101 protein-coding genes, 1 tRNA gene, 2 riboswitches and 5 other annotated features (1 of these 109 running past the window's edge) are annotated in these 115343 nt (G+C 38.6%); of the genes, 53 read left to right on the top strand and 49 right to left on the bottom strand.

Going from position 1 to position 115343, the window contains the following annotated elements; genetic code table 11:
• Window positions 1–955: the 3' portion of a hypothetical protein gene (locus J3U50_RS05870; RefSeq protein ID WP_301945786.1), read on the top strand. The gene continues 8 nt to the left of window position 1, outside the view; only the last 955 of its 963 coding nucleotides appear in the window; its start codon lies off the left edge, out of view; it ends in the stop codon at window positions 953–955.
• Window positions 956–999: 44 nt separating this feature from the next.
• Here the strand turns inward: J3U50_RS05870 and J3U50_RS05865 are convergent, their stop codons facing one another.
• Window positions 1000–2622, bottom strand: coding sequence for a peptide ABC transporter substrate-binding protein (locus J3U50_RS05865; RefSeq protein ID WP_301945785.1), 1623 nt, complete (start codon window positions 2620–2622; stop codon window positions 1000–1002).
• 12 nt (window positions 2623–2634) lie between these two features.
• Window positions 2635–3822 (bottom strand): amidohydrolase family protein, encoded by a 1188-nt coding sequence (locus tag J3U50_RS05860; protein WP_301945784.1) that lies wholly within the window; start codon window positions 3820–3822, stop codon window positions 2635–2637.
• Between the two features lie 218 nt (window positions 3823–4040).
• Window positions 4041–4292, bottom strand: a binding site (T-box leader).
• Between the two features lie 248 nt (window positions 4293–4540).
• Here J3U50_RS05860 and J3U50_RS05855 point away from each other — a divergent pair.
• Window positions 4541–4930: a hypothetical protein gene (locus J3U50_RS05855; protein WP_034530580.1), complete on the top strand. Its 390-nt coding sequence runs from the start codon at window positions 4541–4543 to the stop codon at window positions 4928–4930.
• A gap of 36 nt (window positions 4931–4966) precedes the next feature.
• Here the strand turns inward: J3U50_RS05855 and J3U50_RS05850 are convergent, their stop codons facing one another.
• Both J3U50_RS05850 and J3U50_RS05845 read right to left on the bottom strand, forming a co-directional pair.
• On the bottom strand, window positions 4967–6160 hold the full coding sequence (locus J3U50_RS05850; protein WP_301945783.1) for a homoserine dehydrogenase: 1194 nt from the start codon (window positions 6158–6160) through the stop codon (window positions 4967–4969).
• Window positions 6161–6198: 38 nt separating this feature from the next.
• Complete coding sequence (locus J3U50_RS05845) at window positions 6199–7383, bottom strand: PLP-dependent aspartate aminotransferase family protein (RefSeq protein ID WP_301945782.1); 1185 nt, start codon at window positions 7381–7383, stop codon at window positions 6199–6201.
• A 56-nt stretch (window positions 7384–7439) separates the two neighbouring features.
• Window positions 7440–7700, bottom strand: a binding site (T-box leader).
• A 492-nt stretch (window positions 7701–8192) separates the two neighbouring features.
• Between J3U50_RS05845 and J3U50_RS05840 the strand changes: the two genes are divergently transcribed.
• The 4 genes from J3U50_RS05840 to metF all read left to right on the top strand — a co-directional run bounded on the left by J3U50_RS05840 (window position 8193) and on the right by metF (window position 13742).
• Entirely contained in the window at window positions 8193–9464 is a 1272-nt protein-coding gene (locus J3U50_RS05840; RefSeq protein WP_160184708.1) for an O-acetylhomoserine aminocarboxypropyltransferase/cysteine synthase family protein, read from the top strand.
• A 14-nt stretch (window positions 9465–9478) separates the two neighbouring features.
• On the top strand, window positions 9479–10261 hold the full coding sequence (locus tag J3U50_RS05835) for a homoserine O-succinyltransferase (protein WP_160184709.1): 783 nt from the start codon (window positions 9479–9481) through the stop codon (window positions 10259–10261).
• Window positions 10260–10503, top strand: a binding site (T-box leader). (Overlaps the previous gene by 2 nt.)
• A 70-nt stretch (window positions 10504–10573) precedes the next feature.
• A complete protein-coding gene (gene metE / locus J3U50_RS05830) occupies window positions 10574–12832 on the top strand; it encodes a 5-methyltetrahydropteroyltriglutamate--homocysteine S-methyltransferase (protein ID WP_301945781.1) in 2259 nt (752 codons plus the stop codon).
• Between the two features lies 1 nt (window position 12833).
• Window positions 12834–13742 carry a methylenetetrahydrofolate reductase [NAD(P)H] gene (metF, locus tag J3U50_RS05825; RefSeq protein ID WP_301945780.1) on the top strand — a complete coding sequence of 303 codons (909 nt, stop codon included), beginning with the start codon at window positions 12834–12836 and terminating at the stop codon, window positions 13740–13742.
• A 64-nt stretch (window positions 13743–13806) separates the two neighbouring features.
• On the opposite strand, the gene J3U50_RS05820 is transcribed toward metF, so the two are convergent.
• The 9 genes from J3U50_RS05820 to J3U50_RS05780 form a co-directional block, all read right to left on the bottom strand.
• Window positions 13807–14163, bottom strand: coding sequence for a YisL family protein (locus J3U50_RS05820; protein ID WP_041152689.1), 357 nt, complete (start codon window positions 14161–14163; stop codon window positions 13807–13809).
• A gap of 18 nt (window positions 14164–14181) precedes the next feature.
• Window positions 14182–14364, bottom strand: coding sequence for a DUF6440 family protein (locus J3U50_RS05815; protein ID WP_034530593.1), 183 nt, complete (start codon window positions 14362–14364; stop codon window positions 14182–14184).
• Window positions 14365–14484: 120 nt separating this feature from the next.
• Window positions 14485–15219, bottom strand: a complete 735-nt coding sequence (locus J3U50_RS05810; protein WP_302467402.1) for an amino acid ABC transporter ATP-binding protein — start codon at window positions 15217–15219, stop codon at window positions 14485–14487.
• A complete protein-coding gene (locus tag J3U50_RS05805) occupies window positions 15203–16693 on the bottom strand; it encodes an ABC transporter substrate-binding protein/permease (protein WP_301945779.1) in 1491 nt (496 codons plus the stop codon). Before J3U50_RS05805 ends, J3U50_RS05810 begins: the two co-directional genes overlap by 17 nt.
• Window positions 16683–18083, bottom strand: coding sequence for an argininosuccinate lyase (argH, locus tag J3U50_RS05800; protein WP_301945852.1), 1401 nt, complete (start codon window positions 18081–18083; stop codon window positions 16683–16685). Before argH ends, J3U50_RS05805 begins: the two co-directional genes overlap by 11 nt.
• Window positions 18073–19374, bottom strand: coding sequence for an argininosuccinate synthase (locus J3U50_RS05795; RefSeq protein ID WP_301945778.1), 1302 nt, complete (start codon window positions 19372–19374; stop codon window positions 18073–18075). The genes argH and J3U50_RS05795 overlap by 11 nt, the downstream gene beginning before the upstream one ends.
• A gap of 48 nt (window positions 19375–19422) precedes the next feature.
• Window positions 19423–19644, bottom strand: a binding site (T-box leader).
• A gap of 33 nt (window positions 19645–19677) precedes the next feature.
• Window positions 19678–19906 (bottom strand) — a binding site (T-box leader).
• Between the two features lie 323 nt (window positions 19907–20229).
• Window positions 20230–21555 carry a C1 family peptidase gene (locus tag J3U50_RS05790; protein WP_301945777.1) on the bottom strand — a complete coding sequence of 442 codons (1326 nt, stop codon included), beginning with the start codon at window positions 21553–21555 and terminating at the stop codon, window positions 20230–20232.
• A 14-nt stretch (window positions 21556–21569) separates the two neighbouring features.
• The gene (locus J3U50_RS05785) at window positions 21570–22886 is read right to left on the bottom strand and encodes a C1 family peptidase (RefSeq protein ID WP_301945776.1); all 1317 of its coding nucleotides are present in this window, start codon (window positions 22884–22886) and stop codon (window positions 21570–21572) included.
• 23 nt (window positions 22887–22909) lie between these two features.
• Window positions 22910–24247 (bottom strand): aspartate aminotransferase family protein, encoded by a 1338-nt coding sequence (locus J3U50_RS05780; protein ID WP_301945775.1) that lies wholly within the window; start codon window positions 24245–24247, stop codon window positions 22910–22912.
• A gap of 228 nt (window positions 24248–24475) precedes the next feature.
• On the opposite strand from J3U50_RS05780, the gene J3U50_RS05775 reads away from it, so the two are divergent.
• Window positions 24476–25222: a hypothetical protein gene (locus J3U50_RS05775; protein ID WP_301945774.1), complete on the top strand. Its 747-nt coding sequence runs from the start codon at window positions 24476–24478 to the stop codon at window positions 25220–25222.
• Between the two features lie 25 nt (window positions 25223–25247).
• Here the strand turns inward: J3U50_RS05775 and lepB (J3U50_RS05770) are convergent, their stop codons facing one another.
• Window positions 25248–25883 (bottom strand): signal peptidase I, encoded by a 636-nt coding sequence (lepB, locus tag J3U50_RS05770; RefSeq protein ID WP_301945773.1) that lies wholly within the window; start codon window positions 25881–25883, stop codon window positions 25248–25250.
• Between the two features lie 15 nt (window positions 25884–25898).
• Window positions 25899–26537 (bottom strand): signal peptidase I, encoded by a 639-nt coding sequence (gene lepB, locus J3U50_RS05765; protein ID WP_301945772.1) that lies wholly within the window; start codon window positions 26535–26537, stop codon window positions 25899–25901.
• Between the two features lie 263 nt (window positions 26538–26800).
• On the opposite strand from lepB (J3U50_RS05765), the gene J3U50_RS05760 reads away from it, so the two are divergent.
• Entirely contained in the window at window positions 26801–27214 is a 414-nt protein-coding gene (locus J3U50_RS05760) for a hypothetical protein (RefSeq protein ID WP_301945771.1), read from the top strand.
• A 45-nt stretch (window positions 27215–27259) separates the two neighbouring features.
• Here J3U50_RS05760 and mnmG read toward each other — a convergent pair whose 3' ends face one another.
• From mnmG to rpmH, 6 genes are all read right to left on the bottom strand, one after another.
• Window positions 27260–29188, bottom strand: coding sequence for a tRNA uridine-5-carboxymethylaminomethyl(34) synthesis enzyme MnmG (mnmG, locus tag J3U50_RS05755; protein WP_301945770.1), 1929 nt, complete (start codon window positions 29186–29188; stop codon window positions 27260–27262).
• 41 nt (window positions 29189–29229) lie between these two features.
• Window positions 29230–30621 carry a tRNA uridine-5-carboxymethylaminomethyl(34) synthesis GTPase MnmE gene (mnmE, locus tag J3U50_RS05750; protein WP_041152678.1) on the bottom strand — a complete coding sequence of 464 codons (1392 nt, stop codon included), beginning with the start codon at window positions 30619–30621 and terminating at the stop codon, window positions 29230–29232.
• Window positions 30622–30799: 178 nt separating this feature from the next.
• Window positions 30800–31528, bottom strand: coding sequence for an RNA-binding cell elongation regulator Jag/EloR (gene jag, locus J3U50_RS05745; protein WP_301945769.1), 729 nt, complete (start codon window positions 31526–31528; stop codon window positions 30800–30802).
• A gap of 104 nt (window positions 31529–31632) precedes the next feature.
• Entirely contained in the window at window positions 31633–32466 is an 834-nt protein-coding gene (gene yidC, locus J3U50_RS05740) for a membrane protein insertase YidC (protein ID WP_034530614.1), read from the bottom strand.
• Entirely contained in the window at window positions 32466–32828 is a 363-nt protein-coding gene (rnpA, locus tag J3U50_RS05735; RefSeq protein WP_034530615.1) for a ribonuclease P protein component, read from the bottom strand. The genes yidC and rnpA overlap by 1 nt, the downstream gene beginning before the upstream one ends.
• 60 nt (window positions 32829–32888) lie before the next feature.
• A complete protein-coding gene (gene rpmH / locus J3U50_RS05730; protein ID WP_034530627.1) occupies window positions 32889–33023 on the bottom strand; it encodes a 50S ribosomal protein L34 in 135 nt (44 codons plus the stop codon).
• A 487-nt stretch (window positions 33024–33510) separates the two neighbouring features.
• On the opposite strand from rpmH, the gene dnaA reads away from it, so the two are divergent.
• From dnaA to J3U50_RS05620, 22 genes are all read left to right on the top strand, one after another.
• Window positions 33511–34854 (top strand): chromosomal replication initiator protein DnaA, encoded by a 1344-nt coding sequence (dnaA, locus tag J3U50_RS05725; RefSeq protein ID WP_301945768.1) that lies wholly within the window; start codon window positions 33511–33513, stop codon window positions 34852–34854.
• A 166-nt stretch (window positions 34855–35020) separates the two neighbouring features.
• Complete coding sequence (dnaN, locus tag J3U50_RS05720; protein WP_034530629.1) at window positions 35021–36157, top strand: DNA polymerase III subunit beta; 1137 nt, start codon at window positions 35021–35023, stop codon at window positions 36155–36157.
• A 131-nt stretch (window positions 36158–36288) separates the two neighbouring features.
• Window positions 36289–37383 (top strand): Xaa-Pro peptidase family protein, encoded by a 1095-nt coding sequence (locus tag J3U50_RS05715; RefSeq protein ID WP_301945767.1) that lies wholly within the window; start codon window positions 36289–36291, stop codon window positions 37381–37383.
• 202 nt (window positions 37384–37585) lie between these two features.
• Window positions 37586–37804 carry a S4 domain-containing protein YaaA gene (gene yaaA / locus J3U50_RS05710; RefSeq protein WP_171819640.1) on the top strand — a complete coding sequence of 73 codons (219 nt, stop codon included), beginning with the start codon at window positions 37586–37588 and terminating at the stop codon, window positions 37802–37804.
• Between the two features lie 9 nt (window positions 37805–37813).
• The gene (gene recF, locus J3U50_RS05705; RefSeq protein WP_034533759.1) at window positions 37814–38929 is read left to right on the top strand and encodes a DNA replication/repair protein RecF; all 1116 of its coding nucleotides are present in this window, start codon (window positions 37814–37816) and stop codon (window positions 38927–38929) included.
• Between the two features lie 23 nt (window positions 38930–38952).
• The gene (gene gyrB, locus J3U50_RS05700; protein ID WP_034533762.1) at window positions 38953–40899 is read left to right on the top strand and encodes a DNA topoisomerase (ATP-hydrolyzing) subunit B; all 1947 of its coding nucleotides are present in this window, start codon (window positions 38953–38955) and stop codon (window positions 40897–40899) included.
• A 58-nt stretch (window positions 40900–40957) separates the two neighbouring features.
• A complete protein-coding gene (gene gyrA, locus J3U50_RS05695) occupies window positions 40958–43495 on the top strand; it encodes a DNA gyrase subunit A (RefSeq protein ID WP_301945766.1) in 2538 nt (845 codons plus the stop codon).
• 125 nt (window positions 43496–43620) lie between these two features.
• Window positions 43621–44910, top strand: coding sequence for an MFS transporter (locus J3U50_RS05690; protein ID WP_301945765.1), 1290 nt, complete (start codon window positions 43621–43623; stop codon window positions 44908–44910).
• 577 nt (window positions 44911–45487) lie between these two features.
• Window positions 45488–46576: a hypothetical protein gene (locus tag J3U50_RS05685; RefSeq protein ID WP_054607689.1), complete on the top strand. Its 1089-nt coding sequence runs from the start codon at window positions 45488–45490 to the stop codon at window positions 46574–46576.
• Window positions 46577–46760: 184 nt separating this feature from the next.
• Complete coding sequence (gene rpsF / locus J3U50_RS05680) at window positions 46761–47051, top strand: 30S ribosomal protein S6 (protein WP_053791249.1); 291 nt, start codon at window positions 46761–46763, stop codon at window positions 47049–47051.
• Window positions 47052–47095: 44 nt separating this feature from the next.
• The gene (gene ssb, locus J3U50_RS05675; RefSeq protein ID WP_034533769.1) at window positions 47096–47593 is read left to right on the top strand and encodes a single-stranded DNA-binding protein; all 498 of its coding nucleotides are present in this window, start codon (window positions 47096–47098) and stop codon (window positions 47591–47593) included.
• Window positions 47594–47621: 28 nt separating this feature from the next.
• Window positions 47622–47858, top strand: a complete 237-nt coding sequence (gene rpsR, locus J3U50_RS05670; RefSeq protein WP_034530639.1) for a 30S ribosomal protein S18 — start codon at window positions 47622–47624, stop codon at window positions 47856–47858.
• Between the two features lie 164 nt (window positions 47859–48022).
• Window positions 48023–50059: a DHH family phosphoesterase gene (locus J3U50_RS05665; RefSeq protein ID WP_081006845.1), complete on the top strand. Its 2037-nt coding sequence runs from the start codon at window positions 48023–48025 to the stop codon at window positions 50057–50059.
• 67 nt (window positions 50060–50126) lie between these two features.
• The gene (gene rplI, locus J3U50_RS05660) at window positions 50127–50579 is read left to right on the top strand and encodes a 50S ribosomal protein L9 (protein ID WP_034530642.1); all 453 of its coding nucleotides are present in this window, start codon (window positions 50127–50129) and stop codon (window positions 50577–50579) included.
• A gap of 24 nt (window positions 50580–50603) precedes the next feature.
• Window positions 50604–51992 carry a replicative DNA helicase gene (gene dnaB / locus J3U50_RS05655; RefSeq protein ID WP_034530644.1) on the top strand — a complete coding sequence of 463 codons (1389 nt, stop codon included), beginning with the start codon at window positions 50604–50606 and terminating at the stop codon, window positions 51990–51992.
• A 60-nt stretch (window positions 51993–52052) separates the two neighbouring features.
• Entirely contained in the window at window positions 52053–53234 is a 1182-nt protein-coding gene (locus J3U50_RS05650; protein ID WP_301945764.1) for an MFS transporter, read from the top strand.
• 487 nt (window positions 53235–53721) lie between these two features.
• On the top strand, window positions 53722–54912 hold the full coding sequence (locus J3U50_RS05645; RefSeq protein WP_054607692.1) for an amidohydrolase family protein: 1191 nt from the start codon (window positions 53722–53724) through the stop codon (window positions 54910–54912).
• 17 nt (window positions 54913–54929) lie between these two features.
• Complete coding sequence (locus tag J3U50_RS05640) at window positions 54930–56573, top strand: peptide ABC transporter substrate-binding protein (protein WP_301945763.1); 1644 nt, start codon at window positions 54930–54932, stop codon at window positions 56571–56573.
• Between the two features lie 178 nt (window positions 56574–56751).
• Window positions 56752–57918 (top strand): aminotransferase class I/II-fold pyridoxal phosphate-dependent enzyme, encoded by a 1167-nt coding sequence (locus J3U50_RS05635; RefSeq protein ID WP_301945762.1) that lies wholly within the window; start codon window positions 56752–56754, stop codon window positions 57916–57918.
• The gene (locus J3U50_RS05630; RefSeq protein WP_301945761.1) at window positions 57919–58908 is read left to right on the top strand and encodes an NAD(P)-dependent oxidoreductase; all 990 of its coding nucleotides are present in this window, start codon (window positions 57919–57921) and stop codon (window positions 58906–58908) included.
• Between the two features lie 97 nt (window positions 58909–59005).
• Window positions 59006–59455, top strand: coding sequence for a MarR family winged helix-turn-helix transcriptional regulator (locus tag J3U50_RS05625; protein WP_301945760.1), 450 nt, complete (start codon window positions 59006–59008; stop codon window positions 59453–59455).
• A gap of 11 nt (window positions 59456–59466) precedes the next feature.
• Window positions 59467–59979: a GNAT family N-acetyltransferase gene (locus J3U50_RS05620; RefSeq protein ID WP_202812706.1), complete on the top strand. Its 513-nt coding sequence runs from the start codon at window positions 59467–59469 to the stop codon at window positions 59977–59979.
• Window positions 59980–60004: 25 nt separating this feature from the next.
• On the opposite strand, the gene J3U50_RS05615 is transcribed toward J3U50_RS05620, so the two are convergent.
• From J3U50_RS05615 to J3U50_RS05565, 11 genes are all read right to left on the bottom strand, one after another.
• A complete protein-coding gene (locus J3U50_RS05615) occupies window positions 60005–60325 on the bottom strand; it encodes a hypothetical protein (RefSeq protein WP_054607698.1) in 321 nt (106 codons plus the stop codon).
• Window positions 60326–60423: 98 nt separating this feature from the next.
• A complete protein-coding gene (locus J3U50_RS05610) occupies window positions 60424–61791 on the bottom strand; it encodes an aspartate ammonia-lyase (RefSeq protein ID WP_054607699.1) in 1368 nt (455 codons plus the stop codon).
• Between the two features lie 140 nt (window positions 61792–61931).
• Entirely contained in the window at window positions 61932–63341 is a 1410-nt protein-coding gene (gene sufB / locus J3U50_RS05605; protein ID WP_034533790.1) for a Fe-S cluster assembly protein SufB, read from the bottom strand.
• Window positions 63325–63747 (bottom strand): Fe-S cluster assembly sulfur transfer protein SufU, encoded by a 423-nt coding sequence (sufU, locus tag J3U50_RS05600; RefSeq protein ID WP_301945759.1) that lies wholly within the window; start codon window positions 63745–63747, stop codon window positions 63325–63327. The genes sufB and sufU overlap by 17 nt, the downstream gene beginning before the upstream one ends.
• The gene (locus J3U50_RS05595; RefSeq protein WP_301945758.1) at window positions 63734–64948 is read right to left on the bottom strand and encodes an aminotransferase class V-fold PLP-dependent enzyme; all 1215 of its coding nucleotides are present in this window, start codon (window positions 64946–64948) and stop codon (window positions 63734–63736) included. Before J3U50_RS05595 ends, sufU begins: the two co-directional genes overlap by 14 nt.
• On the bottom strand, window positions 64941–66098 hold the full coding sequence (locus J3U50_RS05590; RefSeq protein WP_301945757.1) for a SufD family Fe-S cluster assembly protein: 1158 nt from the start codon (window positions 66096–66098) through the stop codon (window positions 64941–64943). The genes J3U50_RS05595 and J3U50_RS05590 overlap by 8 nt, the downstream gene beginning before the upstream one ends.
• Entirely contained in the window at window positions 66098–66871 is a 774-nt protein-coding gene (sufC, locus tag J3U50_RS05585) for a Fe-S cluster assembly ATPase SufC (RefSeq protein ID WP_141000151.1), read from the bottom strand. The genes J3U50_RS05590 and sufC overlap by 1 nt, the downstream gene beginning before the upstream one ends.
• Before the next feature lie 4 nt (window positions 66872–66875).
• Window positions 66876–67448 carry an anaerobic ribonucleoside-triphosphate reductase activating protein gene (gene nrdG, locus J3U50_RS05580; protein WP_041152657.1) on the bottom strand — a complete coding sequence of 191 codons (573 nt, stop codon included), beginning with the start codon at window positions 67446–67448 and terminating at the stop codon, window positions 66876–66878.
• Entirely contained in the window at window positions 67417–69591 is a 2175-nt protein-coding gene (gene nrdD, locus J3U50_RS05575) for an anaerobic ribonucleoside-triphosphate reductase (protein ID WP_263505079.1), read from the bottom strand. The genes nrdG and nrdD overlap by 32 nt, the downstream gene beginning before the upstream one ends.
• 319 nt (window positions 69592–69910) lie before the next feature.
• Window positions 69911–71056: an ElyC/SanA/YdcF family protein gene (locus J3U50_RS05570; RefSeq protein WP_301945756.1), complete on the bottom strand. Its 1146-nt coding sequence runs from the start codon at window positions 71054–71056 to the stop codon at window positions 69911–69913.
• Window positions 71057–71154: 98 nt separating this feature from the next.
• Window positions 71155–71811: a YoaK family protein gene (locus tag J3U50_RS05565; RefSeq protein ID WP_225424309.1), complete on the bottom strand. Its 657-nt coding sequence runs from the start codon at window positions 71809–71811 to the stop codon at window positions 71155–71157.
• Window positions 71812–71960: 149 nt separating this feature from the next.
• Here J3U50_RS05565 and J3U50_RS05560 point away from each other — a divergent pair, with 149 nt between their 5' ends.
• From J3U50_RS05560 to J3U50_RS05550, 3 genes are all read left to right on the top strand, one after another.
• Complete coding sequence (locus tag J3U50_RS05560) at window positions 71961–73115, top strand: cation:proton antiporter (protein ID WP_301945755.1); 1155 nt, start codon at window positions 71961–71963, stop codon at window positions 73113–73115.
• A gap of 553 nt (window positions 73116–73668) precedes the next feature.
• On the top strand, window positions 73669–74379 hold the full coding sequence (locus tag J3U50_RS05555) for a B3/4 domain-containing protein (RefSeq protein ID WP_263500806.1): 711 nt from the start codon (window positions 73669–73671) through the stop codon (window positions 74377–74379).
• A gap of 165 nt (window positions 74380–74544) precedes the next feature.
• Window positions 74545–75309, top strand: coding sequence for a hypothetical protein (locus J3U50_RS05550; RefSeq protein ID WP_301945754.1), 765 nt, complete (start codon window positions 74545–74547; stop codon window positions 75307–75309).
• A gap of 47 nt (window positions 75310–75356) precedes the next feature.
• Here the strand turns inward: J3U50_RS05550 and J3U50_RS05545 are convergent, their stop codons facing one another.
• The 3 genes from J3U50_RS05545 to J3U50_RS05535 all read right to left on the bottom strand — a co-directional run bounded on the left by J3U50_RS05545 (window position 75357) and on the right by J3U50_RS05535 (window position 77017).
• Entirely contained in the window at window positions 75357–76130 is a 774-nt protein-coding gene (locus tag J3U50_RS05545; protein WP_054607712.1) for an acetoin reductase, read from the bottom strand.
• 160 nt (window positions 76131–76290) lie between these two features.
• Complete coding sequence (locus J3U50_RS05540) at window positions 76291–76716, bottom strand: GNAT family N-acetyltransferase (RefSeq protein ID WP_054607713.1); 426 nt, start codon at window positions 76714–76716, stop codon at window positions 76291–76293.
• 22 nt (window positions 76717–76738) lie between these two features.
• Entirely contained in the window at window positions 76739–77017 is a 279-nt protein-coding gene (locus J3U50_RS05535) for a hypothetical protein (RefSeq protein ID WP_054607714.1), read from the bottom strand.
• Window positions 77018–77327: 310 nt separating this feature from the next.
• Window positions 77328–77421: riboswitch (TPP riboswitch) on the top strand.
• A 94-nt stretch (window positions 77422–77515) separates the two neighbouring features.
• On the opposite strand from J3U50_RS05535, the gene thiW reads away from it, so the two are divergent.
• Window positions 77516–78025: an energy coupling factor transporter S component ThiW gene (thiW, locus tag J3U50_RS05530; protein ID WP_054607715.1), complete on the top strand. Its 510-nt coding sequence runs from the start codon at window positions 77516–77518 to the stop codon at window positions 78023–78025.
• Window positions 78026–78055: 30 nt separating this feature from the next.
• Here thiW and J3U50_RS05525 read toward each other — a convergent pair whose 3' ends face one another.
• A complete protein-coding gene (locus J3U50_RS05525) occupies window positions 78056–79195 on the bottom strand; it encodes a cation:proton antiporter (protein WP_301945753.1) in 1140 nt (379 codons plus the stop codon).
• Between the two features lie 279 nt (window positions 79196–79474).
• Here J3U50_RS05525 and J3U50_RS05520 point away from each other — a divergent pair, with 279 nt between their 5' ends.
• Entirely contained in the window at window positions 79475–80119 is a 645-nt protein-coding gene (locus J3U50_RS05520; RefSeq protein WP_301945752.1) for a CPBP family intramembrane glutamic endopeptidase, read from the top strand.
• 91 nt (window positions 80120–80210) lie between these two features.
• On the opposite strand, the gene J3U50_RS05515 is transcribed toward J3U50_RS05520, so the two are convergent.
• A tRNA-Lys gene (locus J3U50_RS05515) sits at window positions 80211–80283 on the bottom strand.
• 360 nt (window positions 80284–80643) lie between these two features.
• Here J3U50_RS05515 and yycF point away from each other — a divergent pair.
• The 8 genes from yycF (at window position 80644) to J3U50_RS05475 (ending at window position 89428) form a co-directional block, all read left to right on the top strand.
• Window positions 80644–81354 (top strand): response regulator YycF, encoded by a 711-nt coding sequence (gene yycF / locus J3U50_RS05510; RefSeq protein WP_171823637.1) that lies wholly within the window; start codon window positions 80644–80646, stop codon window positions 81352–81354.
• A gap of 26 nt (window positions 81355–81380) precedes the next feature.
• Window positions 81381–83237, top strand: coding sequence for a cell wall metabolism sensor histidine kinase WalK (gene walK / locus J3U50_RS05505; protein ID WP_301945751.1), 1857 nt, complete (start codon window positions 81381–81383; stop codon window positions 83235–83237).
• Entirely contained in the window at window positions 83227–84525 is a 1299-nt protein-coding gene (gene yycH, locus J3U50_RS05500) for a YycH family regulatory protein (RefSeq protein ID WP_054607719.1), read from the top strand. The genes walK and yycH overlap by 11 nt, the downstream gene beginning before the upstream one ends.
• 17 nt (window positions 84526–84542) lie before the next feature.
• Window positions 84543–85370 (top strand): two-component system regulatory protein YycI, encoded by an 828-nt coding sequence (locus tag J3U50_RS05495; RefSeq protein WP_054607720.1) that lies wholly within the window; start codon window positions 84543–84545, stop codon window positions 85368–85370.
• 21 nt (window positions 85371–85391) lie between these two features.
• Window positions 85392–86204 (top strand): MBL fold metallo-hydrolase, encoded by an 813-nt coding sequence (locus J3U50_RS05490; protein ID WP_041152640.1) that lies wholly within the window; start codon window positions 85392–85394, stop codon window positions 86202–86204.
• 58 nt (window positions 86205–86262) lie between these two features.
• A complete protein-coding gene (locus J3U50_RS05485) occupies window positions 86263–87477 on the top strand; it encodes a S1C family serine protease (RefSeq protein ID WP_054607721.1) in 1215 nt (404 codons plus the stop codon).
• Between the two features lie 186 nt (window positions 87478–87663).
• Window positions 87664–88476: a sulfite exporter TauE/SafE family protein gene (locus tag J3U50_RS05480; RefSeq protein ID WP_053791279.1), complete on the top strand. Its 813-nt coding sequence runs from the start codon at window positions 87664–87666 to the stop codon at window positions 88474–88476.
• A 160-nt stretch (window positions 88477–88636) separates the two neighbouring features.
• Entirely contained in the window at window positions 88637–89428 is a 792-nt protein-coding gene (locus J3U50_RS05475) for a sulfite exporter TauE/SafE family protein (protein WP_053791280.1), read from the top strand.
• A 1185-nt stretch (window positions 89429–90613) separates the two neighbouring features.
• Here J3U50_RS05475 and ade read toward each other — a convergent pair.
• A complete protein-coding gene (ade, locus tag J3U50_RS05470; protein ID WP_301945750.1) occupies window positions 90614–92287 on the bottom strand; it encodes an adenine deaminase in 1674 nt (557 codons plus the stop codon).
• 238 nt (window positions 92288–92525) lie between these two features.
• On the opposite strand from ade, the gene J3U50_RS05465 reads away from it, so the two are divergent.
• From J3U50_RS05465 to J3U50_RS05450, 4 genes are all read left to right on the top strand, one after another.
• Window positions 92526–94085: an Nramp family divalent metal transporter gene (locus J3U50_RS05465; protein WP_054607723.1), complete on the top strand. Its 1560-nt coding sequence runs from the start codon at window positions 92526–92528 to the stop codon at window positions 94083–94085.
• Window positions 94086–94126: 41 nt separating this feature from the next.
• Window positions 94127–94564, top strand: a complete 438-nt coding sequence (locus J3U50_RS05460) for a universal stress protein (protein WP_140999989.1) — start codon at window positions 94127–94129, stop codon at window positions 94562–94564.
• Between the two features lie 123 nt (window positions 94565–94687).
• Window positions 94688–95146 (top strand): MarR family transcriptional regulator, encoded by a 459-nt coding sequence (locus J3U50_RS05455; RefSeq protein ID WP_301945749.1) that lies wholly within the window; start codon window positions 94688–94690, stop codon window positions 95144–95146.
• Window positions 95146–96522 carry an MDR family MFS transporter gene (locus J3U50_RS05450; protein ID WP_301945748.1) on the top strand — a complete coding sequence of 459 codons (1377 nt, stop codon included), beginning with the start codon at window positions 95146–95148 and terminating at the stop codon, window positions 96520–96522. The genes J3U50_RS05455 and J3U50_RS05450 overlap by 1 nt, the downstream gene beginning before the upstream one ends.
• A 41-nt stretch (window positions 96523–96563) precedes the next feature.
• On the opposite strand, the gene J3U50_RS05445 is transcribed toward J3U50_RS05450, so the two are convergent.
• The 3 genes from J3U50_RS05445 to J3U50_RS05435 all read right to left on the bottom strand — a co-directional run bounded on the left by J3U50_RS05445 (window position 96564) and on the right by J3U50_RS05435 (window position 100282).
• Entirely contained in the window at window positions 96564–97361 is a 798-nt protein-coding gene (locus J3U50_RS05445; protein WP_301945747.1) for a DUF975 family protein, read from the bottom strand.
• Window positions 97362–97452: 91 nt separating this feature from the next.
• On the bottom strand, window positions 97453–98793 hold the full coding sequence (locus tag J3U50_RS05440; protein ID WP_054604444.1) for an NAD(P)/FAD-dependent oxidoreductase: 1341 nt from the start codon (window positions 98791–98793) through the stop codon (window positions 97453–97455).
• Between the two features lie 151 nt (window positions 98794–98944).
• The gene (locus J3U50_RS05435; RefSeq protein WP_301945746.1) at window positions 98945–100282 is read right to left on the bottom strand and encodes an NAD(P)/FAD-dependent oxidoreductase; all 1338 of its coding nucleotides are present in this window, start codon (window positions 100280–100282) and stop codon (window positions 98945–98947) included.
• A gap of 230 nt (window positions 100283–100512) precedes the next feature.
• Here J3U50_RS05435 and J3U50_RS05430 point away from each other — a divergent pair, with 230 nt between their 5' ends.
• From J3U50_RS05430 to pgmB, 5 genes are all read left to right on the top strand, one after another.
• Complete coding sequence (locus J3U50_RS05430) at window positions 100513–101286, top strand: (S)-acetoin forming diacetyl reductase (protein ID WP_054607727.1); 774 nt, start codon at window positions 100513–100515, stop codon at window positions 101284–101286.
• A 661-nt stretch (window positions 101287–101947) separates the two neighbouring features.
• Complete coding sequence (locus tag J3U50_RS05425; RefSeq protein WP_053791288.1) at window positions 101948–102922, top strand: AEC family transporter; 975 nt, start codon at window positions 101948–101950, stop codon at window positions 102920–102922.
• Between the two features lie 493 nt (window positions 102923–103415).
• Complete coding sequence (locus tag J3U50_RS05420) at window positions 103416–104747, top strand: SLC45 family MFS transporter (protein WP_301945745.1); 1332 nt, start codon at window positions 103416–103418, stop codon at window positions 104745–104747.
• 20 nt (window positions 104748–104767) lie between these two features.
• Complete coding sequence (locus J3U50_RS05415) at window positions 104768–106969, top strand: glycoside hydrolase family 65 protein (protein ID WP_301945744.1); 2202 nt, start codon at window positions 104768–104770, stop codon at window positions 106967–106969.
• Window positions 106970–106971: 2 nt separating this feature from the next.
• Window positions 106972–107637, top strand: coding sequence for a beta-phosphoglucomutase (gene pgmB / locus J3U50_RS05410; RefSeq protein WP_054607730.1), 666 nt, complete (start codon window positions 106972–106974; stop codon window positions 107635–107637).
• Between the two features lie 37 nt (window positions 107638–107674).
• On the opposite strand, the gene thiM is transcribed toward pgmB, so the two are convergent.
• From thiM to J3U50_RS05385, 5 genes are all read right to left on the bottom strand, one after another.
• On the bottom strand, window positions 107675–108451 hold the full coding sequence (gene thiM, locus J3U50_RS05405; protein ID WP_301945743.1) for a hydroxyethylthiazole kinase: 777 nt from the start codon (window positions 108449–108451) through the stop codon (window positions 107675–107677).
• Window positions 108451–109092, bottom strand: a complete 642-nt coding sequence (gene thiE, locus J3U50_RS05400) for a thiamine phosphate synthase (protein WP_054607734.1) — start codon at window positions 109090–109092, stop codon at window positions 108451–108453. Before thiE ends, thiM begins: the two co-directional genes overlap by 1 nt.
• Window positions 109079–109891 (bottom strand): bifunctional hydroxymethylpyrimidine kinase/phosphomethylpyrimidine kinase, encoded by an 813-nt coding sequence (thiD, locus tag J3U50_RS05395; protein ID WP_301945742.1) that lies wholly within the window; start codon window positions 109889–109891, stop codon window positions 109079–109081. Before thiD ends, thiE begins: the two co-directional genes overlap by 14 nt.
• Window positions 109884–110591: a thiaminase II gene (gene tenA, locus J3U50_RS05390; RefSeq protein WP_301945741.1), complete on the bottom strand. Its 708-nt coding sequence runs from the start codon at window positions 110589–110591 to the stop codon at window positions 109884–109886. Before tenA ends, thiD begins: the two co-directional genes overlap by 8 nt.
• 94 nt (window positions 110592–110685) lie before the next feature.
• Window positions 110686–110778: riboswitch (TPP riboswitch) on the bottom strand.
• 103 nt (window positions 110779–110881) lie between these two features.
• Window positions 110882–112006: an SEC10/PgrA surface exclusion domain-containing protein gene (locus J3U50_RS05385; protein ID WP_301945740.1), complete on the bottom strand. Its 1125-nt coding sequence runs from the start codon at window positions 112004–112006 to the stop codon at window positions 110882–110884.
• Between the two features lie 121 nt (window positions 112007–112127).
• Between J3U50_RS05385 and J3U50_RS05380 the strand changes: the two genes are divergently transcribed.
• Window positions 112128–112718, top strand: a complete 591-nt coding sequence (locus J3U50_RS05380; protein ID WP_301945739.1) for a L,D-transpeptidase — start codon at window positions 112128–112130, stop codon at window positions 112716–112718.
• Between the two features lie 40 nt (window positions 112719–112758).
• On the opposite strand, the gene J3U50_RS05375 is transcribed toward J3U50_RS05380, so the two are convergent.
• From J3U50_RS05375 to J3U50_RS05365, 3 genes are all read right to left on the bottom strand, one after another.
• Window positions 112759–112950, bottom strand: a complete 192-nt coding sequence (locus J3U50_RS05375; protein WP_053791295.1) for a hypothetical protein — start codon at window positions 112948–112950, stop codon at window positions 112759–112761.
• A 14-nt stretch (window positions 112951–112964) separates the two neighbouring features.
• Window positions 112965–113498, bottom strand: coding sequence for a GNAT family N-acetyltransferase (locus J3U50_RS05370; protein WP_054607739.1), 534 nt, complete (start codon window positions 113496–113498; stop codon window positions 112965–112967).
• 129 nt (window positions 113499–113627) lie between these two features.
• Entirely contained in the window at window positions 113628–114806 is a 1179-nt protein-coding gene (locus J3U50_RS05365) for an acetyl-CoA C-acetyltransferase (protein ID WP_301945738.1), read from the bottom strand.
• Between the last annotated feature and the right edge of the window lie 537 nt (window positions 114807–115343).

Here is a 115343-nt window from a genome sequence, read left to right as displayed (position 1 = left end):
GACAATCGAGCTTAGAAATACCCTAACTTTGGATTATGAAGTAGGGCCATTCATCTCACTAATTGTTTCATTTAACGAAATTAGTAACAAAAATGATTATTTAAATTTAATCGAAACTGTTAAAGAAGAATTCATTCAAAAACACGACGAAAATATCTGGCCAAGATACGAAAGAAAATTAAGAAGATTCAACTTTGATCGCGCAAAACATATCGGAAACGGTTCTGGTGTTGCACTATACGTTAGTTTTAAAGCCATCCATTCATTTGACTTAACCCAACCTGTTAAGACCCAAATCTCAATCGATGACACCATGAACGTGGCGCAACTAATCAAGGAAATCGAAAGCCAACTTCACTACCGCGTTTTAATCCTACGCGATAACGACTTTAAGCTACTAAGAGTTGATAACGGTCACTTTAGTATCTTAAACCTTGTGAACAAGCCAATTCCGGTCCTTGTAAACAACGATAAAAACAAATACTTCATGTTGGTTAAAGAATACCTAAGCGATTTATTTGATGACGATGACTACCTACAAACTGTGGTGGTTGCCAGCGAAGAAAACCGTAAGTTATTCAACGAATTAGCTGACCAAAAGACATTTGCGAAAGACATCGTAAGCAAGGTTGATGTGGACGATCTTGGTCCCGACAAGATTTCTGAAATGATTAATGAATTGAACCAACAATTCTTTGACAAGTTAGCAAACGACAACAAAATTAAATACGAAAAAGCTAGTGATCACCGTTTAGTCGCAACCGATTTACGCGATATTATTTCAAACGCACTATCCGGTAAGATTGATACTTTATACATTAGCGAAGAAAGCTACAACAAGACTTTAAATGATTTAGCAATCACTACCATTGGTTTCGCAGGAAACGTTCTACTAATTCCAAAGAGCCAAATGCCAATGAACTTGGACTACGCTGCAATCACATTGAAGTTTTAATGCAACAAAAAAAGACCTAGATTTCTAGGTCTTTTTTTATTTGGTTATTCTACATAACCATGTGAGAAGTCCCAACTACCAACTGGGTTAAATGTAACACCCTTAACGTTAGTCTTTAATGCAACTGGGTTAGATGTTTGGTAGAAAGGTACCGCACCTACTTCTTTATTTACTAGCTTACCTGCTTTAACTAAATCATCCCATCTCTTAGCTGGGTTATTAGCGTCTACAGTGTTTGACTTGTTGATGTAGTTATCAAATTCAGCATTTTGCCACTTACTAAAGTTGATTGAACTATTTGATGTTCTGATGCTCAAGGCTGAGATTGGATCAGCATAACCTGGGTCCCATCCAGTTACTACTAGATCAAAGTTGCTGCTAAATAATCTTGAGATTCTTTGTTGGCGAGGAAGGTTAACGTTGCTTACTTTCAATCCAGGTAATTTTTGGAATTCGGCTTGTAAGTATTCAGTTGTTGCCTTAGCAACATCGGTATCGTCGTAGGTTAAGGTTAGGTTCAAAGACTTCTTACCGACTTCTTTTAGTCCTTCCTTCCATAGCTTCTTAGCTTTGTCTAAGTTGTAATCAGCAGTTCCTTTTACATATGCTGCCGCCGCATAATCCTTGCCCTTGTAGTTAGCTAGACCATCAGCAACAAATCCCTTGGTTGGGTTTGAGCCATCCCCTAATACATCTGTTACATAGTCTTTTCTATCGATTGCTAAAGATAGTGCTTCTCTTAGTTTTAAGTTCTTAAATTCAGGATCTTTTTGTTCATTTAATTCTAAATAGTTTGAATACATAGTTTTGTACGTATGTAATTCTTTAGAACCTTTGAAGTTCTTTACTTGTTGTTTTCCAGAAAGTGAAAGTTCGTCCAATGAACCAGTTTGATATTCATTTAGACCAGTTTGTTGGTCCTTAACAACCTTCATGTTTACCTTGTTCAAACGAACAGTTGAGGCATCGTAATAATTTTCGTTCTTAGCCAATGTCCAAGAATCGTTGGTTCCTGTCCAGCCAGTAACGGTAAATGGTCCGTTGTATACTTGTGTGCTGCTTGAAGTACCGTATTTTTTTCCGTACTTAACAGCGACCTTTTTATCTTGTGGGAAGAAGGCGGAACTAGTCAAAAGTTTCTTAAAGTATGTTTGTGGTGATGATAATTTAACCACGAAAGTGTATTTATTTGGTGCACTAACCCCTAGTTTGTCGGGACTTAGTTTACCGGTACTAACTTCTTTGTAGTTAAGTAAGTGATCCATTAGATATGAATCTTGAGAAGCGGTCTTTGGATCGACAGTTCTTTGGAAACCATAAACGAAGTCGGCGGCAGTAACAGGGTCACCATTGCTCCATTTTGATTTTCTTAAATCAAATGTATATGTCTTTCCATCTTTTGATACCTTCATGCTCTTAGCCACACCATATTCATATTTGTTGGCTGATGGACTAAAGAAGAGACCTCTATCGACATTATTTAATGTTGTAGAACTAGTGATATCAACACATTTTGATGGATCCAAAGTGATTAGATTCGCGTTTTGCATCCAGTTTAATGATTGATTCTTCGCACCCTTTGATTGGGCTGATGAATTACCACATGCTGCAAGTGATAATGTGACTGTTGCTAAAAATGGTAGTAGTAATAATTTTGATTTTTTCATATTAGATTCCCCCTAGTACACCTTTTGGCCAAGTTTATATACAGATTTATCTGCTTGTTGAACGGCTTTAACGTCTGCCAATGGATCGTTTTCTAGAACTAAGAAATCGGCATACTTGCCGGCTTCCAATGTTCCATAATCATCCAAGTGCATTAGTTCCGCTGAATGTCTTGAAGTAGATAATGCTTCAAAATTAGTGAAGCCTTCTTTTTCGACCATCAATTGAAATTCAACCGGTGTCTTAGAAAAATCGTTGTAAGGTGTACCAGCGTCTGTCCCTAAGGTAACCTTTACACCACTTTCCTTAGCGTGGCGAACGTTTTTGTAGATGTCGTTTAAGGCATTCAAAAGTTTGTTTAGTTCCCACTTTGGAAGTGTGTCTTTACCGTATTCGGCGATGCACCATGCGGAAACTAGGGTAGGTGTTAGGTAGGTATTATGTTCTTTCATCAATGCGATTTCTTCATCGTTAACATAAAAACCATGTTCCACTGAATCAACTCCCGCTTTGATGGCGTTCATGATTCCGGGATTACCTTCGGCATGAGCTGCAACTACGGCGTGCTTGTTGTGGCTTTCGTATACGGCAACCTTTAGTTCTTCTAAGGTTAATTGGGCTTCGTCCATGTAGTCACCAGGTGACATTACACCACCGGTAGCCATGACCTTGGTACATTGGGCACCATTTTTAAAATTATTTCTAACCGCTTTTCTCATTTCGTCTGGAGAATCGACGGTCACTCCACTATGAGGTGCATCCCCGTGTCCACCAGTCATAGTCAAAGCTCGACCAGATGCCATCATTTCAGGCACCTTAGTCAATTTATTTGTTCTTTGTAGTTTAGCTAATGTTGCATCTAAACCATAAAGGCTACCGCATTCTCTTACATATGTAACCCCTGATTTAAGTAAAGCTCTTAGACTGTCAACCGCGCGCACTGTTGCGGTAGTTTGATCAGCGTCAGGATTTCCATCGGCTGTATCTGAGTCTAAAGTGATGTGGGTGTGACAATTTACCAATCCTGGCATTACGAATTGACCTTTTAGATCAACTTGTTTGTCACTGTCTCGTTTTGTCGCGTCTTCACCAAATGCTAAAAACTTTCCGGTGTCTTCATCAACTAACATTGATGTGTCTTTGTATGTCTTATCTTCAAATCCGTTAAATAAATTGAAGTTTGTATATAGAGTTTTACTCATGATTAAATCCTCCTAAAGTTAACACCTCAAGGAATAAATCATAGATAGCAACTGCAGTTTTCTTAAAACTATGTATGTTTACCGCCTGATATTGGCGTTATTGTAAAAATTTAAACTAGTTACGATTCGCATTTAAAATGCCACTAATGTCTGATTTCATTTCCATCACCTCCTTAAATTGAGCAAATAAAAAAGCGCCCCAATTTCGCATACACGAAATAAAGGGCGCTTGCGCGCGGTACCACCTTTTTGTTATACCGATTCAAAATTAATTTTATAAAGATAAACGATATATCTCAAACAAACCCGTTGATTTGCAGATTCTGTAATGGGAATTCCCAGCCGAGACTACTTTATTTGCCTGGCAGCTCATAGATGATTTTCATTTCAAACATTGTTAATCCCTTTCACCAAACGGAATCTCTCTAAAAACGTGGTCCGAAATTACTCTTTCTATTCTTCGCTTTTGTATTTATCTTTAATCGTATTCTAATCCTTTTATAATAATTGTCAAACTAAAAGTCTAATTTTTCGTAAATATTTCTATATTTTTGCAATTAGTATCCCTTATGTGAGATACTATCATAGGTGTTACATGAAATTTTTTCTGTAACCCCCATTTAATGACATTATAAATGAAAAAACTACACACGTTTTTAGATGTTTGTACTAGAATAATCTAAACGCATTATCTGAATTAGGAGAGGATTTTTTAACAATGTCAGACATACAACTAAGACCTATTATTAACGAATGGGCAAAAGACTTTAGCGATGAAATCGTTGATTTACATTACGTTAAAGAACAATTATCAGATGCACAATTTGATAACTTTATGAAACAAGTTAAGGCATTAGATTTATTAACTAATACCGAAGCTTACAAAATTATTTACGATGCAGCTAAGAACGATTTGGAACTAAACCACATCGATGATTTAGCAAACCGTACCAATCAACTACAACGTTTGATTGAAATCACTGGTGAATACAGCGATCAACCAAAATATGTTTTATTCGCAAACATGTTCGAAAACGCTGGTGTATCAACTGATGATACTTTCGCCCGTCTAACATATGCAGAACTTGCATTACAAGATTTTGAATAAGAAAACAAATAAGAGCGCCTAATATAGGCGCTCTTTTTATTTTTCAATCCATGGATTGTATGCTCCGCCACTGATACAGGCAAAGAAAATGCCCTTATCATCACTGGATAATTCATTAACAACATCATGAATCTTTTGAGTATCAATTGCGGCAATATGGTAGTAATTACCGTCTTTTTGAATGTCATATTCTGGTAGTTTTGATTCTAAATCTGCACTGGTTCTAACGACATAATTCTTTTGCTTGGTAGTGTTATCCAAAGAAAATTCTTCGTTAAAATCACGTTTTAAGTGCACATTGTTGGCCTTTAAGTCTAAGATATCTTGCACTAACGCGTGGGCAGTTGGAAATTCACCCGCACCTTGACCATTAAAGGTTAGCTTACCGATGGTAGTTCCACGTAACCCGACGAAATTGTAGTTATCATGGATTCCGGCTTCGATTTGTCCGGGGGTATATAAAGTTGGTTCAACCACAAAGTTAAAACTGTTGTTTTTCTTGAAACTACGACCTAGTAATTTCACGATTAAATTGTGTTTTTTAAAGTACTTAATATCCTCATCGGTAATATTTCTAATCCCGAATTTTAATAGGTGGTCACCTGGTTTCACAAAGGTGTTATAGGCAATGTCCACACTAATACATAATTTATTTTCGATGTCGTATCCATCGATATCTGCACTCGGATCGGCTTCTGCGTATCCTAAGTCTTGAGCATCTTTTAGGACTTTATCGAAACTTTGACCAGTCTTTGTCATAGTATCCAAAATGTAGTTACTAGTTCCGTTTAGGATTCCGTGAATCGAATCAATTTGGTCGATGCGAAGTGCTCTTTCCAAATTAATAATCCAAGGAATTCCACCACCAACGGCTGATTCAAAGTAGAACTTTACACCATTTTCTTCAGCGATTTCATCAAATTCCTTCAAGTTTCTCGCTACGACCGCTTTGTTAGCTGTCACAACGTTCTTGCCATGTTTTAACGCATCGATGATCATTGTCTTAGCTGGTTCTAGTCCACCTAGTACTTCCACGACTACATCGACTTCTTCATCATTTAAAATCGTTGAGTAATCATCCACAAATAATTCGTTTTGATCAACTTTTTCTGGACGAACAAATACATATTTGACTGATAAATCTTTTTCAAATGGATGCAAAGCGCTGTCTTGAATAATCTTTAAGACTCCACTTCCGACGGTACCGTGACCTAAGATTGCAATTTTCATAGTGCAAGCCTCCTTTTTTGCTTTGGCTTTATTATATCTTATTTCGCAGATTCTACCGCGGTTAATTTTTTCGCCTTAGCAAAAGCTTGCTCTAAATCAGCAATCAAGTCCTCTGGATCTTCTAGTCCGACTGATAAACGAACTAGTTGCGGAGTGATCCCAACCTTGTTTCTTTCTTCGACCGGTAATTCGGCATGGGTCATGTAGTATGGAAGTTCGATTAGACTTTCAACGGAACCTAGACTGACCGCTAACCAGATTAATTCCGGACTGTTGACGAATGCCTTTGGATCGACATTATCGTTTAGTTCAAACGTGATGACACCACCGTATCCCTTTAGTTCGTTTCTAGCGATTTCGTCGGTTTCGTCACCGGCACGACCGGGATAGTAAATGTGTTTGATTTCGTCAGTTTTAGAGTCCAAATATCGCAAAACTTTTTGTGCATTTTGAATATGTCTGTCCAAACGAACTGATAATGTCTTAATTCCACGAATTACCAACATACAGTCCTCTGGCGCTAGGATGCCGCCAACTGCGTTTTGACAAAAATATAATTTATCGGCCACTTCTTCGTTATTGGTAACAACGAGTCCGGCAATCACGTCGGAGTGACCACCCAGATATTTAGTAGCTGAATGGATGACAATGTCTGCACCCAAATTCAATGCTTGTTGTAAATATGGGGTTAAAAATGTGTTATCAACGATTGTGAAAATGCCATGTTTGTGGGCAATTTCCGCGATATGTTTAACACTGGTAACCTTCATGAATGGATTGTCGATGGTTTCGAAGTAAATCGCCTTGGTATTAGGCTTAATCGCACTTTCGACGTCGGATAAATCCTGTGTATCCACTTGGGTAAATTCAATATCCAAGTTTTTCAAATAGTCGTTAATCAAACGGAAAGTTCCACCGTAGATATTCTTGCTAACGACGATGTGATCACCCGGTTTAAACAAAGTGAAAACCGCGTGAATAGCGGCACTTCCGGATGCATAAGCAAAGCCATGTTTAGCATCTTCCAAGCATGCAATTTGATCTTCTAAGTACTCTCTTGTGGGGTTCAAAGAACGTGAATAGTCATATTTGTTTTCCCCATCGATATCTTTAAAGGCATATGTAGTGGATTGGTATAATGGAACATTCACTGCGCCCGTACAGTTATCGTGAAGATTGTTTAGCCCTTTTCCGTAGACTAATTTAGTGTTAAATCCTGTCATAATCAATCATCCTTTCTAAATTTAAGAAATAAAAAAGTCCCGCAGTCTCAAAAAGACTACGGGACGTCGGCACGTGTTACCACCCTGATTTCAAGTAGCCATCACTGGCTACTTCTCAACAAGTACGTTAATCATAGAGGTCAGATGATTAAGATACTCTGACGCGGTAACGGGCGCACCCGAATTAGACTTACCAAAGATCGCCTAATTACTGTAATCAAAGACCATTTTCAGATTCTCCACCACACCGAATTTCACCATCCATCGGCTCTCTTATTGAGGCTTATAAATCTTACTCATCTCTGCAAAGTTTTTTGGTTGTTTTGATTGTCTCGAAGTTTACTCGTTAAAATTTGTTTGTCAAACCAGATATTTTAATTTTTGGTACACAAAAACGGTCTAAAAGATAGTATATAAACTTTTTGAAAAATATTTTTATTAATCTTTTTCTAATAAAATTTTAATTTAACTGTTGACATTAGAAAAAACTAGGACTATCATTCAAAACAACTTAAATAATTCAGACGTTGAAGAGAAGAGTAACTCAAAACGATCGATTCAAAGTGAGCATCGGATAGTGAAAAGGTGCAATTGATTGTGAGTCACAGATGAGCTCTGAGTCATGATCGATAGTGCAAGCTAGAAATCCGGTAGGAACCGATACCTTCCCAGACATGTTAGTGTCGTTGAGGCTTTATTAGTGATAATAGAGCGAAGTTGGGTGGTACCGCGGAAGCTTTCGTCCCATGTATTTAGTTATACATGGAGCGAGAGCTTTTTTTGTTACCAAAATTTAGGAGGAATGTTTTATGAGTACAGATAAATTTGAAACTTTACAGATTCACGCAGGTCAACACATTGATGAGACAGGTGCCAGTGCCGTACCGATTTATCAAACCAGTTCATATATCTTTAAAGATGCAGCTCAAGCTGCTGGTCGTTTTGCCTTAACCGATCCAGGTAACATCTACACTCGTTTAACCAATCCAACCACCGATGTTTTCGAAAAACGTGTGGCTGCACTGGAAAATGGAACTAGTGCCGTTGCTTTAGCATCTGGTGCCGCAGCAATTCACGCCGCCATCACCAACATTGCTGGCCAAGGTGACGAAATCGTTTCAGCCGGAACATTATACGGTGGAACATACAACCTATTTAACGCCACATTACCTAAGTTAGGAATTACCACTCACTTCGTTGATTCTGATAATCCAGAAAACTTCGAAAAAGAAATTAACGACCATACCAAGGCGTTATACCTAGAAACAATTGGTAATCCGGATATCAACCTAAGTGATATCGAAGCAATCGCAGACATCGCTCATAAACATGACCTGTTATTGATTGTCGATAACACATTCGCATCCCCTTACCTATACCGTCCACTAGATCACGGTGCCGACGTTGTCGTTGAATCCGCAACTAAGTTCATCGGTGGTCACGGTACCACAATGGGTGGCATCATCGTTGAAAATGGTAAGTTCGACTATCGTACAAGCGGTCGCTATCCTGGTTTCACAACCCCAGATACCCACTACAACGGATTAGTATTTGCCGACTTGAAACCAGGTGCATTCACCACCAAGGTGAGAGCCGAAATCCTTCGTGATACCGGTGGTGCAATTAGTCCATTCAACTCATTCTTATTAATTCAAAGTCTAGAAACATTGTCACTTAGAGTATCAAGACACGTTGAAAACACCCGTAAGGTCATCGATTTCTTATCTAACAACGATAAGGTCGCTTGGATTAAGTACCCTGAACTACCATCCAGCAAGTACTACGAACAAGCCAAGAAGAGTTTTCCTAAGGGTGTCGGATCAATCTTCACAATCGGGCTAACCGGTGGTGAAGAAGCTGGTAAGAAGTTAATTGAAAACTTAAACCTATTCTCACTACTAGCCAACGTTGGTGACGCAAAATCACTAATCATTCACCCCGCTTCAACCACTCACGCTCAACTAAACGAAGAAGAATTAAAAGAAGCTGGAATTACACCTGACTTAATCAGAATTTCAATTGGAATTGAAAACGCTGACGACATTATTGACGATTTGAAACAAGCTTTCGCGAAAATTTAAAGGAGGTAAGGCCTATGGGTTGTATCAACATCCTATCTGGCTATTCACAAAATAGTCATCAAAAAATTGATGATGCCCTAAGTATTTTGGTGCTAAACCTAATGCCCAATCGGCTTGAGACTGAACACCAAATTATCGATTTGCTTCAACAAACCGACCTAAACATCAATTTAAACTTCTGTCGCATGGCCAGTCACCACATCAAACACTTCGATCCAGAAATCATCGAAAAATACGTAACAACCAAAGATGTTTTCAACCATCACTTTGATGCATTAATCGTTACCGGCGCCCCACTAGACAGAAAGCACTTTAATGAGGTCGATTACTGGAATGAATTCGTTGATTTTATCAACTGGCGTAAGACCCACGTCGACACCTGCCTATTCAGTTGCTGGGCCGCCTGGGCTGCCGGAACCATCGATGGCATTTTAACAGGGCAACAGTTGGACCAAAAGATTTACGGGGTCTATACAACCAATGGCATTACAATGCCTCAATCACGTTACTTCACGATTCCGAAAAATAACGTTAAGGCAACCGTGTTAGCCGGAAACGACACCATCGGCGCCACCTTAATTTTCGATTCAAACACTAATTCATACTACGTCACTGGTCATCTTGAATACGGGACGAAAACTTTAGCTGATGAGTATTTCCGCGATGTCAAAAAGGGTTTGGATACTAAAAAACCAAGTAACTACTTTGATAATCAGAATCATCCCATCAACTCCTGGCATACGGATGCCACCACCTTTTACATCAATTGGTTAAACCAATTTACATCATCTAAATAAGTAGATATTGAGCAGATAAGTAGGTTTTTCAAACGTTCACAGAGAGCTTTGATTACGATGAGACAAAGCACGCAAGGAAACTGAAAATGGTCTAGGAATTATCTATCACCGTGAGTCTTTGACAAACGATGTTCGGGTACGCCCGTTATCGCGTAGAAGTATTTCTTAGGAAGTACTTATTGAGTGTAATGCAGCGATGTATTACAAAATCAGGGTGGTAACACGAAGATTTCGTCCCGTAGTCTACATAGACTGCGGGATTTTTTTATTCACCCGCTAAATAAATTTTTATTTACCTGAGGAGGTAACATTATGAGTACAAGCATTATTGGATTCCCACGAATTGGAGAAAACCGCGAATTAAAACGCGCTACAGAAAAATATTGGAAAAAAGAAATCGATCAAGAAGAACTACTAAAGATTTCCGATGAACTAAAAGAAAAGAATTGGCAAATTCAAGAAGGTGCCAAGTTAGGCCTAATTAGTGCCGGTGACTTCTCATTCTTTGATAATGTCTTAGACGCCGCTACACTATTGAACATCACTCCTAAACGTTATGCCGATTTAGGTTTAAACCAATTAGACGAATACTTCGCCCAAGCCCGTGGTTACCAAGACGATAACCATTCCGTTAAGGCTCTACCAATGAAGAAATGGTACAACACCAACTACCACTACATTGTCCCAGAAATCGACGATGATACAGAAATTAAACTAGTGGAAACTAGATTCTTCGACGATGTAAAAAAGGCAGCTGCCAAACACAGTAACGTAAAGGCTTCATTAATCGGTCCATTCACCATCCTAAAGCTAAGCCGCTACGTTGGTAAAAAATCAGCCGAAGACTTTATCGAACCAATCGTTGAAGCATACAAGGAAATCTTCTCTCGCCTAAATGCCATCGACATAAAATGGCTACAAATCGATGAACCATCACTAGTTTTTGATCTAAGTGCTGACGACAAGAAGCTATTCGATGACCTATACACTCGCATCCTAGCTATTCCTCATGAGTTCAAGATTAATCTTCAAACATACTTCGGTGATGTTCGTGATATCTATGAAGATTTAGTTAAATTACCATTCGACGGTATTGGTTTAGACTTCCTAGAAGGTAAACAAACCGCTGATTTAATCGCTAAACACGGTTTTGACGACAACAAAGTATTATTCGCTGGAGTCGTTAATGGTAAAAACATCTGGCGTAACGAATACAAGAAGACCATTGAATTACTAAAGAGCCTACCGGTTAAAAACATCGTAATTTCAACTTCTTGTTCACTACTACATGTTCCATACACCGTTGATAACGAAACCGATCTAGACCCAGAACTAAAACAACACTTAGCCTTCGCATACCAAAAGCTAGACGAATTACACGACCTAGACGAAATCTTCTTCAATGGCAACACTGAACTATTGGATGCAAACAAAGCATTATTCAAGAACGTTAACCATCCAAAGGATCCAGCCGTGACAAAACGTATCGCTGACTTATCTGATGATGATTACACCAGATTACCAAGTCGTGCTGAACGTGAAACCATCCAAAAAGAAGAATTCCACTTACCAGATTTACCAACTACTACCATCGGTTCATTCCCACAAACCAAGGATGTTAGAAAGAACCGTTCACTATACAAGCATCATGAAATCGATAAGGATCAATACGATCAATTCAACAAGGACAAGATTAAGCGCATCATTGAATGGCAAGAAGAAGCTGGTTTTGACGTCTTAGTCCACGGTGAATACGAACGAAACGACATGGTGGAATACTTCGGTGAAAACCTAGCTGGTTTCGCATTTACCAAGAAGGCTTGGGTGCAATCATACGGTACCCGTGCTGTTAAACCACCAATCATCTGGGGTGACGTTAGCCGTAAGAACCCAATTACAGTTGCCGCTTCTACCTACGCCCAAAGTTTGACCGACAAACCGGTTAAAGGAATGCTTACAGGTCCCGTTACTATCTTCAACTGGTCATTCCCACGTGAAGATATCCCCGCAAAGGAATCAGTAACCCAAATTGCCTTAGCAATCCAAGATGAAGTATTAGATCTTGAAAAACACGGCATCAAGATTATTCAAATCGATGAAGCCGCCCTACGTGAAAAGCTTCCACTACGTAAGAGTGACTGGTACAAGGAATACCTAGACTGGGCAATTCCAGCATTCAAATTGGTTCACAGTAAAGTCCAACCAACTACTCAAATCCACACTCATATGTGCTACAGCGAATTTAACGACATCATCAAAGCCATCGATAACATGGATGCCGATGTTATTTCATTCGAAGCATCACGTTCTGATTTATCAATCATCGATAAATTAAAAGCAAATAACTTTGAAACAGAAGTCGGCCCTGGAGTTTACGATATTCACTCTCCACGTGTCCCTAGTCAATCTGAAATCTACAACGTTATCAGTGACATCCTAGCTAAACTTCACGAAAGCAAGGTTTGGATCAACCCGGACTGTGGTCTAAAGACCCGTGGTGAATCAGAATCATTCGCTAGTCTAAAGAACTTCATCGCCGCTGTTCAACAAAAACGCGGAGAGTTGGGATAACATGAGTTTAAAAGATACATTCAAGAACAAAACGGTGTTCTCACTTGAGGTGTACCCACCCAAGACACCGGAAGGAACCAAAAAATTAGTGAACGCCCTTACCGGGATTAAACGAATCAAACCAGATTTCATTTCCATTACCTTAGGTGCCGGTGGATCACAAAATAACAATGCTTTGGAGCTATCCAGCATGATTCAAAACGATTTGAACATTCCTGCCATGGCCCACATTCCAGGAATCTATCGTTCCAAAAAAGACGTTGCCGATTTCTTAAAACAATTAAAGCAACACAACATTAATAACGTATTAGCCCTTCGTGGTGACATTAACCCGGACGAAACGCCGGTCGGTGACTTTAACCACGCTTCAGAATTGGCAGAATTCATCAAAACCCAAGGCGACTTTGACATCACGTGTGCCTGCTACCCTCAAAAGCATCCCGAATCTATCGATTTGGTCGATGACACCCTTCATTTGAAGGAAAAAGTAGACAACGGTGTCGGTCATTTAATCACCCAAATGGTCTTTGATAACCAAGCGTTCTATGACTTTCGTCAACGTTTGAAACTGGCCGGAATTAACGTGCCGGTCGAAGTCGGCATCATGCCCTGTACTAACTGCAATCAGATTAAACACATTACAGAATTGTCGGGACTAGAAATGCCGAAAAAATTCGTCGACATCATGAATAAATACGCCAACAACAAAGAAGCAATGCGTGATGCCGGAATCGCCTATGCGGTCGATCAAATCGTTGATTTGGTCGCCAACGGCGTCGATGGCATTCACCTATACACCATGAATAACACCTACGTCGCTAAAAAGATTTGGGAAGCAACCCATTCCTTATTTGAAGCAACCAGCTATCAACTCCAACATCCATCCCTATCTGGCAGCGACAATCAATAAAAAAAGAGAGTGAACATACTTGTTCACTCTCTTTTTAGATACGTAGAATCTGCGATAATAATATTTAAATAAAATGAATGAAAGGACGACCGCCAGCGACGATTAATCCAATCACAATCACTAGTGCGAAAACTAAGATTAGGCTCATTACCAATCCAACAGTTAACGACTTTTTAGTCTTTTGGGCATAGGCCATTTCAATCAAGCCAATTAAGAAAATGGCTGATAAAACCTTCAAAATCGTGAACATGGCATCGCGTTCAAAGGCTTTACTAAATAGTACAATTCCCGTTACGATGAAGACTAGATAAGATACTCTAGTAGCCATCATGTAAGGCTTAAAGTTATTCTTTTTGCATAGCGCGGTAATCACCAAAGCGATTAGTAGTACCGCAAAAATTAAGTGAATCCATAAAAACATGGTTTCATATTCCCCCGTTTATTTTTCTTTGTGTTCGTAATCTTGATCAATTTCAGATTCATCAACAAACAAAGTTCCGTCAGGGTTGCGTAGTGGTGTTAATGTACTGCCGTATCCACCATATTCAACACCGGTTCTTTGATCGATGTAAATGGATACTCCTGTAAATGATTCTTCTACTAGTTTAAAACGTTTAGACAATTGATTTCCTCCTCGGATTAATTCAAAATGTGTCATGTTTAGCTTTATTGTACAAAATAAAATGAGAATAATCAAAAAGACCAACATTTATGTTGGTCTTTTTACGTATTTATAAACAGATTAAATCATTTTACTTAAAAAACGTTGGGCGTTAGGGGTTTTAGGATTTGAGAAGAAATCTTTTGGAGCTTGTTTTTCTTGAATCTTTCCTTCATCCATAAACCAAATTTCGTCTGAAACATTCTTAGCGAATTCCATTTCATGAGTAACGATAATCATGGTCATGTCCTTCTTAGCTAAGTCTTGCATCACACTTAGTACTTCACCGACTTTTTCAGGGTCCAATGCTGAGGTTGGTTCATCGAATAGAATTACTTCAGGATCCATGGCTAGCGCACGTACGATTGCGATACGTTGTGCTTGTCCACCTGATAGACTGTCTGGATAAACGTTTGCCTTGTCATCTAGGCCAACAGTCTTAAGTAATTCGTGTGCCTTAGCTTCGGCGTCTTCCTTACTCATGCCCTTAACCTTGATGGGTGCTAGTGTGATGTTATCGATAACTGTCTTGTTTTCAAACAAGTTAAAGCTTTGGAACACCATTCCGATGTGGGTTCTTAATTGAATTAGTTCCTTTTCAGAACTACTTACTAGGTCTTTACCATCCAATAGAATCTTTCCAGAAGTTGGTTCACCTAGCATGTTAATGCAACGAAGGAAAGTACTCTTACCGGCACCAGAAGGTCCTAAAAGTGAGATTACTTCACCCTTGTGCACTTCAGCATTGATGTCAGAAAAGATGGTATTATTTTTGAATTTTTTGGTTAAATTTTCAATTTTAATCATTGGTTCCATGGCTAATCTTCCCTTCTAAGTGTTTCATGATTCTAGAAATTGTAAATGTGATTACGAAGTAAATGACCATAATGACAGCGATTGGTGCGACACCTAAGTAGGTATCAGCTTGGACAGCTCTCATTTGATACATTAGTTCTCCAACCCCAATTACGGATGCTAGTGAACTATCCTTGATCAAAGTTACTAGTTCGTTACCAAGTGCAGGCCAGATGTTCTTGAAGGCTTGTGGTAACACGATGTATTGCATTGATTGTTTCTTGGATAGACCAAGTGATAATGCGGCTTCGCTTTGACCATCAGAGATAGAATTAATTCCCCCTCTAATGATTTCGGCGACGTAGGCTCCAGAGTTAATGGAAATCGCGATGATTCCTGAAGTTAAGGCTGGAACGTTAACGATGGTACCTAGACCAAAGTAGATGAACATAATTTGAACTAATTGAGGTGTTCCACGAATGAATTCGATGTAGCAAACGGCGATTGAGTGTAATAGCCAGTTGTGACTTAATCTCATTAGCGCAAAGATTACACCTAAGATGATACCGAAGAATACTGATACCACTGAGATGATCATTGTGTATTCGATACCTGAGATAAAGAAGTTCTTGTATTGCCACATTGTTTCAAATTGTGATTGTGACTTGTTGTTAGTGATGTGTTTTGCGGCTGCTGGAACGAATTTCTTGGTGTATAGGTTATCTTTGTTAACCTTATCAATTGTCTTGTTAGCGGCGTTTTCTAGACTAGTAGCACCCTTGAAGAAGGCAATCTTGTTTTGACTTTCTTGACCAGGCATCTTAGCATCAATAATCTTTAGACCTGGGTTGTGGGCTGCGTAGGCTTGAGCTACGGCAGTGTCTAGCGGAATGGCTTGAATTTTTCCTGACTTCAAAGCAAGGATTAAATCGTTGATGTTTTCCATTCCCTTTAAGTTAATGTTCTTGATACCCTTCTTCACAGCGTCGTATTGTACTGATCCGATTTGAGCACCGATGGTCTTACCTTGAAGATCCTTGTATGACTTGATTTTCTTGTCGTCAGCACTGTTTAATACCAGACTCAATCCTGATGAGTAGTAAGTCTTACTGAAGTCGACACTTTTGGCTCTTTCAGGGGTTTCGTTCATCCCTGCAATAACCATATCAACCTTTTTGGTTTGAAGCGCAACTAGTAGTGAATCAAATCCCATTGATTTAACCTTTAGTTTTACTCCTAAGTCCTTGGCGATGGCCTTACCTAATTCGATATCGGCACCGTAGACCTTTGAACCACCGTTATCTTTTCCAATAAATTCGTATGGAGGATAATCTGGGGCGGTTCCCATTACAATGTAACCTTTTTGCTTAATTTGTTGTAGTGAGTTATCGGAAGCTGATGCTTGAACACTTGGAACAGTGAATGCTGTCACGAATAGTGTTGCAATCATTAGCAACATAGTAATTAACACGGAATGTTTCATTTTATTCTTCATGATTCATTTCTCCCTTTAGTTTTTCTTTCGCTTTTTCAATCTGTTTATGGACTTCATTAAAACCGGTTGACCCATAACTCTTTCTTCTTTGAATTGCGACGTGTGGTTTCAAATCTTCGTAGATGTCTTCTTCAAACAAGTCTGAATAGTTATGTAGTTGTTCTAATGATAGATCCTGTAAGTAGCAATTTTCGTTTATGCATTTGGCGACTAATTCACCTGCGATACGGTGAGCTTGTCTAAATGGTAATCCTTTGGCTGATAGGTAATCAGCTAATTCAGTTGCGTTTGAAAAGTCCTTTTCGACCGCTTGTAACATCAATTCCTTATTGACCTGCATTGTCGCAATCATTTCGGTCATTAATTGTAGGATAGGTTCAATGTTTTCGACTGTATCAAACACGCCAGCTTTGTCTTCTTGGAGATCCTTGTTGTATGCCAGTGGCAATGATTTCATCGTTGCTAGTAAGGCGTTTAGGTGACCGTATACCACTCCGGTTTTACCCCTAATTAGTTCACACATGTCGGGGTTCTTTTTTTGTGGCATGATTGAACTTCCAGTACTGAATGCGTCTGATAGTTCGACGTACTTGAATTCGTAGCTAGACCATAAGCAAATTTCTTCGCATAGTCTTGATAAGTGCATCATTAGAATAGAAGCATTGCTTAGAAATTCAATTGCAAAGTCCCTATCTGATACGGCATCGATGGAGTTGTTGTAAGGTGCATCTAAACCTAACTCATTAGCGGTGAAATGAGGATCGATTGGGAAAGTTGTTCCCGCAAGAGCGGCAGCACCAATTGGTGACATGTTGGTATGCTTTTGGTTGAATTCGAACCTGTCATAATCACGGTCTAACATTTCGTAGTAGGCCATTAGGTAATGGGCAAATGAGATTGGTTGAGCGTGTTGTAAATGGGTATATCCTGGCATGATGGTTTCTAAATTTTCGTCGGCTAGGTTAACCAATTCACTTTGAAAACTCCTAATTAGTGCCATGATTTGTGGTAGACGTTTCTTTAGGTATAAGTGAAAGTCTAGTGCCACTTGATCGTTTCTTGAACGAGCGGTGTGGAGTTTTCCAGCAACAGCGCCGATTTTTTCGGTTAGCACTGTTTCGACATTCATATGAATGTCTTCGTTTTGGTAACTAAAATGAAGTTTTCCTTCATTGAACTCTTCCTTAATCTCTTTTAAACCATTCACGATTTGGTCTTTTTCGGCCTCTGTGATGATACCAACGTGGCTTAACATGGTGGCATGAGCAATGGATCCCTCGATGTCTTCGTTTGCCATCTTGATATCAACATTGATTGAGGCGCCGAGCCTCAAGAATAAGTCATTAGCGTCGCCGTTAAAACGACCGCCCCATAGTTTCTCACTCATCAGATTCACCTTCTAACTTGTTTTCAACTAGTACCTTTTCCTTTGTTTGTGTCTTCATAACGTCTTTCATGAAGTTCTTTTGTATGTTCTTTTGTTTTACTTGTGATGCGACTTGAGTAGGTAGTCCCCATAGTTTAATGAAACCAACTGAAGCATTTTGATCGAATGAATCGGCTGCAGTGTAAGTAGCTAGATCTTCGTCGTATAGTGATTCTTCTGACTTAGAAGCGACTACGTAAACGTTACCCTTGAATAGCTTAACCTTAACTGTTCCACTCACTGTGTCTTGTGATGATTGGATAAATGCCTTTAATGACTTCATTAATGGTGAGAACCATAAACCGTTGTAAGTAAGGTTAGCGATTTGTTGTTCAATCATTGGCTTGAAGTGAGCTAAATCTCTTTCCATAGTTAGGTTTTCCATTGCCTTGTGGGCCTTTAGTAATACGGTAGCACCCGGTGCTTCGTATACTTCTCTGGATTTGATTCCAACTAAACGGTTTTCGATGTGATCGATACGACCGACACCGTGTTCGCCGGCTGCGATGTTAACCTTTTTGATAACGTCAACGAAGCTCATTTCAACGCCGTTAACTGCGACTGGTTTACCTTGTTTGAAAGTGATGTCCATGAATTCTGGTTGGTCAGGTGTTTCTTCGATTGGTTTAGTAATATCGAAGGCATCTTCTGGAGCTTGGTTCCATGGATTTTCTAGGACACCACATTCGTTAGCACGTCCCCAGATGTTGGCGTCGATTGAGTATGGAGAATCTAAATCAATTGGAATATCGATATTGTGTTTCTTAGCAAATTCGATTTCTTCTTCTCTGTTCCAGTGCCATTGACGAACTGGAGTAACCACTGTCAATTTTGGATCTAGAGAATGGATAGCTACGTCGAAACGAACTTGGTCGTTTCCTTTACCGGTACAACCGTGACAGATGTATTCGGCACCCTCTTGGTGAGCAATTTCAACTAGCTTTTGGCTCATTAAAGGACGAGATAGAGCTGAGCTCAATGGGTATTCGCCTTCATACATTGCGTTAGCGTCTAATGCAGTTAGTAGGAAATCTTCAGCGAATTCGTCTAGTGCATCAACAACGTATGACTTGATGGCACCAACCTTTAATGCTTTTTCTTTAATTTGGTTTAAATCTTTATGTTCTCCGTAATCTTCACCTACGTTAATGCAGCAGGCAATTACGTCAAAACCTTGTTCGATTAACCATGCGATTGAAACTGATGTATCTAATCCTCCGGAATATGCTAAAACGATTTTCTTTGATTGTTTCATGTGAAACATCCTCCTTTTTTGTATATAAACAACGAAATTTTAATTTCTATAGAGGACGATGTAACCGCGGTACCACCTCACTTCCTAACACCCTCGCGAATGCTAGCTCATAAAGTCAATGACTTCCGCGTTAACGCCGCCGACGTTTGCTTCTACTCATTTCGAAGCTCACTCACAAGTACGATTAATCAAACGTCATTATTAACTCTCATCAATGTTAATTTCTCTGTAAATGATTGGTTTGATTAAATTCTTGATCATCATGCAAATATTTATATAAAAAAAGTCCCCTAGGAATAAATCCTAGAGGACGACTAATCGTGGTTCCACCTCAGTTTCTGACATTCTCACGAACATCAGCTCATAAAGTTCTTTCAAACTTTAACGATAACGCGTTAACGGTGAATTCTACTCATTTCGAATTCAAACTCATAGGTACGATTTAATTAATGTCATCCTTAGCTCTCACCCGGCTTTGCTAAGTTCTCTGTAAATGACTGAATTAACTAAAATTCCTAATCACTGTTTTTAAAATTAATATTTATTTTTGGGTATAAAAAAATCCTCTTGGATAAGATATCCAAGAGGACGAATAAATCGCGGTGCCACCTCAATTCCTAGCATTCTCACGAATACTAGCTCGAGAAGTTATAATAACTTCAGCGTTAACGCCGCCAACGATTTTTTCTACTCATTTCGAAAAATGACTCTCAGGTACGATTTAACTACCGTGCTACTCACTCTCATAACCGTGAGCTTCCTGTGAAACACTCAATAATTAAAATTCCTGTTCAACGTCTTATTTGATTGTCACTTATATTAATACCTTCTTAGAAAAATTGCAACACTTTAATTTTATTCTAATGAATCCCAAGGGGTTAATTCGACCGCAGATTGGCTTAGTAGCGCGGTTTTATCATTAGATAAATATTTTTTATTTATTACAATTTCGTATACATATTCGTTCATCCAACCATCATCCATGATGAAATATCCATTGACACCATTCTTTGATCCCCATGAATTTTCCACTTTCCATTTAGTTGGTTTGTCATCGACTAAATCGACACCAGTTAATGCAGTGGCGTGTGAAACGCAAGCTTCATGATATTGTAGACGTTCTTTTTTGCTCATTGATAGATCAACGTCAAAAAGTTCGTCGTAATGGTATAGGTTTTCAGCTAGGAAGCCTTTTTTACGGTCAGATTGACGCGCAATGTCGTTAGCGAACCAAACGGCTTGTCCGTCCTTTAATTGCGCGATAGCGGCATTTTTTAGGTCTTCCATTGGTAGGTTCAAGAATTCAATCTTTCTACCATCAACCACGTTTTCTTGCGCTGATAAGCGATATATCTTGTCGTATTCCTTGTCAGGAGAGTTACTTAGGACAACGTAATCGTCTAAATCAGCATCTGATAGGTACTTTTCATAGAATGCCTTAGGGGTTAAGTCACGATCAATGTGGTAATTATCGTTATCATCCCTGTATTCAAAGTCAAAAGTCTTTGGCGGCACGCCAAGTGAGTACGCAGCAATCTTGTAAACTTCGGCTAGCATTTGTTCTCTAGCATCATGGATGTCTTCTTCAGACACACCGTCGTTTACCATGTTACGTAGTTTGAACGCATCGCTTCTTAGCTTGTAATTCAAGATTGATTTCAAATCACCGGTACTTTCGGAAACGTTGGTTTCACTAAAGGCAGTGGTTGGCACAACACCGTATTTTTTAACTAATGCTACGGCCATTGCCCATTGACCACCATCTGCACCTGGTCCCACTTCTAGGAAGTATTGAACGGTACGGTCATCTAGTGGCTTGTCCGCAGTGTTTACGATGCGGTCGTAAAAGATGTTAGCACGTTCAATCTTATCCCAGAAGAATAGATAGTTTTGTGATAGTTCGAAATCTTTAACGTTGTACTTAGCGCCAAATTGGTGCTTTAAGGTGTTTAATAACGCAAACATCCAGCAACGACCTGATTGTTTTTGATTTGACACCTTACCAGTCTTCACTTCAACAGAAAAGACAGGATTTAGTTTTTCAATGGCGGTTTCATCGTATGAAACATTGCGAATTCCATTTTGTGTTACGGTTCTTTCCAAAATCGCATTGGTAGGATTTTTCTCGTAGGCCGCACGTAATTCTTTTAGATCTTGTTCAGTAATTTTTGTTTCAGTCATTATCTACGTCCTCCTTATACCGCTGCCCAAGGGTCTAAATCGACTGGGGTTTGTTCTAGTAATTGTCTTTGTGAATCGGTTAGGTACTTCTTATTAACGATCACTTCGAAGACGTTATTGTCCATCCAGTTATCAGCCATTACGAAGTAACCCTTTTCGCCGACCTTTTCACCCCATGAGTTTTCGACCTTCCACTTAGTTGGTTTGTCATCGATAATGTCGACACCAGTAAGTGTCATCGCGTGGTTAGGAATGTTGTCGTAGTAATCCAAACGTTGTGCCTTGTCCATGTTCATGTCGATATCGAATAATTCGGAACGTCGGTATAAATTATCGTCTAAAAGCCCATTTTGACGGTCTGATTGTTCGGTCACGGTGTTGGCAAACCAGACAGTTTCACCATCCTTTAATTGCGCAATCGCAGCATCTTTCAACACGTCCATTGGCATGTTTAAGAATTCAACTTGGCGACCACCAACAACATTTTGACCGGCCTTGTTACGGAATAATTGTTCCATCTTACGGTTAGGATAGTTACCCAAAACGACGTAATCATCCAAATCGATTTCGAAGTATTTATCGAAGAATTGTTTAGGTGTGACGTCTGCATCTACATGGTAGTTTTGCTTGTCATCACGGTATTCAAAGGTAAATGTTTCACGTGGAACACCACATGCGAAACCAGCAATTTTGTAAACTTCTTTTAGCATTTCCTTACGTTTTTCGGCGATTTCAGCATCACTTTTTCCGGCATGAATCATGTCGCGTAACACCATTGCGTCACGACGTAACTTACGGTTCAATACTTCCTTTAAATCGGATGTATCTTCGGTTACGTTACTTTCAGGAAAGGCTGAAGTTGGCATTACACCATACTTTTGAACTAGTGCAACGGCCATGCCCCATTCACCACCATCTGCACCCGGTGCAGCTAAGTAGCAACGAAGTTCACGATCATCGAAAGGCTTATCAGCAGTATCGATAATGCGATCGTAAAAGATGTTGGCACGTTCTACCTTATCCCAGAAGAATAGGTAACTTTGTGATAGTTCAAAGTCTTTTACGTCGTAGCGTTTCGCAAAGTCATGTTTTAAAACGTTTAACAATGAGAATAGCCAGCAACGACCCGAACGTTTTTGGTTTGATACCTTACCAGTATCGATTTCTACGGAGTATGTGTGGTTTAATTTGGCCACTACTCGGTTATCTTTAGCGGTATTGTTGATGCCGTTTTTCATAACGGAACGTTGTAATACCTTGTTTTTTGGATCATTATCATATTTTTCGCGCATTGCATCAAAGGACTCTTGCGTTAACTTAGTATGAGCCATTAATTACACCCCTAATTAGCTTATTAATCAGTACTCCAACCGATAGTCTTATCGAATTGAATACGACCGTTGGCTTCGTCATCCATCGCTTGATTGATAACATCAAAGGCCTTTTCAAGTTGTTCTTCGGTAATTACCAAAGGTGGTTGGAATCTAAGCACATTTCCCCTAACGGTAATCATGATTACCCCTAGTTCAAACATACGATAGATTAGTTTTGTCGCTACTTTAACGTCTGCTTTTCCAGTCTTGGGATCGACGATATCAATCCCACCGTCTAGTCCGTACATTCTAACGTCACCGACAAAATCGTACTTCTCTTTCATTCTATCAAAGAATACTTTAGATTTAACACCTAAACTCTCACTACGTTCTAGTAGATGTTCGTCTTCAATGACGTCGATTGTGGCCATGGCAGCCGCTGTTGTAACAGGGTTTCCGGCCGTGGTGTACACGTTTGCGGGTGCTTGAAGTGATTCGATAATTTCTTTTTTACCGATTACGGCACTTAGTGGCAAACCGGAAGCAAGGGATTTCCCAACAGTCATAAGATCTGGATAAATTCCGTCAAATTGTTGAATTGACCACCATTTACCGGTACGTCCCATCCCTTGATTAACTTCATCAATTGCAAATAGGATGCCGTGTTCGTGGGCAAATTCGTATACTTTCTTTAGGTACTTTTCTGGTGCTTTAACGATTCCGCCATCACCTTGAATTGGTTCAATCAAGATGACCGCAACTTCGTCAGCAGGTAAATATGTATCAAATGGTAGCTTAAATTCTTCAAACATGCGGTCTACGAATTCGTCTTCTGTTTCATATGGTTCGCGGTACCATGGACTTGGGAATGGTACTTTATAGAATCCACTCATTAATGGTCCCATCTTACGATTCATGTTCAAACTAACGCCAGAAGCACTCATTGAACCGTATGTAGAACCGTGATATGCTCCAGTAAAACTAACAACGTCTTGGCGACCGGTATAGCCACGGGCAAACTTGATTAGCGCGTCATTGGCGTCTGATCCAGAGTTCCCCCATGATAATTCAGCCGGACCATCGATTGGTGCTAGTTCGGTCAATCGTTTGGCCAGTTGAGCTGCCGGTAAGTTGGCGAAGTACGCCGGAGTATATTGGATTAGCTTTTGAGCCTGTTTGGTGATTGCATCAACCACATGCGGATGACTATGACCAGTATTCGTTGAGGATGCGCTCGCTAATAAATCAATGTATTCGTTTCCTTCGACGTCCTTTAAAATCGCACCTTCACCCGATTCAATTACCATATCAAAGTATTTGATACGTGAAGCTGATGCGAAACTTTCGTCTTCGTCATGCAAAATTTCTTGATTTTTCATATTGAACACCTCATTCCATATATTTATTAGAAAGCGATTAATTTCTAATCGTTTTCTAATTTAATTGTCATTAATTATATCTGACTGATTAGAGTTGTCAACATGTGGATAACTGATTTGAACGTTACATTTAAATTAAATCAATCGATTTAGCTTGATATTTCTGTATTTACTGGTAAATTATTATATATATATGAGAATATTTTTACATTCCCAGGAGGAAACGATATGAAAAAGAAAGTCGTCGCTGCATTTGCAGCTGTAGGTGCCGTATTTTTAATCGGTACTACCGTCCATGCATCCGCTAAACAAACATACACTAACCGAAGCGAATTCGTTAACGTCTACAAATATGGAAAGTTAAATCACGGTCGTCACACAATGATGAGATACCGTTACTTTAAACGAATTGGTCACATGCACGTGGGTAACCGCGTTCGTTTCAACGGATCAAACTTCCTATTCTTACCAAAATTAGGTGGTTATGTTCCTGAATACCAATTAAAGCTTGTAAAGCCCGTTAAAAAGGTTAAAAAAGCTAAGAAGGTCGTTGTTAAACCTAAGAATACCACTACTAATACTAAGAAGAAAAAAGCTACCAAAGAAGTTAAGAAGATGGTCATCACCGATACCAGTGCTTCAGGTTTAAGCCTAAACAATCGTATGCTTGATGATTCAACAGTTGCTCAACCAAAGCAAAACGTTGCTGCAACTAAGCAACAATCAGCTCAAGTAGTAGATCAATCTAAACAACAAATGGTTAATCCTAAAGACGAAAACCGTCCATTCATGGATCACCACGATGATTTCGATCAATCACGTGTTAACGACCAAAAGGCAACTCAAAACAATACCACAGACGGTTCAGGTGCTGCTCTAAGTAACAACAGCGTAGCTGCTACTACCACTTCTTCAGTAAATGACGGTGCAACTACTACCTTTACTACAACTAGTACCGCATCAAACAACAAATAAATAACCAACAAAAAAAGCGTTGAATTTAATTCAACGCTTTTTTATTTTGTAAATCATTAATGTTGTAACGCTGTGTGGCATTTCCTGACCATGGGAATGAGTACACAACTCCTAATACTTTTCTTTGTTCAACAAATCCCCAATAACGGCTGTCATTTGAGATTGATCGGTTATCACCTAAAACAAAGTACATCCCCTTAGGGACAATCTTTTCATCTTGGTCATCTACCCATTTTTCTCTGGATAACTTGGTAATATCCCAGTTCTTAATGACATCAGTTTGAAATTTGTAGCGTGTTCCCACGCTCACCTGTTGCTTACTAATATAGTTTTGCTTGTAGAGCTTGTTATTGATGTATAGTTTGCCGTTTTTATAGACGATTTTATCGCCAGGCATCCCAACTACACGCTTTACGTAGTATGTAGTGGCGAGTTTGGTAGGATCCTCGCCGAACGCGTCAAACACAATCACGCTATTACGTTTAATAGCTGCTTGTTTCATCACCAAGACTCGTTGTCCCGTATGTAAGTTGGGGTCCATCGAATGACCATCAACCTTAACTACGGTCGCAAAACTCTTGATAGCAAACCAGGCCAGTACCAAGAATAACAGGTAGATAACCCATGATAATAAACTTTTTTGTTTAGCAGTTAATTTCATGGATTAAATTCCCCTCTACTTAGCTAGATCATTAACGTTATGACGGTGCTTAGCAGTACCTGACCATGGGAATAATTTGGCTACTCCCAATACCTTAGATTTCTTTACGAATCCCCAGTAACGACTGTCGTTTGAGATGCTTCTGTTATCACCCAATACGAAGTATTCACCCTTTGGTACAACCTTCACATTTTGGTTGTATACCCATTTAGAGCTAGATAAGCTGGAGATACTCCAGTTTTTGATTTGATTGTTGGTATCAAAGTATCTAGTACCAACACTTAGTTCCTTTTTACTGATGAAACTTTGATCAGCAACCTTGTTGTTAACGTATAACTTACCATCTTTGTATGAAACGGTATCACCTGGTAGACCGATAACACGTTTTACATAGTAGTCCTTGGCGGTAGCGGTAGGATCTTCGCCGTGGGCATCAAAAATGATAACACTGTTACGTTTAATGTCGGCTTGCTTTAATACCAACATCTTTTCTCCGTTGTATAAGTTAGGATCCATTGAATGACCATCGACAGTTGCCATTGTGATGAAATGGACAACTGTTAGGTAAACCCCACCCAACACAACTAGGTAGATTAGCCAGCTAAGGCATTCTTTTAAAAATTTGTTTTTAGTATTTTTGGTAGATTTTTCCATTTTTTCGTTGCTCCTAATTTTGATAATCCCATTGTATCATTATTTCACAAATTGTTTTAAATAATTTCCTTGTGATAATTCGCACTTATAAGTATAATTTAATTGTTAATATTTTAATTACATGATAAAAGGAATGACCCAGTATTAATAAAATCAGAAAACTCAACATACATAAGAACATCCTCGGGGCCTTCTTCGTATGGTTTTTACTATCAGTCCTATGGGGAATATTCAACATTGATAAGGAAGCAATGTCACTGCATGTGATTTTAAAAGCAAACTTTGTAACCGCAATCCCACAAATGCTAATTTTTATCGAAGTTGCGATTCTTTACTCAATCATTTCAATGCTACGTACCAGAATCTTCTTAGCATTTTTATCAATTTATACCGTCTATATCGATGCTTTAAACATGTCCGCAGTAATTATATACATAATTGATGGAAACTACGCATACGCAATTTTTTGGGCTGCTATGTGGATTCTACTAACCAACTCAATCGTTTGTTTCACCGTATCAGCAAATCACTCGATTTTAAAACGTCGATCAGTAAAAATTAAGCGCGAAAAATCATCAGAATACTTCAAATATCAATTCACATTACTTAAGAATGTCTTGGTTCCAGGAATCGTTTCATCATTTTTATACACGATTTTAAATAGCTGCATTCGTTAACAAAAAAATCCGTCTAAACAACGTTTAGACGGATTTTTCTTTTATCTACTTTTTGATTTTAGCGATTTTTCCTTGTTGAATGTAAACACCTAAGATGGCAACATCTGAAGGGTTAACTCCTGAAATTCTAGAAGCTTGAGCCACAGTACGTGGTCTAATCTTTTCTAGTTTTTGACGAGCTTCGGTAGCTAAACTGTCGATTGCATCGTAATCGATGTCATCGGGAATCTTCTTAGCTTCCATCTTCTTCATACGAGCAACGTTTTCCTCGGCCTTCTTGATGTATCCAGCGTACTTAGTTCTGATTTCAACTTGTTCTACCACACGACGACCTAATGGCTTTTCAGCTGGTTCGATGAACTTCAACAATGTGTTGTAAGTTACGTATGGACGACGTAGGAATACAGAGGCCAAGATACCATCCTTAAGTGGCTTGTCACCGTGATCTTCAACGAATTCATTTACTTCATCACTTGGTTTGATACGAGTGTGATCTAAACGGTCTAATTCCTTGATAACGGCTTCTTTCTTTTCTAAGAACTTGTTGTATCTTTCGTCTGAGATTAGGCCCAATTCGTGACCCTTTTCAGTTAGGCGGAAGTCAGCATTGTCATTTCTTAGAAGTAGACGGTATTCGGCACGACTAGTTAGTAAACGGTAAGGTTCGTTAGTTCCCTTAGTTACCAAGTCATCAACTAAAACACCGATGTATGCTTCGTTACGTTTTAGAACCATTGGGTCCTTGCCTTGGGCACGCAATGCAGCGTTGATTCCGGCGTATAGTCCTTGTCCAGCGGCTTCTTCGTATCCTGAAGTACCGTTAGTTTGACCGGCAGTGTATAGGTTCTTCACAATCTTAGTTTCAAATGTTGGTTTTAATTGGTAAGGTGCTACGACATCGTATTCGATGGCGTAACCTGGTCTCATCATTTCAGCATGTTCTAGTCCAGCAACACTGTGTAACATCTTTTGTTGTACTTCTTCTGGAAGAGAAGTTGAAAGACTATCACAGTAGTATTCGTTTGTTTCACGACCTTCAGGTTCCAAGAAAACTTGGTGTCTGTTCTTGTCGGCAAAACGAACAATCTTATCTTCGATTGATGGACAGTAACGAGGTCCAACCCCTTCAATCACACCGGTAAACATAGGTGCACGATCTAGGTTGTCACGAATGATTTGGTGAGTGTGTTCGTTGGTGTAAGTTAACCAACATGATAGTTGATCCTTAACTGGAATGTACTTGTCATCAGGAGTTTCAAAACTGAAGTGGTTAACTTCTTCATCCCCTGGTTGTTCTTCTGTCTTAGAGAAGTCAATTGTACGACCGTTAACACGTGGAGGTGTACCGGTCTTGAAACGTTTCAATTCAAAACCTAATTCTTCTAGGTTTTCTGACAACTTCAATGCAGGTTGAGAATTGTTTGGACCTGAAGAGTATCTTAGTTCACCAATGATAATTCTTCCACGAGCTGCGGTTCCGGCACAAATAACAGTTGTTTTTGAGTAGTACTTAGCACCTGTGAAAGTCACAATACCCTTGCAGACACCGTCTTCAACGATTAATGAATCAACAATTCCTTGTTTTAGATCCAAGTTAGGTTGTTTTTCGATAGTTTCCTTCATTGCACGGTGGTAAGCGTGCTTGTCAGCTTGTGCACGTAATGCACGAACGGCTGGACCCTTACCAGTGTTTAGCATTCTCATTTGCACGTAGGTCTTATCGATATTTCTACCCATTTCCCCACCTAGTGCATCGATTTCTCTAACCACAGTTCCCTTGGCTGGTCCACCAAGTGATGGGTTACATGGCATAAATGCAACCATGTCCAAGTTAATTGTGATTAGCATTGTTTTGTTTCCCATTCTGGCTGAAGCAAGCGCAGCTTCACTACCAGCATGACCGGCACCAACGACGATAACGTCGTATTCACCGGCATCGTATTGGATATTTTCTTCGCTTACGATTTGGCTCATTTGTTTTCCTCCATTAAAAATGTTTCACATGAAACAATTGACTATTTTCCTAGACAGAATTGGCTGAATAGTTGATCTAATAGCTCACCGTTGTAGCTATCACCGGTAATTTCACCAAGTGATTCCCAACATGCGTGCATGTCCATTTGAACTAAATCAACGGGTAGACCTTCATCCAATCCGTTAATTACGCTGTTTAGTGATTCTTTTGCATTGTGTAACAAACTAACGTGTCTGGCGTTAGTAACCATAACGTCGTTTTGTGAGCTTTGAATTCCTTGGGTAAAGAATAGCTTAGCAATCATTTCCTCAAGTGGTTCAGTTCCGTTGTCTTGAATGGCAGAAGTAGTAATCACGTTTTCTGCACCGACTAGACTCTTAACTTCATCAACATCGATTTGTTGAGGCAAGTCAGTCTTGTTCAAGATCACGATTCGCTTGGAATCGTTGGTTAATTCGATTAATTGACGATCTTCGTCAGAAAGTTTTTCAGAGTAGTTCAATACCAATAGTACTAAATCTGAACTAGCGATGGCCTTTCTTGAACGTTCCACACCGATTTTTTCAACCTTATCTTCGGTTTCACGGATTCCGGCAGTATCGACTAATTTCAAAGGAACACCCTTAACGTTAACGTATTCTTCCAACACGTCACGTGTGGTTCCTGGAACATCTGTAACGATGGCCTTATCTTGGTGTAACAAGTGGTTTAAGATACTTGATTTACCAACATTTGGACGACCAACGATAGAAGTAGCAAGTCCATCCCTTAGAACTTGTCCTTGCTTGGCAGTTTCTAGTAGTTTTTCAACCTTAGCTTTTAAATCAACCGCATTTTCCTTCAATAACTTAGAAGTCATTACTTCGGCATCGTCATATTCAGGGTAATCGATGTTAACTTCGACATTTGCTAAAACGTCCAAAATTTGTTGTCTAAGCGTTCTAATTAGTCTTGAAAGGTTTCCTTCAAGTTGGCTTTCGGCAGCCTTCATAGAGCGGGTAGTTTTGGCGTCAATAACATCCATGACCGCTTCTGATTGTGAAAGGTCAATTCGTCCATTCAAGAATGCACGTTTAGTAAATTCACCCGGTTCAGCAAGACGGGCACCATAACTTAAAATCAATTGAAGAATGGTATTAGTGGCTAAGATACCACCGTGACAGTTAACCTCAATCACGTCTTCACATGTATAAGTCTTTGGTGCTCTCATTACTGATACCATTACTTCGTCAACGTCTTCGTTAGTGTCTGGATCAAAGACGTGTCCGTAATTAATGGTGTGTGAGGCAACCTTGTTTAAGTCCTTACCTCGATAAATTTTACTAATCACCTTTAAAGCGTCATCCCCACTGATTCTAACGATGGAGATCCCCCCTTCACCAGGTGGTGTTGAAATCGCTGCGATTGTATCAAAATCTGTAGTCGTTGCCATGTTCCTCTTCCTTTCTTAATTATCAAAATCCGTTTTGTGGCCTAGCGCACAAAAAAAGTGCCCACTCCACGCCAAAAAAACTCAGCATGGATAAAGCACTTTGACTACTTCATCTATCTCTGATAAGAATGATACCTTATATAATAAAAACTTTATCCGGTTTTGTCAATTTATATGACTATCCTTGTGGTTCTACAACGACAGCACGGTAAGGTTCGCGACCTGATGAGAATGTGTTGACGTATAGATTGTCTTCTAGTTGGTTATGAATAACCTTTCTTTCGAAAGAAGGCATTGGATCTAGGTATACCGGTTGTCCTGTAGCGACCGCTTCTCTGGCTGTTTTTTCAGCTAATTTCTTCAAAATTTCAGTACGGCGGTGACGGTAATCGGCTGTATCTAGTTGAATTGATAAACGGCTGTATCCGATGTGGTTCAAGTAGATTTGTGCCAAGTTTTGTAAAGCATTGATGGTTAGACCATGCTTACCGATTAATAAACCTTCTTGTTCGGTCTTGAAGTTAATGCGAGCGAACTTTCTGTTAATAATCTTAGGTTGTAATTCGGCTGAAACGCCCAATTCTTCGATGATTGGCTTCAAATAAGCCACTAGATCTTCCATGGCTTGTTCATTTGAATGATGACGTTTCTTTGTTTCGGTTGTTTCTTCTGGTTGATTGTTAATCTTAATATTTTTTGTTGGTGTTGCTGCGATTTCTTGAGAGTTTGATGCATTTTTATGGTTTTTAACGTCGATTTCGACGATTGCATCACGTTTTCCGATTCCAAAAAAGCCTTTACGGTTTGTTTGAACAATGTTGATATCAGCATTGCTCTTATCAACGTTTAGTGACTTTAGTCCTTCCTCGATCGCTTCACTGACTGTTTTAGCAGTAAATGTTGACATGTTGGGACTCCTTTTAAAATAAACTATGTTATTAATAATATCACAAACTAGCGGTCCAATGATACACAAAAAAAGCGTCTGATTATAAAATCAGACGCTTTTTATTATTTACGACGAGATTTTTTAGCTTTGCGAATTGCTTTTTCAACATTACGCTTGTGTTGCTTTTCAGCACGTAGCTTTTCTTCTCGTTCTCTTTGAATCTTCCAAGGGTTTTGAATAAACAATGTTTGTACAGCTTGGAAGGCATTTGTTACTACCCAATAAATTGAGATCGCAGCTGGAATATTTAATGCCATGAAGAAAATGATAACGGGCATCCCGAACATCATTCCCTTTGTCATCCCATTTTGCTCAGGTTGTGACTTCATTGCTAGCCATGAACTAATGAAAGTAAATACGGCGGCTAGAACCGGCATAATAAAGTATGGGTCTTTGTGTCCTAATTGTAACCATAGGAAATGACCTGACTTCAAAATATCTGTACGCCAGATAGCTTGGTATAAGGCCCACAAGATTGGTAATTGAACTAATAGTGGCAAACAACCAGCAACAGGGTTAACACCTGCTTCAGCGTATAGCTTTTGTTGTTCTTCACGAAGTAACTTAACAGTTTCAGTATCCTTTGATGAATACTTCTTTTGAAGTTCCTTTAACTTAGGTTGTAGTTCTTGGGTCTTCTTCATACTCTTGGTTTGATAAATCATCAAAGGCAAGATAATGATACGAACGATGATGGTGAAAGCAACTATACCCATTCCATAGTTAGAACCGAAGAATTTGGCTAACCAAATGATGGCTCTTGAGAAATTAAGTACGATAACTCCATCCCATAGACCGGTACTGTGTGAAGTAATTGGTTTATTACTACATGCAGTCAAGAAAAATACCAATCCTAAAATTGAAGTAAGTGAAAGATACTTTTTAAATTTTTTCATTAGTCTTCTCCCTCAACATAATCAGAATCAAGCAAGTTTGCTAATTTTAAAACATGCACCATATTCTTTTTAACTTCTTCCATTGATAGTTGGTCTGCTCTTGGACGAGCAATAACCAAGAAATCGACGTCTTGTCTTAGATATGGCTTTAATTCAGTCAAACTTTGTCTAACTCGTCTTTTTACCCAGTTTCTGTGAACGGCATTCCCAATTTTCTTACCAACTGAGATACCAACTCTAAAATGGGGTTGATCAGGCTTTTCCATTTGATAAATGACAAAAGTCCGATTAGCAACTGAATTATGTTTTTCAAAAACATTTTGGAATTCTGCTTCTTTTTTGACGCGATATGACTTACGCATAATCCATCTCCATTAAATTTTGTTCAATATAATGAAAAAGACCACTGAATGGTCAGTGGTCTATACAGTCAATGACTTTCTACCTTTTTTACGACGGCGAGCTAAAACTTTACGACCGTTGCTAGTGCTCATACGACTACGGAAACCGTGAGTACGTGCGTGCTTACGTTTCTTTGGTTGGTAAGTTCTCTTCATTACTAACCCTCCCTTATATATTTTGTATGTTTCTTTTCTATGTCAAATACATTTCCTAAACATAATACCATAAAAAAATTAATGATGAAACATAAAAATCAAATTCTTTCCCTAAAGGGATCCATTTTTTATCCACATTTTAATTTGTTTCATACACATTTTTAGATTTTTCTTGTTGATTAAAATTTTGCAATTAACAGGCTTTTCCACAAGTTTTCCACAAGTAAACAGCCTGTTATTAGAATTATTCACAAGTTGTGCATAACTTTTTATTTTTGTTGATATATCGGTTATACTTACCTGTGGATTATTAACATTTTTCTGTGGAAAACTCAAAAATTAGAGGTTTTTAGTCGACTTATCAACAGGGTGTGGAAAATGAAATTAACAGGGTGTGAAACAATTATACACAAGCAGATGTGCTTGTGGAAAACTTTTTTTTAAAATGGTAAAATTACTAAAGATTTTTAACGGGAGGAAATGATTCATGGATAAAGACTCATTATGGGAAGCAATCAGTGAAGCTTTTGAAAAAAATTACTCCACTACAACCTATTCAACATGGATTGCTACGGTTAATCCCATTAGCTTAGTCGGAAATGAGCTAACGCTTGAACTTCCATCTCCTCTCCATCGTGATTATTGGGAAGATAAGTTAGAAGACTCTTTAGTAGAGTATTCATACCAAATAACTAAGAGAGATATCGTTCCAAAATTCGTTGTTGAAGGAGAACTTGGTAGTTCAGCTAAGAAAGATGATTCTGTTAAAGAGAATTCAAGCAGCGCAAACGATAATGAATTCTTACAAAACAGTCATCTAAATCCTAACTATACATTTGAATCCTTCGTTATCGGTAAAGGTAACCAAATGGCGCATGCGGCGGCGCTAGTTGTTTCCGAAGATCCAGGAAAAATGTATAACCCACTTCTTTTATACGGAGGTGTCGGATTAGGTAAAACCCACTTGATGCACGCAATTGGTAACAAAATTCTAGAAGACAATCCAACTGCAAACATTATGTATGTAACTAGTGAGTCATTCACCAATGATTTCATTAATGCGATTCAAAATAATGAAACCGAAGCATTCAGACAAGAATACAGAAACGTTGATGCTCTGCTAGTTGATGATGTTCAGTTCTTCGCTGATAAGGACGGAACTCAAGAAGAATTCTTCCATACTTTCAATGATTTGTATGAAAATAAAAAACAAATTGTTTTAACTTCTGATCGTTTACCAAAGGAAATTGCCAAGTTGCAAGATCGTTTGGTTTCTCGATTCGCCTGGGGACTTCCGGTAGATATTACCCCTCCAGACCTAGAAACAAGAATTGCTATCTTGCGTGCGAAAGCAGAAGCAGACGGGATTCAAGTTCCCCCAGATACGCTTAATTACATAGCTGGTCAATTTGATTCAAACGTTCGTGAACTAGAAGGTGCACTATCTCGTGTACATGCATTTGCTAACTTCAAAAAGGTTCCAATTACAACTGACTTAGTTTCAGAAGCCCTACGTGGCCTTAACAATGGTGATTCCAAACCTGAAATTACGGTTGAAAACATCATTAAATCAGTTTCAAATTACTACAACGTTTCTATAGACGATTTAAAAGGGAAAAAACGCGTTAAAACAATCGTCATCCCTCGTCAGATAGCGATGTATTTAAGCCGTACCTTAACTAATAGTTCTCTTCCAAAGATTGGTAACGCCTTTGGCGGTAAGGATCATACAACTGTTATCCATGCTTACGATAAAATAGCCGATGCAGTTCAATCTGATTCAACAATCAAAGAACAAATCCAAGAACTAAAGGAAACATTAGAGAGATAAGGGTGTGGAAAAACGTGGTAAGTTATCCACAGGTTATCCACATGTGCAAAACTTTGTGTCCGTAAGAGTAAATCGAGTTTTCCACAGTATACACAAGCCCTACTACTACTGTTTTAACTATATATATTAATTAATATTAAATACTACATGCGAGGAGACTTTCAAAATGAAATTTTCAATCAAACGATCAGCATTCATTCAAGGAATAAACATGGTTTCAAGAGCAATTTCATCAAAAACCACTATTCCTATTTTGACTGGTCTAAAGTTAAGTGCATCAAACGAAGGTTTGATCTTAACTGGTAGCAATGCTGATGTTTCTATCGAAACTGTTATTGACAGAAACGATGCAGATAACGAACTAATCATCGAAGAAGAAGGTTCAATCGTTTTACCTGCTAGATTCTTCAGTGGAATCGTTAAGAAATTACCTAGCGATAAAATGACACTTTCCGTTGCAAATGGTTTCCAAACTGAAATCACTTCAGGAACTTCATCATTCACTATCAATGGTTTAGATGCTGCTGATTACCCTCACTTACCTGAAATCGAAAACGATAACGAAATTTCATTATCAGGTGACGTGTTTAAGGAAATCATTAACCAAACTGTTATCGCCGTATCAAACCAAGAAAGTCGCCCTATCCTAACTGGTGTTCACTTTGTGCTAAAAGACGGTACTCTATTTGCTGTCGCAACTGATTCACACCGTCTAAGTCAACGTAAAGTTGCCCTACCAGATAACCAAGGCGAATACGACGTTATCATTCCTGGTAGCAGTCTTTCAGAACTATCAAAGATGATTTCAGACGATACTGAAAACGTTAAGATGAAGATCACCGAAAACCAAGTTCTATTCACTATTGGTAACACTTACTTCTACTCAAGACTTCTTGAAGGAACATACCCTGATACTTCTAGATTGATTCCAAAAGATTCAGAAACTAACGTTCAATTCGATGCCTACGAACTACTTGGTGCGATTGAAAGAGCTTCTCTTCTATCTCACGAATCAAGAAACAACGTTGTTAAGCTAACTATCAAGGCAAATGTTAAACAAGTAACCATCTCTGGTAACTCTCCAGACGTTGGTAACGTTGAAGAAGAAGTTGAAAGCAAGGAAGTTGCCGGAAATGACTTAGAAATTTCATTTAACCCTGATTACATGAAGGACGCCCTACGTGCCTTTGGACACTCAATGATCAATGTGTCATTCACATCATCACTACGTCCATTCACCCTTGTTCCTTCTGAAGATGCTGAAAACTTCATCGAATTAATCACCCCAGTACGTACTTTCTAGGGATTTTAATAATTCATCTAATAAAACGCGAGCCCCGTCTAATAAAGGGTCGCGTTTTTTTAATTTACGAATTAATAATTGTTTGAAATTTTGTAATTTTAGTCTAAGATATATTAAAAGGAGGGGTTTGCATGTCTAAGATAAAGTCAATCCAGGACTGGACCTACAACAATGGATTAGATTTCACATACCTAAGTGATCCGAAAACAATTCAATACTTAACTGGGTTTTACAGTGATCCGGTAGAGAGGGTATTAGCATTAATCGTATTTCCTGAAAAGGATCCGTTTATGTTTGCACCCGCATTGGAAGTAGAAGCAATTAAAGATACTGGTTTTCCATATGATGTTTATGGATACTTAGATCATGAAAATCCATGGCAAAAGATTGCTGCTCATGTCCAACAAAGAGTGGCAACGCCAAAATCAGCAGGAATTGAAAAAGAAAGCTTAACAGTTGCACGTCTAGAAAGTTTACACAGAGAGTTGCAAGATGTAACTTTTGAAACTGACGTCACTGATTACTTGAACACAATGCGTTTGATTAAGACTCCAGACGAAATCGAAAAGTTGAAGGAAGCGGGTAAAGAAGCCGACTTTGCTTTCGAAAAAGGTTTCGCAGCATTAAAAGCAGGGAAGTCAGAAAAATCAGTCGTTGCTGAATTGGAATACGCACTAAAACAAAAGGGTGTCATGGAAATGAGTTTTGATACCTTAGTTCAAGCAGGGGCACATGCTGCTGAACCACACGGTGCAACCTCCGATAATTTAGTAAAAGAAAATGAAATGGTGCTATTTGATCTAGGAACAGTGCATGATGGATACATCTCAGATGCCACCAGAACTGTTGCCGTTGGTGAAATTAGCGACAAACAAAAAGAAATTTACGATGTCTGTCTAGAAGCTCAATTAGCTGCGATGGATTTCGTTAAACCAGGTGTAACAGCTGAAGAAGTCGATAAGGTTGCAAGAGACATTATCGAAAAGGCGGGATATGGTAAATACTTCATTCACCGTCTAGGCCATGGAATGGGGATGTCTGAACACGAATTCCCATCAATCATGGAAGGAAACAAGATGGTATTGAAACCAGGAATGTGTTTCTCAATCGAACCTGGAATTTATGTCCCAGGATTCGCTGGTGTCCGTATCGAAGATTGCGTTTACGTAACCGAAGATGGATGCGAACCATTTACCCATACACCTAAAGAAATTAAATATTTATAAAATAAGACCCCTTAGAAAGTTATCTAAGGGGTTCTTTTTGCGTTTAAAGTGATTTTTTAAGGATATGAGCGATTTTGGCATGGATTTAACAAACTAGTAAGCACTTTTATATAATTGCTTAGAAAGGCTAAAATCAGCTTATAAACTATACTTTTGACGTCCAAAAGGGTATAATAGTACATAGGAAAAGGTGGGTGAAGTTTTGAAAAAGAATGTTTTCATCGATACCGAATATATAACATTAGGTCAGTTGTTGAAGGAAGAAGATATCGTATCTTCCGGTGGTCAAGCTAAGTGGTATTTGAAGGACCATGCAGTGAAACTAAACGACGAACCTGAAGATCGTCGTGGTAAGAAATTATACGACGGGGATAACGTTGAAGTTATTGATGTTGGTTTGTTTTTTATTCGCAAAAAGTAGGCTTTATTTATGAAATTAAGAGAACTCAAATTACGTAATTTTCGTAATTATAGCGATGTAGAGGTGCAGTTCTCACCTTCAATTAACGTCTTGTTGGGTAACAATGCCCAAGGAAAGACCAACATGCTAGAAGCAATCTATGTTTTGGCATTAACGCGTAGTCATCGTACTAATAACAATCGCGACTTGATTAATTGGGAAAATGAAAATGCGCAGGTCTATGGCGAGGTTGAAAAAGAACTAGGCACCACCAAATTGGAAATCGATTTGGGAAAGAAAGGCAAACGTGCAAAAGTAAATCAACTCGAACAGGCTAAACTATCCTCCTATGTGGGTGAACTAAACGTGATTTTGTTTGCTCCGGAGGACTTATCCATCGTTAAGGGAGCGCCAACGGTTCGCCGTCGCTTCATGGACATGGAATTTGGTCAAATGAGCAGTCAGTATTTATACAATAATTCTCAATACAGAAAGATTCTAAAACAACGAAATAATTACCTAAAGCAGCTTCAGCTAAAAGAGGCTTCGGATAAGCTTTATCTAGATGTCTTATCAGATCAATTAGCTGCTTATGGTGCCAAGTTAATTTTTCAACGTTTGGAATTATTGAAGAAGTTGCAGGGATGGGCAGCAAATATCCATGCTGAAATTTCTCAAGGCAAAGAAGAATTGAAGTTTAAATATGTTTGCGCATTAAAGAAAAAACAGCAGACCAATGAAAATGACATTTACACCGGTCTAAAGGAATTGTTTGACGAAAACAAGGACAAAGAAATTAGACAGGGTAATACGTTATATGGTCCGCATCGTGATGATTTACAGTTTATTATCAACGGAAAAGATGTTTCGACGTTCGGCTCACAGGGCCAACAAAGAACATCCGCACTTTCGGTTAAGTTAGCCGAAATTGATTTAATGAAGGAAGAAACGAACGAATATCCAATCCTATTGTTGGATGATGTTTTATCCGAGTTAGACGATAATCGTCAGACTCATTTATTAAAGTCAATTCAAGATAAAGTGCAAACGTTTTTGACGACTACGAGTCTAAGCGGAATTGCTCGCGACTTAATATCTGATCCAAAGGTGTTCAATATTTCAAGTGGGCAAGTCGTAGAAGAATAGTCTGAATTAGGGGAGGAATAAAGTTGACTGAAAATGAAAAAGAAGAACAAAGAAGAAAAGCTGACGAATATAATGCCAGCCAAATTCAAGTTCTAGAAGGTCTAGAAGCGGTACGTAAACGTCCAGGTATGTACATTGGATCAACCAGTGTTCAAGGTCTCCACCATTTGGTATGGGAAATTATTGATAATGGGATTGATGAAGCCCTAGCTGGTTTCGCCGACACCATTCACGTAACTGTTGAAAAAGATAACAGTATTACAATCGTCGATAATGGACGTGGGATTCCTACTGATATCCAAGAAAAAACTGGAAAGCCAGCCCTAGAAACAGTATTTACTATCTTGCATGCCGGAGGTAAGTTCGGTGGTGGCGGATACAAGGTTTCTGGTGGTCTTCACGGGGTTGGGGCATCAGTTGTTAACGCGTTATCAACTGAATTAGACGTAACCGTAACTCGTGATGGTAAGAAGTACTACATGGACTTCAAGCGTGGTCACGTTAACACCAAGATGAAATTCGTTGGTGATGATGATCCAGATAACCATGGTACTAAGGTTCACTTCCTTCCAGATCCAGATATCTTTACTGAAACGACCACATACAACATCAAAACTTTAACCGAAAGAATTAGAGAACTTGCTTTCTTAAACAAGGGACTAAAGATTTCACTTCGTGACAACCGTCCAGAAGAACCAACATACGAAGAATTCCACTACGAAGGTGGTATCAAGCACTACGTTGAATACATCGATAGTGAAAAGACACCATTATTCGAAGAACCAATCTATGTTGAAGGAATGGAAAATGACATTTCAGTTGAAGTTGCACTTCAATACACTGATGATTACCACAGTGAAATGAGAACATTTACCAACAACATTCACACCATCGAAGGTGGTACTCACGAAGAAGGATTCAAACGTGCATTAACTCGTGTTATCAACGATTACGCTCGTAAGAACAACCTACTAAAAGAAAAAGACGATAACTTAACCGGTCCTGACGTTCGTGAAGGTTTAACAGCCGTTATTTCTGTTAAACATCCGGACCCACAATTCGAAGGACAAACTAAGACTAAGTTAGGTAACTCAGACGCAAGAACCGCTACTGATCACATCTTCTCAGAACACTTTGCTAAGTTCTTATTTGAAAACCCAACATTGGGTAAGCAAATTGTTGAAAAGGGTGCATTAGCCTCTCGTGTTCGTGCCGCTGCTAAGCGTGCGCGTGAAGTTACCAGAAAGAAATCAGGACTAGAAATTTCTAACTTACCTGGTAAGTTAGCCAACAATACTAGTCGTGACCCTGAAATCTCTGAATTATTCATTGTCGAAGGGGACTCCGCGGGTGGATCTGCTAAGCAAGGTCGTTCCCGTTTGACCCAAGCCATCTTGCCAATTAGAGGTAAGATTTTGAACGTTCAAAAGGCAACAATGGACAAGATTTTAGCCAATGAAGAAATCAGATCAATGTTTACAGCAATGGGTACTGGTTTCGGTAATGACTTTGATATTGAAAAGGTTCATTACCACAAACTAATTATCATGACCGATGCCGATGTCGATGGTGCCCACATTCAAACACTTCTATTGACATTGATTTATAACTACATGCGTCCATTAATCGACGCTGGATATGTCTACATCGCTCAACCACCTTTGTATCGTTTACAACAAGGTAAGATGATTAGATACATTGCAAATGATGATGAATTGGAACAATGGAAGGCTCAATTGCCTGCATCTCCAAAACCTAGCATCTCTCGTTACAAGGGTCTTGGTGAAATGGATGCCGAACAACTTTGGGATACTACTATGAACCCAGACAACCGTCGTCTACAAAGAGTTGAAGCAAAGGATGCTGCACAAGCTGCTGAAATCTTTGACATGTTGATGGGTAACAAGGTAGAACCACGTCGTAAATTCATTGAAGAAAACGCCACATTCGTTGAAAACTTAGACATTTAACATGAATGTTTCATGTGAAACATTTTAATGTAACGACCATGAATTGGAGGTAAAAACATTGGCCAATAATGAAGATTTATCAAGCCATCGTATTGAAAACGTTGACTTATCTGAAAAAATGAAAACATCATTCTTGGACTACGCAATGAGTGTTATCGTTGCGCGTGCCCTTCCTGATGTTCGAGACGGAATGAAACCAGTTCACAGAAGAATCCTATACGATATGCGTGAACTTGGTTTAACTCCTGACAAACCATTCCGTAAGTCTGCCAGAATCGTAGGGGATACTCTTGGTAAGTATCACCCCCATGGTGATGCTGCAGTTTATGGATCAATGGTTAGAATGGCCCAAACATTTAGTTACAGATATCCATTGGTTAATGGACATGGTAACTTCGGTTCTGTCGATGGTGATGGTGCCGCTGCCATGCGTTATACCGAAGCAAAACTAAGTAAAATTGGGATGGAAATGCTAAGAGACATCAACAAGGATACTGTCGATTTCCAAGATAACTTCGATGGTAGTGAAAGAGAACCAGAAGTATTACCTTCTCGTTTCCCTAACCTACTTGTTAATGGTGCTTCCGGAATTGCCGTTGGGATGGCTACAAACATTCCTCCTCACAATTTAAGCGAAGTAATCTCAGCAATTCATATCTTAATGAACAATCCAGAAGCTACTACTGCTGACTTGATGGAAGCATTACCTGGCCCTGACTTCCCAACTGGTGGTGTCGTTTTAGGTAAATCTGGAATTAGAAGAGCTTATGAATCTGGTAAGGGTAGCATCGTGCTACGTGCCAAGACCGAAATTGAAGAACAAAAGAGTGGTAAGCAACGCATTATCGCCACTGAAATTCCATACATGGTTAACAAGGCGAAGTTAATCGAACACATCGCCAACCTTGTTCGTGACAAACGACTAGATGGGATTACAGATATCAATGATGAATCTGACCGTGATGGTATGAGAATCGTGATTGATGTTAGACGTGATGCATCTGCTCAAGTCGTTCTAAACAACCTATATAAGCTAACATTAATGCAAACTAGCTTTAGTTTTAACATGCTAGCTATCGTTGAAGGTACTCCAAAGATTTTAAGTTTGAAAGAAATCTTAAATGAATACTTGGAACACCAAGTTAACGTTATCAAACGTCGTACTGAATACGAATTAGCCAAAGCTGAAAACCGTGCGCACATCTTAGCCGGTTTAATCGTTGCTTTGGATAACATTGACCGTGTTATTACAATCATCCGTGAATCACAAACCTCAGCAATCGCTAAGGATCAATTAATGAGTGAATTCTCACTAACCGATAAGCAAGCCCAAGCTATCTTGGACATGCGTCTTGTTCGTTTGACTGGTTTGGAACGCGACAAGATTGTTAGCGAACATGCCGAACTATTAAAAGACATCGAACGTTACAAGGAAATTCTAGGTAGTCGTGAAAAGATTAATGAATTAATCTATCAAGAATTACTAGAAATCCAAGAAAAATACGGTGACGAAAGAAAGACTGAACTACGTGTTGGTGAAGTTCTAAGTATCGAAGACGAAGATTTAATCGCTGAAGAAGATATCATGATTACATTGACTCACAACGGTTACATCAAACGTACTGCTACTTCAGAATTCAAGAGCCAAAATCGTGGTGGTCGTGGTGTGCAAGGAATGGGTGTCCACGACGATGACTTCATCGAACACTTACTAGCAACTACTACTCACCATTCATTACTATTCTTTACCAACCTAGGTAAGGTTTACAGAATGAAAGGTTACGAAATCCCTGAATACGGTCGTTCCGCTAAGGGGATTCCAATCATCAACCTATTAGGAATTGATACAGATGAAAAGATTCAAGCTGTTATTCCAGTTGACGATAACGAAAGTAACGACGGCAAGTTCTTATTCTTCACAACCCTAAAGGGAACTGTAAAACGTACACCAATCGATGAATTCCAAAACATCAGAAGTAATGGTCTAAAGGCTATTCACTTGAAGGACGAAGACGAATTGATGCGTGTATCAACAGTATCTGAAGACCAAAACATTATTATTGGTACTCACTTAGGTTACTGTGTCAGCTTCAAGGTTTCAGACGTTCGTTCAATGGGACGTTCTGCTACCGGGGTTCGTGGTATCCGTCTAAGAGAAAATGATTACGTAGTTGGTGGGGATGTATTAGATCCAAACGACAACGTCTTCGTTATCTCTGAAAATGGTTACGGTAAGCAAACTCCTGCTTCCGAATACCAAATCAAAGGCCGTGGTGGTAAGGGTATCAAGACAGTTAACGTGACTGAAAAGAACGGTCCATTAGCTGGATTGACTACTGTTGCCGGTGATGAAGATATCATGCTTGTTACTGACAAGGGTGTTATGATCAGATTTAGTATTTCTGACGTTTCACAAACCGGTCGTGCTACTCTAGGGGTTCATTTAATCAAGATTGATGAAGATTCTAGAGTATCAACTGTTGCCCGTGTTCAAAAAGAAGACGAAACAGAAGATGATGCTGAAGAACAAACCGCTGAAGTAAGTTCTGACAATGCAGAATCAACTGACGAAGTAAATAACAACGACGAAGAATAATCGTCAAACAAAAAAGCTTTCATGTAGGATATCAAAGTCCTATGATGAAAGCTTTTTTATTGTGGTTGTTCACCAATAAATCTATAATTAGGCCTTAATACACTTTAAAAAACGGGGGTGAGCGAATGGAAAAACAAAATCAACTAACGCAGAGCCAATCCAACCAACAAATTATTAAGTCACTGACGAGTAATGGTTTGGGGGCCTTTAGTTACGGAATATTCCAGTACGGAATTAGTTTCATGTTATTGCATGCCACCCATTCTCCATTGAGTTTTGGGATGAACATTGCCGTTGGTCCCTTGATTAGTTTATTGACGTTTATTCCGATTGGAAACTTTGTCGATACCCATAATCATAAGCGCATTATCTTTTGGGGTTATGTCTTAAGAATGATTGGTTTTCTTGCATTAGCATTAGCACTACCATTTTTCCACGGTGGATCATTATTGATTCCGGTCGCGATTTTTATTGCGATTGATTCTATCTTGGTGAACCTGAGAAACACAGCGTACTCAGCATCAATTCGTCAATTAGTGAGAATGTCGGATGTCGCAAAACTGACTTCGCTCACCACCGCAGTTGCATCAGCTTCTAGAATATTATCGCCCGTCTTAGGGATTACGCTGTATGCATTGATTAGTGTCGAGGGATTAATCGCTTTAGAAATCGCAGCGACGGTAGTAGCTATGTTAATTATGATGTCGCTTCATTTCTACGAGGTTAAAGCGGAAAAACAAGAACGCGTATCGCAAAGACAACAGTTTAAACAAACCCTTCAATACGTTAAAAGACGGCCATTTATTCGAGACAGTATTGTGGCGGAAATCGTGGTTAACTTCTTCTACACGGCTGTTGTTACCGGGAGTCCATTCATCATCGTTAACCAATTAGGGTTGCCCAATTCGGTAGTAATTTGGACGGAAACCGGATACTCAATTGGTTATCTAACTGGTAGTTTGATTACCAGTCGATTAAGGCAACAAAATCACTTTGGAATTAAGATTATGTCGACCATGATTTTGGTTGGAATCAGTCTAGTTGGCTTAGGATTCCTATTCACCGTTACCAAGAATCAAATGATTGTTTCGGTAATTGGGATGCTATTGTCATTATTGATGGAACTATCCTTTGCCATCTTTGATTTGGCGATTGAAATTCGTCTTCAAAGTACCGTTGAACATAACATTTTGGGCAGGGTTAGTTCCACGCTTTACACGGTTGGATACGCCATTATGCCATTTGGAACCTTGGTATATACTTGGTTATATGACATTTTCCCAAATGGTAGTTTGATTATGATTATTAGCGGTGTGATTTTAATAGTCTATACCGTGTTTAGTATTTCTCAATTCGTTAGAAACATTAAAAAAGATGATTTGTATGTGGAGGAGCATGCGGATCAGATTAATTAAGGTGAATAATATGCGTTCAAAGAAACATCATTCACCAGAAACGGTTAAACAAATTCATGATTTTTTTAAATACACGAAAATAGCCGTGGTTAACATTATCTTGTTGTCACTTTGCTATGATGTCTACGACTTCATTCGAAATTCTGGCAGGATGGATTTGGCAAATGTCTTATTTATATCAGCTACCAGTAGTATGGTTGTATTTTCGGCCGTTGCCTTTGATAAGGATGACTTCTTAAGTATGAGTAAAATTGTTATTTCAATCAGTTTCGTAGTCTATACAATCTCCTCAATTCTATGGAGCTGGCTTTTTATTTATTTAGTCGGCAAGATAGATCAAATGATCTCATCAATTTATTTTGAACTGGTTATTCATTTTATCGTTAATTTTTTGAGATATACTTTTCCATCAATTTCCCTTCAAATGGTCTTTATATATATACTGTTTGTGGTTTATAAAATCATCATGCGTAAAGATTATTGAACGTAAAGTATAATAAATTAATAAATTCTTAATTAAAATTTTATTAAATTGGTGATAGAATTAAAACATATCAAGAATTGAGGGGATATTCTTATGACTTTTAAGAGAGATTTGAAGACTTTGTTGTTTGTCTTTTCATTGTTCCTATTGATTGCTATGGGAGTTAACGCTAATGCTAGCGTTAAGACATACCATCAAAGGGGATATGCTTTGAAGGGTGGTTATGCAACACACTTCGTAAACAACGGAAACTATGCATACATTCCAAAGTACAGTTACGGTTCTAGCGATGGATACTACGAAAGCTCTACTTACCAATCAAGTTCATACACTATGTTTGCAAAAGGTGGAAATTTCCGTCGTAATGCCAAAACTAGTTTTTACCTACCAGTTTCATACAAATCAAGTGGTGATCTTGGAAATCCACAAAGTGTCGCTATTTCAAGATCTGGTCAATACGCTTACGTAATGTACCCAGATACTGAAAACACCATTATTAGATACGACCTTTGGAAGCTACAAAGTTTAGGTATTGATACTACCAACATGGCTCAATTAAGAATGGGTGTTAGAGATCGTGACCCACAAATTATGTCAGCCATCAAGTTTGGTCCTAAATTTGACGCTGGTCATGGTCAATCACTAGCATTGAACCCAAAGACTAATACGCTATGGTATGTAAAAATGGGCGTTGTGACAACTTCACCAACATTAGTTGAAGTTAGTCCAACTACATTAAAACCAATTAAGCAAATTAAGTTTAACTTCAGTCCTTCATACTCAATTAATAATGAATTAGCGATTGATAACAACGGAAACTTCTATACATACGTTAAATACCGTATGCAAGGTAAATCCGCTGGTAGAATCGTTATCTTCAAGGGACAAGTTAAGAACAACCGTGTTACTTTCCAAGCTATCAAGCAAGGTTTAGCAAACGGTCAAGGTTTCCAAACTCAAGGAATGGGTTACAACCCAGCAAATAATCGTTTATACCTAGTTTCTGACGGTGTTATTTCATCAATTCCAGTAAACAAGTTAAACAAATTACGTCCAAGTGATGTTAGAACAACTAAATTTAAGACTAACCTAGAATTCGAAGGAATTGCCTTTAACCAAGCTGGTTTAGGATACATCCTAACAATTCGTGGATCACAACTATTTACTATTAATAACTTTTAAAAAATAACGGGAATGTTTCTTTGCGTATATATAAATGTATCGCAGAAAAACAATCCCGTTTTTTGTATTGAATATTTTATTTTTTAATGTTAAACTTATTGAACGTGAGTATTGGTTATAAATAACTCGTACTCCTTACTCAACCCAAGAGGTTGGGTCTAAAGTCCACAAGGAGGTGTAATTCATGGAAGAACACAAATATGAAATTACTTACATCATTCGTCCAGATATGGAAGAAGGAGCTAAGAACGACTTAGTTGCTAAGTTCGACAAGGTTCTAACTGACAATGGTGCTAAGATTATTGATTCAAAAGACTGGTCAAAGCGTCGTTTCGCTTACGAAATCGCCGGTTACAACGAAGGTGTATACCACATCGTTAACCTAACTACTGCAGACAAGACTGCTCTAGACGAATTCGACCGTCAATCAAAATTCAGTGATGACATTCTACGTCAAATGACTGTAAGAAGATAATTTAGAATTTAAACGTTTTAAAAAAGAGAGGAGTAATTTTCAGCATGATTAATCGTACAACTTTAACTGGTAGATTAACACGGGATGTTGATTTGCGATACACTCCAAGCGGTTCAGCCGTAGGTAACTTCACTTTAGCTGTTGATCGTAGTTTTACCAACCAACAAGGTGAAAGAGAAGCAGATTTTATCAACTGTGTTATCTGGCGTAAATCCGCTGAAAACTTTGCTAACTTCACCCATAAGGGTGCTTTGGTTGGTATTGATGGACGTATTCAAACAAGAAATTACGAAAATCAACAAGGCCAAAGAGTATATGTTACTGAAGTAGTTGTAGAAAACTTTGCATTACTAGAACCTCGTTCAAGTAACCAAGGTAACAACAACGCCGGCAACAATGCTCCTCAAGCAAATGCAGGAAATAACAATCCATTTGATTCATCAAACAACGCCCCATCAAATAATGGTGGCAACAACTCAGCGGATCCGTTCGCTAACTCTGGTGATCAAATTGATATTTCCGATGATGATTTACCATTTTAATGTGTAAATAAAAGAGGAGGGAAATTTAATGGCTCAACAAAGAAGAGGTGGCCGTCGTCGCCGTAAGGTTGACTTCATCGCCGCAAACCACATCGAATACATCGATTACAAAGATACTAACCTATTAAGTCGTTTCGTATCTGAAAGAGGTAAGATTTTACCACGTCGTGTTACTGGTACTAGCGCAAAGAACCAACGTAAGTTAACTCTTGCTATCAAGCGTGCACGTATCATGGGCTTAATGCCATTCGTTTCAGAAGACTAAAAATAACTTTTTAACTGGGATTGATTTTTTATCGGTCTCAGTTTTTTTATGCTCAAAAATACCGATATAAAGGGGATACAAATAATGTTTGTAGCTCCTTTTTTTGAATAATCACCTAATGTGATAAAATAAAGATATAAAAAAATAAAAAAAGAGGAGTTACAATGAAAAAATTGTTCTCGCTAACTAACCTACCTCCATTTTTGAAGAACCAAGTTCTTAGATGGATTGCGTTAGCTTTAACCGTATTATCAATCTTTGGTTTGGTTGTATCTTTCCTATACGATTGGAAATCCGGTGTCCTTTTCTTAGTATTCGTATGTTCATTGTTATCTTACATCTTTAAGAAAATGAACGATCTAAGTGTCAGCACCGATAATTACATCTCAGACCTTTCATACCGTATGCACCGTGGTGAACAAGAAACACTCTTGGAAATGCCAGTTGGTGTATTAATGATCAGTGAAACAGGAGCAATTGAATGGGTAAACCCATATTTGACCCCTTATTTTGGTGATCAAGATTTACTTGGTAAGACCGTCGAAGAGGTAAATGAAGAATTGTCCGATATCCTAGAAAACAATTGGGATAATCCTGACTACGCAACCGTAAAGTGGGAAGACCATTACTTTACAATGTTGATTCAAAAGGAATATCGCACCATCTACATGATGGATATCACTAAGTACTACCAAATCGAAAAAGACTACAACGACGAAAAAATCGCCGTTGGTCAAGTTTTCTTGGATAACTATGATGAAATTACTCAATCAATGACCGACCAAGAAATCTCAAACCTAAATAACTACGTTACCAACGAATTGACTATTTGGGCGCAAAAATTTGGTTTATTCATCAAACAAGTTGATGAAGATCACTACATCATGATGGCCTACTCAAAGGTTCTAAAGGATATCGAAGATGACAAGTTCAGCATCCTAGATGAAATCCGTGAATCTACATCTAAGCAAAACTACCCAGTTACCTTGAGTATCGGGATTGCTTATGGTGAAGACAACCTAAACGACCTATCCGAACAAGCCCAAAGTGATTTGGACTTAGCCTTAGGTCGTGGGGGAGACCAAGTTGTTGTGAAGGCTAAAGACCACGAAGCTCGTTTCTATGGTGGTAAGACCAACCCAATGGAAAAACGTACCAGAGTTCGTGCTCGTATGATTTCTCAAGCCCTACAAGAACTATTCAAAGAAGCAGATACTATCTTCGTGCAAGGTCACAGCCAACCAGATATGGACTCAATTGGTGCTGGCTTAGGTATTCATCGTTTAGCTAAGATGAACAACAAGCACTGTTACGTTGTTATCCCAGATGGAACTTTCCACTCTGACGTACAACGTTTAATCGACAAGACTAAGGAAGACGAAACTCTAGCTTCGGACATCATCACACCAGATGAAGCCCTACAACTAGCTACTGACAACAGTCTTTTAATCATGGTGGACCACTCTAAACCATCAATGAGTGTGTCTGAAGACCTATACAACAGATTGGAAAGCAAGGTTATGATTATTGACCACCATAGACGTGGTGAAGAATTCCCTGAAAACCCAGTCTTGGTCTACATCGAACCATACGCTTCATCAACCTGTGAATTGATTACCGAAATGTTTGAATATCAATCACAAGATGCTGAACCAGTAAGCAAACTAGAAGCAACAGCAATGTTGACCGGTATCTTTGTTGATACTAAGCAATTCACTTTACGTACAGGAACTAGAACGTTTGATGCTGCATCATACCTACGTTCAGCGGGTGCTGATTCAGAAGAAATGCAACAATTCATGCGTGAAAATCCTGATGCCTACATGGCAAGAATGCATCTAATTTCAATGGCCAAGGTCGTTGAAGGACACGAAAACATGATGTACGTAGCCGGTGAAGAAGACAAGGTCTACGATCCTGTTACTGCCGCTCAAGCTGCTGATTCAATGTTAAACATGTCTGGTGTTGAAGCTTCTTACGTTATCTCTCATCGTCCAGATGATTTAATTGGTATTTCTGCAAGAAGTAACGGTGAAGTTAACGTGCAAAGAGTAATGGAAGAACTAGGTGGTGGTGGTCACTTATCAAGTGGTGCTACCCAAATTGCCGATAAGACAATTGAAGAAGTGGAACAAATGCTTTTGGATTCTATCAATGAAGTAAAGAGCGAAGAAGCTCCTGAAGAATCAGAAGACAATTAATTCATTCATTTAAAAAAACACCCAGAGAGTTTATAATAATATAAAGACATTAAGAGGAGTGATTTGAATGAAAGTTATATTTTTAGAAGATGTTCGCGGTAAAGGTAAACGTGGAGAAATCAAGAACGTTTCCGACGGATATGCACAAAACTTCTTAATTAAACAAGGTAAAGCTAAAGAAGCAACCAACTCAGCATTAAGCCAACTTCAAGGTGAAAAACACGCCGAAGCAAAAGAAGCTGCAGCTGAATTACAAGAAGCCAAAGACTTAAAGGCAAAACTAGAAGATGATAAGACAGTCGTTGAATTATCTGCTAAAGTTGGTGCTGACGGCCGTTTATTCGGATCAGTATCCTCAAAACAAATCGTTGCAGAAATGCAAAAACAACATGGCTTAAAGATTGATAAGCGTAAGATTGAATTGGGTGAACCAATTAGAACCTTAGGTTACACTAACGTTCCAGTTAAACTACACAAACAAGTTACTGCTACAATCAGAGTTCATGTAAGTGAAAAATAATCTTAAAGGAAATCGAGGGGTAGTATGAGTAACGAGTATATGAATGGTCAAACACCACCACAAGATTTAGATGGTGAAAAAGCCGTCTTGGGTGCTGTCCTATTAGACAATGAAAAATTAGCAGAAACCCAAGAATTTATTACCTCTGATGATTTTTATCGACATGCTCATCAGTTGATTTTCGCCGCTATGGAGACCTTGGGTGACAAGGACGAACCAATTGATGCGTCGACTTTAAGAACAGAACTTGAAGGTGGCCATAATCTAGAAGATGCCGGTGGTGTGGCTTACTTAGCTGAATTAGCAACCACAACACCAACCGCTGCCAATGCCGTTTACTATGCCAAAAACGTTCACCAAAAGGCAGTTGCTAGACGTCTGATCAAGACCGCAACTGACATTGTGACCGAAAGTTACAACAACAACGGAAACATTGATGAACTATTGGATAACGCTGAACGTTCAATCTTAAACGTTTCAGAAGATAGAAACAGCAATGGTTTCAAGTTCATTGGGGATGTTTTAGGACAATCCCTAGACAGTATTCAAGAATTAGCTCAACAAAAATCAACTGTTACCGGTTTGTCGACTGGCTTTCCAGCTCTAGATAAGATGACAACCGGTTTGCATGATGATGAATTAGTAATTCTAGCCGCTCGTCCAGCCGTTGGTAAGACTGCGTTTGCCCTAAACTTGGCGCAAAACGTGGGTACAAAATCTGGAAAAGCTGTTGCTATTTTCAGTTTGGAAATGAGTGCCGAATCACTAGTTAGTCGTATGATTTGTGCCGAAGGTAGTATCGACGCCAACCACTTGAGAACTGGTCAATTGACTGGTGAAGAATGGCAAAGCGTCTACATGGCAATGGGTAGTCTATCCAATGCCAGCATCTATATCGATGACACTGCCGGAACTAAGATTTCCGAAATTCGTGCCAAATCAAGACGTTTGGCTAAGGATACTAACAACCTTGGTCTAATCGTGGTCGATTACTTGCAACTAGTTGATGGTGGTAGCCAAGAAAACCGTCAACAAGAAGTTTCATACATTTCACGTCAATTGAAGAAGATTGCCAAGGAACTGGGTGTTCCAGTTATTGCGCTATCCCAATTGTCTCGTGGAGTTGAACAACGACAAGACAAGCGTCCGGTTCTATCTGATATTCGTGAATCTGGATCAATCGAACAAGATGCCGATATCGTTGCCTTCCTATACCGTGATGATTATTACGAAAGAGAAGACGGCGACGATGATGAAGAAGAATCAGAAGTAGAAGAAAACAACGACGTAGGTGAAGTTGAAGTAATTATCGAAAAGAACCGTTCAGGTCCTCGTGGAACTGTTAAGTTACTATTTATCAAATCACATAATAAATTCTCATCTATCGCATACAATCCAGATGATGAGGGTTAATTAAAACTAAATCCTTAGCGTTTGCTAAGGATTTTTTTGTCAAAATTCGGGGGTGAGAGAATGAATGAAATTAAACTGCATTGGTTATTTTTAGGATCATTAATTAATAACATTGCGGTAAGTACGGTCTGGCCGCTTACGACCGTCTACATGCATGATGCATTGGGCAAGTCATTGACTGAAGTCGGCATAATTTTGTTCCTATACTCAAGTTCTAACGTTTTGGGTAATTATATATCGGGGAAACTATTTGACCGCCATAATCGCTATATTTTGACGATAATGGGGATTATTACTTCCGTGTTGATATCATTTGGATTAATTTTCTTCAATGGCTGGCCATACTATCCAATTGGATTGGTATTATTTGGCTTTACGACCGGTTGGAACCTAACGATGATTAATTCCTTAGGAACTACCGTCAAACTAAAGTCAGGGCGTTTTATTTTCAATATGTTATACCTAGCGCAAAACGTCGGGGTGGTATTTGGCACGATTGCCGTTGGCTTTATCTATCCAATCGGAATTGGCTACGTCTTCATGTTGACCACCGCCATATTGATTATTTACGGCATTAGCGCCATTCTGACCTATCACAAAGAGGGTTCGATTTACCCAATTAAACGTGATTCCATGAAGAAGACAAAGGTGAAGTTACCACGTCCAAACTGGATTATCGTCACCACATTCTTTGTGACGCTAGCTATCATTTGGATTGTCTATGAACAATGGGTATCCAACATGTCGGTATACATTACCGGATCAGGAATTCCACTATCAATGTACAGTCTATTGTGGACGTTAAACGCATTCTTATTGGTAGTATTCCAACTATTGATTAATTGGATTGCACAAAAACACGACAGCCTATACTTCCAAATTTACTTTGGAATCCTATTTATTGGTTTGTCATTCTTTACACTAATCTTTACCCATACCTACACCGGATTCGTTATCTCAATGATTGTTCTAACATTGGGAGAAGCATCCGTAATTCCTTCAATTCCAGCGTTGGTCAACGAGCTAACGCCGGTTGAAGTAAAAGGTAAGTACCAAGGATTAACCAACGCCTGGGCCGCAATTGGTAAGGCAATTGGACCATTGGTTGGTGGAATCATCATTGATGCCACTTCGTATGGATTATTATTCATCATTTGTACAATCACGTGTGTGGGAATTATTTTAGGATCAGAATTAATCGCTAGATATTCACGCAAAAAAGTAACTAAATATTCAGAATAAAAGGTTCGCTATTTTTATAGCGGATTTTTTATTATAAATAAATGAGAATAACAAACGTTGATATGTAGCTATTATTATTTTATCTAATGTTGACATCGAAAACGTAAATGGCAAAATGGTTAGAAAATCATTGACCTTTTTAAACCCAAAGTCTAGTATTTGAAATGTTCAATAAATAAAAAACAAATAACTAATAAAACATTTTTGATGAAGGTAATTAGATCTTTAGCCGTACTAAGCGAGTGTCGTTGCTGAAAGGACATTGCGACTACTGATTGAAAGACTTGATTGTATAAATTCACTTTTCCAGGTGAAATGGTTGTACCCATTATCGTACCGCGTATGAAGCATTAATTTGTGTAGTACGAGCGAGAAAATATTTGTGAAAATATTTTGAATCTGGGTGGTACCACGTTACAGACGTCCCTTGGCCGATTGGCTGAGGGGCGTTTTTTAGTTATTTGTTAAAAAGTTGGGAGAGATTTATATGCATAGAAAAATTTTTAAGAACGCCAACATCTTTGATGGAGTCCACGAAGATGTCTTTAAAGATTTTAGTTTTGCAGTCGATGTAGAAACAGGGAAGATTACTGAAATTGCTCAAGAAATTTCGCCAGCAGCAGACGATGAAGTAATTGATGTAAATCATAAGTTTGTCGCTCCGGGTTTAATCAATGCCCACACTCACATCACCAGTGATCCTAACATTAGCACTGGAGGTGATAAGGACGTTGTAGAAACCACAGTCGATGCCATCAAGGCATTACGAGCATTCTTAAAATCTGGCTGTACATACGTCAGACAATGCGGTGCTAGATACGGAATCGATATTCCAATCAAGCGTTTAATTACCGAAGGCAAAATCGATAATGTCCCACACGTGATGGCCTCAGGAAAGGCCTACACAATGACTGGTGGACATGGTGATTATGCTAACGGCGGAAACGTTGTTGATTCTCCAGATGAAATGAGAAAGAAGATTCGTGAAGGATTAAAAGCTGGTGCTGATTGCATCAAGATCATGGCATCTGGAGGTGTCATGTCACCTGGTGACTTCATGGACGAAGCTCAATTAACGATTGAGGAAATGAAGGTCGCCGTTTACGAAGCACATAACAAACATAAGATTGTCGCAGCTCACGCTGAAGGTAATCCAGGAATCAGAAACGCCATTGAAGCTGGTGTAGATTCTATCGAACACGGTTTTTACGTTGACGATGAAGAAATCGCAATGATGAAAGAACGTGGCACATATATTGTTCCAACCATTATCGCCGCAGCATCTGTAACCGAAAAGGGTAAGGAAACATTACCTAAGTGGGAACACCAAAAGATGGCTAACGCAATGGATGATGCATATACCAATGTCAAAAAGGCTTATCAAAACGGCGTCAACATTGCATTAGGTACTGATGCAGGAACACCTTATAACTACTTTGATATGACCACTCCTAAGGAATTAGAGATGATGGTTGAACGCATCGGAATGAGTGAATTTGAAGCGTACAGAACTTCTTACAAAGCCGCCGAGTTAATGAAAATTGATGATGAATACGGCTCAATCGAGAAAGATAAATATGCGGATTTCATAATCATTGATGACAACCCAATGGAAGACATCAAAGCAGTCCAACAAACAGATAAAGAAGTGTACGTAAGCGGAAGAAAAGAATTTTAGACTAGGGGATGAATTTTATGAAGAAAAACAAAATGATTATCGGATCAACCATGATTATGATGGCCATTGGTTTAGCTGCCTGTGGTAAATCTAACTCAGCAAGTGAAACATCAAATAACGGAACTACCAAGCCAATTAACTGGATGTCTACAGCAGAAATTACAACTTTAGACCCATCAAAGATTGTTGATACATCAACTGCTAATACTGCTTTAAATGCAGAACAAGGATTATTAACATATGGTGAAAAAGGAAAGTTAGATTATGGAATTGCCAAGAGTTACGATGTTTCAAAAGATGGTAAGACATACACATTCCATTTAAGAGATAACGCTAAATGGAGCAATGGAACTAAGGTAACTGCCAAGGACTTTGTTTATGGAGCTCAAAGAACAGTTAACCCAAAAACTGCCGCACAAAATACATATGATTTCGATCATGTCGTAAATTACGAAGCTATTAGTAAGGGTCAAATGTCATACAAGAAGTTAGGTGTATATGCACCTAATGACAAGACGGTAGTATATAAACTATCTAACCCACAACCATACTTTAAGTACCTAGTAGCTGGTACTGATTTCCTACCTCAAAACCAAGCTTTCGTAGAATCAAAGGGTAGCAAGTATGGAACTAACTCAGAAAATCAAATTTACGATGGACCATTTAAGGTTACCGGCTGGACCGGAACCAATGATACTTGGATGCTAGAAAAGAACGATAACTACTGGGATGCCAAGAGTACTAAACTAGAAAAGATTAAGATTAGCGTTCAAAAAGATGCTAACACTGCCTACAACGAATACCAATCAGGTCAATTGGATGAAATGATGTTAGCTGATAAAGAACAAGTTAAACATTACAAGGGCACTCCTGAATTCCATCAATTAGCCAGTGCACGTAACAACTACCTAGAATTTAACGAAGATAGAATTCCTGCATTTAAGAACGTCAACATCAGAAAAGCTCTATCAATGGTAGTTAACAGAGATCAATTTGTTAACGACGTAATGGGTGATGGTTCATTCCCAGCTAAGGGATTAGTTTCAACTGGAATGATGAGTAGAAACGGTGTTGATTTTGCGGATGCTGCTTACGTTAAGGATGCTGCTACCTACAACAAGAAGAGGGCACTATACTACTGGAACAAAGGGATGAAAGAAATCGGTAAGAAGACACTTACATTCAACATCTTGTTCGATGATACTTCTGAAGGTAAATCAATCACTGAATTCCTACAAAGTTCAGCATTTAGTCAACTACCTGGTTTGAAGGTAACCGCTACTAACATTCCAACTAAGGCTCGTTTGAGCAGACAAATTGCTTACGATTACGATGCCACAGTTACTGGATGGAGCACCACTTATCCAGACCCAATTTCATTCCTACAATTGCTAACAAGTACTTACCCATACAACTTCGCAAGATGGAAGAATGCTGAATACGACAAGTATGTAAATGCTGCATCAACTACTGATGCTAACAATTCAGCAAAACGTTGGGATGACATGGTTAAGGCCGAAAAGATTCTTATGAACGATCAAGGTGCCGTACCATTCTACCAAAGCTCAGAACCACAAGTTGTTAAGACTAACATCAAAAACGTTACTCACTCAGCTACTGGTTTGGAATGGAACTTCAGCAAAGCATACGTTGAAAAATAACATTAAAAAGAACCCGATTACCGGGTTCTTTTTTATTTTGTCAATTTACTTAGATGAAATTAATTCATTTTTCTAATACAAAATTAATAATTAGTTTGACATTGGCTATATAATCGTAATAATATATCGATAATGTTTCTAATCATTTTCTAATATTTGTAAAGGGAGGTTGATTAATATGTCTAAATTAATTAACAAAATTAGTGACAGAATGAGTAACGTTAAACCTGATGTCTTATTAGGTTTCAGCGATTCAATTTCTGATGTTGAAGGTTTAATTCCATTAACAATTGGAGAACCTGACTTCAACACACCTGATCACATTAAGGAGGCAGCAATTGCGGCAATCAACAACAACCACAGTCATTACACTGATTCACGTGGCGTTAAGGAATTGCGCGATGCTGCCGTTAAATTTTTAGCAGATAAATACGATTTACATTACGATTCTGAAACTCAGTTCATCGCCACTGTTGGTGTTACCGAAGCGCTATTTATCACGTTTGGAGCATTGCTAAACCCTGGGGATGGCGTTGTGGTACCTTCACCCGCGTTTTCTCCATATTTTAACAATGTTGAATTCTTTGGCGCTCATTCGGTAGAAGTTGATACATCCGACGATGGATTTGTCCTAACTCCCGAAAAATTAGAAGCAGCGATTAAGGAACACCCAACAATTAAAATTGTCATCATCAATACACCAAACAACCCAACTGGAGTGTCATACACTTCGGAACAATTAAAGGGCTTGGCTGATGTGATTGAAAAACACGACCTCGTCTGTTTTAGCGACGAAATTTACAGTGAATTAACTTACGATCAAGAACATGAATCAATTGCGAAATTCATTCCTGAACGCACAATTGTATTCAATGGACTATCTAAGTCACATGCGATGACAGGATGGAGAGTTGGTCTGGTTTATGGACCAGAAGAAATCATCCATACTGCGCGCTCAATTCACGAATACACTGCCACATCATTACCTGGTGCCGTTCAATACGCTGCCGTTGAAGCTTTAACAAACGGTAAAGATGATGGTATTGAAATGAGAAAAGTTTACGAAAAGCGCCGTAACTTACTACGTCAGGGATTAGCTGATGCAGGAATTGAAAGTCCTAACCCAAGTGGTGCATTTTACATCTTTGGTAAGATTCCTGAAAAATTTGGCGACGATGACTTTGAATTCTGTCGTCGAGTTGCCAGAGAAGCCAAGGTTGGAACAATGCCTGGTAGTGCGTTTGGTAAATCTGGAAAGGGGTATTTCCGTTTAAGTTATGCAACCAGTGAAGACAATTTGAATGAAGCAGTGAAACGCATTGCTAAGTTTGTGGAGGATAACTAGATGAAAATACTAATGTTTAACACCCAACCATATGAAGTAGAAACTTTTGCAAAAATTGCTGATGATTTGAAGGTCCAAATCGACTGGACGGAAGAGGGACTATCCCTTGATAACGTCGATAAGACCAAGGATTACGATGCAATTACTATCCAACAACACGGTAACCTTGAAGGCGAAGATTTATACAAACGTTTGGCCGAAAATGGTATCAAACAAATTTCGTTACGTAGTACCGGATACGAAATTATTGATTTAGATCTAGCTAACAAATACAACCTAAAAGTTACCAATGTTTCTGGGTACTCACCTCGCTCAGTCAGTGAATTAGTATTAGCTGATACCATGGCGTTATTACGCCGTTTAAAGGATTACAGCAAGCGTGAGGAACGAAACGACTTTAGTTGGACCGGTGCGCAAGCCCGTGAAATTCACAACTTAACCGTTGGAGTAATCGGAGCCGGTACCATCGGAAGTGCATCCGCACGTATTTTTAGAGCGCTAGGCGCTCGTGTGTTAGCATACGATCCAGTCAAACGAACTGATTTGGCTGATACGGTCGAATACGTAGATGTAAACTACCTATTATCAGAATCTGATGTCGTAACCCTACACACACCATTAACGCCTGAAATGGACCGTTTTATGAATTTTGATCGATTCAAGAAGATGAAAAACGATGCTATTTTCATCAACGCCTCCCGTGGTGGAGTTGTTGATACTGACGCGTTGGTTGCTGCCCTAGAAGCCGGTGAAATCGGTGCAGCAGGAATTGATGTGTTTGATGGTGAAGCTGGAATTACCAGTGTCGACCTTGGTGACAAGGGATACGACAATGACAACTTAAAAGCTTTAATTGCGATGGATAACGTAATTGTTACTCCACATATTGCCTTCTTTACCGACATTGCGGTCTACAATATGGCGTTATTCTCAACGAGAGATGCTATCAAGATTGTTAACGGAGAAGAGGCTGTGTACCCCGTTAATTAAAGAAACAAAAAAGAGCTCATTATGAGCTCTTTTTTGTTGGAAAATAATATGTAATTGTGATATAGTTGCATTTGCAACAAAAAGTGGAGGTGCTTGTATGGATTCATTAAGGAAAATAGGTGTGATAGCAAGGTCTTTGGATTCAATTAGTAATATAGAGTTTAAGGAATATGAATTATCAAAGGGGCAATATCTATATTTAGTCCGTATAGGCGAAAATCCTGGGATTATTTTACAACAACTATGTGAAATGATTTGTGTTGATAAGACAACTGGTAGCAGGGCCGTTAACAATTTAGTAAAAGCACAGTTAATAAGAAAAGAAATTAGTGTAAATAATAGAAAAAATCAGCTCTTATACCTGACTGAAAAAGGAAAAGAAATGTATGACATTGTAGATAGGGAGAATAAGTATTCTAATGAAGTTGCTCTTAATGGTTTTAGCGCATCCGAAAGAAAATTATTTAATCAATTATTAGATAAAGCCAAAGACAATGTCGTAAAAGATTGGCAAAAAGTCAAACGTGGTGAGAAAAGAGACTACTAGGAGGCGTTATTATGATTGAAATGAAGAAAGTTAAATTATCTGATGTTTACGAACTTCGTCAAATTAGTATTGAAACTTTCAAAGATACTTTTGGTGATGATAACAGTCAGCAAGATTTAGAAGAAATGTTTGAGAACAATTATGGAATTGATCAGCTAAAGAAGGAAATTAGCGATGATAAAACTGATTTCGAGTTTATCTACGTTGATAATGAATTGGCTGGTTACCTAAAGATTAATATTGATGAAGCTCAATCTGAAGATATGGGCAGTGACTATTTAGAAGTTGAAAGAATTTACATCAGAAAGAATTTTAAACGTCGCGGCTTAGGATCTCAATTTATGAACTACGCGATTAATGCTGCTAAAGAAGCGGATAAGAGCTTTATTTGGCTTGGCGTTTGGGAAAACAATACAAACGCGATTGGTTTCTATCAAGTAAAAGGATTTACGCCTTTCTCTGAACACATCTTTGTTGTTGGTTCCGATAAACAAAGAGATATTTTAATGAAAAAAGCAATATAAAAAGAGCTCATTATGAGCTCTTTTTTTAGTTATATAAACTATATACGCTTAATAGGACTGAAATGATTAAATTAATCAAAATGATGGTAAAACCAAGTGTCCCGTTTGCGACTAGAATGATTCCTAAGATAAATACGATGATGCCGATTACTGCGGGGATCATCCAATTGTTTTTCCAGAAAAATAAAATGATTTCAACAAATGTCAAAATGGTGATTAACCATAATAGTGTTAGTGAAAAATCAGTTACGTATAAGTCTGAAATATCTTTGATGGTGATAATTAGCATGTAGACAGTCATCAAAAGACTGATGGCAGCTAACACGCCTTTAGTAGTTTTTTGCATTTGTATTCAACTCCTGACTTTATTTTAAATGTCTCAGGGTTGCTTGTAAAACTAAAATAAAAAAATAAAAAAAGAGCTCTATTCGAGCTCTTTTTTTATTAGCTTTCACCGTTAACTAGATATTCTGGGGAGAATAGTTGTTTAACTTTTTCAGGAGATAAAATATGGTTTTGAATTAGTAGGTTTGGTACAGTCTTGTTTTCCTTGGTGGCTGTCTTGATTAGCTCGGTGGTCTTGTTGTAACCCAAGATAGGAGATAGGACTGTGGCGGTTACGGCTGATTTACGAACGTCATCTAGACACTGTTTAACATTGACGTCGATACCGTCTAGACAGTGGTCAACCAATGTTTCGATTGCGCGTGCCAAGTGAACTTCGGCGGTTAGAATGCTCTTGAACATGATTGGTTCAAAGGCATTTAGTTCCAATTGACCGGCTTCTGAAGCGGCAGTGACGGTGGCGTCAAAACCGATTACTTCAAAGGCAACCTGGTTCACAACTTCTGGGATAACAGGGTTAACCTTGTTAGGCATGATTGATGAACCGGCTTGGCGTTTTGGTAGGATTAATTCATTCAAACCAGATTGTGGACCGCTACCAAGTAGACGTAAATCGTTACTGAACTTGGATAAGTCAACGGCCAATGTTTTTAAACTAGAGGAGAATGCGACGAAGTGATCTGTGTTTTGAACAGCGTCGATTAAATCTTCATCCTGTTTGAGGTCGAAACCGGTAATCTTGTTGATTTCGTCCACGATGTGATCACGGTAGTACTTAGTGGTGTTAGTACCAGTACCGATGGCAGTTCCACCCATGCTGACGGCCTTTAGTTCATTTTCAGCGCTGTTGATTCGTTTCAAATCACGACGGAATAATGAAGCGTAAGCATGGAATGTTTTTCCATAGGTAGTAGGAACGGCATCCTGAAGTTGGGTTCGACCTAATTTAATGGTGAACTGGAATTTCTTGGATAGTTCATCTAGGATTTCGATTAATCGATTAATTTCGCTGGTTAATTTTGGTAAACGTTTAATCATTGCTAGTTTACCAGCGGTTGGGTAGGTATCGTTAGTAGATTGTGCCTGGTTAACATCATCGTTTGGATGAATGAAGACATCAGGATGTAATTTCATTGCGACATTGGCAATTACTTCATTTACGTTCATATTTGTGGAAGTTCCGGCCCCACCTTGGATGGCTGGAGTGATAAAACTCTCTGGTGAGGGGTGCTCAAGTAAGTAGTCGCAAGCATCTACGACTGTGTTATATTTTATAACATCAGTCGCTTTTGCACCGTAATTTGCGGTGATTGAGGCTTTTTTAATCTGAATGTAACTTTCGATCAAAAGCGGGTCAACTTTCTCTTCTGTAATCGGGAAATTCCCTGCGGCTCTAAGGGAGTGGATACCATACAAAGCATCATCAGGAACTTCTAGTTTACCAACACAATCTTTTTCGATACGCATAAAAACATCTCCTAAAATAGTTATATGTTATAAAATGTTACATTAAGTATAAACTAAATCTTTAATTAGTCAAATGAAATATCTAAATTTGTTTCACATGAAACAAAAGCGCCCCTAGAAAAGCTCTAGGGGCGCTAATTTTAACCAACGGAATCTTCCATTTGGTAATCAATTAATTTATTTAATTCCATCGCGTATTCCATTGGAAGTTGGTTTGAGAAGGGTTCAATGAATCCCATGATAATCATCTTAGTAGCCTGAGCTTCGGATAAGCCACGGCTCATTAAGTAGTATAGGTCGGTTTCTGAAATTTTTGAAACCTTGGCTTCGTGTTCGATTTCGGAATCACCATTGTAAATATCATTGTGCGGAATGGTGTCACTCATTGAGTCATCATCCATGATGATCGTGTCGCATTCAATGTGTGATTTAGAGTAGTGAGCATCTTCAATCATACGGATTGTTCCACGGTAGTTACAAGTTCCACCGTCTTTACAGATTGATTTTGATACCACATTGGATGAAGTGTGAGGAGCATGGTGTCTCATGATGCAGCCGGTATCTTGGTAAATATCACCGCTAGCAAATGCGATTGATAGCATTGTTCCGTTGGCGTAGGGACCATTCAAATCGATACTTGGGTACTTCATGGTAACTTTTGATCCTAGGTTTCCGTCGACCCATTCCATGGTGGCATTTTCATCAGCGGAAGCACGTTTGGTTTCCAGACTGTAAACATTGTCGGACCAGTTTTGAATGGTGGTGTAGCGACAAAAGGCGTTCTTCTTCACGAAGACTTCGACGTCGGCTGCATGCAAACTATCTTCTGAATAGTTAGGGGCGGTACAACCTTCAACGTAGTTCACACTGGCATCTTCATCAACGATGATTAAGGTTCTTTCGAATTGACCGGTTCGACCGGCGTTGATTCTAAAGAATGCTTGGATTGGAATCTTGGCATGGACACCCTTTGGAACGTACAAGAAGACACCACCAGACCAAACCGCTGTGTTTAGCGCAGCGAATTTGTTCATTTGAGGCGTAACTAGTTTACCGAAGTATTCCTTAACTAAGTCAGGGTGTTCCTTTAATGCCGTATCGGTATCTGAAAAGATGATTCCCATGTCGGCGAATTCTTTTTTGATGTTGGCGTAAACAGCTTCTGATTCGTATTGAGCTTCGGCACCAGCTAGGTATTTACGTTCTGCTTCTGGCACCCCGATTTTTTCAAAGGTGTTCTTAATATCTTCTGGAACATCGTCCCAACTACGTGATACTGAATCGGTCGCTCTTTGGAAGTATCTGATTTTGCTTAAGTCGAGATCAGATAAGTCGGGACCGAAGTCAGGCATGGGTAGTTTTTGGAAGATTTTAAAAGCATTCAAACGAATATCTAACATCCATTTGGGTTCATGTTTTTGTGCTGAGATTTCGCGGACGATATCTTCAGTTAGGCCATCACCGGTTGAAAAGACGGGTTTAACGTCGTCTTTAAAACCGTATTGATAATCATCATTTAAGTGTTGGATTGATTTATCGATTGATATCATCTCCGTTAATTAATTGATAAATTGCTTTGAAGGGAAGCATGGCACATTTAATGCGAATTGGTAGGTGCACGACGGATTGAAAGGCGACTAAATCACCTAACAGTTCTTCGTTAAAATCTTCGTGTGTCATCATTTTGGACATATTTAAAACGAGTTCATTGATTTGATCAGCGGATTTATCTTGAATTGCTTCTATCATCATCTGAGTGGCACCCTTACAAATAATGCAGCCATCGCATGCCACTTGTAGGTTTTCTACGTTGGGTTGCTTTGCATCAGCAGCCATCATAATGTCATCACCACAGGTGGGATTAGTTAGATGGACGTCTGAATCAAACTGATTATTGTTAGGGCATTCACTGGCTTTTTGCATGATGATGCGTTGATAAATGTTACTTAGATCCATTGAAAAATTCCTTCATTTCGTTAATACAGTCGACTAGTCGGTTGCATTCTTCAATCGTGTTGTAAATGTAGAGACTAGCACGTAATGTCGCGTTGACTCCCAGTTTGTGGGTTAGTGGTTCGGCACAGTGTTGACCAGCTCTGACGTCGATATTCTTAGAGTCAAGGAAGGTTGCAGCGTCGTGTGGGTGAATATTGTCGACGTTAAAAGAGACGATTCCAGTTTGACGTTTAGTTGGTCCATATACTGAAACGCCGTCTAAAGCGTTAAGTTGGTCGTATAGGTATTGACCTAGTTTTTCACATTGTGCCTGCACGTTAGTCATTTTAAGTTCTTTTAGATAAGAAATTGCGGCGTCTAAACCGATGACACCCTCAATATTTGGGGTGCCGGCTTCTAGTCTGTATGGAATGTCTTTAACCTTGTAGTCGGTAGTTGATACTGATTCAATCATCTCGCCGCCGACACGGGGACTATCCATGTTTTCTAGTAAATCTTGTTTACCGTATAAAACACCGATGCCGGTTGGTGCCATCATCTTGTGTCCGGAAAAGGCTAACCAGTCAATTGGTGTTTCTTGCACATCGATTGGTAATTCGGGAGCAGCTTGCGCACCGTCGACTAGGATGTCAGCGCCGTGTTCATGAGCCAATGTGGTTAGTTGATTAATGGGATTGATGTTTCCTAAGACATTGGAAACGGCAGTGACTGCCACTAATTTGGTTTTGTCGGAAATGATTTGTTTAGCGGCATTTAAGTCGAGGTTGGCATCTTCATTTAGCGGAATGAATTTCAAAGTTGCGCCGTTATTTTTCGCAATCTTTTGCCATGGAAGGAGGTTACTGTGGTGTTCTGCGATTGAAACCACAATCTCGTCACCATCTTTTATGTGCTTTGCATAATATCCGTTAGCGATTAAGTTAATGCTATCGGTGGTACCAGCAGAAAAGACGATTTCTTTTGCGCTACTGGCATTAATGAATGAGGCAATGTTTTGTCTGGATTGTTCAAACATTTCTGTCGTTTCCCCGGCATCAGTGTAGACGCTTCGGTGCACGTTGAAATTGTGGTGAGTGTAAAAGTTACTGATTGCGTCAATGACGTACTTTGGCTTTTGAGTCGTTGCAGCGTTGTCAAAGTAAATCATATCTGAATGCTCTTTGAAGATGGGAAAGTGATGACGAATGTTTAGACTATCCATGAATACGCTCCTCTAGGTTATTTAATAAGTGTTCTTGTACTGATTTGTCTGGGAATTTTTCAATTAAAGGTGTCAAGAATCCGCGGGTTAATAGGAAACGGGCGGTCTTGTTGTCAATTCCTCTTGTTTTTAAATAGTATAGCTGTTCGGGGTTAACTTTACCAACACTCGCAGCGTGACCGGCAACCACATCGTGATTGTCGATTAAAAGAATTGGGTCAATTTTCCCCTTACTTTCGGGACTTAAAGTCAATAGTCGACTGATTTGATCTGAATCAGAGTCGCTAGCTTCCAGCTTAATTTGACCAGTAGTATCGTAGACAGTCTTGGATTTATCGGCGACGATACCACGTTGTGATATCAAGCCACTCGTATTGGGACTTTTATTGATAATTTTGGTTTGAACTACTTGGTTTTGGTTTTGATCGGATAGACTCACTAGATTAATTCTAGCGGAACTGCCCATACCATCGAGGTCAATCTTGCTGTAGTAGCGACTGTCACCATGATTAAATAGTCCGACATAAGTCTTTAAGTTGGCGTTTTGCGCTAAATAAGCATTTAAAACGCGGTGAGATTTTTCGCTATTAGTCATTGCAGCGTCATAGAAGGAGACGTTGGCGTGATCTCCTAGCAATACTTCAATCATTAGGCGGTCGTTTTTAGGGTGTTGTTTTGAATCCTTGTAGGTGAATGAAACTTCACTTCCTGAAGCAGCGATAATTAGGAGGTGTTTTTCCTGCATGTTGTGATCGACTAAGTCGGAGATGTCGATTGATTCATCAACGCAGACATCTTTAGGGATGAAAACAAACCCACCACTTTGTAGATACGCAAGATGGTTCGCATTTAATGCGTTATCACGCCAATAAATTGCTTTTTCCATCAAGTTTTCTTGGATTAGTTCCGGAAACTCGTTTGCAGCGGCGAACAAGTCCATCATGATAATGCCTAAATCCTGTAAGTTTTTAGGTGCTAAGTTTTGCGTATCTATTGAACGGAAACTAAGTTCAGGAGATTCAAAGTGAAACTTGCGAAGTGGTGCGGGAACCTTCATCGTCTTTTTCATATCGTTTGCGACAATGCGTTTAACGGTTAACCATTGTGGTTCGTTATGTGATTGGGCAAATTCTTGAACTGACATACTCATTATTCATCCACCAGCTTTACGTCGATGCCTAATTGATCACGCAATTGGGCGTAACCGTTTTGTTCTAGTTGTTCAGCTAGGTGATAGTCACCGCTGGTAACGACGCGACCACCCATCATAACGTGAACGACATCTGGTTTAACGTAACGTAAGATGCGGTTGTAGTGGGTGATGATAAGTGAAGAGAAGTGATCATCTCGCATGTGATTGATTCCCTTTGAAACAACTTTTAAGGCGTCGATATCTAGCCCAGAATCGATTTCATCTAGGATGGCTAGATTGGGTTGAATCATCATCATTTGAAGGATTTCGTTTCGCTTCTTTTCACCACCGGAGAAACCTTCGTTAAGGTATCTGTCGGTGTATGATTCGTCGATATCTAAGAAGTCCATGACGTAGTCTAAACGTTTCATGAAGTCTAAAACTGATACTGGTTTGTCAGCCACCGCATTCATCGCGGCATGAATGAAGTCGACATTTTTTATCCCACTGATTTCGGTAGGGTATTGCATACCAATGAAGAGACCCAAACGGGCACGTTCATCGGTTGCCATGTCGTTTAATTCCTTGCCATCGAATGAAATGGTTCCTTCAGTAATTGAATACTTTGGTGAACCCATGATGGTCTGAGAAAGAGTCGACTTACCAGTTCCGTTGGGTCCCATGATGACATGGACTTCACCGTCTGGGATGGTTAAGTTTAGTCCCTTGATGACTTCTTCATCGGTTTCATTGATTTTAACGTGTAGGTTTTCAATTTTTAACACAATAATCCTCCTAGTGAACTAACTTGTCCCAAAGTACGACCTTATTTTCTTCAAGTGACTTTGGCACATTGATAATTCTTTGGTTAGCACTACCGCGGAATTGAAGAGTTAAATCTTTTTGGTCTTCCATGAAACGACCATCAACTAGGATGTCGATCATTGAAAGTAGTTTTAATTTGTCATATGAATCTTTTAGTAATTCATCGAATGTGTAACCTGACCATGACCAGATGTCCTTGGTGTGGCCGAATTCTTCTCTAACTCGTTTGCATAAACGAAGGCAAACTTGCGTATTCAAGAAAGGTTCTCCACCCAATAGGGTAAGACCTTGAACGTAATCTTTTTTCATATCTTCGATGATTTGGTCTTCTAAATCTTGTGAGTAAGGTTGTCCGTAATGGAAGTTTTGTGAGGCGACATTGTAACAGCCGGGGCATAAGAACTTGCAACCAGAAACATAGATACTGCAACGGATTCCCTCACCATCAACGAAGTTAAATGGCTTATAGTCAGCAATATATTGTTGGCTTAAGTCTTTTGCAAGCCATTCCTTAGGCTTTGGATTGTTTGGCTGTCTCTTCATGTGCGACACTTTCTACCATTCCTTTCGACATATTCTTTTGACGTGATGAAATTTCAACGTGACGACCGTGAACCATTGGACGTGCTTGAGGGTTACCTAAGTAACCGCAAGTTCTCTTAACAACGTCACAGTACTTAGGATCGTGGTTGCCACATTGAGGACACTTGAAACCACGGGCGGTAGCTTCAAATTCACCCTTGAAACCACACTTGAAGCACTTATCGATTGAAGTGTTGGTACCTAGGTATCCAACATGGTCGTATGCCCAGTCCCAAACGGCTTCTAGTGCCTTAGGGTTTTGCTTTAGGTTAGGGTATTCACAGTAGTGAATGAATCCAGCTGAGGCATAGTGAGGATAAGCTTCTTCAAATGTTAGTTTTTCAAATGGGTTAGGACGTTTTCTAACGTCGTAGTGGAAACTGTTAGTGTAGTATTCCTTATCGGTGATGTCTTTAACCTTACCGAATTTTTCGATATCGTCTTGAGCAAATGTATCGGTTAATGATTCGGCTGGAGTGGAGTATAGGCTGTAGTGGTAGCCACTTTCCTTACTCCATACACGGCATAGACGGTTTAATTCAGCAACGATGCTGACAGTGAAGTCGTGAGCTTCTTGGTTTGATTCCCAATCTGGACCGAAGAAGGCAGTTCCTACTTCGTATAGTCCGATGTAACCAAGTGATACTGTAGCACGTTCGTTTCTAAATAGTTCATCAACGCTGTCAGTTGATTTTAGACGTTTACCAAATGCACCGTACTTGTATAGTAGTGGGGCGTTATCTGGTTTGGCTTCCTTCGTTCTTTCGATACGGTATGCCATGGCTTGGTGAACGATATCTAGTTTTTCTTCAAAGATGTGCCAGAATAAGTCCATGTCACCATTGGCCAATAGTGCGATACGTGGAAGGTTAACGGTCACAACACCTAGGTTCATACGACCGGCGTTTACGGCTTTACCGTTTTCGTCAGTCCACTTAGGTAGAAATGATCGACAACCCATTGGGGCCTTGAAGTCACCGGTGATTTCACAAAGTTTGTCGTACATCAAAATATCAGGGTACATACGCTTTGTAGCACATTCGATAGCTAGTTCTTTCACGTCGTAATTTTCGTCGTTAGGGTTTAAATTTAAGCCTTTCTTCAATACATAGATAAGCTTAGGGAAGATGGCAGTACGACGTTCCTTACCAAGTCCTTTAATACGAATTCTTAGGATGTCTTTTTGGATTTCCTTTTCAATCCAGTTGGTACCTAGACCGAAACTAACAGTGGTAAAAGGTGTTTGACCTTGTGATGAGTATAGGGTGTTAATTTCGTATTCTAGTGATTGCATAGCGTCGAAGATATCCTTCTTAGTACGGTCTTTTGCGTATTCTTCGCGCTTGTCTTCTTCTACCCATTCTGAGGCAGTCTTTAAGTGCTTTTCATAGTTAATTTCGGCAAATGGTGCCAATACTTGATCGGCACGGTCGAATGATAGTCCACCGTATTGTAGGGATGCTACGTTGGCAATGATTTGAGAAACTTGAGCGGTCGCAGTTTGGATTGAGCGAGGTGATTTAACTTCGGCGTTACCAATCTTAAAACCGTTATTCAACATTTCTGCAAAATCAACTAAGCAACAGTTGGTTTCAGGAGTTGCTGGTGAGTAGTCTAAATCGTGCCAGTGAATATCACCTCTAAGGTGAGCTTTGGCTACTAGTGGAGGTAGCATTTGAAGACCGATGGCCTTGCTGGCAGCCCCTGCTTCTAGGTCTCTTTGGGTGTTAAAGACGTTACTATCTTTGTTGGCATTTTCGTGAACAACTCTGTCGTAACGGTTGAATAGTTGGTCGATTCGAGCCTTTACATCGGTTGCTTTCTTGAATTTTTCAATGTCTTTTTGTTCATATTTTAAGTATTGCTCTTTAGCATCTAAGAAATCATTTTCTTCTAGAAATTGAATGATGAAGTCATGAATATGACTTGAGGTAATTTCTTCTTGATCCTTAGTAAATAGGTTCAAACGTTCAAAGAAACGCTTGTTATCTTCCTTACTAATACCCAGTTGATTTAGCACAAAATCAATCTTGTATTTATAGAATTTGGTCTTGTCGCCAGAATTCTTTATAACGTTTAAATGGGCAAAAGTTTTATCAAACATTATATCAGTCCTATCCTTAAAATATACACTATAACTTGTGTCTGAAATAATGTTAACACGCATATATAGTGTAAAAACATTCTTGAATGTCAATTTGAATAGTGCGTACTGAATGATTATAATAATTTAATTTTCTCATAATACGTAGTGATGAGCGATTTCGCCTTTTTTCGTCGAACATTTTTGGAATTTTGTCTAAAAATGTTCAAATTGAATGCTTACGTATCGTGCCCAAAGTATTGATATACTAACGTTTAATAAGTGAAATCCGAATGAAAAACACAAAAAAAGAACTTTATTGAAAAAGTTCTTTTTGGGATTATCGTTGGATGTTTGGAATTAACCAATAGCCACTGGTTCTTAATGAATCTAAGAGGATTTTATTTACCGCTGGATCAGTTTGTTTTAATGCGTTTAGGGCGTTTGGATCATCGACAGATACTAGTTGAGAAAGACTGTATTTCCCGTTTGAAACCAGTTTGGCGGTCTCAAACAGTGTATATGCTCGACGCATATGAGATGCGCTGGAGACAATTGTTGCGTGTTTGGCGTGGTGATTGTTCAATATCTGAGTTACGTTTAAAGCGTTGCCGACGGTGTCGAGTGAACCTTGTTCGGTGATGATACGATCACTTTCCACGCCGTGCTGAATCAACCAGTTCTTCATAACCTTGGATTCAACCTTTGGTTCAGCTGGAAGTTCACCACCGGAGACGATTATTTTGGCCTTTGGTTGTTGTTTAGCTAGCGCCAATCCTTTCTCTAGTCGTTGAACCAGCGTCTTTTGTGGTTTTCCATTGCTATCTAGGACAAATCCTAAGATGACAATGTAGTCACTTTTACCATCTTTATTAGTGCTTTTAACGGTTTGGTTTAACTTCATATCCAATGATTTTGTGATTAATTGAGTGACCTTTTTGATTTGATCGGTTTTAGTGCTGTTCAAACGATTTAGTTTTTGAAGTGAAGAATTGAATTTTTTTGGTTGTTTGAATAGTTCATTATTCATCGCTAATTGGAGTAATGCCTGATAGTTACTCGGATTGATATTTCTGATTCTGTTTAATACCAATTGAGCTTCCTTTGGATTTCCGTTTAACTGGTAGATGGAAGCCAATCCCAGTAGGTATTGGACGTTATTGGGGCTGATTTTTAGGGCCTTTTCAAACAACGAGATTAGTTCGTCATTGTTAGAGGAGCTGGTCACACCAACCTTTTGCGTTGTGCCAAAATTAGGTTTGTTCCAGTAATTATACAAGATTGCTTGATTAATGGCATCAAGCTTGGATTGCATACTCTTATCCTGCTTTAGGTGGTCTAAAACGGATTTGTAAGAGAAATTATAATTGTATTGCTTAGCCTTGGTTTCACTGCTAGCGTGCGATGTAAACTTTGGTGATAGTGCCGATTGACCCATGAATAGAAATGTCGATAGTAATAAAAGGTATTTGTGTTTTTTTAACATCCAACCCCTCCTCTGCTTTAGTAACTACAGATTAGCAGTGCGATGTTATTTTTAAGTAAATTAAACGTAAAAAAAGAGTAAATTTGAAATTTACTCTTTTATAGTTGGTTTTCGTGTCGATAGATTAGGATGCAGCGAATTTGGAATACTAAAATGACGATTAGTTCCAAACCGACAACCCAGATGGTCTTAGTATGGAAGAAAAGTGATAGGATGCTGGCCTCAAAAGCTCCGCATAGAAAACTTAAAACCAGGCCACCGTAGTAAAGTAACTTGGTTTTGAATTCGTGTTTTTTAGTTTCCAAATACAAGAATAGGTTATTCATTGTTTTTTGAAGGTTTCCAGTACTAAACATATTGGAGTATCCCAATCCAGACATTGTATTAAATGTTGAAAGCTGAAGGGCCGTGGTTAAAGACATTGAAGTCGTGATCATTAATTGCGGGACGTTGTATTTCAAAAAGCCCACAATTGTACAGACTGCAATTTCAATGGCCAAAATATAGACCTTCCAGTAGTTTAGTTTATGTTTATCTAGATTATGGTGAATCCAATTAGCTAATAGAATTCCGATTGAAAATGCAATCACCGGTAAAATTCTTTCTAAAAAGTGACCATAATCGAATTGTGTCAACGCTAATGCGGACAAAATTAAATTCCCTGTTTGGGTACTTGCAAATATTCCACCATGTTCGATGTAAGTATAGGCATCAAGACAACCACCGATGGAGGTTAAGAAGAATGCCGTTGATATTTTTTCACCGAATCGGGCGGGGTGAGGTGCGTCGATAATGTTGACTCCCTTTCTCTAAAGTAATAAGTTATACATAAGTTATTTATAAATAGTACTACCATATTGTTTTAAAATAAACAGAATTGTTTTATTCGGGGAGAAGGATTTATTTGGATTATTTAATCGCATTGTTTTTAATGATTACATTTGCGAAATTTTTTGGAATGATTGCTTCTAAAATTCACATTCCAGAGGTAGTCGGACAAATCATGGGTGGTGTCATTCTTGGCCCATCCGTACTAGGATTGATTCACCGACAGGATATTGTAATTGCACTAGCTTCATTGGGGGCTGCACTATTGATGTTTGGTGCCGGTCTAACTTGTGATATCGACAGATTGAAGAAGTATTTTGGTACAGGTGTCATCGTGGCACTGTTTGGGGTAGTGTTTCCGGTCGGATCAATTTATCTAATCTGTAGATACTTCCAACTTTCGATTATTGAAAGTGCCTTTATCGGAATCGTGTTCGCGGCAACATCAGTGTCCATCTCAGTTGCCGTCTTAGAAGAAATGCATGAATTGAAATCCGCAGCTGGAATTACGATTTTAGCCGCAGCCGTAGCCGATGATATTATTTCAATCGTCTTGCTAAGTGTCTCTATTCCTATTTTAGGAGTGGGCCGTGGCCACGGTGATTCAGATGCATTATTCCTAATTATTTTACAAATTGTATTTTTCTTATTCTTGTGGCTTTGCTATAAGATTGTAACTTTATTAATCAACATTTTGGATGTTGATCCTGCTAAGGCAGGGGTATATTCATTCCTATTGTGCCTATTCTTAGCTGGAACTGCCGAAATGGTCAGATTAAGTGCCGTCACAGGTGCTTTCTTTGCTGGCCTAATCATCAGTCAGACTAAGTTTAAAAAGGTACTAATGTCTAGGTTAAAGAGCCTAGGAACATTGCTGCCAATTCCAATCTTCTTTGTAAGTATTGGTGTTGATATGCAAGTTAACGGAATCTACAAGCACTTATTGATGTTTGTAATCCTAACTGTGCTAGCGGTGGTTACTAAGTTCTTAGGTGCCTTTATCGGTGCCAAACTTAGCCGAATCGACTTAGCAAACTCCGTGGAAATCGGGGCGGGGATGATTAGTCGAGGAGAAGTCGGAATTGTTATCGCACAAGCTGGATTGGGCAGTCATTTTATTTCGACTAGCTATTATTCAACATTGATTGCTGTAATCGTTGTGACAACAATCTTAGCTCCACTAATTTTAAAACCAGTCGTATTATGGAAACGCAAAAGAGAGTCAGTATAAGCTGACCCTCTTTTTTTATGGAATATAAGATATTAATACCAGGATTAAATCGATAATAACAACGGTCACAATCGCACAAATAAAAGCTAGTAGTGGTAGGAATCTTTCATCACCAAACCGACTCATGTGGCGGACGTTTCTATCAAAGGAATTTGTAAATCGTTTATATGATTTTTTTAGATCTCTTTTTAGTTGAGCAGTGATAAGACGACAGTACTTACATTTGATTTGATTGAAGAATAAATTACCGCAAATCGGACACTTTAAATGAATGATGATTAACTCCTCCTTATTGATTTTTCACTATTGTATCAGGGGTTCTAACGGAAATAAATTTAGTGAAAAACTTAAAAATAAACACAGAGTTCATAAATATTCATTTAAGTATCGATATTGATGAATTATTGGACACGAAGTAAAAATAAAAAAATTATAGATGGATGATAAGTTAGTAAAATCACAAATGCTTTTGGATGGCATGTGTCAAAATGTGTTAAAAATTATATAAATTAGTGATAGTATTATTACATATTAAATGATAGGAGTGCTCTCAGTGACAAAGTTTACTATTGACGACGATTTTTTCGATATTTTTCCAGATGCACAAATTAACGTGATGATTTTAAAAAATATCAATAACAATTTAGCCAAAGAAGAACAAGATAAAGTAGATAATTTACTAGAAAAGGCACATGAAGACGCACAACAGTTCTTAACTGAAGAAGAGTTTAGAAAAAACGATGTTGTCGATAAATGGCGTTCTATTTACCAACAATTTAAGAAGAAAAAGGGAGCGCGTTCTTCAATTGAAGCACTGCTAAAACGAGTAGATCAAGGTAAGGGTGTTGGATCAATTAATCCATTGGTTGATATCTATAATGCATCATCATTAACATATGGAGTTCCTTGTGGTGGTGAAGATTTAGATACAATTGAAGGAGATATGCACTTGGGTGTTGCTAAAGGTGGAGAGGATTTCTTCCCATTAGGTGACGACGAAAATGAACCGGCATTAGAAGGCGAAGTCATTTATTATGATGGTAAGGGAGCTGTTTGTCGCTGTCTTAACTGGCGTGATGGTCAAAGAACCATGCTAACTGAGGATACCAAAAACGCCATTATGGTAATGGAAGCAATTGATGAATCACAAAAGAAAGCCACAAACGATGCGATGGACTTTTTGAAGATGAATTTAGAAAACTACATGAACATTAATTCAAATATTCATCATTTAGATGCCAAAAACTCAAGCATAGAAATTTAAAAAATAACCGTTGAGCTTATAGTTCAACGGTTATTTTTATTTTTAATTATCATATTCTTATGCTTAAATACTAATTTTTAAATAGACATTTAATAAATATTATAATATTATTACCTTATTGCAATTATATTTTAATTTTGATACATAAATTAGGGGGATTTTGATATGAAAATCAAAAAGTCATTTCTTGCCATTTTGGTAGTATTCACACTTTTTGCTGCTAGTGCATCAACTTCTGTCAGCGCCTTTACATCAGTAGAAGCAAACGCTGCTACTCATCATAAAGACACTAAGAAGCACAAGAAAGCAAAGAAGTCTTCAAAGAAACACAAGAAGGCAACAAAGAAGAGTAAAAAGAAGGCTACTAAAAAGCATTCAAAGAAAAAAGTAACCAAGAAGAAACCAACTAAGAAGGCAGTTAAGAAGCATGTTGTAAAGAAGCCTGCTGGACCTACTCCAATTACTTACAAGAACCCAACTATTACTATCAACCCAACAGGTGATAATTCTCTTAAGGTTGAATACACTAATAAGCAATACAAGTCTTACAATGATCAACTTATTAGTGATGATAGCAATGATAGTGATGCACCAAATAAACTAACATTAAAGGGTATTACTTACTATAACTTAACGAATAGTCAATATCATACTGCAATGACATTTACTTTCTTAGTTCAAAACCCAGATAGTTCATCAGACCACTCATACTTTATTAGTGATAATGACAGTACTTATATATCATCAAACAATGTTGATAAGAAACTTTACCCATCATGGAGTGGATATGCAATGGATGTTCCAGCAAACAGTCAACAAGTGGTTGACCTAACTTTCGTTGGAACTGATGATTCAACTCCAGCTGACTTTAGTTCATTCACATTTAACTACACACCTGATAACACTATTGCTGTTAACCTTAACTTTTAACATTTAAAAAAGCCCACCGCTTTCGGTAGGCTTTTTTTATTTGGTTTTTATGAAAATTGAATTCCACCATCAACGATAATTGATTGGCCGGTAATGTAATTTGATTTATCACTTGATAAGAATGAGACAAGGTTAGCGACGTCTTCTGGTTGTTCACCACGGCCTAAAGCAATGCTATTAATTGCATCCTTTAAAGCAGATCCCTTTTCACGACCGTCTAGTTTAGTCATTTTATCATCGATTTCGTCCCACATTGGAGTTAAAACGATACCAGGGCAGTATGAGTTTACGGTAATCTTATCCTTTGCCAATTCCTTGGCTGCAGCTTGTGTTAATCCTCTAATCGCAAACTTAGTTGCTGAGTAAACACTTAGCATTGGGAAGCCTTCGTAACCTGCGATTGAGGAAGCGTTAATGATTTTACCAGGTGTTCCTTGCTTCTTAAATTGTTTAGCAGCAGCTTGAATTCCGTATAAAGAGCCTAAAACATTGATTTCCAATAGATTGCTTGCATCCTTTTCTGAGATGTCTTCCACTGGATCAACGATAGCAATTCCGGCGTTGTTAATATAAACATCAAGCTGGCCGAATTCAGAAACGGCCACTTCAATGGCTTTTTGTACATCTTCTTTCTTATGGACATCACATTGAATTCCGATGGCTTGACCACCGGTATTATTAATTTCGGTCGCTACATCATTAACCTTATCTAGATGACGACCTGCGAGTGCAACGGTAAATCCATCGTTGCTTAACTGTAAAGCAATTCCTTTTCCAATACCTTGACCAGCACCTGTAATTAAAGCAACTTTTTTAACCATAATATAGAACCTCCTAGCGGATAATAAAATCATTCCACCGCTATTATAGAGCCAGTATGATAGATAAAACAATAATTGTTAACTAAACTTATACAATAATAAACTTTTTTATAAATTTGTATATACTAGAGAAAAAAAGGCCCTTAGTAGGGTCTTTTTATTAGTATTCCATCTTAATATGATCAATTCCAGCTTCAATAAATGGTTCACTTGTAACTTTGAAGCCGCCTTTTTCATAATAGCCAACTGCATGTGCTTGAGCGTCGATTTCGACTCTGGTGTTAGGGAAGTGTTCCTTGATAACTTTTAGAATATATTCCAAAAGTTCCTTACCCTTACCGGTTCCGCGGACTTGTTGGGTGGTTAAGACACGGCCAAATGTAACGTGGTCGTCATCTTTGAAGATTCTGGCGTACGCGGTGATGGCCTTTCCATTGGTTTCAAAAACGTGCAGTGATTGCTTGTCATTTTCATCTGGATCAGTGTAGACGATGTGTTGTTCCTCAACGAATACTTCTGATCTGACGCGATAAATTTCGAAAAGTTCTTCTAGGGTTAGTTCTGAAAATTGTTTAGTCTTCCACATGATTGATTCCACCTTTTTTTATTTAAACATGTTTCCCAATATACCCACTTTCGAGAAACGGAATATAATTAAATTTTTCTAATATTCCATTTGAGTGTCTGTACCATGAAATGCCATTAGAATCGGTAAAGAAAACTTCTGGAACCATGTGTTCATTTCCGGTGGCACTCCCGAGAGGATGTTTAAATATTTTATAAGAATTTGGTTTAAAGAATTCAAAGTATCCAAAAATATGATTGTTTCCCATTATAACTTCTTTAAGATTTTTTCCTTCTTTGTTAATTCCATGTCTACTTTGCATATTACTTCTTCCAAATAAAAACACATTGTAAATGCATTCTTCGCTACTGTTATATATTGTATACAAACCTTGACCTGGCTTTTTTTCGCTCTTTTCAAGCCATATATTTATGTGTTTAGCTTGTTTTTTTTCGATAATTTTTGTGTCTAAATGTCTATAAAATATTGTTAATATTAAGGCACTTATTGAAGATAGCGGAACAAGAATATTTATAAATATTTCCCTTAAAAGGTTAATAACACTTCACTCCTTTTTTCTAGTATTATATTCTTTTGACTATTTCATTCAACTACGATATGATTTGAGAATACAAACATTAATGGGGTGCCTTAATCGGCTGAGATTATACCCAAGAACCTGATCCAGATAATGCTGGCGCTAGGGAAGATAAACGCACTTGGACTGTCCCTATCTAAATAGATAGGGACTTTTTTAATTAAGATGCTGTGCAGGAATACCCCATTAATGAAGTATACATATTTGAGGGGAGCTTTATTAATGGATTCAAAAGTTAGCATCAAGAAAGTAACAATTTTAGCAATTATGATTGCACTAGATTTCGTTTTATCACCCATTTTTAGAATTGAAGGAATGGCACCAATGTCATCAGTACTAAACGTAACAGCAGCGGTATTGATGGGACCTTGGTATGCACTAGTCATGGCTATCGTCTGTGCTTGCCTTAGAATGTTATTGCTAGGAATTCCACCACTAGCATTCACCGGAGCAGTCTTCGGGGCGTTTTTGGCCGGATTACTATATCTTATCTACCGTAAAAATTGGATGGCTGTCATCGGTGAAATCATTGGAACTGGGGTATTGGGCTCACTTGCTTCATATCCTGTCATGGTTTGGTACACCGGAAGTTCTAACCAACTATTCTGGTTCGTGTTCACGCCAAAATTCTTTGGTGGTGCAATTTCAGGATCCATCATCGCATACGTTATCTTATTGAGACTTTCAAAGACTCGTCAGTTTAAAGATATTCAAAAGCTATTTTTTAAGTAAACTAAAAAAAGACACCCACGGGGTGTCTTTTTATATTTGTTTTATTTTCATCACGATTGGTTTTAGTAATAATGGTGCCAAAATTGTGGTTAATATAATTGAAGCGATGATTGTTGAGTAGTAATTATCTGAGATTAGATTATTTTTCAAACCGATTTCGGCAATAATTAAACCAACTTCGCCTCGACTAATCATTCCAACACCAATTTCGGTTGCGGATAATTGAGTGAATTTAAAGAAACGAGATCCTAAATATGCTCCTAAGAACTTTGTTATAACAGCAATAATTGATATGATCAGGAATAATGATGCGTTTTCTACGATTCCTCTTATATTCATGTTAAGACCAACGTTTACGAAGAAAATTGGAATGAATAATAGATTACCAAGTTGATTCATTTGGTGATTAACTGATTTTTTATAATTAGTCTGTCCGACTAATATTCCAGCGAAGAATGCTCCAGTAATTGCGCTGATTTGAACGTGTTCTGCCAAAGCGGATAATGATAAACAAACGATTAAAGCAACTATTGGTGCCAATGTAGGAGTAAGTTTAATTTTGAATTTTTTGACTAAGATGAATAAAATCCAAACGAAAATAAAGAATCCAATTTGCATTAATATCAAAAGGATAATGTTTGGCTTTCCCTTTGATGAGCTACCGCTGGTAAATGTAATAACAATGCTTAACAGTAAAATTGAAAGAATATCATCTGCCACTGCGGCACCTAAGATTGTTACGCCTGGTTTTGTATTTAGGGCATTCATGGACTTCAGTACGGCGACTGAGATTGATACCGATGTTGCAGCGAAAATAACGCCAATGAATAGACTTTCGATATTTGATAAAGCAAATAACTTACTTGTGTAAAAAATACTGACGACCGGGAAAATAATCCCCATTATGGCCACGACAATGCTTGGCTTGAAATATTGTTTGAGTAGTTTTAAATCACTTTCTAAACCGGCGATAAACATTAATAAGATAACGCCTAATTCAGCCAATGACGAGATTAAGTTCGTTGGTTTCACGAGGTTTAAAATTGCTGGACCGATTATGATACCAGCCACCAGTTGGCCAACTACTGATGGCAGGTTCGTTTTAGAAAATATTTTTCCGATAATCAGAGCAGCTAATAGAATGATGGAGATTGATAAGATGTAATCCACTAAATCTTCCTTTCGTTTTGTTTACGGAGATTATAAACATAGATTGAAATCCTGTAAATATCGGCTGATTTAGTTCTATAAATATGAAGAAAGATGAACTATTTAGACTAAAAAATTGGCTATTTGTCTTAATTTATCAGTATGTTGAGCAATATTTAGAAAATATTTTTAAATTTTGGTAAATAATTCCCCACAAATATTGAAAAGCTTTATCTATAAACTATGATGAAGATAAAAACAGACGAGGGGGAGAAGTCCACGCTACGTGGACAAACGGTTATGACAATTTTAAAACGAGTATTAATTTTATTCGGATTATTGATTCTGTCACCATTTGTGGGATTTATTTCTTACCCGCTTAATTCTTTTCGCGGCGGCAACTTTCTAGCGTTAATCTTCCAAGTTATTTTCGCCATTGTAGTTGTCATTGGGGTAACAATCATTCTATACAGATGGTTGATCAAAGAAAAATTCATCAGATTGTTTAAGGATAGTCATTTTTCCAAAAAACTGATAGTTTATACCATTGAAATGATTGTGGTCGTTGTTTTATTAATGTTGATGAGTGGTACGCCTAACGGGACGATTTATCAAAAACTGGTGCACATGACTAGTTTTACAGACGTTAGACTCCAATACTTCTTCATTATCATTAGTGTGATTTTGGCGCCAATTGTCGAAGAATTCTACTTTAGAGGTTTAATCTTCACATACGTTAAAAAGACAACTAACCTAACCACAGCGATAATCATTTCATCACTATTCTTTGGATTGGCTCATTCACTATTCAACCCATTTATCATTATCACACATGCGATTGTGGCCATTTTTATTGGTTTGGCCAGAAATAAATCAAACGGAATCATCGCGCCAATTATCATGCACATGATTTGGAACTTATTAATATTCTTAATGATCCTATAGAAAAAGCATCCTGAAATAAATCGGGATGCTTTTTTATTTGTAAGAAACAACAAAAAAAGACATCGCCTAAGCGATGTCTTTTTATCAGTTATGGGCAGTCAGGGGATCGAACCCTGGACCCACGGATTAAGAGTCCGTTGCTCTGCCAGCTGAGCTAACTGCCCAAAATATTTATCTTTTGGCTATCAACCAACAAAAACTATAATACCATGTTGGAGTAAGGATTGCAACACCTTTTTTAAAATTAATTAACAAGATGTTTATCAATTCCTTGCCTCAAATCAACGATATTTATAATAGCATGATAATTATTATTTTGACAACCCCTAATTTTTGAAAAATGTCGTACTTTAAATCTTCATTGCAAGAACATTACGTTTAGAAAACAAAAGTCCAAGCGTGTTATAATGTAGTAAGTTAACGGTTTAAAAATAGATAAAAGTATAACTATCCTTGAAGTGATAGTATTTCGTTAACATTTACATGAACAAATAACAAATCAATTCCTGTTAAGGAGATAGAATATTATGGCAAAAATTTTAGTTGTAGATGATGAAAAACCGATCACAGATATTGAAAAATTTAATTTAGAAAAAGAAGGATATGACGTTGTAGTCGCATACGACGGGGAAGAAGCACTTCAAAAAGTTGAAGAAGAATCTCCCGATTTAATTATCCTAGATTTGATGTTGCCTAAAGTTGACGGTCTAGAAGTGGCCAGAGAAGTTAGAAAGACACATGACATGCCAATTATCATGGTAACTGCCAAGGATTCAGAACTAGACAAGGTCTTAGGACTTGAATTAGGTGCTGATGACTACGTTACTAAGCCATTCTCAAATAGAGAATTAGTTGCCCGTGTTAAGGCCAACTTGCGTCGTCAATCTAACAATGACAATGGCCAAGTTTCTGATAATGAAAACAAGGACATCAAGATTGGTGATCTTGTTATTCACCCAGAAGCATACACCGTTACTAAACGTGGTGAAAACATCGAATTAACTCACCGTGAATTCGAATTACTACATTACTTAGCTCAACACATTGGTCAAGTAATGACTAGAGAACATTTGCTACAAACAGTTTGGGGTTACGACTACTTTGGTGATGTTCGTACAGTTGATGTTACTGTTCGTCGTTTAAGAGAAAAGGTTGAAGACAACCCAAGTCACCCAATCTGGCTAATCACAAGACGTGGGGTAGGGTACTACCTACGCAACTCAGAACAAGAATAATCGACAGAACTAAGGAGTAGTTTGCGGTGAATAGTAAGATTAAGTATTTTCAATCAATTCATTTTAAAATTGCGCTTGTGCTTGCGCTAATCTTATTGGTGACCCTAGAAATTGTTGGGGCCGTTTTTGTTAACCAATTGGAAAACAAGAATATGGCTTCATTTAAAAAACAAGTTCAGGTGCCTACTTACGTAAACACAACCTTAACTAATGAGCTTTCAAGCTCTAGTACTACCAAGGCCAACGTGAAAATTAAGTCATTGCTTTCCAATATTGATAGTAATAACTACACCGAAATCAAGGTTGTTGATGCTAAGAACACCATTCGTGGAACAAACGAAGTTGGTGATCAAAGCTCAGTTGGTCAAAAAAACTTCAGAACCGATATTAAAAACGCGATTATCAACCGTCGTTCATCTAGCTCAATCACTAGTAACCCGGGCGATAGCTCGCGTTATTATACTGTCATCACACCGCTAATCAAGAGTAGTAACAACGAATTAGTCGGTGTTGTTTACGTGCACGCTAATTTGAATACCGTTTATAACGAAATCAACCAAATTACGGTTATTTACGTTGTTGCTGCAATGGTTGCCATCCTATCTGGTTTGTTAATTTCCATTGTTATTTCAAAGGCGATTACTAAACCCATTGATGAAATGAAGAAACAAACATTACAAATTGCCCGTGGGGACTACTCCGGTCAAGTTCACGTGTACGGACGTGATGAATTGGGTCAACTTGCCAATGCGGTTAACAACCTTTCTGTTAAGGTTGAAGAATCCCAAGAATCAACTGAATCAGAACGTCAAAGACTGGATTCCGTCCTAACCAACATGACCGATGGGGTTATTGCGACTGACCGTCGTGGATACGTCATCATCATGAATGATGAAGCGGCTAGTTTCCTAGAAACCACTGAAAAAGATGCACTCGGGAACTCCATTTTAGACATTTTGGATATCAGAAAAGAATACAGTCTACGTGACTTAATCGAAAACCCCGATGAAACTATCATTGACCGTTCAGATAAGGATCATGACTTAATCTTGCACGCTCACTTCTCACTAATTCAAAGAGACTCTGGTTTCGTATCAGGGCTAGTCTGTGTGCTACACGATGTTACCGAACAACAAAAGATTGATAATGACCGTAAGGAATTCGTTTCAAACGTTTCTCACGAATTAAGAACACCATTAACTAGTGTTCACTCATACATTGAAGCCTTACAAGATGGTGCCTGGAAGGATCCAGAAATCGCACCTAACTTCTTGAAGGTTACCCAAGAAGAAACCGACCGTATGATTCGAATGATTAACGACCTATTAACCTTGTCTAGAATGGATTCTGGAACCCAAAAGATTGATAAGGAACTAGTTAATATCACTGAATTATTCAACTATATCTTGAACCGATTCGACATGATTATTAAGTCAGATGACAACAATAGCGAAAAGCCTAATAAGCACTACCGCATTGAACGTCATTTCACTAAACAAGACCTATGGGTAGAAGTCGATACTGATAGATTTACTCAAGTAATCGATAACCTAATGAACAACGCCATCAAGTATTCTCCTGATGGGGGAGTGATTACTTGTTCACTATACAAGACCAAGCACAGCGTTATCTTAAGCGTTAGAGACCAAGGTTTGGGAATTCCTAGAAGTTCCATTCCACACATTTTTGATCGTTTCTACCGTGTTGATAAGGCGCGTTCTAGAGCTCAAGGTGGAACTGGTCTTGGATTAGCAATTTCCAAAGAAGTGGTCGAAGCACTTGGCGGTAAGATTTGGGTAGAAAGTACCGAAAATAGAGGTTCTACTTTCTACATCTCACTACCATACGAACCAATCGAGGAGGACTTATGGGATGAAGATTAAATATTTTATACTACCAGCATTATTAACGATTGCAGTTGTAGTTAGTTTTGCCCTTTCTGCCTCCATTTTGATTAACCCGGCTCACTACGACCGTTCAAGTCAAAAGGTTTCTACGCAAAGTAGTCAGATTGATGCTAAGCCAATGTCGACAATCTACTCACCAACTCAGGTGATTAGAACCAAGGACTCTGGTAAGCAATACGTTCTAACCAACCAATCAGTTAACTTAACCACCGAAATTGGCCAACAAATGAACAACTATAAGGATCCTAAGTTTACAGAGGTAAAGAGTAATGAAGAAAGTTACCTTAAGTATCTAAATAAAGATGATTCTGTCATGCTAAACTATCCGGATGCTTTGAACCTAAAGATTGTTAGCCAATACATTAGTAAGAGTTTTAAATCATTACCTAACGTTTCAATCAATCGAATTGTGATTCCGTTTGACGACAGTAATGATATTTACCTATTTTCGGACCACAACTACAAGGTCTACAAGGTTCACGTCTCAGATACTAACGTGAAGGGAATTCAAAAGGTTATCGAGGATAACGTCAGAGCAATTCCCGTTAAGATGAAGATGATTAGCCACACTCCATTTATTGATTTCTATAAATCATTTACCATGCCTCAATATGGATACTTGATTAATCGAACTTCACAAAATTACTACGTGACAAGACTGCTATCAGACTCACAAGATATCAGTGTCAAACGTCACCGTAGTTCAACTGTATACAATGACGAAAATTCCCGCCAGTTGTCGTTTTCAAACGATGGCGAGGTTAACTACTACGATAGTCATCCTGGTAATATTTCTACCAATATGACCCAATTCTTGAAGGATTCATATCAAAATATTTCCCAACTACTAGTCAGCGATACCTTAGCCAACATTCGTTTCTTCGATTACGATGCTAAGAATTCAAGTGTTGTCTACAGAAACTACGTTGAAGGTTTCCCAATCTTCGATCAAACTCCTTACGGGGCAATCGAAATGAGACTGGTTGATAATACTTCCTTGAAGTACAACTTCTCACTAAATACCCTTCAAATCCCGGTACCAACTGGACGTAAGGATACTAAACTAATTACTACCGACGAACTATTAAACAGCCTACGTAATCACGGATACAATTCCGACAAGATTACAGACATCGAGTTGGCTTACCAATGGAGTAATACCAAGTCTTCTGACATCTTGATTACACTACAACCAACATGGTTTGTTAAATATAACGGTAAGTACATGAATTACACCCAAATGTTATCAAGGGGACCACAATAAGATAGGAGGAAAGCTACATGGACTTTAAAAAGATACAAATCATTTTCTTGATTATCTTCGTGATGATTGATGTCTTCTTATTCTCTTTATTCAGAGAAAACTCACATCTTCAAACCGAAAACAGTAATCAAGGTAGTGATACCGAAATCATTAAGCAAATGCAAAATGATCAAATCACTGTAGCACCTAAACTATCTACAAGTGGTCAAACCGGATACTATTTATCCGCAGTCAACGATGACACTTTAAACAACGACGTCAATAAGTTATCTAACCAAAAGGTGACTTACGCCAATCACATCTTAAGAAGTACTTTCAAACGACCAATCGGTCTATATTCCGGCGATTACCGTGATATCTTAGACAAGTTGATGAAGAAATCCACCTTCGTTTCACACGGGACGGAATATGAATACAATTCTGATTTATCTACCAAGAACAGTATTGTGTACTCACAAAAGACATCTGACGGATTGCTTTATGGTACAAAACACGGTCAGATTACCTTCGACATTAGTAGTGACCATCTACTAGAAGGATATACGCAAAGTTACATGAATGATGTCAGCATTTTGCGTGAAAAAACCGACATCATTTCACCAGCTAAGGCTTTAGTATGGTTATACCAATACAACGAAATCCCTGATAACTCAAAGATTAAATGGGTTCGCTTGTACTACACCCAATTACTATCAATTAAGAACAATATTGTTTTAATTCCAACTTGGGTAATTGGATACACCACTTCAGATTCCTCTTCAGTAGTAGCTAAGAGAATCAATGCCTTTAACGGTGCCATCTTGGACGGCAGTAGCTCGACTCAATCGGCTACCCAATCGAATTAGAATTTTAGAAAGAGGATCAAAATGAACAACGAAGCAGACGATATGAAAATTAGTGTTTTATCCAGTGGAAGTGGGGGCAATGTAACCTACATTGAAACTAATCAACATAAAATACTGCTAGACGCTGGTTTGAGCGGTGTCAGAATCGAAAGATTGATGAAGTCAATTAACCGTTCAATGAAGGATGTCGACATGTTGTTGGTTTCCCATGAACATACCGACCATAGTAAGGCGGTCGGTGTATTGGCCAGACGTTACCCACAAATCAACGTCTACGCAAACCAACCAACATGGGATGCAATGCATGAAACCATCGGAGAAATTCCAAACGAACAAAAGAATATCTTCCCACCAAACATGGTAATGAACTTTGGTGACATCGATATCGAAAGTTTTGCCGTTTCTCATGATGCTGCGCAAGCACAATTCTACGATTTTCATCATCACAATAAGAGCTTCGTTGTCCTAACCGATACCGGATACATTTCAGATCACATCTTTGGTGTTATCAATAACGCCAATGCCTATGTTTTGGAATGTAACCACGACGTTGAAATGCTTAGAAGTGGGGAATACCCATGGTCATTGAAGCAACGTATCATGAGTGATGAGGGCCATTTATCTAACGAAGATGGTGCTAACTCACTAATGGAATGTATCGGATATGACACAAAACGCATATTTATCGGGCACAGAAGCCATCACAACAACGTGAAGGAATTAGCCCATCTAACTGTCGCATCCATGTTAGAAGAAAACGATTTTGGTGTAGGCACCGATTTTGATTTATTGGATACCGATGTTGAAAAGGCATCTAAATTATTTACACTTTAGTTTGATTTAAGATTATTTAATATAATAAGATTAATAAAATTGATAGGGGGAAAACCTTATGAAAAAAAGTGACCGATTTGTCTTAAAAACAGGATTAATTGCCTTAGTGGCTGGACTATTGGGTGGAGGAATCGCATACGGTGGTGCGAGCTTGTTGCAAAGCACAGGTGTCGACGTTGCCGTACCTGCAGGTTCTAACGCCGGGGGCACAGCCTCAACATCAAATTTAAAAGTTAACGTGCAATCACAATCAGAAAAAGCATACCAAGCTGTTAAGAATTCAGTTGTTTCTGTAATCAACCTAAAATCGACTAGTTCAAGCTCATTTGATTCAATGCTAGGTAAGAGTTCTAGCAAACTAGAAGCTAACAGTGAAGGTTCTGGTGTGATTTATAAGAAGAGCGGTAACGCCGCATACATCGTAACTAACAACCACGTTGTTTCCGGAGCTTCAGCAATTCAAGTGCTATTAAGCAATGGTAAACAACTAGAAGCCAAGGTTGTTGGTACTGATAGTGTGACCGACTTAGCCGTATTGAAGATTAACGGAAGCATGATCAAATCAGTCGCTTCATTTGGTAACTCTGACAACATTAAGGTTGGTGAAACCTCTCTAGCAATTGGTTCACCACTAGGTTCTGCCTACGCTTCTTCACTAACTCAAGGAATCATTTCTGCTAAGAAACGTGAAGTGCCATTGACTGGTTCAAATGGTCAAGCAACAGGTAACACCGCCACAGTTATCCAAACTGATACTGCAATCAACCCTGGTAACTCAGGTGGTCCATTGATTAACTTAGCTGGTCAAGTTATCGGAATTAACTCAATGAAATTAGCTTCTGATAGTGAAGGTACCAGTGTTGAAGGAATTGGTTTCGCTATTCCAAGTAATGAAGTGGTTAAGATTATCAACCAACTAGTTAAGAACGGAAAGATTGAACGTCCAGCCCTTGGAATTCAATATGTTGACTTAACTAACATTGCCGTTAGCCAACAAAAATCAATCCTAAAACTACCATCATCCGTTGAAAACGGGGTAGTGGTTTACACAGTTACTAAGAACAGTCCTGCTGAAAACGCCGGATTGAAGAAATACGACGTGATTGTTGAACTTGCTGGTAAGAAGATTTCTAGCCAAGATGAAGTGAAGAACATTCTATACAGTCAAAAACTTGGATCAACAGTAAGTATCAAGTATTACCGTGATGGAAAGCTAAAGACTGGAACCATTAAGTTGACGGAAAGTACTTCTCAATTGAAAATCAATCAATAACACGCAATAATTTGAAAAAATTTTAAGTTATGAAAACGCTGACATGCTGGACATTGTCAGCGTTTTGGCGTTTTTAAGGGGTTGTATTTAATCTAAATAAGATGTATAAATTTATATATTGGATTTTAAATTGATAAATAAAAGGAGTTTTTCATTATCACTATTTTTGGTTTTAGTGTATGGACATTGCTATTATTCATTCCAGTTGGTATCGTTGCCGGTATCTTAAGTACAGTAACTGGACTAGCTTCACTTGCCTCATACCCAGCGCTATTATATTGGGGTGCTTTAAACCCAATTTCAGCAAACATTACTAACACTTCCGCATTACTATTTAACGTAGTAAGTTCTGGTATTTCATCCAAGCGCGAATTAGATGGACACTGGAAGGAACTATTCAAAGTTATGACTATCATCTTCTTCGGTGGTATCGTTGGTGTTATTTTACTAACATTCTTACCATCAAAGGACTTTGAATACGCAGTACCTGTATTTATTGCAGCTGCTGGTATTGGTATCTTATTACCAAGCAAGGACACTACTAAGGCACCTACTGCTAAGGTAGTTGAAGAAGACACTGTTGGCTCAAAGAAAATGCTTGTTGACTTCGGAATGATTGTTTTATTCTTCGCTATTGGTATCTACGGTAGTTACTTCGGTGCTGCTGCTGGTGTTATCCTATTAGCTGTTCTATCAAGAACAAGTAAAGATCCATTCCCTGTTTACAACGCTATCAGAAACGTTGCCATGGGTTCAGCTAACGTTATTGGTACTATCTTATACTCATTCAAGTATGGTCAACACGGTAGCACCCACATTTACTGGGCACTAGCTATTCCTCTAGGTATTGGTTTCCTAATTGGTGGTTACGTTGGACCTAAGATGGTTCGTGTATTACCAGTTAAGTTAATCAAGATCGTTACTGGTATTTTAGCGCTATACCTAGCTTACACTCAATTCGTGTCAGCATACGGTATTCACTTATTCTACTTCTTCTAAAGATGAAATTTTGGCACCTATTGTTATTTATAACGGTAGGTGCTTTTTTTATCCTTTTCTTTTATTCGAAAAATGTTAATATGAAATTATGATTTTATTTTAGTAGAAAAAGAGATGAGAAGTCATTACTATTTTAGGTGTAAGTATTTGGATTATTTTATTGTTTATTCCTGTTGGGATTGTGGCAGGAATCTTGGGAACAGTTACTGGTCTATCATCACTAGTATCATATCCCGCATTGCTATACTTTGCTGGACTACCAGCTGTTTCCGCAAACGTGGTTAACAAGGCGTCACTAATGTTTAATGCCGTTGGATCATGTATTTCTTCCACCCGTGAACTTAGAGGTCACTGGAAGGAACTATTCAAGATTATGGTTATCATCTTCTTTGGTGGAATTACAGGGGCCATCTTGCTAACTGCACTACCATCATCTAGTTTTACCCATATCGTGCCATTCTTTATTGCCTTTGGTGGTTTAATGATTTTGCTTCCAGACAAGAAAGAAGTTAACGAAAATACAGAGGGTGCATTGAACTTTAATCCTGCAGCCAAAAAAGATACGCCATGGACTTGGCTAAAGAATATCGCCATCATTGTCCTTACATATTTAATTGGTGCATACAGCGGATATTTTGGCGCTGCATCAGGAATTTTATTATTAGTCCTACTAACTAGAACTACATATAATGAATACACTGTAAGTAACGCAATTAGAAATGTAGCGATGGGAGCTGCAAACATCGTGGCAACCGTCTACTATTCACTTTTCTCACACGTTGTGTGGATCCTAGTTCTACCATTAGGAATTGGCTTTTTCATTGGTGGATACATCGGACCAAAGATTGTGCGTGTGCTACCCGTTAAATTCATCAAGATTGCGACTGGAATTTTGGCCTTGATTTTAGCTTACACTCAATTTGTTTCAGCTTATCATGTCCACTTTCTATAAAAAGAGCGAAAAAAATTCGCTCTTTTTTTGTGCTTAAAATGTGAATAATTTTAGAAAAGATAAAAATGATAATTAAAAACTATTTATATTTATAACGGAAAAGGAGGAATTGCGTCATGCACGATGCAATCTTCTTACTATTAGCTAACACTAAGTTCATCCATTATGTTTTCTGTGATTATGCCGTACAAGACGAAAAATTAAAACTAAGAGTAAAATGATAAAAGGCGATATTGCAATGTTTTAACCCTCTAATCATTAATTGAAACTTAACTGAATTATAACTACAAATTATGTAAAAGCAGTGCTACAATACAAAATTGTTCCTCAGGTGATGCATGCAAATGATCACTTTTGTGGAGTTTACATCTTTATAAGCTCTATATTTAATATCTTGATTCGATTGCCATTCTTATTTTTTCTAAGACGCGCGATGAAAAAATTCGGTGGACGAATGGCAGTTGGATGATGAATCAATATGTTATCTATATTGTTTATATCGTAAATGCATATTGTTATGGTTTGTATGTCAAATACGTAAACCTAAGACAATTTAAGCAATCTAAATAATGCACTTTTCGTTGATTACTTCTTAATCGGAGTAAATAGTCTAACTTGAGAGACTATTTCTCATCAATAACTTTGTGATGGATATCTAGCAGCAATGATTTGGTAGGATCATTGTGATGCTTTTAACCATTAGCATTGCTCCTTTTATTGATTGAGGTTAATCCATTAGGACACATAGTGTTTAGCTATTATTTATTATTTCTGATTCATATGATTATGTATTGTTCTGTGTGATGGTAGACACACAGATCAGTCAATTCCCCCAATCATTTATTAAGTTATGTTTCATAACGTACACGTAAGCTTTGATAATGACAGTTTCGTATGAATTTCGTTTTAAAAGTTGTTGAACCTTCTCTAGTATTTAGATGCTGCATTTAAAGATGTATTTAAGTAGCAATTCTTTTATTAAGACGTAATGGTCAAAAAAAGCAATTGGTAGTTATTTCGAGAATTCAAGCAATCGGTGATGCATCTCCGTCACGCAGATTTATCCCAAAATCGTAATACTTTTCATTCCTTATAATAAAAGCATTCTCGATGGTAATTATTATTTAGACTATTATTATATTGCACTAAAAAAGCTTATCCTTAGCGGGATAAGCTTTTTTTGTTTTATTCAGCTTCTACACTGATGATTTTTTGTTGATCAAAGTCATATAGACCTTGGTCGGTTAGTTTTAATGTTGGAATTACGGGTAGTGTTAAGAATGATAGAGTGATGAATGGGTCGAAATCGACACCATCACTAATTTCTTTAAACGCTGCCTCAATTTCTTCTAGTTCGTGGCTGGCTTTTTGCCATGACTTATCAGACATTAATCCAGCAACCGGTAGTGGCATGGTAGCTAAAGTTTTTTCTTCATCGACAACGGCAATTCCACCCTTAGTGGCGGTAACCTCTTGAATTGCGCGGTAGATGGCTTCCTTGGTAGTTCCGACAGCGACGATGTTGTGAGAATCATGGGCGACAGTAGTGGCAATGGCACCGTTTTTGATGTTGAAACCATGAACCAATGCCAAGCCATAGGTGCCTAGTTGATGATGACGTTCCGCGTCGACCATTAATAGGACATCGTTTTTTAAATCAGTTTTGAAATAACCATCTTCTATCGGAACTTCTTGGATGGAGTGGGTAGTTTCAATGTGATTTGCGATTACACCCATTACGTGGCATTTATTTGAGTTTAAAGGTAGTTTTAAATCATCAACTGATAGGTTTTGGTGGACGCAGTTTTCGTCAAATTCAATTGGAGTGGTGTTAAAACTTTCTTCGGTCATGACCTTACCGTTTTTGATGACGGTCTTAACGTCGACTTGGTCTAGGTGATCGACGATGACTAAATCTGCTTGGTAGTCTTCCTTGATGGCGCCTAATTTATCTAGTTTGTGAGCAACAGCAGCGTTGTAGCTGGCCATCTTGTATGCAGTTTCGGGTTTTAGTCCGTATTGAATCGCTAACTTAATATTGAAGTTAATACTACCTTCTCTAATGATGGTAGTGATGAACTTGTCATCAGTACAGAATGAAAAACGATCGGAATTTTCTTCAGTAACTGCTTGAATGGTGTTTTGTAAATCTCTTTCGACGGTTCCTTCTCTTAAGAAGACATTCATGTCGGCAGCAAGTCTGTCGTTCATTTGTTCTAAACTGACTGATTCGTGGTCGGTAGTAATGCCGTTTTCACGATATTCCTTAAGTTGTTCCAAGGATAATCCGGCACCGTGACCGTCGATTTGATACCCGTGGTCTAGGGCATCCTTTAGCTTTGCCATCATGTCTTTATCCTTATTATGTACGGCTGGGTAATCCATTACTTCGGCTAAACCGATTACGGATTCTTCATTATATAGTGGGTGCAAGTCTTTCGCGGTCAAAGTCGCACCGTTATGTTCGAAACTGGTAGCGGGAACAGATGAAGGTAACATCACTAATACTTCCAGTGGAGTTTGTTTGGCATCTTCAATCATGTATTTAATCCCGTCGGCACCAGAAACGTTTGCGATTTCGTGTGGATCGACGACGATAGAAGTGACACCCATGGGTACTAACACCTTACCCAATTCAGATGGAGTGACTAGTGAACTTTCGATGTGAACGTGTGAATCAATAAAACCAGGAACGACAAATTGATTGTTAGCGTCGATAATTTCCTTAGCTTTTAACTCTGGATGATTGCCGACAGCAATAATCTTGCCATTGTTAATGAAAATATCATTAATTTCGAAGCTGTTTGTAAATACGTTTAAAACTTTTCCATTTTGAACAAGTAAATCGATTGTTTGCATTTTTCCACCCCAACGTTAATTTGATTTTGATTAAAATTATCAAGTATTATGAAACATTAATGAAAGAAAGTCAAATCTATTTTAATGTTCGGGAAACATGCATAGTATTAAGCCTTTAATAGATATATTTTCTATACTTGATAGAGTAATTTTTCAGTAGTACCTAAAAAAATGTTTAAAAAGGGGGAAATGTAGTGTACAATTGTATTGTTCTTAAAAATAGAAAGGGTGAAGAACTTTGAGTGAAAACGTTTCACATGAAAAAAAGGGCTTCGTTGAATATGCCAACGGTCCTTCACTAGAAGAAATTAACGGTGGAATTAAAGTTCCTAAGGATTGGGGATTCTGGAAAACTTTATTCGCCTACTCTGGACCAGGTGCATTAGTTGCGGTTGGTTACATGGATCCAGGTAACTGGGCTACATCAATTACAGGGGGTCAAAACTTTGGTTACCTATTGATGTCTGTCATCTTAATTTCAAGTTTGATTGCGATGTTACTTCAATACATGGCGGCTAAACTTGGAATCGTGAGTCAGATGGATTTGGCACAAGCCATTCGTTCAAGAACCTCAAAGACACTTGGTGTTGTTCTATGGATTATGACTGAATTAGCAATCATGGCTACTGATATCGCCGAAGTTATCGGTGGGGCCATTGCCTTATATCTTTTATTCCACATTCCTCTAATCTTAGCGGTATTCCTTACCGTATTTGATGTTTTATTATTGCTATTATTAACTAAAGTGGGATTCAGAAAAATTGAAGCAATTGTTGTTTGTTTAATCCTTGTTATCTTAGTAGTCTTCATTTATGAAGTTGTACTATCAAACCCAGATTGGTTTGGCGCTATTAAAGGTTTAGTACCAACTGAACGTACTTTTGCTAGTGACCATCCAGTTGCTGGAATGACTCCACTATCAGGTGCTTTAGGTATTATTGGTGCTACTGTTATGCCACATAACCTATACCTACATTCAGCTATTGCTCAAACTAGAGCTATCGATCACAACGATGAAGAAGACGTTGCAAGAACTGTTCGTTTTGCTACTTGGGACTCAAACATCCAATTAACATTCGCATTCTTCGTTAACGCTTTACTATTAATCATGGGTGTGGCCGTATTTAAGACTGGTGCCGTTCAAGATACATCATTCTTCGGTCTATTCGATGCTTTAAACAATACTAAGATGCTATCAAACCCAATTCTAATTGGTGTTGCTAAGTCTGGTATTCTATCAACATTATTTGCTGTAGCATTGCTTGCTTCAGGTCAAAACTCAACCATTACTGGTACTTTATCAGGACAAGTTATCATGGAAGGTTTCGTTAACATGAAGGTTCCTCTATGGGCTCGTCGTTTAATTACTCGTTTAATCTCAGTTATTCCAGTGCTTATCTGTGTGCTATTGACAGCAGGTGAATCAACACTAAAACAACATGCTGCGATCAACGATTTGATTGAAAACTCACAAATTTTCTTAGCATTCGCATTACCATTCTCAATGCTTCCATTGTTAATGATGACTAATAGCGGTCAAGAAATGGGTAACCGTTTCAAGAACAGATTATGGGTTAACATTTTAGGTTGGATTTCAGTTATCGTGTTAATTTACTTAAACGCAATTAACATGCAACCTGCCGTTGCTGGTTTCTTCAGTGACAACCCAACTGCTGCTCAAAACGCAGAAGCTGGTGTAATTGCTAACATCATTAACGTTGTTATCATTCTTCTACTAATCTGGACATTAGTTGAACTATACCTAGGTAACAGACGTTTAAGAAACAGAGAAAACTAAAATAAAAAATTCAAGAATAGAAGGCGAAAATTATGCAAAACATGGACGTCGAAATTAATTTCAAGAATATTTTAGTTGCTGTCGATGATTCAGATGACGCTTTATTAGCTTTCAAGTACGCGATTTCACGTGCTAAATCAGAAGGCGCAAAGCTAACCATCGTTTCAGTACTAGAAGATGAAGAAATCAATGTTTTCCAATCATTATCAGGACAATTTGTTCATGGTAAGTATGAAGATTTAGAAAAACATCTAGAAAAATACAAGCAAACTGCTGAAGCTGCCGGTGTAGCCGATGTTGATATTATTGCATCAACCGGTGAAGCTGGGGAAACCATCATCAAGGATGTGCTTCCTAAGGTTAACCCTGATTTATTGATCGTTGGATCAGAATCAAAGAAGGGCTTAGCTCGTCACTTTGGTAGCCAAGCTGCCTACATGGCAAAATACTCACCAGTATCAGTTATGGTGATTAGATAAAAAACTATTGATTAATTACTCACTCCGAAAAAAGACTCAAGATCATATCTTGGGTCTTTTTTGTTTGCTTAAAATAAAAAAGTGTAGTAAGCTACACTTATTCGAAATTAAGGGGGGATGTTAGTGCTTTTTAGTAAGGATAATTTTGGCATCAAAATAAATGTCATTAGTAACTTGGCAGGAGCCCACTTCGACAAAGAAGTTAAATCAGTAATAAGTAACTTAACTAATACACAGTTCGCTGTCATGACTTATCTGTTTGATCACAAGGATGAGGTCATCACACAAAATCAATTGGCATCAGTGATGCACTCAAGTCATCCGACAATGCGCAATGTCATTAAGCGCATGCTGGACAAGGACTTGATTAACACCAATCAATCTAAAGAAGATAAAAGAAAAATTGATGTCCAACTATCTGATAACGGATTATCACTTATGAACGATAAGAGTTCTGCAATTCAAAAGATGTTGGTTGATAACCAAAAATTTTTAACTGATGGACTATCGGAAAAAGAAGTTTCGGATTTGAACAGAATGTTAGACAAGGTAATTAGTAATTTAAAGGGGAGTGAATACTAATGGCAAACATCAAAAAACGTAATTTAATGATGGCCGTGATTTTGTTCGGGGCATTCATGGCACTATTAGCGGAAACATTATTTAACAACGCGTTAACCAATATCATGCACTCATTTAGTATCAACCAAGCCACAGTTCAATGGTTATCAACCGGATACCTATTGGTTGTTGGTTTGATGATTCCGATTTCGTCATGGGTATTCAATAACTTCAAGACCAAGTACAACTACTTGTTCATGATTACGCTATTCTTAATCGGATCTGTAGTCGGCTGGGTAGCACCCAACTTTGGTATCTTGCTACTTGGTCGTTTTATTCAAGCCATTGCCGCTGGATTATTGATGCCATTCATTCAAAACGTAATCCTATTGCTATTCCCACCTGAAAAACGTGGACTAGCACTTGGAGTCACCGGTCTGGTTATCGCATTAGGACCAACGGTTGGACCTACATTGTCAGGAATTATTCTTGAATACTTTGGTTGGCGTGATTTGTTTGCACTACTAAGCATCATCTCAGTGATTATCCTAGTAGTCGGGATCTTCTTCACTGAAAACATCAATGAAATCAAGAAGACTAAGCTCGACTTTGTATCACTATTACTATCTGTTGTTGGTTTCGGTGGTTTGCTATACGCATTCTCAGAAATTGGGAATACTGGTAACTTAAACCTTCCTATTTCAATCATCGGCTTGATTGGAATTGCTTCAATTGCAGGATTCGTATACAGACAAAATCACCTGGACGAACCAATGATTAACATGTCCATTTTTAAAAACCACAACTTTAACCTAACAACATTGCTAAGTACTTTAAGTAACATCGCAATGGTCGGCATCGAATTGGTAATGCCATTGTACTTACAAAACTCACGCATGGTTTCAGCATTGGTTGCTGGATTAGTCATGATGCCAGGTGCCATCTTGATGGGAATCTTCAACCCAATCTCAGGTGGCTTGTACGACAAGCTAGGAGTTAGAAAAGTCTCCATTATTGGTTTTGCATTCATCTTAATCGGATCAATTCCAATGGTTGTCTTCAATGCATCATCTAGTCTATCCATCATCATTGTGAGCTACGCTTTAAGAATGGTCGGGGTAGCACTAGTAATGATGAACACATTTACGGATGGAATTAACTCATTACCAACTCAATACGAAACAGACGGTAACGCTGCTTCTTCAACCATCAGACAAGTTGGTGGATCGCTTGGAACCGCCATCTCAATGACTGTCGTTACTCTAGGGGTAAACCTAGCAAGTAGCCATGCTTCAACTGCTGGTGCTCAAATTACCGGTTACCAATTTGGTTTCTGGTTAATGCTAGGGGTTGCGGTAGTCGGTTTCTTACTATCATTTAGATTACCTAAGAAATAAGACCAAACAAAAAAGCCATAGGATAACCTATGGCTTTTTTATTATTCAACATCCAAAACAGTTTGTTTTTGTTTGAATTGTTCTTTTACGAATTCGTAGAACTTCACTTGTGTGATGTAGTAGTAAGGCAATACGTAAATTCCGACGATTCCTGAAGTAATTGCAACTAGAATCATCCAACCGGTGAAAGATAGTTGTAATACAAGGTAATCTGCTTTGTAGCCCTTCATAATGTCTTGGCTGGTCATAATAGCAGTGTAGGCACTGACGGGTTTGTTTTCCAATCTAGCATCTCTGTATACCCAAAGTGCTTGGTTGTATGCGAAACTCTTTACGACTAACCATACTAATACGGCGATGAATTCAGCGATTGAAAGGGATAAACCTAAAGAGTTTGGTAGTAAAATCATGAATAGGAAACCAGGGATGAATAGTAGTGACCATAGTGATAATAGAATTGATCTTAAAATCCAGGTCCATGTGGTACCCCAGAAAAGACGTTGGTCGTCGATAAATGTTAGTGATTTTCTAAGTGGTTTTTGGAAATCATCTTGGCCTCTTAATACGTTGAAGGCGGTGTAGATAGCACCGAGTAAAAAGATTGAAGATAAGATGATGAAAATAAATGTTGCAACGGAGTTAACGGCGTCATTACTTGTAATGTTAGTAGTAACGTTTGTGGCATCTATCTTTAGAGCTGAGTTAAAGCTTACTTGGTTAGCTAAAACGTTGTAAGCAATGTAAGTTAGTAAGAATGGTAGAAATAGGATGAAGAAGAAGCGTTGGTGACCACGAATAAGGCCTTTAACTTCTCTTTTTTGTTCTGCGCGATTGTACATGAGAATCCTCCTGTTTGATATTATGTCTTAATTATACCAAAAACCCCGGCAGAAAAATTCGACCGGGGTTTAATTTTTGGTTAAGAATGATTTAGATGTTCTTCCAAGTGTCGTGACCGATTGAAGGGAATAGGTGAACATTTCTTTCAATTTCAAGTGGGGTCATCTTCATGTTAACGGCTGGAACAATCATGTCCACTGCGTTATCAGCTTGGTCAGAGATTTCAGTAAAACCAACTAAGCGGTGTTCTTTGTCAAAAATGTAGGCATTCTTAACAACAGGTTCCTTAGTGATTTGTCTAAACCATGTGTTAGTAGCATCATGTTCTTCAACAGTGTATTCGTCACTAGCGTTTGCTTCATCAACGGTAACACCCATTTGACTGATACGAGGTGAAGTAAATACTACTGATGGAATTGCTGGGAAGTCGATTGGTTGATCTGTTTCACCGGCAAATAAGTGCTTTAGGTATTGTGATTCGAAAGTTGCTGTTGGAGTTAAGTTTGGTTGACCAGTAGCAGCAACGTCACCTGAAGCGTAGATGTTTTCAACTGATGTTTGTAGGTATTCGTTAACTAGGACACCCTTCTTATCATCGTATTTAACACCAACTTCTTCTAGACCCATGTTGTGAACCATTGGTACACGACCAGAAGCGTCTAGGATGTAATCAACAGTTAGTTGTTGGTTGTCAGCGTAAGTAACAGTGTATTCGTCACCGTCTTGGCTGAATGAACGTAGGCCAGAGTTTTCAACAAACTTGATACCTGATTTCTTCATTTCGTCCATTAGGATTTTTACGTATGGTTGGTAGAAAGGACGTAATGCCTTGTCACCGTGCATGAACATAGTAACATCAGCACCTGCTTCGTTTGCCATAGTAGCAAATTCCATCGCGATGTAACCAGTACCAACAACAGCCATACGTTTTGGCATGTCTTCTAGTTCCATGAAGTCTCTTGAATCATGTGATAATTCAGTACCTTCAATTTCAACTTTATGTGGTGTTAGACCAGTGGCGATAACGATCTTGTCTGAAGTTACGTGTTCACCATTGATTTCTAGTGTATGAGCGTCAGTGAACTTAGCAAAACCATGGATAACATCCATTCCTAAGCTCTTCATAGTTGCTTCACGGTCTACCTTGATTGGTAGGATTCCTTCACGTTTGTGTTTGATGTTTTCTTTCCAGTTTAGCTTAGTGTCACCTTCAACGATGTCTTTCATGCGTCTTTGGGTCTTAGCTAGAGTGACTGGTCCATCAAGTGAGATTTTGGCGTTACAACCCCAGTTAGGGCAAGTACCACCAACGGCGATTGCTTCGACAAACGCGATTTTGAAACCTTGTTTGCAAAGTGTCTTAGCACCGTCGAATGCGGCGTGTCCTGATCCGATGTAGATAACATCGTAATCGAAGTTAGGATTTTTCATGTTAAAGCCTCCGTATTTATTACGTTTATTATATTTTCTTATATTAATTAATGTACAATATTGTAGTGTTGCAAACAAATATATTGACTCGATTTTAATGGAATTTTAAACATTAAAAAAACCACCCAAATGGGTGGTTTTACTTAATATTTTATAGATGTTGCCAAGCGTCACTACCGATAGTAGGGAACAAGTGGACAATCTTGTTAATTTGAGATTTATCTAATTTTAGAGCGACGGCAGGTAGGATTGAATCAATTACGCTATCCGCTTCGTTTGATACTTCAGTGGCACCAACTAAGTGGTGTTGTTTATCGAAGATGTATGCACGTTTGGCAATTTCTTCGTTAGTGATTGAACGGTACCAATCAGCAGTCATATCGTGTTCTTCAACAGTGTAGTCGTCACTGTTCTTTGCTTCTTCAACTGATACACCGACTTGGGCGATACGAGGTGAAGTGAACACTACTGAAGGGATGGCAGGGAAATCAATTGCATCCTTAGTTTCGCCTGAGAATAGGCTAGTTAGGTATTGTGATTCAAAGATTGCAGTTGGAGTCAATCTTGGTTGACCAGTAGCAGCAACGTCACCTGAAGCATAAATGCTATCAACTGATGTTTGTAGGTGATCGTTTACTTCAATACCGTTCTTCTTGTCGTATTTAACACCAACTTCGTCTAAACCAATGTTTTCGACGTTTGGAATACGACCGGTAGCATCTAAGATGTAGTCAGTGAAGACTTGACGGTTACCAGATAATTCAATGGTAGTCTTGCACTTTTCTTCGTGGAATTCTTGAACTTCGGCGTTTTCAACGAAGGTAACACCTTTTTCCTTTAAATCGTTTACGACTGCGTCAACGTATTCACCGTTGAAGTCACGAAGTGCGCGGTCACCATGCATGATGACAGTAACTTGTGATCCGGCAGCGTTTGCGATTGATGCGAATTCCATGGCGATGTATCCAGCACCGATGATGGCGATGTGAACTGGTAGTTCGTTGATATTTAGGAAGTCCTTTGAATCATTGGCCATTTCCTTGCCAGGAACATCTAGTCTGTGTGGACGTAAACCAGTAGCGACAACAATCTTGTCTGCGGTGTATGACTTGCCGTCAACATCAACAGTGTGGCCGTCGGTTAACTTACCGTAGCCCTTAATAACGTCGATACCAAATGATTCTAGACCACCTTGGATGGCGTTTGGAAGACTATCGATGACCTTATGCTTGTTTAGCATGTTTTGGGTCCAATCGATGCTTAGGTTTCCTTTAACAATATTTCTTAAACGTTTTTGAGTTTCCATTAATTGTGCTGGTAAATCTAAAGCAATCTTGGCGTTACAACCCCAGTTAGGGCAAGTACCACCGATTTTATCTGCTTCGACTACGGCAACTTTGTAGCCTTTAGCGGCTAATGGCATTGCACCATCGAAAGTACCGTGACCTGCACCGATGTATAAAACATCGTAATCGAATTTTTCAGTCATAGTTATCAATTCCTTCTTTACATAAGATATTAAATTCATCTTCGTATACTTATAAAATAAACGTTCGCGAAATTTAATTCAATTAATTAGTTTCGGATTATATAGTGTAAGACATAACAAAATTTATGGATTTAATAAAAATTTAATAATATAAGTACTGTAAAATTAATGAAAATAGTATATAATCACTTTGTGAATAAATAAACAAAAGAAGAAAAGAGGATGTTACTATGACTCAAAAAGTTGCATTTGTTACAGGTGCCGGCCAAGGTATCGGTAAAGCAATCGCTGAAAGATTAGCTCAAGACGGTTTTGCAGTTGCTGTTGTTAACCGTACTGCTGAAAAGGGTGAAGCAGTAGCAAAGGAAATTAACGCAAATGGTGGTAAGGCAATTGCTGTTCAAGCAGACGTTGCTGACAGAGACCAAGTATTTGCTGCAGTTGAAGAAACTGTAAAACAATTGGGTGACTTAAACGTTGTTGTTAACAACGCCGGTGTAGGTCCTACTACTCCAGTTGACACAATCACTCCAGAACAATTCAACACTGTATACAACATCAACGTTGCATCAGTAATCTGGGGAACTCAAGCAGCCAAGGCTAAGTTCAACGAACTAGGTCATGGTGGTAAGATCATCAACGCTACTTCTCAAGCTGGTGTTGTTGGTAACCCTAACTTAACTCTATACGGTAGTACTAAGTTTGCTATCCGTGGTATCACTCAAACCACTGCTCGTGATTTAGCAAGTGAAAACATCACTGTTAACGCATTCGCACCTGGTATCGTTAAGACTCCAATGATGATGGACATTGCCCACGAAGTTGGTAAAAACGCAGGTAAGGATGACGAATGGGGTATGCAACAATTCTCTAAGGATATCGCATTAGGTCGTTTAGCTGAATCAGAAGACATCGCTGCTGGTGTTTCATTCCTAGCAGGTAAAGACTCAGACTACATGACTGGTCAAACATTAATTCTAGATGGTGGTATGCAATTCCACTAAAATCATATCTTGGATATGAAGAAAGCCATAGGTTATCCTATGGCTTTTTATTATATGTATAAAAAGATCGAAAAAAAGAGCCGCTTCAATTAAGAAGCGGCTCTTTTTTTGTGAGATATACAAAAACAAACTTTTATTCTTTAACAAAAAAGTACCCCAAAGATAAAATCTTCAAAGTACTTTAGTTAGTGAGCTGTGATGCTTTGAACACCATCTTCTCAGCAAAGGACTGAGTGCTTTTACCTTAAGCTAACAGCTCAAAATATTAAGTTTGTCTGTGAGATGTAACCTCAAGCGACATATAATATTAAACCATATCTATAGTTTTTATGCAACAATATTTTGAGAAAAAATTGAAAATTCGCTATAATTTTATTAACGAATTAAACATATGGGAGGGATTAGATGCAAGTGATCGGTATGTTAATCATGGTCATTGTACTATTTATTATTTCTACATTATCAACTGTGTTAGTAATTTCTTTAAAAAACAAGCATAAAAATGACGACAAAGACTAATATGACGGGATTTTGTCCACTGATATAAAAAATATTTATAACGAACTTATCCTTTGACTATATCTTTAAGTATGTTTTATAGTACTTATCGTGTTTTAAATTAAGCAATAATTATTTTTAATATCAAATAGGAGGATTCATAATGGGAGTATTTATTAACTCAATCCAAAGTGTCCTTGTTGTTGTTCTAATTATGTTATTAGGATATGTATTAAGAAAAACCGGTTGGTTTGCAGATACATTCAGCAAGAACATTTCTAAATTAATCAAAAACATCGCTCTACCAGCTTCAATTTTCGTTGCGGTGTTAAGTCGTCTAACTAGAGGTAAGCTTGTAAGTTTCGGTAGCTACCTAATCTGGGGTGTTATCTCAGTTGTTATCGGTTACCTAATTGCATTTGCACTAGTTAAAATCATGAAGGTTAGACCAGGTCGTCGTGGTGTATTCATTAACGCTATCGTTAACGCCAACACTATCTTCATTGGTCTACCATTGAACATCGCCTTATTCGGTGACAAGTCAATGACTTACTTCTTGGTATACTACATCATCAACACTGTTTCTACTTGGGCATTTGGTGTCTTCTTGATCAGTAACGATGATCCTACTAAGGCAGGTCAACCAAAGGAACACCACAAGATTAACTGGAAGCAAGTTATTCCAATGCCACTTGTTGGTTTCCTAGTTGCTTTAGTATTCTTACTACTAAACATTCCAGTGCTAAAGGTACCTTTCTTATCACAAACACTAACTTACGTTGGTAGTTTAGTTACTCCACTATCACTAATCTACATTGGTATTGTATTAGCTGATGCTGGTCTAAAGAGTATCTCATTCGACCGCGACACTGTTGTTGCATTATTAGGTCGTTTCGTATTGGCTCCAGTTGTTATGATTGTTATCCTAACTGCTGCTGCTCACGGTGGTGTATCACTACCAACAATGTTCAGCCAAACTATGATTGTTCAATCAGCTACTCCAATGCTAGCCGTATTACCAATCCTAGCTGCTGAATCACACGGAGATGTTAAGTACGCTACAAACATTGTAACTACTTCAACTGTATTGTTCATCGTTGTTATTCCTATCTTAATGACAATCGTTCAATACATCTAATAACACAAAAAACGTTGGAATTATTCCAGCGTTTTTTTATTACATATAACAAAATTGACAAGTGCGGGCAGTTAGCCTAAACTTTAAATAAATTAAATGCGGAAGCAAAGAAGGAATTCATATGTTTGAAAAGATTTGTTACACATTAATGGTAATCGCCGTTATTATTATCGCTATAGTATATTTTGTATGTTATTAAAAAATAAAAAGGACTGACATCTGTCAGTCCTTTTTTATTTGTGTCGATCCGAAATGGATCGGCTTTTTTGTGCGCAAAATAAAAGTATAGAAATAATTAATGGGCTATTTAATCAGAAACTTAAATATATAAAACTTTAATTATGCCTTTATAAATTCTTAATTAAAAAATAGTAGCTATTTCCAAATTTATGAAATATAATTTGGTTATAGATTAGTAAAGCGCTTACATTATTATCGCTATAGTAATCATAGCCACTAAATAAGTACATTTAATAAAGGAGAGTGAGCTATTATGATGTCCAAACTAAAATTACCAAAACTATCGAGGTTCCAATTATTCAATATTACCTTCGGTTATTTTGGTTTAAACATGGCGTTCTTTTTACAAACATCTCAAATGAGTAGAATTTTCCAAACTATTGGGGCAGACCCTAATAAATTAGGTTGGTTCTTCATCCTACCACCTTTGGCAGGGATGATTGTTCAACCAATCATTGGAAAGAGATCAGACAAAACGTGGAACCGTTTTGGCAGAAGATTGCCATACTTAATTATGGGTTCTATTATTTCTGCAATTGTTTTAATCGTTTTACCAAACGTTGGATCGCTAGGTTTAGGTTATGGATCATTAGCCGCTTTACTATTTGGTGCGGTTACTATCATGCTTCTAGACGTTTCATCAAACATGTGTCAACAACCATTTAGAATGATCATCGGTGACATGGTTAACGCAGACCAAGAAGACAAAGCATGGTCATTCCAAAACATTTACTCAAACGCAGGTGGAATGTTAGCTGCAATCCTACCATTCGTAATCACTGCAATTGGTTTCTCAAACATCGCTCCTAAAGGTGAAGTTCCAACAACTGTTAAAATCGCCTTTTACATTGGAGCAGTTGTAATCGCTGCAACTACTATCTACACAGTTATAAACGTTAAAGAATACGACCCAGTAGAATACGCGAAATACCACGACATTGAAGAAGAAGACAGCAAAGAAAAAGCACCAAGTCTATGGGAATTAGTAAAGACAGCTCCTAAGATCTTCTGGGAATTACTAGCAGTTATGATGTTCTCATTCATCTCAGTTCAATTTGTATGGACTTACAGCACTGGTGCATTAGCAGAAAACATTTGGCACACAACTAACCCTGCTAGCGCAGGGTTCCAAGCAGCTGGTAACTGGAACGGGGTATTAACATTCGTTCAATCACTTGCCGGAGTGCTATGGGGTACATTCGTTTTAGCTCGTCTAAAACCAAGCCAAAGAAGAAAAATCCTATTCATCTCACTAGTATTAGGTGGATTAGGTCTAATCATGATGTACTTTGTAACTTCAAAGATGCTATCAATCATTCCATTCACACTATTTGGAATTATGTACATTACAATCGGAACAGAAGCATTTGCAATGATTACAGGTGCTGTTAAAGGTAAAAACGAAGGTGCTTACCTAGGACTATTCAACTGGCAAATTTGTATCCCACAAATTGTCGCTTCAGTTTCTAGTTTCGCAATCTTCCCAATGCTACACGGATCAATGAGCGCAATGCTATTCCTAGCTGGAATCTGCGCACTAATTGCTGCCGGTACAGTATTCTTTGTAAAACCAGTTAAAGAATAATCAAAGGAGTTGAATTAAAAATGACTAAAGATATTAAATTAAGACTAAAAGACGTGAGTTCAAGTAATCCGGGTAACCTAGAAGCTGTGTTCTCATTTGGTAACGGTCACTTTGGGGTTCGTGCAACTAACCCAATTGAATCAAACGCAGTAGAAGGAACACTTGTAAATGGTTTCTTCGAATACAGTCCAATCACCTACGGAGAAGCAGCTGCTTACTACCCAAAGAGAAATGAAACAATCGTTTCACTTCCTAACTTGAGAAATATTCGCGTCTTAGATGACGGTCATGGCGAATTCACTCATTCTAAACTAGTAGATATGCAATTAGATTTATCTAACGGTAAATTGGTTGAAGAATATGAATTAAGTAACGACAAGAAACAAACAATTAAAATGAATGTCACTTCAGCAATCGATCAAAGAGAAGTTCACTTTTACGGAATTGAATATGCGTTTGAAGCTGGAACTTACAAGGGTGACATCTACATCGATAAGAGTTTTGTTCTAGAAGAAGCAAAGGCTGAAGCAGGCGACGACATCGATGACCCAAGAAAGACTAGAGAACTAAAATCAATCAAACGTGAAGTGGTTGCTACTGACGACTTATCACAAACAATCGCCATTAGTACTGCTGAATCACAACAACGCATTGAAATTACTGTTTACGGTTTTAACAACGAAAGTCCACTAACTAAAAAATTAGCATTAGTGGACGAACCAAAAGTTGGTTATGGATTTATCGTTGGTGAAAAGAACGAAAAAGGTGACTTTGCCAAAGAAGACTTCTCAATAATTAAGAAAAACAGTGCAAATTTCTGGCACGACACTTGGCAAAACGGAGAAGTTTCAATTGCCGGAAACGACGAATTAAACCTAGCGCTTCACTACAACATCTTCCAATTAAACCAAGCTACTGGTCGTGACGGTAAGACAAACATCGCTGCCAAAGGTTTAACAGGACCAGGTTATGAAGGTCACACTTTCTGGGACACTGAAATGTACATGATCCCTTACTTCATATACACAAACCCAGAAATCGCTAAGAAACTGTTGGTATACCGTTATAACACTCTAGACTTTGCACGTACTCGTGCTCGTGAACTAGGAGTGAACCAAGGTGCGCTATTCGCATGGCGTTCAATCAACGGTGAAGAAACTTCCGCATACTACCCAGCAAGTACTGCTGCATATCATTTGGACGGTGACATTGCTTATGCCATCGGTAACTACTACCAAGTAACTCATGACATGGCATTCTTAAAGGACTACGGTTTTGAAATGTTACTAGAAACTGCTCGTTTCTTCAGAGAATTCGGTACATGGACAAAGAGAGGGAAAAAGACAGTATTCGAATTTCACACAGTAACTGGACCAGACGAATACACTGCAATGGTTGATAACAACTACTTCACTAACAGAATGGCGCAAAATAACTTCAACTTGGCATACAAGTTAGGATTAGTATTAATGGAAGAAGATCCAGAAGGTTTTGGCAAACTAGGTGCTTCAATCGAAGAACTAGAAGCATTCAAGGACATCGCAGAAAGAATCTACTTCCCATTCAACGACGAATACCAAATTAACGCTCAAGATGACACATTCTTCAGCAAGGCAATCTGGCCATTCGACGAAACACCAAAGGACAAATACCCATTACTATTGCACTACCACCCACTAAATATCTACAGATACCAAGTGAACAAGCAAGCGGATACTGTTTTAGCGGACCTATTATTCCCAGAAACAATTGATGATGATCAACTAAGAAGAGAATTCGATTACTACGAAAAAATCACTACTCATGACTCATCACTATCACGCTCAATCTTCAGTGCGTTAGCTGCTCGTATGGGTGACATGAAGAAGGCATACAGCTACTTCTCAGACACTGTTCGTATGGATTTAACGGACTTACAAGGTAACACTGAAGATGGTTTGCACTTGGCAAACCTAGGTGGAAGCTGGTTAAGTGTGGTTCAAGGTTTCGCAGGGATGCAAGTAACTTCAGACGGTGAATTAAAGATTATCCCACATCTACCAATTGAATGGGATGGTTTTGAATTCAGAATTGTCTTTAACGGCAGATTATTAAACATCAACATTGTTGATGGAAAAACAGCAATTAAGTTGGTTGACGGTCAACCAATGAACATCATTGTAGACAACAAGTCATACAAGTTAGAAAAAGCAACACTAGAAGTTCTATCAAAGGGGGAATAGACATGGGATTAGACAAGATTAAGGGTTTCATATTTGACCTGGACGGTGTCATCTCCAACACCTCTGTTTTACACAGTAAGGCATGGAAACAAATCGCCGATAAAGTCGGCACTCCATGGAATGATAAATTAGCCGAAGACCTAAAGGGCGTTGACCGCATGGATTCTTTGAATCTGATTTTGGACCGCGGTAATTTACAGGACCAATATACCGAAGACGATAAGTTGGCACTAGCACAGGAAAAAAACGATAACTACCTAAACCTAGTTGATCAAATGTCACCAGCAGATATTCTTCCTGGTATCAAGGAATTCTTGGACAGCTTACGTGACAATGGATACCTAATTGCCTTGGCATCTGCCTCCAAGAATGCACCAACCGTTTTGGAAAAACTTCAATTAAGTGAATACTTCGAAAAAGTGGTTAACCCAGCTTTATTGAGTAAGGGTAAACCAGATCCAGAAATCTACACTAAGGGTGCTGAAATCTTGGACCTATATCCAAATCAATGCATCGGAATTGAAGATGCGGAAGTCGGTATTGCAGCCATTAATGGCGCCGGAGAGACTTCCATCGGAATCGGTAGTGCCGATATCCTAAAGGATGCTGACATCGTGTTTGCTTCAACTGATGAACTAACACTAGCTAACATCGAAAAAGCACTATAAAAATAAAAAGGACTGACGCTTGTCAGTCCTTTTTTTATTATCCTAGTTTTTGAAATTCAGTGATTTCTTCGTCGGTTAGTTGGTACAAGGTATTAAATACTGTTGATAGGAATGAATATGGTAGGTTGTCGGTAATTCCACCGGCGATTTCTCCGGCAATGCTTAAAATGCTAGAAGCAAGCACAGCTGAATCCAAACTGTTATCGACAGCTAAACAGGCACCTAGGATACCGTCTAACATATCGCCACAACCGACGTTAACGGCAAAGTAGTGATGACCGTTTTTGACTTCGACGGTCTTACTACCATCTGAGATGACGTCAGTGACACCTGATAGTAAAACGATACAGTCAAACTTTTTAGCGACAGTTTCTGCGATTTCATGTAGGTCACCGTCACCGTTTCCGGCGTCGATTCCTTGAGCATTCCATTCGATGTCAGCTAGGAATGCTAATTCACCAGCGTTACCACGAACACCGTCGAATTTAACTTCCTGAGCTACTTTAGCGAAGTTGTCTTGACGTAACTTGGATGCACCAATTGCCACGGGATCAATGACGACAGGGATGCCTTTTTGGTTGGCAAATTTTCCGGCCGCAATTGATTTTTCAACGTCGGCATCGTTTGATGAACCCATGTTGATGACTAGGGCGTTTGAAATGTTGACTAAATCGCTCGCTTCCTTAATGTCATCGAACATGATAGGTGATGCTCCGATGAAGTTGATGGCGTCGGCCACGTGTTGTGGTGTTACCATGTTTGAGATACTTAAAATGATTGGTGAGTTTTCTCTGATTTGTTTGATTGTAGTCATTATGCATTCCCCTTTAGACGGTTGATGGTTTGTTTGATATCAGAACTATCGATGATGTCTGAGATAACTGAGACACCGTCGACGTTGGTAGTTAGCACTGCCTTGGCGTTATCTTCCTTGATACCACCGATGGCAACGGCTGGATGAGTTGATTCTCGGTATAAACGGTTTAGCTCATCAATACCGATCGCTGGTTTGACCTTTAGCTTGGATTGGGTTGCGAAGATAGGACCAATTCCAATGTAGTCCAGTGAATCCACATTGTTGGCAGTTCTAACCTCATCTAAGGTGTGGGTAGATAGTCCAATAATTTTGTTGGGACATTCCGCAATCACGCGTTCAATCTTGGTGTCGTCTTGGCCGACGTGGATTCCATCGGCATTAATTTCCTTCATTAAATCGATATCGTCGTCGATGATGTAAGGCACGTTGTACTTGGCGGTGATTTCCTTTAGTTGAATCGCCACCTGTAGTTTTTCCGCATCGGTTAGTATAGAACGGTCCTTTTCACGGTATTGAAACATAGTGATGCCGTTCTTACATGCATCCTCTACGATTTGGATTAGTTTATCGACGTCGCCGCCAACGTTTTGACTACCCGCAATGAAGTAGACGGCTAGTTGTTCTTTAGCGAATTTCATCTTCAGCCCCCCAGTGATTTAGTGGTCCATGACCATGTCCGACAATGATTTCTGATTGTAGGATGGTATCAATGTAATGTTTTCCTTCAATGATGGCTTCCTTGATGGATGCGCCCTTAGCTAGGTTAGCGACAATTGCGGATGATAGGGTGTCACCAGTGCCGTGTTTTCTGACGGTGTCATACTTTTTACTTTCGATGGTAAAACTAATTCCGCTTTCTAGTAGGACGTAATCGGTTAAGGTATCACCTTGTTGGTGACCACCCTTGATGATGACGTTCTTGGCACCTAGTTGTTGAATGTGTGCAGCAGCTGCAATTACATCATCGTTGGTTTCAATCTTTTGACCATATATAACCTCAGCTTCTGGGAGGTTGGGGGTCACGATGTCGGCGATTGGCATTAGTTTGTTGATGATGGCTTCGATACCGGAATCATCCAGTAACCTAGCACCACCCTTGGCAACCATGACTGGGTCGACGACAATGGGGTGAATGTTGTGTTTTTTGATGTTTGCGACGACCGCTTCGACGCGTTCTTGGTCAAATAAAGCACCGGTTTTGGCAGCCTTGATGTCGAAATCATCGTATAGTGAATCAAACTGGGCGTTGATCATTTCCACGGGTGTAGGTAGGACGGACTGCACACCCAATGTGTTTTGGGCGGTCAAACCAACTACGACGTTGGTAGCAAAGACGTGGTGTTCTTGCATCGTCTTGATGTCGGCTTGCATACCGGCACCACCACCGGAATCTGAACCGGCAATCGTTAATGTTTCAGGGACTTTTTTACTATTCATGATGACTACCTCCATGAATAATGTCGGCAAAGCGCCAGTCTTGTTGGTAGAAGGCTTGTTCCCAGAATTCCCATTCTAATTCGGTACTCTTTAGGAAGAATCCCTTGGCCTCGTTGATTTCTTCTTGAGACATGTCCTTTGATAGTTCGTTTAGCATCTTGAAGAGTTTTTGAGTTAATCCACCGTCTGCGTCTTCATCATCGGTTAGGTAGAAATCGATCCAACTCTTGAATGGATTGTCAGCGGTGTTTTTACCCGTGGCAGTTAGCTGCTTGGCAATTTCATTGTATGTCCATGGACATGGTAGTAAGGCACAGATGATGTTGGCTAGACTACCAGTTCTAACGGCACGATACATATGTGATTGGTATAGGTAAGCCTTAGGGCTTGGGGTAGCGTGTTGAAAACTTTCGTATGTAACGTTAGCAATATCGCAAAAGACGTGGTGAGGGTGGATTTCACTGTTTAGAATAAAATCGATATTTTCAGCGAAGAATCGCATGTCCTCTCTGTCCTTTAGGATGGGGATGATACTAGCGTAAATTTTGATGAACTCAGATAAGTATTGAAAATCTTGTTGAACATAAAATTTTAGTGCTGCATCGTCGACGTGACCGTCACCGATACCTTTAACAAACGGGTGGTCAAAGATTGCTTCCAAAATCGGGTTAGCTTCCTTGACTAGTTGATGTGAAAACATGAAACAATACCTCCAGTTTGCTGCCGTAAATAAAAAATACCCTCCCACACGAAGGTGGAAGGGTACACTTGGATAGACTAAGTCTAATTCTTTACTTGGAGTGCGCCTGACTTCCTTCGCTAGTGTTAACTAGATCAGGTTCAATGGGTGTAATCTCAGCCGAAAAACGGCACCCCAGTGGACAGCATTTTTATATTTAATTCATGTATAAGTATATCTGTTTTGAACTATTTGTAAACATGATAATTTTGCCAAATAAAAAAGACGCCGTCATAGCGCCTTTTTATTTTTTATTGGTAAATTTCGAAGTGAATTTGGCCCATCTTATCGATTGAGACTCCGAATTCTTGTTTAGCAGAACTATCGAAACCAATTCCTAGGAAGTTGGCAGCGTGGCCCCAATCAGAAGATGCATCATCAAACATCATGGCACAGATGGCACCGTAGATGCTTTCCTTAACGTTAGCCATAGTAACGGGTCCGTTAATGTATGAGCTAGTTAGTAGGGAACCGGCGATGTTTTCACCGTAGGCAGTGAAGTTGTTAGCGGCGAAGACGTCGTTTAGGACTGAAACATCGTGACCACCCTTTTTAGTGAAGTCCCAGTTATCGTTGTTGTAGCCGATGGCAACATCGGTAGATGCCTTTAATGCACGATCGGTAACTGTTAGATCTTGGGTGTATGGGTAGTTGTTAGCTAGCTTGTGTCTTAAATCATTAACAAGGTTAGCAGCGTATTGTGATAGTTGACGTTGTTGGTCAGTACTAATGTTATTGATGTTGACCGTGGTGTTAATGTCTTCGGTGCTTGGGTGGAATGTGTTAATTTGACGACTTTGCTCAATTGAGCCATCTGAAGCTGTGCCTTGGACCATCTTCTTGGTGTTAGTATCGAAACTAAATAGGTATCCGGCAGGGATGTTTAGTGTGTCTGATGCATTAGGAGTGGCATGATCATCTGAAGGATAGTTAAAACCATCTACTGATTGATAGTAATTTGAATCAGTAGTTTTATTGGTGTCGGTAGCGATTGGTGCAGTGGTGCTAACAATCACCTTTTTGGCTGCGGTGTCTTTCTTGACTACTTTTTTAGGCGCCTTTGGCATGACTTTCTTCTTAGAATCTACCTTTTTTCTAACTTTGGTAGCCTTTTTGCTCTTCTTTGGTTGCTTCTTCTTGGCTTTGGTAGTCTTCTTGGCGTGTTTCTTTACGGCCTTTTTCTTCTTAGTGGTCTTTTTGTGTTTAGCCTTAGAAGTTTTCTTGGCCTTTTTCGCTTTTTTGGCAGGCTTTTTCTTGTGATGAGTTTGCTTGGTAGTTTGGGCATTAGCGGTGAGGTGGGTTTCACTGATGCTTCCGGCAAACAACATGACAGTCAGAACGATTAATAGTAGTGAAAATGCTTTTAGTTTTCGCATAACGATATCTCCTTATTTTGTACGAATCTTTTTATAAATATAACTATACCAAATGTTTTTAATAATGGAATTGATTTTCACTTTGTGTTTTAATTAAGTCAAAGACAAGGGGAGATATTTAATGACTAAATTTAAACGTGCATTTGCAATGATTATTACTGCCGTCATTGTGGCATTAGGATTAACAGCTTGCGGCCAATCTACCTCAAAATCGACTGCGAACAAGAACACTACTACCAATGTATCGGCACAAGCTTCAGTAAGACCTTCAAAGAATGCTTGGAAGCACTCATCTGAAAAGAAGGCTTACCCAAATATGAAACTATCAAATAAGAACTGGCTAGATGTTTCAATTAAGAAACAACGTGTCTACGTTAAAAACAAGGCGGGCAAGGTCTTATACACCATGCTATGCTCAACTGGAAATGACGACGGTACCCCACGTGGTACATTCCACATTCAAAAAGAACGTGGAAGTCACTTCTACAACGCTTCATCAAAGGAAGGTGCTAACTACTGGACTTCATTCAAGGATCACGGAATCTACCTATTCCATTCCGTTCCCGTAAATAAGGATGGTAAGTACCTAATGAAGGATGCCCATGAATTAGGTAAGGTTGCCAACTCACATGGTTGCGTTCGTTTATCAATCCCAGATGCTAAATGGATTAACAGCTCAGTACCAACTGGCACTAAGGTTGTTATTCACTAATTAAAACAAACAAAAAGACGTTCATAATGAACGTCTTTTTTTAATGCAATGTGCTGACATCGATTAGGATTAATACCATGACGATGGTAATTCCTAGGATGGTTGCTACATATTTATTTTTGAATGATTGGTGCTTGCGGTATAAGAAAAATAGCAAAGTCAATAGGGCTAAGACACCAATCGCATACATAATGATCAGTTTAATTTGAACTGATAGGTCGTCTGCTAGCATGTGAGCACCTTCTATTATTTAGTTAATAGTTGGTATGCAAATCTAGCAGTCCATGGATGACCATTTTCGCGCATATGGATGATTCCGCGTTTTTCAAAACCGTTAGAAGTGATAACGTGTTGCATACCTTTGTTTTCAGGATGAGTGTCGATTCTGATATCCTTGTAACCTAATACACGTGAAACGGTGATTAAGCTACTAACCAGTTTTTCAGATAGATGTTGTCCACGGAACTCATTTGAGATGGCAACTCTGTGAATCGCTGCGTAGTGAGCTTCAGAACCGTTAACCCAATCGCCTTCTTCAATGTTTAGGTAGTTTGGATCAATTCCTTGATGAATTGTCGCAGTTCCGGCGACTTGGCCGTCAGTGATTAACACGTAGTTGATTCCATCTTTAACGTCTTTAACTAAATCTTCGTCAGCTGGATAACCATGTTGCCATTGGTCAATTCCTTGTTCGTGTAGGTACTTGATTGCTGAGTGAATGATGTCCAGGATTGCTGGTAAATCTTCTTCAGTTGATTTCTTTAAGTATGTTGCGGGCATTTTTACACTTCCTTTATGAAAATTATAAGTAAAAAGTATATAGAAAAACGTTGCATTTTGCAACGTTTGTAAATTAAGCCTATTCATAGCATACTACAATGACACTTTTAGTAAACTAATTAGAATTATCTATAATAGTGTGATTTTCATGGCCATTCCCATACCACCACCGATACAGATGGTAGCTAGACCGCTTTTTTGGTTGGTGCGTTGTAGGTTGTAGATTAATGAACCGACAATACGAGCACCGGAATCACCTAGAGGGTGTCCCATTGAGATGGCACCACCGGAGATGTTTAGTTTGTCCATATCGATATTGTAGTCATGAGCAACCGCTAGGACTTGAGCAGCGAATGCTTCATTTAGTTCGACTAGGTCGATATCATCCATAGTGATATCTAGTTTATCAAACAATGACTTAGTAGCGTCGTAAGGAGCGTATCCCATGTAGTCAGGATCACATCCAGCTTCGGCATAGCCATCGATGACCGCTAATGGTTTAACATTCAAACGCTTAGCGGCTGATTCACTCATTAGTACCAAAGCAGATGCACCGTCGTTTAGACTTGCAGCGTTTCCGGCAGTAACAGTTCCGTCTTCCTTGAAGGCAGGACGTAGTTTGTTAAGGACTTCAATAGAAGTATCACGACGAATGTTTTCATCTTCCTTCATAATATAAGAAGATTTTCTGTTTTTAATTTCAATTGGGACTAGCTCTTTGTCAAAGTATCCATTATCAAATGCTTTGGCAGCCTTCATATGAGATTGGTAGGCAAATTCGTCTTGCTCTTCTCTTGAAACGTTGAACTTTTCGGCAACGTTTTCTGCGGTAACTCCCATTGGTTGTTTGTTAAAAGCATCCATTAAAGCATCATTGTTTAATGAATCAATCAAAGTAACGTTACCAAACTTGTGGCCGGATCTAACGTCCATGTTTAAAAATGGTGCATTGGACATACTTTCCACTCCACCGGCGATAACGACATCGGCGTCACCCATCACAATGGCAGCTTGGGCATTGCGGACAGCCTTTAGTCCTGAACCGCATACTTGGTTAACTGTATTGGCAGTACTACAGTAGGGGATGTTTGAATTGATTTCGATTTGTCTTGAGATGTTTTGACCAGCACCTGCTTGAATTACATTTCCAAACACGACTTGATCTACATCAGAAGGTTTAATGTTTGCTTGTTCTATAACAGCCTTGGTAACGATGGATCCCAGATCCACAGAAGTGAAGTTCTTTAGGGCACCGTTTATCTTACCAATCGGTGTTCTCTTGGCTGCAGCAATCACGACTTTTTCCATATAATAGTAAAACTCCTTTAATAGTATCTATAAGAAATAGTATAACGATTATTCTATTTAATTCTATTATAAAGAATAAAACTAAAAAGTTTAATAAAGTTTGAAAAAGTTGTTGACCACAGTGTTTATAGTTGGTATTATTATATCCGTTGTCATTTTTGAGATAACAATAAAATTTAATCGAAACAAATAATAAAAAGTTGTTGACCTGACGGTTTGAATTTGGTATTATTGTTTCTGCTGTTGAAAAAGTTGATCGTTAATCTCGATTGAAAATAAGCAAAAAAAGTTATTGACTTTTACTTGCTAAGATGGCATAATAGTTATTGTTGTCATCGCGATTGAGCGACTTTTGATAGCAAGGTTGATAAAAATTAATTATAAAAAGTTGTTGACATTGAGTTAACAATCTGATATAATTAAAGAGATGATTAATTTAATCAGCAATCAACAAATTGGTAGATCTTTGAAAACTGAACAAGATTGATAATCGATGATGTGTAAGGAACTTACAACTTGGTTGTAAGAATTAAACAT

The organism is Lactobacillus sp. B3795 (genome assembly GCF_026535805.1).
GTDB lineage: Bacteria > Bacillota > Bacilli > Lactobacillales > Lactobacillaceae > Apilactobacillus > Apilactobacillus kunkeei_C.
Note: the sequence above shows the minus strand (reverse complement) of the source record. Positions and strands in the feature narration are given on the sequence as shown.

Excerpts from the sequence above, each read along its gene's own strand:
- J3U50_RS05865 (WP_301945785.1), bottom strand. The coding sequence starts at position 2,622 with ATGAAAAAATCAAAATTATTACTACTACCATTTTTAGCAACAGTCACA.
- J3U50_RS05860 (WP_301945784.1), bottom strand. The coding sequence starts at position 3,822 with ATGAGTAAAACTCTATATACAAACTTCAATTTATTTAACGGATTTGAA.
- J3U50_RS05855 (WP_034530580.1), top strand. The coding sequence starts at position 4,541 with ATGTCAGACATACAACTAAGACCTATTATTAACGAATGGGCAAAAGAC.
- J3U50_RS05850 (WP_301945783.1), bottom strand. The coding sequence starts at position 6,160 with ATGAAAATTGCAATCTTAGGTCACGGTACCGTCGGAAGTGGAGTCTTA.
- J3U50_RS05845 (WP_301945782.1), bottom strand. The coding sequence starts at position 7,383 with ATGACAGGATTTAACACTAAATTAGTCTACGGAAAAGGGCTAAACAAT.
- J3U50_RS05840 (WP_160184708.1), top strand. The coding sequence starts at position 8,193 with ATGAGTACAGATAAATTTGAAACTTTACAGATTCACGCAGGTCAACAC.
- J3U50_RS05835 (WP_160184709.1), top strand. The coding sequence starts at position 9,479 with ATGGGTTGTATCAACATCCTATCTGGCTATTCACAAAATAGTCATCAA.
- metE (WP_301945781.1), top strand. The coding sequence starts at position 10,574 with ATGAGTACAAGCATTATTGGATTCCCACGAATTGGAGAAAACCGCGAA.
- metF (WP_301945780.1), top strand. The coding sequence starts at position 12,834 with ATGAGTTTAAAAGATACATTCAAGAACAAAACGGTGTTCTCACTTGAG.
- J3U50_RS05820 (WP_041152689.1), bottom strand. The coding sequence starts at position 14,163 with ATGTTTTTATGGATTCACTTAATTTTTGCGGTACTACTAATCGCTTTG.
- J3U50_RS05810 (WP_302467402.1), bottom strand. The coding sequence starts at position 15,219 with ATGGAACCAATGATTAAAATTGAAAATTTAACCAAAAAATTCAAAAAT.
- J3U50_RS05805 (WP_301945779.1), bottom strand. The coding sequence starts at position 16,693 with ATGAAGAATAAAATGAAACATTCCGTGTTAATTACTATGTTGCTAATG.
- J3U50_RS05795 (WP_301945778.1), bottom strand. The coding sequence starts at position 19,374 with ATGAAACAATCAAAGAAAATCGTTTTAGCATATTCCGGAGGATTAGAT.
- J3U50_RS05790 (WP_301945777.1), bottom strand. The coding sequence starts at position 21,555 with ATGACTGAAACAAAAATTACTGAACAAGATCTAAAAGAATTACGTGCG.
- J3U50_RS05785 (WP_301945776.1), bottom strand. The coding sequence starts at position 22,886 with ATGGCTCATACTAAGTTAACGCAAGAGTCCTTTGATGCAATGCGCGAA.
- J3U50_RS05780 (WP_301945775.1), bottom strand. The coding sequence starts at position 24,247 with ATGAAAAATCAAGAAATTTTGCATGACGAAGACGAAAGTTTCGCATCA.
- J3U50_RS05775 (WP_301945774.1), top strand. The coding sequence starts at position 24,476 with ATGAAAAAGAAAGTCGTCGCTGCATTTGCAGCTGTAGGTGCCGTATTT.
- lepB (WP_301945773.1), bottom strand. The coding sequence starts at position 25,883 with ATGAAATTAACTGCTAAACAAAAAAGTTTATTATCATGGGTTATCTAC.
- lepB (WP_301945772.1), bottom strand. The coding sequence starts at position 26,537 with ATGGAAAAATCTACCAAAAATACTAAAAACAAATTTTTAAAAGAATGC.
- mnmG (WP_301945770.1), bottom strand. The coding sequence starts at position 29,188 with ATGAGCCAAATCGTAAGCGAAGAAAATATCCAATACGATGCCGGTGAA.
- mnmE (WP_041152678.1), bottom strand. The coding sequence starts at position 30,621 with ATGGCAACGACTACAGATTTTGATACAATCGCAGCGATTTCAACACCA.
- jag (WP_301945769.1), bottom strand. The coding sequence starts at position 31,528 with ATGTCAACATTTACTGCTAAAACAGTCAGTGAAGCGATCGAGGAAGGA.
- yidC (WP_034530614.1), bottom strand. The coding sequence starts at position 32,466 with ATGAAAAAATTTAAAAAGTATCTTTCACTTACTTCAATTTTAGGATTG.
- rnpA (WP_034530615.1), bottom strand. The coding sequence starts at position 32,828 with ATGCGTAAGTCATATCGCGTCAAAAAAGAAGCAGAATTCCAAAATGTT.
- rpmH (WP_034530627.1), bottom strand. The coding sequence starts at position 33,023 with ATGAAGAGAACTTACCAACCAAAGAAACGTAAGCACGCACGTACTCAC.
- dnaA (WP_301945768.1), top strand. The coding sequence starts at position 33,511 with ATGGATAAAGACTCATTATGGGAAGCAATCAGTGAAGCTTTTGAAAAA.
- dnaN (WP_034530629.1), top strand. The coding sequence starts at position 35,021 with ATGAAATTTTCAATCAAACGATCAGCATTCATTCAAGGAATAAACATG.
- J3U50_RS05715 (WP_301945767.1), top strand. The coding sequence starts at position 36,289 with ATGTCTAAGATAAAGTCAATCCAGGACTGGACCTACAACAATGGATTA.
- recF (WP_034533759.1), top strand. The coding sequence starts at position 37,814 with ATGAAATTAAGAGAACTCAAATTACGTAATTTTCGTAATTATAGCGAT.
- J3U50_RS05690 (WP_301945765.1), top strand. The coding sequence starts at position 43,621 with ATGGAAAAACAAAATCAACTAACGCAGAGCCAATCCAACCAACAAATT.
- J3U50_RS05685 (WP_054607689.1), top strand. The coding sequence starts at position 45,488 with ATGACTTTTAAGAGAGATTTGAAGACTTTGTTGTTTGTCTTTTCATTG.
- rpsF (WP_053791249.1), top strand. The coding sequence starts at position 46,761 with ATGGAAGAACACAAATATGAAATTACTTACATCATTCGTCCAGATATG.
- ssb (WP_034533769.1), top strand. The coding sequence starts at position 47,096 with ATGATTAATCGTACAACTTTAACTGGTAGATTAACACGGGATGTTGAT.
- rpsR (WP_034530639.1), top strand. The coding sequence starts at position 47,622 with ATGGCTCAACAAAGAAGAGGTGGCCGTCGTCGCCGTAAGGTTGACTTC.
- J3U50_RS05665 (WP_081006845.1), top strand. The coding sequence starts at position 48,023 with ATGAAAAAATTGTTCTCGCTAACTAACCTACCTCCATTTTTGAAGAAC.
- rplI (WP_034530642.1), top strand. The coding sequence starts at position 50,127 with ATGAAAGTTATATTTTTAGAAGATGTTCGCGGTAAAGGTAAACGTGGA.
- dnaB (WP_034530644.1), top strand. The coding sequence starts at position 50,604 with ATGAGTAACGAGTATATGAATGGTCAAACACCACCACAAGATTTAGAT.
- J3U50_RS05650 (WP_301945764.1), top strand. The coding sequence starts at position 52,053 with ATGAATGAAATTAAACTGCATTGGTTATTTTTAGGATCATTAATTAAT.
- J3U50_RS05645 (WP_054607692.1), top strand. The coding sequence starts at position 53,722 with ATGCATAGAAAAATTTTTAAGAACGCCAACATCTTTGATGGAGTCCAC.
- J3U50_RS05640 (WP_301945763.1), top strand. The coding sequence starts at position 54,930 with ATGAAGAAAAACAAAATGATTATCGGATCAACCATGATTATGATGGCC.
- J3U50_RS05635 (WP_301945762.1), top strand. The coding sequence starts at position 56,752 with ATGTCTAAATTAATTAACAAAATTAGTGACAGAATGAGTAACGTTAAA.
- J3U50_RS05630 (WP_301945761.1), top strand. The coding sequence starts at position 57,919 with ATGAAAATACTAATGTTTAACACCCAACCATATGAAGTAGAAACTTTT.
- J3U50_RS05625 (WP_301945760.1), top strand. The coding sequence starts at position 59,006 with ATGGATTCATTAAGGAAAATAGGTGTGATAGCAAGGTCTTTGGATTCA.
- J3U50_RS05620 (WP_202812706.1), top strand. The coding sequence starts at position 59,467 with ATGATTGAAATGAAGAAAGTTAAATTATCTGATGTTTACGAACTTCGT.
- J3U50_RS05615 (WP_054607698.1), bottom strand. The coding sequence starts at position 60,325 with ATGCAAAAAACTACTAAAGGCGTGTTAGCTGCCATCAGTCTTTTGATG.
- J3U50_RS05610 (WP_054607699.1), bottom strand. The coding sequence starts at position 61,791 with ATGCGTATCGAAAAAGATTGTGTTGGTAAACTAGAAGTTCCTGATGAT.
- sufB (WP_034533790.1), bottom strand. The coding sequence starts at position 63,341 with ATGATATCAATCGATAAATCAATCCAACACTTAAATGATGATTATCAA.
- sufU (WP_301945759.1), bottom strand. The coding sequence starts at position 63,747 with ATGGATCTAAGTAACATTTATCAACGCATCATCATGCAAAAAGCCAGT.
- J3U50_RS05595 (WP_301945758.1), bottom strand. The coding sequence starts at position 64,948 with ATGGATAGTCTAAACATTCGTCATCACTTTCCCATCTTCAAAGAGCAT.
- J3U50_RS05590 (WP_301945757.1), bottom strand. The coding sequence starts at position 66,098 with ATGAGTATGTCAGTTCAAGAATTTGCCCAATCACATAACGAACCACAA.
- nrdG (WP_041152657.1), bottom strand. The coding sequence starts at position 67,448 with ATGAAGAGACAGCCAAACAATCCAAAGCCTAAGGAATGGCTTGCAAAA.
- nrdD (WP_263505079.1), bottom strand. The coding sequence starts at position 69,591 with ATGTTTGATAAAACTTTTGCCCATTTAAACGTTATAAAGAATTCTGGC.
- J3U50_RS05570 (WP_301945756.1), bottom strand. The coding sequence starts at position 71,056 with ATGTTAAAAAAACACAAATACCTTTTATTACTATCGACATTTCTATTC.
- J3U50_RS05550 (WP_301945754.1), top strand. The coding sequence starts at position 74,545 with ATGAAAATCAAAAAGTCATTTCTTGCCATTTTGGTAGTATTCACACTT.
- J3U50_RS05545 (WP_054607712.1), bottom strand. The coding sequence starts at position 76,130 with ATGGTTAAAAAAGTTGCTTTAATTACAGGTGCTGGTCAAGGTATTGGA.
- J3U50_RS05540 (WP_054607713.1), bottom strand. The coding sequence starts at position 76,716 with ATGTGGAAGACTAAACAATTTTCAGAACTAACCCTAGAAGAACTTTTC.
- J3U50_RS05535 (WP_054607714.1), bottom strand. The coding sequence starts at position 77,017 with ATGCAAAGTAGACATGGAATTAACAAAGAAGGAAAAAATCTTAAAGAA.
- thiW (WP_054607715.1), top strand. The coding sequence starts at position 77,516 with ATGGATTCAAAAGTTAGCATCAAGAAAGTAACAATTTTAGCAATTATG.
- J3U50_RS05520 (WP_301945752.1), top strand. The coding sequence starts at position 79,475 with ATGACAATTTTAAAACGAGTATTAATTTTATTCGGATTATTGATTCTG.
- yycH (WP_054607719.1), top strand. The coding sequence starts at position 83,227 with ATGAAGATTAAATATTTTATACTACCAGCATTATTAACGATTGCAGTT.
- J3U50_RS05495 (WP_054607720.1), top strand. The coding sequence starts at position 84,543 with ATGGACTTTAAAAAGATACAAATCATTTTCTTGATTATCTTCGTGATG.
- J3U50_RS05490 (WP_041152640.1), top strand. The coding sequence starts at position 85,392 with ATGAACAACGAAGCAGACGATATGAAAATTAGTGTTTTATCCAGTGGA.
- J3U50_RS05485 (WP_054607721.1), top strand. The coding sequence starts at position 86,263 with ATGAAAAAAAGTGACCGATTTGTCTTAAAAACAGGATTAATTGCCTTA.
- ade (WP_301945750.1), bottom strand. The coding sequence starts at position 92,287 with ATGCAAACAATCGATTTACTTGTTCAAAATGGAAAAGTTTTAAACGTA.
- J3U50_RS05460 (WP_140999989.1), top strand. The coding sequence starts at position 94,127 with ATGGACGTCGAAATTAATTTCAAGAATATTTTAGTTGCTGTCGATGAT.
- J3U50_RS05450 (WP_301945748.1), top strand. The coding sequence starts at position 95,146 with ATGGCAAACATCAAAAAACGTAATTTAATGATGGCCGTGATTTTGTTC.
- J3U50_RS05445 (WP_301945747.1), bottom strand. The coding sequence starts at position 97,361 with ATGTACAATCGCGCAGAACAAAAAAGAGAAGTTAAAGGCCTTATTCGT.
- J3U50_RS05440 (WP_054604444.1), bottom strand. The coding sequence starts at position 98,793 with ATGAAAAATCCTAACTTCGATTACGATGTTATCTACATCGGATCAGGA.
- J3U50_RS05435 (WP_301945746.1), bottom strand. The coding sequence starts at position 100,282 with ATGACTGAAAAATTCGATTACGATGTTTTATACATCGGTGCAGGTCAC.
- J3U50_RS05430 (WP_054607727.1), top strand. The coding sequence starts at position 100,513 with ATGACTCAAAAAGTTGCATTTGTTACAGGTGCCGGCCAAGGTATCGGT.
- J3U50_RS05425 (WP_053791288.1), top strand. The coding sequence starts at position 101,948 with ATGGGAGTATTTATTAACTCAATCCAAAGTGTCCTTGTTGTTGTTCTA.
- J3U50_RS05420 (WP_301945745.1), top strand. The coding sequence starts at position 103,416 with ATGATGTCCAAACTAAAATTACCAAAACTATCGAGGTTCCAATTATTC.
- J3U50_RS05415 (WP_301945744.1), top strand. The coding sequence starts at position 104,768 with ATGACTAAAGATATTAAATTAAGACTAAAAGACGTGAGTTCAAGTAAT.
- pgmB (WP_054607730.1), top strand. The coding sequence starts at position 106,972 with ATGGGATTAGACAAGATTAAGGGTTTCATATTTGACCTGGACGGTGTC.
- thiM (WP_301945743.1), bottom strand. The coding sequence starts at position 108,451 with ATGACTACAATCAAACAAATCAGAGAAAACTCACCAATCATTTTAAGT.
- thiE (WP_054607734.1), bottom strand. The coding sequence starts at position 109,092 with ATGAAATTCGCTAAAGAACAACTAGCCGTCTACTTCATTGCGGGTAGT.
- thiD (WP_301945742.1), bottom strand. The coding sequence starts at position 109,891 with ATGAATAGTAAAAAAGTCCCTGAAACATTAACGATTGCCGGTTCAGAT.
- tenA (WP_301945741.1), bottom strand. The coding sequence starts at position 110,591 with ATGTTTTCACATCAACTAGTCAAGGAAGCTAACCCGATTTTGGAAGCA.
- J3U50_RS05385 (WP_301945740.1), bottom strand. The coding sequence starts at position 112,006 with ATGCGAAAACTAAAAGCATTTTCACTACTATTAATCGTTCTGACTGTC.
- J3U50_RS05380 (WP_301945739.1), top strand. The coding sequence starts at position 112,128 with ATGACTAAATTTAAACGTGCATTTGCAATGATTATTACTGCCGTCATT.
- J3U50_RS05375 (WP_053791295.1), bottom strand. The coding sequence starts at position 112,950 with ATGCTAGCAGACGACCTATCAGTTCAAATTAAACTGATCATTATGTAT.
- J3U50_RS05370 (WP_054607739.1), bottom strand. The coding sequence starts at position 113,498 with ATGCCCGCAACATACTTAAAGAAATCAACTGAAGAAGATTTACCAGCA.
- J3U50_RS05365 (WP_301945738.1), bottom strand. The coding sequence starts at position 114,806 with ATGGAAAAAGTCGTGATTGCTGCAGCCAAGAGAACACCGATTGGTAAG.